111 protein-coding genes (2 of these 111 running past the window's edge) are annotated in these 110,008 nt (G+C 73.7%); 50 read left to right on the forward strand and 61 right to left on the reverse strand.

Translation table 11 applies throughout. From position 1 onward, the window contains the following. Positions 1-445 carry the 3' end of a hypothetical protein gene (locus IE108_RS25285; protein ID WP_064731119.1) on the forward strand. The gene continues 587 nt to the left of window position 1, outside the view, so only the last 445 of its 1,032 coding nucleotides appear in the window; its start codon lies off the left edge, out of view; it ends in the stop codon at positions 443-445. 53 nt (positions 446-498) lie between these two features. After that, on the forward strand, positions 499-1,710 hold the full coding sequence (locus IE108_RS25290; protein ID WP_064731118.1) for a lactonase family protein: 1,212 nt from the start codon (positions 499-501) through the stop codon (positions 1,708-1,710). On the opposite strand, the gene IE108_RS25295 is transcribed toward IE108_RS25290, so the two are convergent. Beyond that, the gene (locus IE108_RS25295) at positions 1,678-2,403 is read right to left on the reverse strand and encodes a DUF2470 domain-containing protein (protein ID WP_064731117.1); all 726 of its coding nucleotides are present in this window, start codon (positions 2,401-2,403) and stop codon (positions 1,678-1,680) included. The two genes, IE108_RS25290 and IE108_RS25295, sit on opposite strands and share 33 nt — an antisense overlap. A 170-nt stretch (positions 2,404-2,573) precedes the next feature. Beyond that, positions 2,574-3,182 carry a TetR/AcrR family transcriptional regulator gene (locus IE108_RS25300; RefSeq protein ID WP_064731116.1) on the reverse strand — a complete coding sequence of 203 codons (609 nt, stop codon included), beginning with the start codon at positions 3,180-3,182 and terminating at the stop codon, positions 2,574-2,576. 120 nt (positions 3,183-3,302) lie between these two features. Here IE108_RS25300 and IE108_RS25305 point away from each other — a divergent pair, with 120 nt between their 5' ends. Continuing rightward, complete coding sequence (locus IE108_RS25305; protein ID WP_064731115.1) at positions 3,303-4,859, forward strand: cytochrome P450; 1,557 nt, start codon at positions 3,303-3,305, stop codon at positions 4,857-4,859. Here IE108_RS25305 and IE108_RS25310 read toward each other — a convergent pair. The 10 genes from IE108_RS25310 to IE108_RS25355 form a co-directional block, all read right to left on the reverse strand. Next, positions 4,821-5,651: a pentapeptide repeat-containing protein gene (locus IE108_RS25310; RefSeq protein ID WP_064731114.1), complete on the reverse strand. Its 831-nt coding sequence runs from the start codon at positions 5,649-5,651 to the stop codon at positions 4,821-4,823. The genes IE108_RS25305 and IE108_RS25310 overlap by 39 nt on opposite strands. A gap of 64 nt (positions 5,652-5,715) precedes the next feature. Then, a complete protein-coding gene (sigJ, locus tag IE108_RS25315) occupies positions 5,716-6,627 on the reverse strand; it encodes an RNA polymerase sigma factor SigJ (RefSeq protein WP_064731113.1) in 912 nt (303 codons plus the stop codon). A 4-nt stretch (positions 6,628-6,631) separates the two neighbouring features. After that, positions 6,632-7,375 (reverse strand): PIG-L deacetylase family protein, encoded by a 744-nt coding sequence (locus IE108_RS25320; protein ID WP_064731112.1) that lies wholly within the window; start codon positions 7,373-7,375, stop codon positions 6,632-6,634. 68 nt (positions 7,376-7,443) lie between these two features. Next, on the reverse strand, positions 7,444-8,745 hold the full coding sequence (locus tag IE108_RS25325) for an alpha/beta fold hydrolase (RefSeq protein WP_064731111.1): 1,302 nt from the start codon (positions 8,743-8,745) through the stop codon (positions 7,444-7,446). A 115-nt stretch (positions 8,746-8,860) separates the two neighbouring features. Beyond that, positions 8,861-9,886, reverse strand: a complete 1,026-nt coding sequence (locus tag IE108_RS25330) for a LacI family DNA-binding transcriptional regulator (RefSeq protein WP_064731110.1) — start codon at positions 9,884-9,886, stop codon at positions 8,861-8,863. 84 nt (positions 9,887-9,970) lie between these two features. Continuing rightward, a complete protein-coding gene (locus tag IE108_RS25335) occupies positions 9,971-10,291 on the reverse strand; it encodes an L-rhamnose mutarotase (protein WP_064731109.1) in 321 nt (106 codons plus the stop codon). A gap of 30 nt (positions 10,292-10,321) precedes the next feature. Next, entirely contained in the window at positions 10,322-11,404 is a 1,083-nt protein-coding gene (gene rhaS, locus IE108_RS25340) for a rhamnose ABC transporter substrate-binding protein (RefSeq protein WP_064731108.1), read from the reverse strand. A gap of 36 nt (positions 11,405-11,440) precedes the next feature. Further along, entirely contained in the window at positions 11,441-12,472 is a 1,032-nt protein-coding gene (locus tag IE108_RS25345) for an ABC transporter permease (protein ID WP_064731107.1), read from the reverse strand. Beyond that, positions 12,465-13,505: an ABC transporter permease gene (locus IE108_RS25350; RefSeq protein ID WP_064731106.1), complete on the reverse strand. Its 1,041-nt coding sequence runs from the start codon at positions 13,503-13,505 to the stop codon at positions 12,465-12,467. The genes IE108_RS25345 and IE108_RS25350 overlap by 8 nt, the downstream gene beginning before the upstream one ends. After that, positions 13,502-15,019 carry a sugar ABC transporter ATP-binding protein gene (locus IE108_RS25355; RefSeq protein ID WP_064731105.1) on the reverse strand — a complete coding sequence of 506 codons (1,518 nt, stop codon included), beginning with the start codon at positions 15,017-15,019 and terminating at the stop codon, positions 13,502-13,504. Before IE108_RS25355 ends, IE108_RS25350 begins: the two co-directional genes overlap by 4 nt. 276 nt (positions 15,020-15,295) lie before the next feature. On the opposite strand from IE108_RS25355, the gene rhaI reads away from it, so the two are divergent. The 6 genes from rhaI to IE108_RS25385 all read left to right on the forward strand — a co-directional run bounded on the left by rhaI (position 15,296) and on the right by IE108_RS25385 (position 23,042). Continuing rightward, on the forward strand, positions 15,296-16,456 hold the full coding sequence (gene rhaI, locus IE108_RS25360; RefSeq protein ID WP_064731104.1) for an L-rhamnose isomerase: 1,161 nt from the start codon (positions 15,296-15,298) through the stop codon (positions 16,454-16,456). 114 nt (positions 16,457-16,570) lie between these two features. Further along, the gene (locus tag IE108_RS25365) at positions 16,571-18,610 is read left to right on the forward strand and encodes a bifunctional rhamnulose-1-phosphate aldolase/short-chain dehydrogenase (RefSeq protein ID WP_064731103.1); all 2,040 of its coding nucleotides are present in this window, start codon (positions 16,571-16,573) and stop codon (positions 18,608-18,610) included. Then, positions 18,607-20,079, forward strand: coding sequence for a rhamnulokinase (locus IE108_RS25370; RefSeq protein WP_064731102.1), 1,473 nt, complete (start codon positions 18,607-18,609; stop codon positions 20,077-20,079). The genes IE108_RS25365 and IE108_RS25370 overlap by 4 nt, the downstream gene beginning before the upstream one ends. Before the next feature lie 79 nt (positions 20,080-20,158). Continuing rightward, positions 20,159-20,914 (forward strand): (Fe-S)-binding protein, encoded by a 756-nt coding sequence (locus tag IE108_RS25375; protein ID WP_064732076.1) that lies wholly within the window; start codon positions 20,159-20,161, stop codon positions 20,912-20,914. Continuing rightward, positions 20,911-22,389: a LutB/LldF family L-lactate oxidation iron-sulfur protein gene (locus IE108_RS25380; protein ID WP_064731101.1), complete on the forward strand. Its 1,479-nt coding sequence runs from the start codon at positions 20,911-20,913 to the stop codon at positions 22,387-22,389. Before IE108_RS25375 ends, IE108_RS25380 begins: the two co-directional genes overlap by 4 nt. Continuing rightward, on the forward strand, positions 22,386-23,042 hold the full coding sequence (locus IE108_RS25385) for a LutC/YkgG family protein (protein WP_064731100.1): 657 nt from the start codon (positions 22,386-22,388) through the stop codon (positions 23,040-23,042). The genes IE108_RS25380 and IE108_RS25385 overlap by 4 nt, the downstream gene beginning before the upstream one ends. Here IE108_RS25385 and IE108_RS25390 read toward each other — a convergent pair. Further along, on the reverse strand, positions 23,015-26,143 hold the full coding sequence (locus IE108_RS25390) for an alpha-L-rhamnosidase (RefSeq protein WP_064731099.1): 3,129 nt from the start codon (positions 26,141-26,143) through the stop codon (positions 23,015-23,017). The two genes, IE108_RS25385 and IE108_RS25390, sit on opposite strands and share 28 nt — an antisense overlap. Positions 26,144-26,371: 228 nt before the next feature. Between IE108_RS25390 and IE108_RS25395 the strand changes: the two genes are divergently transcribed. After that, positions 26,372-27,526 (forward strand): ABC transporter ATP-binding protein, encoded by a 1,155-nt coding sequence (locus IE108_RS25395; protein ID WP_064731098.1) that lies wholly within the window; start codon positions 26,372-26,374, stop codon positions 27,524-27,526. A 12-nt stretch (positions 27,527-27,538) separates the two neighbouring features. Here IE108_RS25395 and IE108_RS25400 read toward each other — a convergent pair whose 3' ends face one another. The 3 genes from IE108_RS25400 to IE108_RS25410 all read right to left on the reverse strand — a co-directional run bounded on the left by IE108_RS25400 (position 27,539) and on the right by IE108_RS25410 (position 29,930). After that, positions 27,539-28,462, reverse strand: coding sequence for an ABC transporter substrate-binding protein (locus IE108_RS25400; RefSeq protein WP_064731097.1), 924 nt, complete (start codon positions 28,460-28,462; stop codon positions 27,539-27,541). Positions 28,463-28,581: 119 nt separating this feature from the next. Continuing rightward, positions 28,582-29,253 (reverse strand): ABC transporter permease, encoded by a 672-nt coding sequence (locus IE108_RS25405; protein ID WP_064732075.1) that lies wholly within the window; start codon positions 29,251-29,253, stop codon positions 28,582-28,584. Continuing rightward, entirely contained in the window at positions 29,250-29,930 is a 681-nt protein-coding gene (locus tag IE108_RS25410; protein ID WP_064731096.1) for an ABC transporter permease, read from the reverse strand. The genes IE108_RS25405 and IE108_RS25410 overlap by 4 nt, the downstream gene beginning before the upstream one ends. A gap of 186 nt (positions 29,931-30,116) precedes the next feature. Here IE108_RS25410 and IE108_RS25415 point away from each other — a divergent pair, with 186 nt between their 5' ends. The 4 genes from IE108_RS25415 to IE108_RS25430 all read left to right on the forward strand — a co-directional run bounded on the left by IE108_RS25415 (position 30,117) and on the right by IE108_RS25430 (position 34,601). Next, positions 30,117-30,908: an ABC transporter ATP-binding protein gene (locus IE108_RS25415; RefSeq protein WP_064731095.1), complete on the forward strand. Its 792-nt coding sequence runs from the start codon at positions 30,117-30,119 to the stop codon at positions 30,906-30,908. 3 nt (positions 30,909-30,911) lie between these two features. After that, entirely contained in the window at positions 30,912-32,222 is a 1,311-nt protein-coding gene (locus tag IE108_RS25420) for an FtsX-like permease family protein (RefSeq protein ID WP_064731094.1), read from the forward strand. A 136-nt stretch (positions 32,223-32,358) separates the two neighbouring features. Beyond that, positions 32,359-33,216 carry an AAA family ATPase gene (locus tag IE108_RS25425; protein WP_064731093.1) on the forward strand — a complete coding sequence of 286 codons (858 nt, stop codon included), beginning with the start codon at positions 32,359-32,361 and terminating at the stop codon, positions 33,214-33,216. Then, complete coding sequence (locus IE108_RS25430; RefSeq protein WP_064731092.1) at positions 33,213-34,601, forward strand: VWA domain-containing protein; 1,389 nt, start codon at positions 33,213-33,215, stop codon at positions 34,599-34,601. Before IE108_RS25425 ends, IE108_RS25430 begins: the two co-directional genes overlap by 4 nt. A 4-nt stretch (positions 34,602-34,605) precedes the next feature. Here the strand turns inward: IE108_RS25430 and IE108_RS25435 are convergent, their stop codons facing one another. From IE108_RS25435 to IE108_RS25445, 3 genes are all read right to left on the reverse strand, one after another. Then, a complete protein-coding gene (locus IE108_RS25435; RefSeq protein ID WP_064731091.1) occupies positions 34,606-34,965 on the reverse strand; it encodes a cupin domain-containing protein in 360 nt (119 codons plus the stop codon). Positions 34,966-35,054: 89 nt separating this feature from the next. Next, entirely contained in the window at positions 35,055-36,032 is a 978-nt protein-coding gene (locus tag IE108_RS25440) for a pyridoxal-phosphate dependent enzyme (RefSeq protein WP_064731090.1), read from the reverse strand. Next, positions 36,029-36,721: a helix-turn-helix transcriptional regulator gene (locus IE108_RS25445; RefSeq protein WP_064731089.1), complete on the reverse strand. Its 693-nt coding sequence runs from the start codon at positions 36,719-36,721 to the stop codon at positions 36,029-36,031. The genes IE108_RS25440 and IE108_RS25445 overlap by 4 nt, the downstream gene beginning before the upstream one ends. 169 nt (positions 36,722-36,890) lie before the next feature. Here IE108_RS25445 and IE108_RS25450 point away from each other — a divergent pair, with 169 nt between their 5' ends. The 3 genes from IE108_RS25450 to IE108_RS25460 all read left to right on the forward strand — a co-directional run bounded on the left by IE108_RS25450 (position 36,891) and on the right by IE108_RS25460 (position 41,117). After that, positions 36,891-37,700: a class I SAM-dependent methyltransferase gene (locus IE108_RS25450; RefSeq protein ID WP_064731088.1), complete on the forward strand. Its 810-nt coding sequence runs from the start codon at positions 36,891-36,893 to the stop codon at positions 37,698-37,700. Positions 37,701-37,872: 172 nt separating this feature from the next. After that, positions 37,873-39,537, forward strand: coding sequence for an alkaline phosphatase D family protein (locus IE108_RS25455; RefSeq protein WP_064731087.1), 1,665 nt, complete (start codon positions 37,873-37,875; stop codon positions 39,535-39,537). A gap of 200 nt (positions 39,538-39,737) precedes the next feature. Beyond that, entirely contained in the window at positions 39,738-41,117 is a 1,380-nt protein-coding gene (locus IE108_RS25460; RefSeq protein WP_064731086.1) for an alpha-lytic protease prodomain-containing protein, read from the forward strand. Positions 41,118-41,234: 117 nt separating this feature from the next. Here IE108_RS25460 and IE108_RS25465 read toward each other — a convergent pair whose 3' ends face one another. From IE108_RS25465 to IE108_RS25495, 7 genes are all read right to left on the reverse strand, one after another. Beyond that, a complete protein-coding gene (locus tag IE108_RS25465; protein ID WP_064731085.1) occupies positions 41,235-42,335 on the reverse strand; it encodes a serine hydrolase domain-containing protein in 1,101 nt (366 codons plus the stop codon). Then, complete coding sequence (locus tag IE108_RS25470; RefSeq protein WP_064731084.1) at positions 42,332-43,252, reverse strand: DUF6895 family protein; 921 nt, start codon at positions 43,250-43,252, stop codon at positions 42,332-42,334. Before IE108_RS25470 ends, IE108_RS25465 begins: the two co-directional genes overlap by 4 nt. Continuing rightward, the gene (locus IE108_RS25475) at positions 43,249-44,193 is read right to left on the reverse strand and encodes a DUF6895 family protein (RefSeq protein ID WP_064731083.1); all 945 of its coding nucleotides are present in this window, start codon (positions 44,191-44,193) and stop codon (positions 43,249-43,251) included. The genes IE108_RS25470 and IE108_RS25475 overlap by 4 nt, the downstream gene beginning before the upstream one ends. After that, the gene (locus IE108_RS25480) at positions 44,190-44,897 is read right to left on the reverse strand and encodes a hypothetical protein (RefSeq protein WP_064731082.1); all 708 of its coding nucleotides are present in this window, start codon (positions 44,895-44,897) and stop codon (positions 44,190-44,192) included. Before IE108_RS25480 ends, IE108_RS25475 begins: the two co-directional genes overlap by 4 nt. A gap of 21 nt (positions 44,898-44,918) precedes the next feature. Continuing rightward, on the reverse strand, positions 44,919-45,107 hold the full coding sequence (locus IE108_RS25485) for a hypothetical protein (protein ID WP_064731081.1): 189 nt from the start codon (positions 45,105-45,107) through the stop codon (positions 44,919-44,921). A 136-nt stretch (positions 45,108-45,243) separates the two neighbouring features. Continuing rightward, positions 45,244-45,879: a class I SAM-dependent methyltransferase gene (locus IE108_RS25490; RefSeq protein WP_064731080.1), complete on the reverse strand. Its 636-nt coding sequence runs from the start codon at positions 45,877-45,879 to the stop codon at positions 45,244-45,246. Positions 45,880-46,009: 130 nt separating this feature from the next. After that, the gene (locus IE108_RS25495) at positions 46,010-47,011 is read right to left on the reverse strand and encodes a mechanosensitive ion channel family protein (protein ID WP_064731079.1); all 1,002 of its coding nucleotides are present in this window, start codon (positions 47,009-47,011) and stop codon (positions 46,010-46,012) included. 222 nt (positions 47,012-47,233) lie between these two features. Between IE108_RS25495 and IE108_RS25500 the strand changes: the two genes are divergently transcribed. Further along, positions 47,234-47,455 (forward strand): hypothetical protein, encoded by a 222-nt coding sequence (locus IE108_RS25500; protein WP_064731078.1) that lies wholly within the window; start codon positions 47,234-47,236, stop codon positions 47,453-47,455. A gap of 93 nt (positions 47,456-47,548) precedes the next feature. Next, positions 47,549-47,974: a TIGR03618 family F420-dependent PPOX class oxidoreductase gene (locus IE108_RS25505; RefSeq protein ID WP_064731077.1), complete on the forward strand. Its 426-nt coding sequence runs from the start codon at positions 47,549-47,551 to the stop codon at positions 47,972-47,974. Between the two features lie 12 nt (positions 47,975-47,986). Here the strand turns inward: IE108_RS25505 and IE108_RS25510 are convergent, their stop codons facing one another. After that, positions 47,987-50,080, reverse strand: coding sequence for an MMPL family transporter (locus tag IE108_RS25510; RefSeq protein WP_064731076.1), 2,094 nt, complete (start codon positions 50,078-50,080; stop codon positions 47,987-47,989). Between the two features lie 165 nt (positions 50,081-50,245). Continuing rightward, a complete protein-coding gene (locus tag IE108_RS25515) occupies positions 50,246-50,749 on the reverse strand; it encodes a MarR family winged helix-turn-helix transcriptional regulator (protein ID WP_064731075.1) in 504 nt (167 codons plus the stop codon). 103 nt (positions 50,750-50,852) lie between these two features. Between IE108_RS25515 and IE108_RS25520 the strand changes: the two genes are divergently transcribed. Together IE108_RS25520 and IE108_RS25525 are read left to right on the forward strand one after the other, a co-directional pair. Further along, positions 50,853-52,391, forward strand: a complete 1,539-nt coding sequence (locus IE108_RS25520; protein ID WP_064731074.1) for an SDR family oxidoreductase — start codon at positions 50,853-50,855, stop codon at positions 52,389-52,391. Between the two features lie 61 nt (positions 52,392-52,452). Continuing rightward, a complete protein-coding gene (locus IE108_RS25525; protein WP_064731073.1) occupies positions 52,453-53,829 on the forward strand; it encodes a cryptochrome/photolyase family protein in 1,377 nt (458 codons plus the stop codon). 31 nt (positions 53,830-53,860) lie between these two features. Here IE108_RS25525 and IE108_RS25530 read toward each other — a convergent pair whose 3' ends face one another. The 3 genes from IE108_RS25530 to IE108_RS25540 are packed head-to-tail and all read right to left on the reverse strand — an operon-like array spanning position 53,861 to position 54,895. After that, complete coding sequence (locus tag IE108_RS25530; protein WP_064731072.1) at positions 53,861-54,286, reverse strand: hypothetical protein; 426 nt, start codon at positions 54,284-54,286, stop codon at positions 53,861-53,863. Between the two features lie 37 nt (positions 54,287-54,323). After that, positions 54,324-54,656: a DUF3140 domain-containing protein gene (locus IE108_RS25535; RefSeq protein ID WP_064731071.1), complete on the reverse strand. Its 333-nt coding sequence runs from the start codon at positions 54,654-54,656 to the stop codon at positions 54,324-54,326. 8 nt (positions 54,657-54,664) lie between these two features. After that, positions 54,665-54,895: a hypervirulence associated TUDOR domain-containing protein gene (locus IE108_RS25540; protein ID WP_064731070.1), complete on the reverse strand. Its 231-nt coding sequence runs from the start codon at positions 54,893-54,895 to the stop codon at positions 54,665-54,667. A 143-nt stretch (positions 54,896-55,038) separates the two neighbouring features. Here IE108_RS25540 and IE108_RS25545 point away from each other — a divergent pair, with 143 nt between their 5' ends. After that, a complete protein-coding gene (locus IE108_RS25545) occupies positions 55,039-55,839 on the forward strand; it encodes a thioesterase family protein (protein ID WP_064731069.1) in 801 nt (266 codons plus the stop codon). A gap of 30 nt (positions 55,840-55,869) precedes the next feature. On the opposite strand, the gene IE108_RS25550 is transcribed toward IE108_RS25545, so the two are convergent. Both IE108_RS25550 and IE108_RS25555 read right to left on the reverse strand, forming a co-directional pair. After that, positions 55,870-56,871 carry an NADPH:quinone reductase gene (locus tag IE108_RS25550; RefSeq protein ID WP_079163759.1) on the reverse strand — a complete coding sequence of 334 codons (1,002 nt, stop codon included), beginning with the start codon at positions 56,869-56,871 and terminating at the stop codon, positions 55,870-55,872. Further along, a complete protein-coding gene (locus IE108_RS25555) occupies positions 56,868-57,401 on the reverse strand; it encodes a DUF2269 family protein (RefSeq protein ID WP_107420341.1) in 534 nt (177 codons plus the stop codon). Before IE108_RS25555 ends, IE108_RS25550 begins: the two co-directional genes overlap by 4 nt. A 379-nt stretch (positions 57,402-57,780) precedes the next feature. Between IE108_RS25555 and IE108_RS25560 the strand changes: the two genes are divergently transcribed. After that, entirely contained in the window at positions 57,781-58,431 is a 651-nt protein-coding gene (locus tag IE108_RS25560; protein WP_064731067.1) for a fascin domain-containing protein, read from the forward strand. Here the strand turns inward: IE108_RS25560 and IE108_RS25565 are convergent. From IE108_RS25565 to IE108_RS25580, 4 genes are all read right to left on the reverse strand, one after another. After that, positions 58,413-59,411 carry a sugar kinase gene (locus IE108_RS25565; RefSeq protein ID WP_064731066.1) on the reverse strand — a complete coding sequence of 333 codons (999 nt, stop codon included), beginning with the start codon at positions 59,409-59,411 and terminating at the stop codon, positions 58,413-58,415. The two genes, IE108_RS25560 and IE108_RS25565, sit on opposite strands and share 19 nt — an antisense overlap. A 148-nt stretch (positions 59,412-59,559) precedes the next feature. After that, complete coding sequence (locus tag IE108_RS25570; RefSeq protein WP_064731065.1) at positions 59,560-60,192, reverse strand: bifunctional 4-hydroxy-2-oxoglutarate aldolase/2-dehydro-3-deoxy-phosphogluconate aldolase; 633 nt, start codon at positions 60,190-60,192, stop codon at positions 59,560-59,562. 145 nt (positions 60,193-60,337) lie between these two features. Then, positions 60,338-61,483 carry a galactonate dehydratase gene (gene dgoD / locus IE108_RS25575; RefSeq protein ID WP_064731064.1) on the reverse strand — a complete coding sequence of 382 codons (1,146 nt, stop codon included), beginning with the start codon at positions 61,481-61,483 and terminating at the stop codon, positions 60,338-60,340. Continuing rightward, on the reverse strand, positions 61,480-62,313 hold the full coding sequence (locus IE108_RS25580) for a FadR/GntR family transcriptional regulator (protein WP_079163758.1): 834 nt from the start codon (positions 62,311-62,313) through the stop codon (positions 61,480-61,482). The genes dgoD and IE108_RS25580 overlap by 4 nt, the downstream gene beginning before the upstream one ends. Before the next feature lie 218 nt (positions 62,314-62,531). On the opposite strand from IE108_RS25580, the gene IE108_RS25585 reads away from it, so the two are divergent. From IE108_RS25585 to IE108_RS25595, 3 genes are read left to right on the forward strand one after another with little or no spacing between them, the layout of a single operon-like run. Next, on the forward strand, positions 62,532-63,221 hold the full coding sequence (locus tag IE108_RS25585; protein WP_064732073.1) for a DJ-1/PfpI family protein: 690 nt from the start codon (positions 62,532-62,534) through the stop codon (positions 63,219-63,221). Between the two features lie 58 nt (positions 63,222-63,279). Beyond that, positions 63,280-63,597 (forward strand): hypothetical protein, encoded by a 318-nt coding sequence (locus IE108_RS25590; protein ID WP_064731063.1) that lies wholly within the window; start codon positions 63,280-63,282, stop codon positions 63,595-63,597. A gap of 39 nt (positions 63,598-63,636) precedes the next feature. After that, the gene (locus IE108_RS25595) at positions 63,637-64,038 is read left to right on the forward strand and encodes a hypothetical protein (protein ID WP_064731062.1); all 402 of its coding nucleotides are present in this window, start codon (positions 63,637-63,639) and stop codon (positions 64,036-64,038) included. Between the two features lie 51 nt (positions 64,039-64,089). Here IE108_RS25595 and IE108_RS25600 read toward each other — a convergent pair whose 3' ends face one another. After that, positions 64,090-64,668 (reverse strand): dihydrofolate reductase family protein, encoded by a 579-nt coding sequence (locus IE108_RS25600; RefSeq protein WP_064731061.1) that lies wholly within the window; start codon positions 64,666-64,668, stop codon positions 64,090-64,092. Positions 64,669-65,059: 391 nt separating this feature from the next. Here IE108_RS25600 and IE108_RS25605 point away from each other — a divergent pair, with 391 nt between their 5' ends. The 3 genes from IE108_RS25605 to IE108_RS25615 all read left to right on the forward strand — a co-directional run bounded on the left by IE108_RS25605 (position 65,060) and on the right by IE108_RS25615 (position 68,635). After that, positions 65,060-66,238, forward strand: coding sequence for a serine hydrolase domain-containing protein (locus IE108_RS25605; RefSeq protein ID WP_064731060.1), 1,179 nt, complete (start codon positions 65,060-65,062; stop codon positions 66,236-66,238). A 448-nt stretch (positions 66,239-66,686) separates the two neighbouring features. After that, positions 66,687-67,985, forward strand: a complete 1,299-nt coding sequence (locus tag IE108_RS25610; protein WP_229852368.1) for a globin domain-containing protein — start codon at positions 66,687-66,689, stop codon at positions 67,983-67,985. Beyond that, positions 67,982-68,635 (forward strand): pyridoxamine 5'-phosphate oxidase family protein, encoded by a 654-nt coding sequence (locus tag IE108_RS25615; RefSeq protein WP_064731059.1) that lies wholly within the window; start codon positions 67,982-67,984, stop codon positions 68,633-68,635. The genes IE108_RS25610 and IE108_RS25615 overlap by 4 nt, the downstream gene beginning before the upstream one ends. A gap of 32 nt (positions 68,636-68,667) precedes the next feature. On the opposite strand, the gene IE108_RS25620 is transcribed toward IE108_RS25615, so the two are convergent. Further along, positions 68,668-69,774, reverse strand: coding sequence for a PP2C family protein-serine/threonine phosphatase (locus IE108_RS25620; protein ID WP_064731058.1), 1,107 nt, complete (start codon positions 69,772-69,774; stop codon positions 68,668-68,670). A gap of 181 nt (positions 69,775-69,955) precedes the next feature. Between IE108_RS25620 and IE108_RS25625 the strand changes: the two genes are divergently transcribed. Continuing rightward, the gene (locus tag IE108_RS25625) at positions 69,956-71,092 is read left to right on the forward strand and encodes a PP2C family serine/threonine-protein phosphatase (RefSeq protein ID WP_064731057.1); all 1,137 of its coding nucleotides are present in this window, start codon (positions 69,956-69,958) and stop codon (positions 71,090-71,092) included. Between the two features lie 33 nt (positions 71,093-71,125). Here the strand turns inward: IE108_RS25625 and IE108_RS25630 are convergent, their stop codons facing one another. Both IE108_RS25630 and IE108_RS25635 read right to left on the reverse strand, forming a co-directional pair. Continuing rightward, positions 71,126-71,800: an NUDIX domain-containing protein gene (locus IE108_RS25630; protein ID WP_064731056.1), complete on the reverse strand. Its 675-nt coding sequence runs from the start codon at positions 71,798-71,800 to the stop codon at positions 71,126-71,128. Then, complete coding sequence (locus IE108_RS25635; RefSeq protein WP_064731055.1) at positions 71,797-72,180, reverse strand: hypothetical protein; 384 nt, start codon at positions 72,178-72,180, stop codon at positions 71,797-71,799. The genes IE108_RS25630 and IE108_RS25635 overlap by 4 nt, the downstream gene beginning before the upstream one ends. 48 nt (positions 72,181-72,228) lie before the next feature. Between IE108_RS25635 and IE108_RS25640 the strand changes: the two genes are divergently transcribed. The 3 genes from IE108_RS25640 (at position 72,229) to IE108_RS25650 (ending at position 73,989) form a co-directional block, all read left to right on the forward strand. Next, complete coding sequence (locus tag IE108_RS25640; protein ID WP_064731054.1) at positions 72,229-72,987, forward strand: DeoR/GlpR family DNA-binding transcription regulator; 759 nt, start codon at positions 72,229-72,231, stop codon at positions 72,985-72,987. Between the two features lie 36 nt (positions 72,988-73,023). Continuing rightward, positions 73,024-73,407 carry a thiol-disulfide oxidoreductase DCC family protein gene (locus IE108_RS25645; protein ID WP_064731053.1) on the forward strand — a complete coding sequence of 128 codons (384 nt, stop codon included), beginning with the start codon at positions 73,024-73,026 and terminating at the stop codon, positions 73,405-73,407. A 168-nt stretch (positions 73,408-73,575) separates the two neighbouring features. After that, the gene (locus IE108_RS25650; protein WP_064731052.1) at positions 73,576-73,989 is read left to right on the forward strand and encodes an SRPBCC family protein; all 414 of its coding nucleotides are present in this window, start codon (positions 73,576-73,578) and stop codon (positions 73,987-73,989) included. Positions 73,990-74,037: 48 nt separating this feature from the next. Here IE108_RS25650 and IE108_RS25655 read toward each other — a convergent pair whose 3' ends face one another. Together IE108_RS25655 and IE108_RS25660 are read right to left on the reverse strand one after the other, a co-directional pair. Continuing rightward, a complete protein-coding gene (locus IE108_RS25655) occupies positions 74,038-74,460 on the reverse strand; it encodes an SRPBCC family protein (protein WP_064731051.1) in 423 nt (140 codons plus the stop codon). Between the two features lie 122 nt (positions 74,461-74,582). Continuing rightward, positions 74,583-75,302, reverse strand: coding sequence for a hypothetical protein (locus IE108_RS25660; protein ID WP_064731050.1), 720 nt, complete (start codon positions 75,300-75,302; stop codon positions 74,583-74,585). Positions 75,303-75,474: 172 nt separating this feature from the next. On the opposite strand from IE108_RS25660, the gene IE108_RS25665 reads away from it, so the two are divergent. The 3 genes from IE108_RS25665 (at position 75,475) to IE108_RS25675 (ending at position 78,057) form a co-directional block, all read left to right on the forward strand. Continuing rightward, positions 75,475-76,389: an NADP-dependent oxidoreductase gene (locus IE108_RS25665; protein WP_064731049.1), complete on the forward strand. Its 915-nt coding sequence runs from the start codon at positions 75,475-75,477 to the stop codon at positions 76,387-76,389. Positions 76,390-76,429: 40 nt separating this feature from the next. Further along, entirely contained in the window at positions 76,430-76,909 is a 480-nt protein-coding gene (locus tag IE108_RS25670) for a MarR family winged helix-turn-helix transcriptional regulator (RefSeq protein ID WP_064731048.1), read from the forward strand. Between the two features lie 74 nt (positions 76,910-76,983). After that, the gene (locus IE108_RS25675; RefSeq protein WP_064731047.1) at positions 76,984-78,057 is read left to right on the forward strand and encodes an alkene reductase; all 1,074 of its coding nucleotides are present in this window, start codon (positions 76,984-76,986) and stop codon (positions 78,055-78,057) included. Between the two features lie 46 nt (positions 78,058-78,103). Here IE108_RS25675 and IE108_RS25680 read toward each other — a convergent pair whose 3' ends face one another. Then, positions 78,104-78,823 carry a DUF4328 domain-containing protein gene (locus tag IE108_RS25680; protein ID WP_229852370.1) on the reverse strand — a complete coding sequence of 240 codons (720 nt, stop codon included), beginning with the start codon at positions 78,821-78,823 and terminating at the stop codon, positions 78,104-78,106. A gap of 108 nt (positions 78,824-78,931) precedes the next feature. Beyond that, positions 78,932-79,645: a S1 family peptidase gene (locus IE108_RS25685; RefSeq protein WP_064731045.1), complete on the reverse strand. Its 714-nt coding sequence runs from the start codon at positions 79,643-79,645 to the stop codon at positions 78,932-78,934. Between the two features lie 207 nt (positions 79,646-79,852). Here IE108_RS25685 and IE108_RS25690 point away from each other — a divergent pair, with 207 nt between their 5' ends. From IE108_RS25690 to IE108_RS25705, 4 genes are read left to right on the forward strand one after another with little or no spacing between them, the layout of a single operon-like run. Further along, positions 79,853-80,953 (forward strand): acyl-CoA dehydrogenase family protein, encoded by a 1,101-nt coding sequence (locus tag IE108_RS25690; RefSeq protein WP_079163756.1) that lies wholly within the window; start codon positions 79,853-79,855, stop codon positions 80,951-80,953. After that, entirely contained in the window at positions 80,950-81,705 is a 756-nt protein-coding gene (locus tag IE108_RS25695) for a PIG-L deacetylase family protein (RefSeq protein ID WP_064731044.1), read from the forward strand. The genes IE108_RS25690 and IE108_RS25695 overlap by 4 nt, the downstream gene beginning before the upstream one ends. Then, the gene (locus IE108_RS25700) at positions 81,702-82,328 is read left to right on the forward strand and encodes a class I SAM-dependent methyltransferase (protein WP_064731043.1); all 627 of its coding nucleotides are present in this window, start codon (positions 81,702-81,704) and stop codon (positions 82,326-82,328) included. Before IE108_RS25695 ends, IE108_RS25700 begins: the two co-directional genes overlap by 4 nt. Beyond that, the gene (locus tag IE108_RS25705) at positions 82,325-83,029 is read left to right on the forward strand and encodes a glycosyltransferase family 2 protein (protein ID WP_064731042.1); all 705 of its coding nucleotides are present in this window, start codon (positions 82,325-82,327) and stop codon (positions 83,027-83,029) included. Before IE108_RS25700 ends, IE108_RS25705 begins: the two co-directional genes overlap by 4 nt. 21 nt (positions 83,030-83,050) lie before the next feature. On the opposite strand, the gene IE108_RS25710 is transcribed toward IE108_RS25705, so the two are convergent. Together IE108_RS25710 and IE108_RS25715 are read right to left on the reverse strand one after the other, a co-directional pair. Continuing rightward, a complete protein-coding gene (locus tag IE108_RS25710; RefSeq protein WP_308433806.1) occupies positions 83,051-84,058 on the reverse strand; it encodes an AraC family transcriptional regulator in 1,008 nt (335 codons plus the stop codon). Positions 84,059-84,150: 92 nt separating this feature from the next. Continuing rightward, positions 84,151-84,951 carry an NADPH-dependent F420 reductase gene (locus tag IE108_RS25715; protein WP_064731041.1) on the reverse strand — a complete coding sequence of 267 codons (801 nt, stop codon included), beginning with the start codon at positions 84,949-84,951 and terminating at the stop codon, positions 84,151-84,153. A gap of 177 nt (positions 84,952-85,128) precedes the next feature. Here IE108_RS25715 and IE108_RS25720 point away from each other — a divergent pair, with 177 nt between their 5' ends. Then, positions 85,129-85,986 (forward strand): helix-turn-helix domain-containing protein, encoded by an 858-nt coding sequence (locus tag IE108_RS25720; protein ID WP_064731040.1) that lies wholly within the window; start codon positions 85,129-85,131, stop codon positions 85,984-85,986. Between the two features lie 123 nt (positions 85,987-86,109). Beyond that, a complete protein-coding gene (locus tag IE108_RS25725; RefSeq protein ID WP_229852376.1) occupies positions 86,110-86,901 on the forward strand; it encodes an SDR family NAD(P)-dependent oxidoreductase in 792 nt (263 codons plus the stop codon). Between the two features lie 68 nt (positions 86,902-86,969). Here the strand turns inward: IE108_RS25725 and IE108_RS25730 are convergent, their stop codons facing one another. After that, positions 86,970-87,542 (reverse strand): antibiotic biosynthesis monooxygenase, encoded by a 573-nt coding sequence (locus tag IE108_RS25730; RefSeq protein WP_064731038.1) that lies wholly within the window; start codon positions 87,540-87,542, stop codon positions 86,970-86,972. Positions 87,543-87,615: 73 nt separating this feature from the next. Between IE108_RS25730 and IE108_RS25735 the strand changes: the two genes are divergently transcribed. The 4 genes from IE108_RS25735 (at position 87,616) to IE108_RS25750 (ending at position 92,498) form a co-directional block, all read left to right on the forward strand. Further along, positions 87,616-88,140 carry a (2Fe-2S)-binding protein gene (locus IE108_RS25735; RefSeq protein ID WP_064731037.1) on the forward strand — a complete coding sequence of 175 codons (525 nt, stop codon included), beginning with the start codon at positions 87,616-87,618 and terminating at the stop codon, positions 88,138-88,140. A gap of 9 nt (positions 88,141-88,149) precedes the next feature. Beyond that, positions 88,150-89,166, forward strand: coding sequence for an FAD binding domain-containing protein (locus IE108_RS25740; protein ID WP_064731036.1), 1,017 nt, complete (start codon positions 88,150-88,152; stop codon positions 89,164-89,166). After that, the gene (locus IE108_RS25745; protein ID WP_064731035.1) at positions 89,163-91,400 is read left to right on the forward strand and encodes a xanthine dehydrogenase family protein molybdopterin-binding subunit; all 2,238 of its coding nucleotides are present in this window, start codon (positions 89,163-89,165) and stop codon (positions 91,398-91,400) included. The genes IE108_RS25740 and IE108_RS25745 overlap by 4 nt, the downstream gene beginning before the upstream one ends. Positions 91,401-91,565: 165 nt before the next feature. After that, the gene (locus tag IE108_RS25750; protein WP_308433808.1) at positions 91,566-92,498 is read left to right on the forward strand and encodes a serine hydrolase; all 933 of its coding nucleotides are present in this window, start codon (positions 91,566-91,568) and stop codon (positions 92,496-92,498) included. Positions 92,499-92,541: 43 nt separating this feature from the next. Here IE108_RS25750 and IE108_RS25755 read toward each other — a convergent pair whose 3' ends face one another. Continuing rightward, positions 92,542-94,344 carry an NHL domain-containing thioredoxin family protein gene (locus IE108_RS25755; protein WP_064731033.1) on the reverse strand — a complete coding sequence of 601 codons (1,803 nt, stop codon included), beginning with the start codon at positions 94,342-94,344 and terminating at the stop codon, positions 92,542-92,544. 79 nt (positions 94,345-94,423) lie between these two features. Next, positions 94,424-95,050, reverse strand: a complete 627-nt coding sequence (locus tag IE108_RS25760; protein WP_064731032.1) for a TetR/AcrR family transcriptional regulator — start codon at positions 95,048-95,050, stop codon at positions 94,424-94,426. A 139-nt stretch (positions 95,051-95,189) separates the two neighbouring features. On the opposite strand from IE108_RS25760, the gene IE108_RS25765 reads away from it, so the two are divergent. Next, a complete protein-coding gene (locus IE108_RS25765) occupies positions 95,190-95,951 on the forward strand; it encodes an SDR family NAD(P)-dependent oxidoreductase (protein WP_064731031.1) in 762 nt (253 codons plus the stop codon). A gap of 115 nt (positions 95,952-96,066) precedes the next feature. Here the strand turns inward: IE108_RS25765 and IE108_RS25770 are convergent, their stop codons facing one another. Then, a complete protein-coding gene (locus IE108_RS25770) occupies positions 96,067-97,869 on the reverse strand; it encodes a flavin-containing monooxygenase (protein WP_064731030.1) in 1,803 nt (600 codons plus the stop codon). A gap of 174 nt (positions 97,870-98,043) precedes the next feature. On the opposite strand from IE108_RS25770, the gene IE108_RS25775 reads away from it, so the two are divergent. Continuing rightward, complete coding sequence (locus IE108_RS25775) at positions 98,044-99,066, forward strand: SMP-30/gluconolactonase/LRE family protein (protein ID WP_064731029.1); 1,023 nt, start codon at positions 98,044-98,046, stop codon at positions 99,064-99,066. 10 nt (positions 99,067-99,076) lie between these two features. On the opposite strand, the gene IE108_RS25780 is transcribed toward IE108_RS25775, so the two are convergent. The 8 genes from IE108_RS25780 to IE108_RS25815 form a co-directional block, all read right to left on the reverse strand. Further along, on the reverse strand, positions 99,077-99,670 hold the full coding sequence (locus tag IE108_RS25780; protein WP_064731028.1) for a TetR/AcrR family transcriptional regulator: 594 nt from the start codon (positions 99,668-99,670) through the stop codon (positions 99,077-99,079). Beyond that, entirely contained in the window at positions 99,667-101,337 is a 1,671-nt protein-coding gene (locus IE108_RS25785; RefSeq protein ID WP_064731027.1) for a fused response regulator/phosphatase, read from the reverse strand. The genes IE108_RS25780 and IE108_RS25785 overlap by 4 nt, the downstream gene beginning before the upstream one ends. Next, complete coding sequence (locus tag IE108_RS25790; RefSeq protein WP_064731026.1) at positions 101,334-103,223, reverse strand: ATP-binding response regulator; 1,890 nt, start codon at positions 103,221-103,223, stop codon at positions 101,334-101,336. The genes IE108_RS25785 and IE108_RS25790 overlap by 4 nt, the downstream gene beginning before the upstream one ends. Continuing rightward, positions 103,220-104,260 carry an ATP-binding SpoIIE family protein phosphatase gene (locus IE108_RS25795; RefSeq protein ID WP_079163755.1) on the reverse strand — a complete coding sequence of 347 codons (1,041 nt, stop codon included), beginning with the start codon at positions 104,258-104,260 and terminating at the stop codon, positions 103,220-103,222. The genes IE108_RS25790 and IE108_RS25795 overlap by 4 nt, the downstream gene beginning before the upstream one ends. Then, complete coding sequence (locus IE108_RS25800; RefSeq protein ID WP_064731024.1) at positions 104,248-104,667, reverse strand: ATP-binding protein; 420 nt, start codon at positions 104,665-104,667, stop codon at positions 104,248-104,250. Before IE108_RS25800 ends, IE108_RS25795 begins: the two co-directional genes overlap by 13 nt. Beyond that, the gene (locus IE108_RS25805) at positions 104,664-105,041 is read right to left on the reverse strand and encodes an STAS domain-containing protein (RefSeq protein WP_064731023.1); all 378 of its coding nucleotides are present in this window, start codon (positions 105,039-105,041) and stop codon (positions 104,664-104,666) included. The genes IE108_RS25800 and IE108_RS25805 overlap by 4 nt, the downstream gene beginning before the upstream one ends. Further along, entirely contained in the window at positions 105,038-105,886 is an 849-nt protein-coding gene (locus tag IE108_RS25810; protein WP_064731022.1) for an STAS domain-containing protein, read from the reverse strand. Before IE108_RS25810 ends, IE108_RS25805 begins: the two co-directional genes overlap by 4 nt. Before the next feature lie 158 nt (positions 105,887-106,044). Further along, positions 106,045-107,010: a pirin family protein gene (locus tag IE108_RS25815; protein WP_064731021.1), complete on the reverse strand. Its 966-nt coding sequence runs from the start codon at positions 107,008-107,010 to the stop codon at positions 106,045-106,047. A gap of 149 nt (positions 107,011-107,159) precedes the next feature. Here IE108_RS25815 and IE108_RS25820 point away from each other — a divergent pair, with 149 nt between their 5' ends. After that, the gene (locus IE108_RS25820; protein ID WP_064731020.1) at positions 107,160-107,507 is read left to right on the forward strand and encodes a tetratricopeptide repeat protein; all 348 of its coding nucleotides are present in this window, start codon (positions 107,160-107,162) and stop codon (positions 107,505-107,507) included. 113 nt (positions 107,508-107,620) lie between these two features. Here IE108_RS25820 and IE108_RS25825 read toward each other — a convergent pair whose 3' ends face one another. Continuing rightward, entirely contained in the window at positions 107,621-109,042 is a 1,422-nt protein-coding gene (locus tag IE108_RS25825) for a PepSY-associated TM helix domain-containing protein (RefSeq protein ID WP_064731019.1), read from the reverse strand. 140 nt (positions 109,043-109,182) lie between these two features. Here IE108_RS25825 and IE108_RS25830 point away from each other — a divergent pair, with 140 nt between their 5' ends. Next, positions 109,183-109,839, forward strand: a complete 657-nt coding sequence (locus IE108_RS25830) for a peptide deformylase (RefSeq protein ID WP_064731018.1) — start codon at positions 109,183-109,185, stop codon at positions 109,837-109,839. A gap of 36 nt (positions 109,840-109,875) precedes the next feature. On the opposite strand, the gene IE108_RS25835 is transcribed toward IE108_RS25830, so the two are convergent. Continuing rightward, positions 109,876-110,008: the 3' end of a dihydrolipoyl dehydrogenase family protein gene (locus IE108_RS25835; protein ID WP_064731017.1), read on the reverse strand. 1,304 nt of this gene lie beyond the right edge of the window; the window shows 133 of its 1,437 coding nt (coding positions 1,305-1,437); its start codon lies beyond the right edge, outside the window — the gene reads right to left on this strand; the stop codon is at positions 109,876-109,878.

A 110,008-nucleotide genomic window follows, 5' to 3' on the forward strand; every position in this document is an offset into this window, starting at 1 on the left:
GCCCGCACCGGCCGCTCCGGGCGCCGCCCCCTCCTACGGGGGTGCGGCTCGGGCCCGGTCCGCGCCGGCGATGGGGCTGGGCGTCGGCGGGTCCATGCGCCAGGAGGTGTACCGCGACGAACGGCCGCTGGAGCACTGGGCCGAGAGCCCGGCGGGCCGGGTCTTCGTGCACCTGGTGACGCCGCCCCAGTGGCGGCGCGTCACGGGCGAGGAGCCGCCGCCGTCGCCGGTGGACCGGGCCGCGTACACCCGGGCGGGACTGCCCTGGTACGACTACTACGACCAGGACGCGCACGACCTCGCGCCCACCGATCCCCTGCGGGACGTCAAGCCGGTCGGCGACTGGATCGGCGACGACCACGAGCCCTGGCAGGAGCCGGGACAGCAGCAGGTCCGGCCGCTGAAGGACGCACAGGGCAAGCCGGTGGAGGACGGGGACTGGTAGAGCGGTCCGCCCGGCCACGGCGGCACACGGCAACGAGCGCGAGGAGCACGGTGATGAGCGGTGCGGGCTGGAGCAGGCGGCGGTTCGCGGGCCTGCTGGCGGGGGCGGCCTCCGCGGCGGCGCTGCCCGCGGCGGCGGGGTGCGGCGGCTCGCCGGACGCGTCGTCGGCGGCGCCCTCCCCGGGCCGCACCGCGCCGGGGGCGAGCGCGGGCTCCGCGGGCAGGCAGCGCGATGCCGCCGGGCCCCGGCCGCTGTACATCGGGACGTACACCTCGGCCGAGGGCGGCGGCCGGGGCATCGGCCTGGCCGAGTACGACCCCGGCACCGGGCGGATCACCGGGCGGGGCGTCCTCACCGGAGTGGACGACCCGTCGTACCTCGCGGTCCATCCCGACGGGCGCACGCTGTACGCGGTGAGCGAGCGCGAGGCGGGGGCGGTGACCGCCGTGCGGCTCGCGGACCGGGAGATCCTGGGCAGCCGGAGCACCGGCGGCGCCGCGCCCTGCCACCTGTCCGTGCACCCGGGCGGGCGCTGGCTGTTCAGCGCCGCCTACGGATCGGGCAGCGTCGCCGTGCACCCGGTCGAGGCCTCGGGGGCGCTCGGGGAACGCACCGACCTGGTGACCCACTCGGCTCCCCCGCCCGGGCCGGGACAGGACGGTCCGCACGCGCACCAGATCGTCACCGCTCCCGACGGAGGCCACGTCCTCGCCGTGGACCTCGGCACGGACACGGTGTACAGCTACCGCCTGGACGAGGCGTCGGGCACGCTCACCGAGGTCGCGCGAGCCGGGACCCGGCCGGGCGCCGGACCCCGGCACCTCACCTTCCACCCGGCCGGCCGCCACGCCTACCTCGCCAACGAGGTCGACGACACCGTCGCCGTCTGCTCCTACGATCCCGGCTCCGGCCGCCTGACCGTCGGCGAGGCCCAGTCGACGGGCACGGGCTCCGGCACCAGTTACCCGGCCCAGATCCTGGTGACGCCCGACGGTTCGCACGCCTTCCTCGCCAACCGGGGCCACAACAGCCTCACGCGCTACGCGGTCGAGGCGGAGGGCGCCCGGCTGCGGCTGCTGGACACGGTGCCGGTGGGGGGCGACTTCCCGCGGCAGATCGCCTTCTCCCCCGACGGCGGGCTGCTCTTCGCGGCCAACCAGAAGTCGGGCACCGTCAGCGTCTTCCACGTCTCCCGGGACGGTGGACTGCGCCCCGCCGGGGAGCCGTTCGCCTCATCCGTCGCCGTCTGCGCGCTGCCGCTGTAGGGCCCGGGGGCAGGAGGCGGCGCTCGCCTGCGACAACAGGACGTGCACCCGCTCGGTGAGCTGCCCGATGTCGTCGGCCGGCGCGTGGAAGGGCAGGCGCACGTCGCCGTGGGAGCGGGCGCGCTCTATGCGCAGGGTCAGGCCGTGCCGGTCCACGGCGAGCGGCCGCACCCGGACCGCGCCGTGCAGGCTGTCGGACTCGACCAGCCGGGTCAGCCGCTCCACCGCGTCGCCGTGGCAGTCCGCGAGGTGGGTCAGCAGCCGGGCCTCGGCCAGGGCCAGCGGATCCGGCTCGGCGGCGGCGAACTCGTCGAGGTCCACCACCACCGCGCCGGACGGACGCCGCAGCACCACACGGGTGGGGCGGAACGCGAGGTGCCCGTCCGCCACGGCGAACCAGCCCGCGAGCCACAGCCTGGCCCTGATCCGGCCCCGCACCGGGACGGGGGCCACGTCGGCGAACTCCAGCACGGCGGACGGCTCTCCGCGCGGCGCGCAGATCGCCGCCGCGAGCAGGGCGCTGTCCTCGGGCACGTGCAGGAACACCTGGCCGTCGTCGCCGACCGTGTGCGCGCCGACGAACTCCTCGCGGCCGCCTTCCGCGGTCACCGCGCAGGACCAGGCGGCGGCGAGCACGGAGCGGGCCTGCTCCGCCGCGGCAGGCGCGGCCGTCCAGGCGTGGCTGTCACCCATCCTCAACCTCCGTCATCAATTCATTAGGTAAGGCTCACCTAACCTATCGGAGTTCGGGGCGTGCGCCAACCAGGACGCGTGATCTTTGCGAGACCTTTTCAGCCGGCCGGACGGCGCACTTCAGCGACGCGGGGGCGCGTTCCGAAGTGCAATGCGCCGGTTCTGCCGGTTCAGGGGGCGATGGCGCCGAGCAGCGCCCGCGCGCACAGGTCGCGCACCTGCTCCCGGGACGGCGCCGGATCCCGCAGCCACTCCAGGCAGACGGCGGTGGTGAAGGCCAGCCAGCCGCGCACCGCCAGCCGTACGTCGCCCCGCTCCTCGAAGGCCGGGCCGAACTCCGGGTCGGCGGCCAGGGCGGCGAGGATCTGCCGCTCCTGCGCGGCCAGCGCCCGCCGGTAGACCCGGCGCACCGCCTGGTCGCCGGTCGCGTCGGCGCGGTGGAAGGCCCGGTAGCCGTGCGCGTGCGCCCGGACGTGCTCCAGGTAGGCGTCGAGTCCCGCGGTGAGCTGCTCGCGGACCGGCACCCCCGGCACGGCCGCCGTCATCCGCAGCATGCGCTCGCTCTCGCGCTCGACGACCGCGGCGAAGAAGTCCCGCTTGTTCGGGAAGTAGTGGTACAGCAGCCCCCGGGACACCCCGGCGATCTCGGCGACCTGCTCGATCCAGACCTCGTCGTAGGGGCTCTCCGAGAACAGCCGCGCCCCGACCGAGAGCAACTGCTCCCGGCGCTCCCCGGTGCTGAGCCTGCGGCGGGTGCGCTCGCCCTGGTTCGCGGCCATGCCCGCACCTTACTTGACGCCGGTTCAACAACGGGACGAGACTGGGACCCGCTATTGAATCCATGTACAACACGCTTGCTCCGCAGGGACAACACGCCGCCGCGTCAAGGGAGACCGCGCATGGCCCGGACGACGAACGAGACGGCCCGGGACGGCCTGCCGAAAGGCTTCCGCAGCGCCGAGCTGGGCTGGCCCGAGCTGCACCGGATACCCCGCCCGCCGTACCGCGTGCCCCTGCTCGGGGACGTGATCGGGGCGAGCCGCCGCACCCCGATGCAGGACTCGCTGCGGTACGCGCGGCGGCTGGGGCCGATCTTCCGGCGGCGCGCCTTCGGCAAGGAGTTCGTCTTCGTGTGGGGCGCCGCGCTCGCCGCCGACCTGGCGGACGAGACGCGCTTCGCCAAGCACGTCGGACTCGGCGTCGCCAACCTGCGCCCCGTCGCCGGGGACGGCCTGTTCACGGCGTACAACCACGAGCCCAACTGGCAGCTGGCGCACGACGTGCTGGCGCCCGGCTTCAGCCGCGAGGCGATGGCCGGCTACCACGTGATGATGCTGGACGTGGCGGCCCGGCTCACCGACCACTGGGACCGTGCCGTGTCGGCGGGGCGGGCGGTGGACGTGCCCGGCGACATGACCAAGCTGACGCTGGAGACCATCGCGCGCACCGGCTTCGGGCACGACTTCGGGTCCTTCGAGCGCTCCCGCCCGCACCCCTTCGTCTCCGCGATGGTGGGCACGCTCACCTACGCGCAGCGCCTCAACACGGTGCCCGCGCCGCTCGCCCCCTGGCTGCTGCGCGACGCGAGCCGGCGCAACGCCGCCGACATCGCCCACCTCAACCGCACCGTCGACGCCCTGGTCCGCGAGCGCCGGGCCGCCGCGGGCGGCGAGGGCGACCTGCTCGACCGGATGCTGGAGACCACCCATCCCGTCACCGGCGAGCGGCTGTCGGCGGAGAACGTCCGCCGGCAGGTCATCACCTTCCTTGTCGCCGGGCACGAGACCACCTCGGGCGCGCTCTCCTTCGCCCTGCACTACCTCGCCCAGCACCCCGACGTCGCGGCCCGGGTCCGGGACGAGGTGGACCGCGTCTGGGGCGGTACCGAGGCGCCGGGCTACGAGCAGGTGGCCAGGCTGCGCTACACGCGCCGGGTGCTGGACGAGGCGCTGCGGCTGTGGCCCACCGCCCCCGGCTTCGCGCGGGAGGCCCGCGAGGACACGCTGCTGGGCGGCACCCACCCCATGCGGCGCGGGGCGTGGGCGCTGGTGCTCACCGGGATGCTGCACCGCGACCCGGACGTGTGGGGCCCGGACGCCGAGCGCTTCGACCCGGACCGCTTCGACGCCAAGGCCGTGCGGTCGCGGGCCCCGCACACCTTCAAGCCCTTCGGCACGGGTGCGCGGGCCTGCATCGGGCGGCAGTTCGCGCTGCACGAGGCGACGCTGGTCCTCGGGCTGCTGCTGCGCCGCTACGAGCTGCGGCCCGAGCCCGGCTACCGGCTGCGGGTGACCGAGCGGCTGACGCTGATGCCGGACGGGCTGCGGCTGCGGCTGGAGCGGCGCCCGGCGCCCGGCCCGGTGCCGCCGGCCGCCACCGCCCGCGAGGAGGACGCGCGGGCGTCCGGGGGCACGGGGTCAGGGGACCGCTGTCCAGTGCACCGGTCGGCCGACTGAGCCGGGCAGCCTGGTGCCCGCGCTGCCCCGGGCCGCGGTGAGCTGCGGCTGGGTCAGGAAGAACGCCCCGGTGAGGTCCGCGTCCGTCAGGTCCGCGTCGCGCAGGTCCGCGCCGATCAGGTCGGCGCCCCGCAGGTCCGCGCCGGTGAGGTCGGCGGCGATGAGGTAGGCGCCGCGCAGATCGGCCCCGGCGAGGTCGGCGCCCCGGAGGCGGGCGCCCATCAGGTCGGCGTGGCGGCGGTTCTTCTTCCGGCCGCGTGCGCCGGAGCGCACCAGTTCGCTGGTGCGCAGCAGGAGCGCGTTGACCCGCTGCCGGTGCGCGGCCACGTCGAGGGCCGCCAGCGCCTCGGGGGTCCCGTCGGTGAGCCGCTCGGTGTCGGCCAGGGCGCCGCGGAGGTCGGCATGGACCGGGCGGGCGGCCGGCAGGGTGAGGGCCTCGGTCAGATACCAGAGCAGCTCGCGCAGTTGGCGGACGACCGGGAAGACGTCGAAGACCTGGCGGGCGCGCTCCGGCGGGCAGGTGCGCCAGTCCTGCCCGCCGAAGGTGACCTGCGAGACCTGCTGCCCGGCGCCGAAGCAGTCGTAGACCGTGCAGCCGGTGAAGCCGCGCTCCCGCAGCTGCGTGTGGATGCCGCAGCGGTGGTCCGTGCGCAGGTTGGGGCAGGGCTTCCCGGCGTCCTTGTCGATGGCGAAGTCGGCGGAGCGGGCGAACGGCAGGGCCACGCAGCACAGGCCGAAGCACTGCCCGCAGTCGGCGCGCAGCGCGGCCCGGTCCACCGTGTGTTCTGGCATGCCGCCGAGGATACGGGCCGCCGGCCCGCGCCCGCGCCGACGGCCCGGCGCGGGCGGGCGGAGGTCAGTCCGCCAGGCCGGACAGATCGAGGCGGGCCAGCCGCTCGGGGTCGGACAGGATGTACAGGCCGGTGATGAGCCCGTCGGCGACGGTGACGTAGGTGACCGACCGCGGACGTCCCTCGGTGACGGCCACGGTGCCCACCGAGCCGTTGACCAGCACGAGGCGCGCGGCGCCCGCCAGGTGGCGGAAGTGGAAGGCCCCCGTGGCGACCGTGCGGGCGCCGCTGACGACCTTGGACGCCGCGGGCCCCCGGCCCAGCGCGCCGGCGTCGGCGCGCAGCACCACGTCCGGGTGGAGCACGGAGACGAGCGCCTCGAAGTCCCCGGCGCGGCTGGCGGCCAGGAAGGCCTCGACCGCCCGGCGCTGCCGGCCGAGGTCCGGGTCGGCGGCCGGGGTGGCGTCCCGGACCCGGCGCCGGGCGCGGCCGGCCAGCTGCCGGGTGGCGGCCGGGCTGCGTTCGACGATCCGCGCGATGGCGTCGAAGGGCACGGCGAACATGTCGTGCAGCACGAACGCCAGCCGCTCGGCCGGTCCCAGGGTCTCCAGGACCACCAGCAGGGCGATGCCGACCGAGTCGGCGCGCAGAGCCTCCTGCTCCGGGTCGGCCTGCGGCAGCGCGCGCACCACGGGGTCCGGCACGAAGGTGTCGAAGCCCTCGGTCATCGGCTCCTCGCGGCGCGCGGTGCGGGAGCGCAGCAGGTCCAGGCAGATCCGGCCGGTCACCGTGGTCAGCCAGGCGCCGAGGTTCTCGATGCCGTCCGGGCCGGCGCGGTCGAGGCGCAGCCACGCCTCCTGCACGGCGTCCTCCGCCTCGGCCGCCGAACCGAGCATGCGGTACGCCACCGCGTGCAGCTGCCCCCGGTGCTCCTCGAACCGCTCGGCGAGCCGCCGCCGCCCCCGCTCCCCCGGCATGCCGCTACCGCCCGAAGAGTTCGAAGGTCACGGCGGGCTTCCCGCCGAAGCGCTGTCCCGCCGACTCGGCGAAGCCGGTGAGGAAGCCGCGCACGTACGTCTCCGGGTCCTCGTCGGTCAGCACCTCGATGTACGTCCGGTGTTCGAGCAGTGAGCGCACGGCGCGCTCCAGGCCCGGCGTCGCGTCCACGGCGTGGGTCGGCGAGGCGGAGCCCGCGACCGCGACCCAGCGCACGCCGTCCCAGGGTTCGAGGCCGCGCTCGGTCAGCTCGGGGAAGATCCACCGGTTGCCCGCGTCGGAGGCCGCGTCCAGGGTGGCGCGGCCGACGGCGACGTGGTCCGGGGTGTTCCAGGCGACGCCGCCCCAGGTGTCGCGGTGGTTGAGGGTGATGACCAGCTCGGGCCGGTGGCGGCGGATCGCGGCGGCGATGTCGCGGCGCAGGGGAACGCCGTACTCGATGACGCCGTCGCGGTGGTCGAGGAACTCCACCTCGCTCACGCCGACGACGGCGGCGCTCGCCCGCTGCTCCCGTTCGCGCAGCGGGGCGCACTCGGCGGGCGCCAGGGTGTCGATGCCCGCCTCGCCCCGGGTGGCGAGCACGTAGGCGACCTCGCGGCCCTCGTCGGTCCAGCCGGCGATCGCCGCCGAGCAGCCGTACTCCAGGTCGTCCGGGTGGGCGACGACGGCGAGGGCGCGCCGCCAGTCGCCGGGCATGGGCTCCAGTTGCGTGATCGTCGGCTCCGTCATGCCCGCACACTAACCCGCGCCGCCGCCGTCCCACCCGGATGTCCGGCCGCCGTGCGGCGGCGCTGCGGTCAGGCCTCGTCGCGGGCGAGCGCGAGCAGCCGGTCCAGGACGCGGGGGCCGCCGGCCCGCACGCCGTCGTGCTCGAACTCGTCGGTCACCCAGGTGCGCAGTCCGCGGATCGCGCGGGCGGTGGCCAGGGCGTGGCCGGTGTCGACGTACATGTCGTCGTGGTAGACGGCCGCGGCGGCCGGCACCTCGTTGGCGGCGAGGCGGGCGGGGTCGTACAGCGGCGTCCAGTCGGTGCGGGCGGCGAGCAGTTCGGCGGTCTCGCGCAGGGGGCGCAGGGCCGGGTCGCAGTCGAACATCCAGGGGTGGACGGACTCGCCCGTGAACATCAGCGGTTCGTCGCCGGCGAGCGCCTTCGCGGCGTCGAAGCGCGGGAACTCGGCGCGGACCCGCTCGGCGGACCAGGCGGTGGGGCGGGTGCCGCGGCCGTAGATGGCCTCGTGGACGAGGGCGTACAGCGGGTGGCCGGCGTACGACAGCAGGCCCTGGACCTGCTCCTGGAAGTCGTCGGAGAGTTCGTGGCCGCCCGGGGTGCGCACGAACGCGTCCTCCAGGAGGAAGTGCAGGCGGTGGCTGCCCTCGCTGCCGCCGAGGAGGATGCCCAGCGACTGGAAGGCCTCGACGGTCAGCCGGTAGCCGGTGGGCAGGACCACGTCGTGGGTGAGCAGGTGGTCGGCGATGCGGCGGGCGCGCTCGACGTCCTGCGGGTAGCGGGCGTAGTGCGCGGCGACCTTGCGCTCGACGCGGGGGTAGGCGGCCCGGTAGACGTCGTCGGCGTGGGCGTCCAGGGACGGCAGGCCGCCGGTGATGAGGGCGGTGTGCACGCCTTCGGGGGCGAGGGAGAGGTAGGCGACGGTGCAGAAGCCGCCGAAGCTCTGGCCGAGGACGGTCCAGGGGGCGCCGCCGGTGACCTGGGGGCGGATGGCCTCGCAGTCGCGGACGATGGCGTCGGCGCGGAAGTGGGCGAGGTAGTCGGCCTGCTCGGCCGGGCCGCCGCGCAGCGGGAGGGTCTGGCGGTTGGCGGGCGTGGAGGCGCCGGTGCCGCGCTGGTCCAGGAGCAGCACGCGGAACTCCTTGAGGGCCCGGCCGAGCCAGGCGGGGCGGCCGATGAAACGGTTCGCCCCGAAGCCCGGGCCGCCCTGGAGGTAGACCAGCCACGGCAGGTCCTGGTGCGCCTTGTCGCTCGCGACGGCCTCGCGCGCGTACAGCTCGATCGTCTCCCCGGAGGGGTCGTGGTGGTCGAGGGGCACGGTGAAACGGCGGTCGGTGAGGACGACGCCTGGCTGGCGGTAGCTGACGCTCAACGGGGCTCCCGGGACGTACGGATCTGGCGGGCGTTTTTCTCGGCCGTGTCCCAGTTCAGCACACCGCCTTGCGGCCGCCGACCGGCGGGATCATGAAATCGTGCTGAACGGCCGGTCAGCGGGGGGCGAGGCTGGAGCGCCGCACCACCAGCTCCGGCTGGAGCACGACCCTGCGGTGCGGGTGGGTGCGGTCGGTGCCGGCCAGCTCCGTCTCCTCCAGGAGCAGTTCGGCGGCCATCGCGCCCATGGTGACGGCGGGCTGGCGCACGGAGGTGAGCGGGACGGCCGCCGCGGCGGCGAACTCGATGTCGTCGTAGCCGACGATCGCGAGGTCGTCGGGGACGCTGACCCCGGCCGCGTACAGGGCCTGGAGGACGCCCAGGGCGAGCAGGTCGTTGGCGCAGAAGACGGCGGTCGGCCGGTCGGCGAGGCCCAGCAGGCGGGCGCCCGCGTCGCGCCCGGCGGCGACGTCGAGGCGCTCGGTGGGCAGTTCGCGCAGCGCCCCGGGGCCCAGTCCGGCCTCGGCGAGCGCCGCCAGGGCGCCGGTGCGGCGGTCGCGCACCTGGTTGAGCCCCGGGGGTCCGCTGACGTAGGCGATGGAGCGGTGGCCGGCGTCCACCAGGTGGCGGACGGCCAGCGCGCCGCCGGCCACGTCGTCGACGGAGACGGAGCACTCGGTGGTGCCCTCGGCGACCCGGTCGACGAGCACGAACGGGATGTTGTGGCGCCTGAAGCCCTCGATGTTGCGGCCGGTCGCGTCTGCCGGGGTGAGCAGGACGCCCCGGACCCGCTGCTCGGCGAAGAGCGACAGGTACTCGGCCTCCTCACCGGGGTTCTGGGCGCTGTTGCAGACCATCACGCCGAGCCCGGCGTCGCGCGCGGCCCGCTCGGCGCCGCGCGCGACGTCGACGAAGAAGGGGTTGCCCATGTCGAGGACGAGCAGCCCCATGATCCGGCTGCGGCCGGCCCGCAGCTGGCGGGCGGACTCGCTGCGGACGTAGCCGAGTCGGTCGATCGCGGACAGCACCCGCGCGCGGGTCGCGGTGGCGACGGTGTCCGGGCGGTTGATGACGTTGGAGACCGTGCCCACGGAGACTCCGGCGGCACGGGCGACGTCCTTGATACCCACGGAATGGGCCATCGGGCAGGGACCTCCGAGGTCGGGCCGGGTACGGGGGCGGACGCGGGACCTTCACACTACCCGCGCCGCCCCGGGGGGAGCCGCTCAGGCGAGGTGGAACACCTCGGTGAGCGGTTTCATCGCCTCGTCGGGCCGGGCCCCGTCCGGGGACTCGAAGAACGGGCCCATCTCGGCCTGCCACCGGGCGTTGACCTCGGTGGCCGCCATGGCGGCCCGGGCGGCGTCGAAGTCCTCGGTCTCCAGGTAGCCGACGAGCAGGCCGTCGTCGCGCAGGAAGAGCGAGTAGTTGTGCCAGCCGGTGGCGGAGAGCGCCTCGCACATCTCCGGCCACACGGCGGCGTGGCGTTCGCGGTACTCCGCGATGCGGTCCCGGCGGACCTTGAGCAGGAAGCAGACGCGTCGCATGAAGTACCGCTCCCGTACGCGAGGTGGAGGCTAGAAGTTGTACTGGTCGACGTTCTCGGCGGTGAAGACGGTCGGCCTGCCGAGGTTGATCACGCCGTCCGCGCCGATGGTGTACTCGCCCATGGCGCCGGCCTCGAAGGTCTCGCCCTCCTTGCCGGTGATCTGCCCGGAGGAGAGGGCGACGGCGGTGCGCGCGGCGAGTTCGCCGAGCTTGGCCGGGTCCCACAGCTCGAACGCCTCGACGGTGCCGTTCTTGACGTACTTGCGCATGTCGTTGGGGGTGCCGAGGCCGGTCAGCATGACCTTGCCCTTGTACTTGGAGCCGGAGAGGTACTGGGCGGCGGCCTTGATGCCGACGGTGGTCGGGGAGATGATCCCCTTCAGGTTCGGGTGCTCCTGGAGCAGGCCCTGGGTCTGCTGGAAGGACTTCTGGGCGTCGTCGTCGCCGTAGGCGACCGTGACCAGCTTGATGTCCTTGTACTTCGGGTCCTTCAGCTCGTCCTTCATGATGTCGATCCAGGCGTTCTGGTTCGTCGCGGTCTGCGCGGCGGAGAGGATCGCGATCTCGCCCTTGTTGCCGATCTGTTCGGCGAGCAGCCGCACCTGGGTGCGGCCGAGGTCGTCGGCGGAGGCCTGGGAGATGAAGGCGTTGCGGCACTCGGGGTTGGTGTCCGAGTCGTAGGTGACGACCTTGATGCCGTTCTTCATGGCCTGCTTGAGCGCGGTGCACAGGGCGCCCGGGTCCTGGGCGGAGACGGCCATGGCGTCGACCTGCTGCTGGGTGAGCGTGTTGACGTAGGAGACCTGGCCGGCGGTGTCGGTGCCGCTGGACGTGCCGACCTCCTTGTAGCCGGAGCCGAGTTCCTTCAGCGCCTTCTCGCCGCCCTTGTCGGCGACGGTGAAGTAGGGGTTGTTGACCTGCTTGGGCAGGAAGCCCACGGTCAGGCCCTTCTTCGTCTCGGCGTTCGGGTCGGCCTTGCCCGCGGTGGCGGCCTTGCCGCCCTCTTCCTTGACGTCCTCCTTGGTGGTGCCGCCGCAGGCGGTGGCGGCCAGGGCGAGGGAGGTGACGGCGGCCAGGGCCGCGCAGGTGCGGCGGATGGACGGCTTGCGCATGGTGGGTTCCTTAAGGGGGTGGGCGGAGCCGGGCGTTCACGGGGTGGGCGCGGGCGACTTCGGCGGGGGCGCCGGTGCCGCCCGGCGTACGGCCCTCGCGGCGGAGACCTGCCGCGCGACCCGGGGCCCCAGCACGGACAGCACGAGCAGCACACCGGTGACGACGGTCTGGGACTGCGCGGAGACGTCCTGGAGGCTCATGACGTTCTGCAGCGCCCCGAGCAGGAACACCCCGGCGATCGCGCCGCCCAGCGTCCCCTTGCCGCCGTCGAAGTCGATGCCGCCCAGCAGCACGGCGGCGACGACGGACAGTTCGAGCCCGGTGGCGTTGTCGTACCGGGCGCTCGCGTAGTGCAGGGCCCAGAAGACGCCGGTCAGCGCGGACATCAGTCCGGTGAGGGTGAAGAGGATCAGCTTCTGGCGCCGGACCCGGATGCCCGCGAACCGCGCGGCCTCCTCGCTGGCACCGACGGCGAAGAGCGAGCGGCCGAACGGCATGGCGTGCAGGGCGACCACGGCGACGGCCAGCAGCACCAGGAACGGCAGGAGGGCGTACGGGACGAAGGTGTCGCCGATCCGGCCGGACGCGAAGTCCAGGTACCGCGAGGGGAAGTCGGTGACCGCGTCGGAGCCGAGCACGATCTGCGCGATGCCCCGGTACGCCGCCAGGGTGCCGATCGTCACGGCGAGGGAGGGCAGGCCGAGCCGGGTGACCAGCAGGCCGTTGACCAGGCCGCAGACGACGCCGAGCAGCAGGCAGACCGGGATGATCGTCTCGATGGTCATGCCCTGGTTCCACAGGGCGCCCATGACCGCGCCGGACAGGCCCGCGGTGGAGGCGACCGAGAGGTCGATCTCGCCGGAGACGACCAGCAGGGTCATCGGCAGGGCGATGAGCGCGATCGGCAGGGTGTTGCCGATCAGGAACGAGAGGTTGAGGGCGTTGCCGAAGCCGTCGACGAAGCCGAAGGAGAACAGCAGGACCACGATCAGCAGGGCACCCACGGCCCCGTCCCACCGCAGAGAGGTGGACCAGCGGATCGCTCGCGCGATGGAGCCGTCAGCCATGGCGGGCGTTCCTCTTCTTCAGGGCGTTCGCCACCCGCAGCGCGACGATCCGGTCGACGGCGATGGCGAGGATGAGCAGGAGGCCGTTGATGGCCAGCACCCACACGGAGCTGACCCCGAGCGCGGGGAGCACGCTGTTGACGGACGTGAGCAGCAGCGCCCCGAGGGCCGCGCCGTAGACGCTGCCGGAGCCGCCGGTGAAGACGACGCCGCCGACCACCACCGCGCTGACGACGGTGAGTTCGTAGCCGTTGCCGGTGCCGGAGTCGACGTTGCCGAACCGGGCCAGGTAGAGGGCGCCGGCGAGTCCGGCGAGGGCGCCGCAGAAGGTGTACGCGGCGAGGATCCGCTTGCGCACGGGGATGCCGGCCAGCCGGGCGGCCTCCGGGTTGGAGCCGAGGGCGTACAGCTCGCGGCCGCCGCCGAAGTGCTTGAGGTAGTAGGCGGTGGCGGCCAGGACGGCGAGCGCGATCAGCGCCAGCCAGGGCACCGCCCACAGGCCGCCGGAGCCGAAGTCGACGAAGCCGCCGGGGAGGTCGGCCGCGGTGATCTGGCGTGAGCCGACCCAGATGGAGTCGATGCCGCGGATGACGTAGAGCGTGCCGAGGGTGACGACGAGTGCCGGGACCTGGCCGAGGCTGACGAGCAGGCCGTTGAGGAAGCCGAAGCCGACGCCCGTCAGGACCGCGAGCACCACGGCGACGAAGGAGCCGCCGCCGCCCTGGAGGTAGGTGCCGGCCGCGAAGGCGCTGATGCCGAGCGTGGAGCCGACCGAGAGGTCGACGTTGCGGGTGATGACGACCAGGGACTGGCCGGTGGCGACCAGCACCAGGATGGTCGCGTTGAGCAGCAGGTCCTTGATGCCCTGCTCGGACAGGAACTCGCTGTTGCCGGCCTGGGTGATGCCGATCATCACCAGGAAGACCAGCAGGATGGCCAGTTCGCGCATCCTGAAGATGCGGTCCACCAGCCGGGTGGCGCTCGCCTCGGGGATGCCGGCCACGGGGGTCTGGTCGGGTGCGGTCACGGTCATGCGGCGGCCCTCCCCGTGGCCGCGGCCATCACGGTCTCCTCGGTGGCGTCGGTACGGGCGATCTCGGCGGTCAGCCGCCCCTCGTGCATCACGAGGACGCGGTCGGCCATGCCGAGGACCTCGGGCAGGTCTGAGGAGATCATCAGGACGGCCACTCCGCCGGCGGCCAGTTCGCCCAGCAGCCGGTGCACCTCGGCCTTGGTGCCGACGTCGATGCCGCGGGTCGGCTCGTCGACGATCAGCACCTTGGGGCCGGTGGCCAGCCACTTGGCGAGGACGACCTTCTGCTGGTTGCCGCCGGACAGGGTCGAGACGGCGTCGGCGATGCGCGCGTACTTGACCTGGAGCCTGACGGCCCAGTCGAGGGAGCGGCTGCGCTCGGCGCCGCGGTCCATGAAGCCGGCGCGCACGGTCGAGCGGAGACCGGTGAGGCCGATGTTGCGCTCGATGGACATGCCCATCACCAGGCCCTGGGCGCGGCGGTCCTCCGGCACGAGGGCGAGCCCCGCGGCCATGGCGGTGGACGGGGCGCCGTTGGCCAGCGGCCTGCCGTCGACCTCCACGGTCCCGGCGTCCCGGCGGTCCACGCCGAAGACGGCGCGGGCGACCTCGGTGCGGCCGGCGCCGACCAGTCCGGCGAGGGCGACGATCTCACCGCGGCGCACCTCGAAGGAGACGTCGGTGAAGACTCCTTCGCGGGTCAGCCGCCGCACACTGAGGGCGACTTCGCCGGCCCGGGCCTCCTGCTTCGGGTACAGCTCGTCGAGGTCGCGGCCGACCATGCGGCGCACCAGGTCGTCCTCGGTCATGCCGGCCAGCGGTTCACTGGAGATCCGGGCGCCGTCCCGCAGCGTGGTGACGCGGGTGCAGACGCGGAAGATCTCCTCCAGGCGGTGCGAGACGAACAGCACGGCGGCGCCCTCTTCGCGCAGGGTGCGCACGACGCCGAAGAGCCGGGCCACCTCGCTGCCGGTGAGGGCGGCGGTCGGCTCGTCCATGATCAGGACACGGGCGTCAAAGGACAGCGCCTTGGCGATCTCCACGATCTGCTGGTCGGCGATGGACAGGCCGCGGGCGGGGCGGTCGGGGTCGAGTGCGACGCCCAGGCGCCGCATCAGGTCCGCGGTGGCGTCGCGGGTCGCCCGGTGGTCGATCCGGCCGAGCGCGCGCCGGGGTTGGCGGCCCATGGAGATGTTCTCGGCGATCGACAGGTCGGGGAAGAGGGTGGGCTCCTGGTAGATCACGGCGAGGCCGGCGTCGCGGGCGTCGCCGGGGCCGTGGAAGACGACCGGCGCGCCGTCGAGCAGCACCTGGCCGGCGTCCGGCCGGTGCACTCCGGCGAGCGTCTTGATGAGGGTCGACTTCCCGGCGCCGTTCTCGCCGGCGAGGGCGTGCACCTCGCCGGGGAACAGCTCCAGGGAGACGTCCCTGAGCGCGCGGACGGCGCCGAAGGACTTGGAGACGTCCCTGAGCGCCAGAACCGGGGCCGTACCCGTGTCGGACGGGTGGGTCATTGGGGGCTCCTCGACGACGCCGGCGGGACGGCCCTCACGGCGTCGTGAAAGGTTTCAACTCGGTTGCCGGGGACGTTAGGCAGCGCGGGTGTGTCACGTCAATGGTTCCGGTTCGAAAAACTTGCGGGAGCCGAAGGTTACGACCACGTCACGGACAGCAGGGTCGGGTGCGGGTCTTGACACCCCTTCGGACGGCTCATAGCTTCACGTCCTGAATCGTTTCACAGTTGGTGGTGCGCGAAGCGGGCCACGACCCGATGTCACAGGAGCCCCGAAGTGACCGAGCTCGCCGCGGTGAAGGCCGCGCTAAGGACCCAGGCCGTCGAGACGCCGTCGTGGGCGTACGGGAACTCGGGCACCCGGTTCAAGGTGTTCGCGCAGGCCGGCGTCCCCCGCGACCCGTTCGAGAAGCTGGACGACGCGGGCAAGGTGCACGAGTTCACCGGTGTCGCGCCGACCGTCGCCCTACACATCCCGTGGGACCGGGTCGACGACTACGCCGCCCTGGCCGCGCACGCCGCGGACCGCGGCGTGCGGATCGGCGCCGTCAACTCCAACACCTTCCAGGACGACGACTACCGGCTGGGCAGCATCTGCCACCCCGACGCCGCGGTGCGCCGCAAGGCCGTCGACCACCTGCTGGAGTGCGTCGGCATCATGGACGCCACCGGCTCCCGGGACCTGAAGCTGTGGTTCGCCGATGGCACCAACTACCCGGGGCAGGACGACATCCGCTCCCGGCAGGACCGCCTCGCGGAGGGACTGGCCGAGGTGTACGAGCGGCTCGGTGAGGGGCAGCGGATGCTGCTGGAGTACAAGCTCTTCGAGCCGGCCTTCTACACGACCGACGTGCCGGACTGGGGCACGGCGTACGCCCACTGCCTGAAACTGGGCGAGAAGGCGAAGGTCGTGGTCGACACGGGCCACCACGCGCCCGGCACGAACATCGAGTTCATCGTCGCGTCGCTGCTGCGCGAGGGGAAGCTCGGCGGGTTCGACTTCAACTCGCGCTTCTACGCGGACGACGACCTCATGGTCGGCGCGGCCGATCCGTTCCAGCTGTTCCGGATCATGTACGAGGTGGTGCGCGGGGGCGGGTTCTCCTCGGACGTCGCGTTCATGCTCGACCAGTGCCACAACATCGAGGGGAAGATCCCGGCGATCATCCGGTCGGTGATGAACGTGCAGGAGGCCACGGCGAAGGCGCTGCTGGTCGACGCGGAGGCGCTGGCCGCCGCGCAGGCCGACGGGGACGTGCTGGAGGCCAACGCCGTGCTGATGGACGCGTACAACACGGACGTGCGTCCGCTGCTCCGTGAGGTGCGGGGGGAGATGGGTCTCGACCCCGAGCCCATGAAGGCGTATCGCGCCTGTGGGTGGGGCGAGAAGGTCGTCGCCGAGCGGGTGGGCGGGCAGCAGGCGGGGTGGGGGGCGTAGGCGCCTGCCGGGTTCTTGTCGTTCGCGGACTGCGGGTCGTTCGTGGTTGATCGCGCAGTTCCCCGCGCCCCTGACGGGGCGCGTCCTTCCACCCCTCGTTCGAAAGAGACTCACATGACTTCTCATCCTGAGGCTTCCGAGCTCCTCGCCCGTTCGCATCGACTCGGTGCCGATCCGCGCAACACCAACTACGCCGGCGGGAACACCTCCGCCAAGGGCACCGGGACCGACCCCGTCACCGGGGGTGACGTCGAGCTGATGTGGGTCAAGGGGTCCGGCGGGGACCTCGGGACGCTCACCGAGGGCGGGCTCGCGGTGCTGCGGCTGGACCGGATGCGGGCGCTGGCGGACGTCTACCCCGGGGTCGAGCGCGAGGACGAGATGGTCGCCGCCTTCGACTACTGCCTGCACGGCAAGGGCGGCGCGGCCCCGTCCATCGACACGGCGATGCACGGGCTCGTCGGCGCCGCGCACGTGGACCACCTCCACCCCGACTCCGGGATCGCGCTGGCCTGCGCGGCGGACGGCGAGAAGCTGACCGCCGAGTGCTTCGGCGAGACCGTGGTGTGGGTGCCGTGGCGGCGGCCGGGGTTCCAGCTGGGGCTGGACATCGCGGCGGTCAGGGAGGCCAACCCGCGGGCGGTCGGCTGCGTGCTCGGCGGGCACGGCATCACCGCGTGGGGCGACACCTCCGAGGCGTGCGAGCGCAACTCGCTGCACATCATCCGCACCGCCGAGCGGTTCCTCGCCGAACGCGGGAAGGCCGAGCCCTTCGGGCCGGTCGTCGAGGGGTACGCGGCCCTGCCCGAGGGCGAGCGGCGGGAGCGGGCGGCGGCGCTGGCGCCGTACGTGCGCGCCCTCGCCTCCCGGGACCGGCCGCAGGTGGGGCACTTCACCGACGCGGAGGTGGTGCTGGACTTCCTCGCGCGGGCCGGACACCCGCGGCTCGCCGCACTCGGCACCTCGTGCCCGGACCACTTCCTGCGCACCAAGGTCCGGCCGCTGGTCCTGGACCTCCCCCCGAGCGCCCCGCTGGCCGAGACGGTGGCGCGGCTGAAGGAGCTGCACGCCGCCTACCGCGAGGAGTACGCCGCCTACTACCAGCGGCACGCCGAACCCGGTTCGCCCGCGATGCGCGGCGCCGATCCGGCGATCGTGCTGGTGCCGGGCGTCGGCATGTTCAGCTTCGGCAAGGACAAGCAGACCGCCCGGGTGGCCGGTGAGTTCTACGTCAACGCGATCAACGTGATGCGCGGCGCGGAGGCGGTGTCGGCGTACGCGCCGATCGAGGAGTCGGAGAAGTTCCGCATCGAGTACTGGGCACTGGAGGAGGCCAAGCTCCGGCGAATGCCGGGGCCCAGGCCGCTGGCCACGCGGGTCGCGCTGGTCACCGGGGCGGGCAGCGGCATCGGCCGGGCGATCGCGCGGCGGCTGGCGGATGAGGGCGCCTGCGTGGTGGTGGCCGACCTGAACGGCGAGACCGCGGAGGCGGTCGCCGCCGAACTCGGCGGGGCGGACCGCGCCGTGGCGGTGACCGTGGACGTCACCTCCGAGGAGCAGATCGCCGCCGCGTTCCGGGCGGCCGTGCTCGCCTTCGGCGGGGTCGACCTGGTCGTCAACAACGCGGGGATCTCCGTCTCCAAGCCGCTGCTGGAGACCTCGGCGGAGGACTGGGACCTCCAGCACGACATCATGGCCCGCGGCTCCTTCCTCGTCTCGCGCGAGGCGGCCAGGGTGATGACCGCGCAGGAGATGGGCGGCGACCTCGTCTACATCGTTTCCAAGAACGCGGTGTTCGCCGGTCCGAACAACCTCGCCTACTCCGCCACCAAGGCCGACCAGGCCCACCAGGTGCGGCTGCTCGCCGCCGAGCTGGGCGAGCACGGCATCCGCGTCAACGGCGTCAACCCGGACGGCGTGGTGCGGGGTTCCGGCATCTTCGCGGGCGGCTGGGGCGCTCAGCGGGCCGCCGTGTACGGGGTGCCGGAGGAGAAGCTGGGCGAGTTCTACGCGCAGCGCACGCTGCTCAAGCGCGAGGTGCTGCCCGAGCACGTGGCGAACGCCGTGTTCGCGCTGACCGGCGGCGACCTGACCCACACCACCGGTCTGCACGTCCCGGTGGACGCCGGCGTGGCCGCCGCGTTCCTGCGATGAGCGGTGCCACGGCCGACGCGCCGGGCGGCGGCACGAAGGCGTACGCCGCGGTCGACCTCGGCGCGTCCAGCGGGCGCGTGATGGTCGGCCGCGTCGGCCCCGGCCGGCTGGAGCTGACCGAGGCGCACCGGTTCCCCAACCGTCCCGTCCGCACACCCGAGGGGCTGCACTGGGACGTCCTGGCGCTGTACGCGGGCGTGCTGGACGGGTTGCGGGCCGCGGGGCGGGTGGACTCGGTCGGCGTCGACAGCTGGGCCGTCGACCACGGTCTGCTGGACGCGGACGGGGCGCTGCTCGGCAACCCGGTGCACTACCGCGACGCCCGCACCGAGGGCGTCGCGGAGCGGGTGTGGGAGACGCTGCCCGCCGCGGAACTGTACGCGGCGACCGGGGTGCAGCACGCGCCCTTCAACACCCTGTACCAGCTCGTCGCCGCCCGCGGCACGGCCCGGTTCGCCGCGGCCCGGCGGGTGCTGCTGGTGCCGGACCTGCTGACGTACTGGCTGACCGGGGCGCAGGGCACGGAGCTGACCAACGCCTCCACCACCCAGCTGATCGACCCCCGCACCCGGGACTGGTCGCGGGAGGTGGCGGACCGCGCGGGGATCGACCTGGGCCTGTTCGCGCCGCTGCGGATGCCCGGAGACGCGGCGGGCCTACTGCGGCCCGAGGTGCTGGAGGCGACGGGGCTCGACGGGCCGGTGCCGGTGACGGCGGTCGGCTCGCACGACACCGCCTCCGCGGTGGCCGCCGTACCGGCCGGGAGCGAGCGGTTCGCCTACATCTGCACCGGCACCTGGTCGCTGGCCGGCCTGGAGCTGACCGGCCCGGTGCTGACCGAGGAGAGCCGCGCCGCCAACTTCACCAACGAGCTGGGGCTGGACGGCACGGTCCGCTACCTCCGCAACATCATGGGGCTGTGGCTGCTCCAGGAGTGCCTGCGGGCCTGGGGCGAGCCCGAGCTGGGCGGGCTGCTGCGGGCGGCGGCCGGAGTGTCGCCGCTGCGTTCGGTGGTGGACGCGGGCGACCCCGCGTTCCTGGCGCCGGGCCGGATGCCGGAGCGGATCGCCGAGGCGTGCCGTGCCTCCGGGCAGCCGGTGCCCGCGTCGCCCGCCGAGGTGACCCGCTGCATCCTCGACTCGCTGGCGCTGGCCCACCGCAGGGCCGTCGAGGACGCGCAGCGGCTCGCCGGGCACCCCGTCGACGTCGTGCACGTCGTCGGCGGGGGCGCCCGCAACGCGCTGCTGTGCCAACTGACGGCGGACGCCTGCGGGCTGCCGGTGGTGGCGGGGCCGGCGGAGGCCGCCGCGCTCGGCAACGTCCTGGTGCAGGCGCGGCGCCACAAACTGGTGGGCGGCCTGGCACAGACGCGGCGCCTGCTGGCGCGCACCCAGGGGCTCACGCGGTACGAGCCCCGGGGCGGGACGGCGCGCTGGCGGGCCGCCGAGGCCCGACTCGCCGACCGGTGAACCGGGTCTACTCCGACCCCGCCGGGCGGACTACCCTTCACTCATCATTCATCCGATGATCTACCACGAGGAGCCGCGCATGCGTGTCGCTCTCTTCCTGACCTGCGTCAACGACACGCTCTATCCGGACACCGGCCGTGCCGTGGTGAAGCTGCTGACCAGACTGGGTGTGGACGTGGACTTCCCGATGGGGCAGACCTGTTGCGGGCAGGCGCACTACAACACCGGGTACCGGCACGAGGCCGAGCCGCTGACCCGGCGCTTCGCCGGCGTCTTCGGCGGCTACGACGCGGTCGTGACGCCGTCGGGATCGTGCGGCGCGATGGTGCGGGAGCTGTATCCGCGCATGGGCGAGCGGGCGCGCGCGGAGGGCCGCGGGGACGCCCTCGCGGCGACGCTGGCGCCGGTGGTGCCGAAGACGTACGAACTGACGGAGTTCCTGGTGGACGTGCTCGGGGTGACGGACGTCGGGGCGTACTACCCGCACACGGTGACCTACCACCCGACCTGCCACGGGCTGCGGAGCCTCGGTCTGGGCGACCGGCCCCGGCGGCTCCTGGAGGCGGTGAAGGGCCTGGAGCTGCGGGAGTTGCCGGGCGCCGAGGAGTGCTGCGGCTTCGGCGGCACCTTCGCGGTGAAGAACTCCGACGTGTCGGCGGCGATGGGCGCGGACAAGGTGCGCAACGCCGAGTCGACGGGCGCCGACGTGCTGTGCGCGGCGGACAACTCCTGCCTGATGCACATCGGCGGGACGATGACACGGCTGCGGACCGGCATGCGGCCGGTGCACATCGCGGAGATCCTGGCGAGCACGGAGGAGGCGGTGGCCGCATGAGCGGGACGTTCGTCGGCATGCCCGCCTTCCCGGCGGCGGCGCGGGAGGCGGTGGGCGACGCGACGCTGCGCGGCAACCTGCGCCACGCCACCCACACCATCCGGGACAAGCGGGCCCGCGCGGTCGCCGAACTGGACGACTGGGCGGCGCTGCGCGAGGCCGGCCGGCGGATCAAGGACCACACGCTGCGCCACCTGGACCGGTACCTGGTCCAGCTGGAGGAGTCGGTCACGGCGGCCGGCGGCACCGTGCACTGGGCCGCCGACGCGGACGAGGCCAACGAGATCGTCGCGCGCCTCGTCGAGGAGACGGGCGAGCGCGAGGTCGTCAAGGTCAAGTCGATGGCGACACAGGAGATCGGCCTCAACGAGGCGCTGGAGGCCCGGGGCATCCACGCCTACGAGACCGACCTGGCCGAGCTGATCGTGCAGTTGGGCAAGGACCGGCCCTCGCACATCCTGGTGCCGGCCATCCACCGCAACCGGGGCGAGATCCGGGACATCTTCCGCTCCGAGATGGGTGCGTGGGGCCGCCCGGCGCCCGAGGGGCTCACGGACACGCCCGCGGAACTCGCGGAGGCCGCGCGGCTGCACCTGCGGGAGAAGTTCCTGCGGGCCAGGGTCGGCGTGTCCGGCGCCAACTTCATGGTCGCCGAGACCGGCACGCTGGTGGTCGTGGAGTCCGAGGGCAACGGGCGGATGTGCCTGACCCTGCCGGAGACGCTGATCTCGGTCGTCGGCATCGAGAAGATCGTGCCGTCCTGGCGGGACCTGGAGGTCTTCCTGCAGACGCTCCCCCGCTCCTCGACGGCGGAGCGCATGAACCCGTACACCTCGATGTGGACCGGCACCACCGACGAGGACGGCCCCCGCACGTTCCACCTGGTGCTGCTGGACAACGGCCGCACCGACACCCTCGCCGACGAGGTCGGCCGGCAGGCGCTGCGCTGCATCCGCTGCTCGGCCTGTCTCAACGTGTGCCCGGTGTACGAGCGGGCGGGCGGGCACGCCTACGGCTCGGTGTACCCGGGCCCCATCGGCGCCATCCTCAGTCCCCAGCTGCGCGGCACGGGCAGCGAGATCGACGCCTCGCTGCCGTACGCGTCCTCGCTGTGCGGCGCCTGCTACGAGGTGTGCCCGGTGGCCATCGACATCCCCGAGGTGCTGGTGCACCTGCGGGAGCGGGTGGTGCAGGGCGGGCCGGCGGTGCGCGAGGGCAACCGGGTCGTGCTGAAACCGGCGAAGGGGCACGCCGCCGAGCGGGCCGCGATGCGGGCGGCGGGGTGGGCGTTCGACCGTCCCGGCGCGCTGCGGGCCGGGCAGCGGCTGGCGTCGCGCAGCCGCCGTCTCCATCCGCGCACCCTGCCCGGTCCCGGCCGGGCGTGGAGCGGCAGCCGGGAGCTGCCCGCGGTGCCCGCCGAGCCGTTCCGGGACTGGTGGCAGCGTACGCACGGCGGAAAGGGCGAGGCCGAGTGAGCAGCAGGGAGAGGATCCTGGGCCGGGTGCGGCGCGCCCTCGGGGACGCGCCGGCCGACGAGGCGCCCGTCGCGCGCGACTACCTGCGCGAGCACGGACAACGGAGCACCGCTCGGACGGTGGAGCTGCTCGCCGGGAACCTGGCGGACTACCGGGCGGTCGTGCACCGGTGCGCGGACGGCGAGCTGCCCGCGCTGCTGGCCCGCCTGCTGTCGGCGCGCGGCGCGCGGAGCGTGGTGGTGCCGCCGGGGCTGCCCGCACAATGGCTCGCGGCGGCCGACGCGGCTCTGGTACCGGACCGCGCGGAGAGCACCCCGCACGAGCTGGACGAGGTCTCCAGCGTGGTCACCGGCTGCGCCGTCGCCGTCGCCGAGACCGGCACGATCGTGCTGGACGGCTCGCCCGACCAGGGGCGGCGGCGCATCACCCTCGTCCCGGACCACCACATCTGCGTGGTGCGGGTGCCGGACCAGGTGGTGTCCTCGGTGCCGCAGGCCCTCGAACGCCTCGACCCGGCCCGCCCGTTGACGTGGATCTCCGGTCCGTCGGCGACCAGCGACATCGAGCTGGACCGGGTCGAGGGGGTGCACGGCCCGCGCACCCTGGAGGTGGTGCTGGTGCAGGCTCAGCCGAGCGGGAACGTCACCTCGTAGCGCCCGGAGGGGAGCCGGTGGGAGACACCGCCGCGCTCGGCGCCCAGGTACTGGACCCCGTCGAGGCGGGCCAGCGGGGTCCGGCCCGCGCGGACGCCGTCCGGGTCGGCGCCCGGGAGGGTGAGCGTGGCGGTGGAGTTGGCGGGGACCGCGGCCCGGTAGTGGACCGTGCGTCCCCGGACGCTCCACTCGCTGCGGATCTCGCCGTACGGCGACAGGTGCGCGCCGGTGACGTGCTTGACGCGGCCGGTGGGGTCGAGGTGCGGGCGCAGCAGGAAGTGCCGGAAGCCCGGGTGGTCCGGGTCGCGGGCGATGCCGGCCATGGACTCGTACAGCCACTCCATGACGGCGCCGTAGGAGTAGTGGTTGAAGGAGTTCATCTCGACCGGCCCGAAGCCGTCCTCCTTCGAGTACGAGTTCCAGCGCTCCCAGATGGTGGTGGCGCCGTTGTCGACGGAGTACAGCCAGGAGGGCATGGCGTTCTGGTGGAGCAGCGCGTACGCCAGGTCGGCGCGCCCTTCGTCGGTGAGGACCGGGGCGAGGACGTTCACGCCGAGGAAGCCGACGGAGAGGGTGTTCTCGGCGTACTGGACGCGGGTGCTGCCGGGGTGGGCCTCCTTGTAGGCGGCGTCGTTGCCGATGTTCGCCGCGAGCAGGGAGACGAGGGCCCGGCGCTGGGCCTCGGTGTCGTAGAGGCCGAGTTTGAGGACCCACAGGAGGGCGGTCTGGCTGTCGTCCTCGGGGTCGGGGCCGTTGACCGGCTTGCCGCCGAGGCTGGAGCGGACCGTGACCGTGCCGTCCGACGTGTCCAGGTAGGTGGCCATGAAGGCGCGCCGGATGCCGGCGAAGAGGCGGTCGTAGGCGTCGGCCTCGCCGGTGCGGCCGGTGGCGCGGGCCATGTGGGCCATCAGGCGCACGCTGTGGCCGTAGTAGACGTCGCTCATGAGCTGGGTGCCGGTGCTCTGCGGGGCCAGCCAGTCGGCGAACAGGGCGCCCTGGCCGGTGTGGCCTTCGGCGCTGCGGCCGCGGATCCACTCGACGTAGCGGGTCATCGCCTCCCAGCTGCGGTCGACGACGGTGCGGTCGCCGCTCATCTGCCACACCGTCCAGGGGACGATCACCCCGCAGTCGGCCCAGCCGCTGACCGGTTGCGCGGCGTTGTAGCGGTTGCCCGGTGAGACGGCGGTGAACTGGGCGCCGTCCACACCGTAGATGCGCTGGGAGTCGATCAGGTTGTCCTGGAAGTGGCTCAGGAAGGTGACCGCGTCGGCGTTGTAGAGGCCGGTGGCGGCGAAGACCTGGGTGTCGCCGGTCCAGCCGAGGCGTTCGTCGCGCTGCGGGCAGTCGGTGGGGACCCAGAAGTAGTTGCCGCGCTGTCCCCACCGGACGTTGCTCACCAGCTGGTTGACCTTGTCGTCGTCGGTGGTGACCGTGCCGGTGTCGTGGACGGCGGAGGTGGCGACGCGGCCGGTCAGACCGGAGAGCGTGACGTCGGCCGTGGTGGTGACGGAGACGTACCGGAAGCCGTAGAAGGTGAGGGAGTCCTGGTGCGTCTCGCCCTTGGGGTCGCCCCTGAGGACGTAGGTGCTGGTGGCCCTGGCCGAGCGCAGGTTGGCCCGGTAGACGGAGCCCTCGGGGCCGTCGGCGCCCGCGCTGGAGTCGTTGAGCATCTCGCCGAAGGTGAGGACGACCTGGGCGCCGGACGGACCGCGCACGCCGTAGCGGGGGACGCCCACCATGTTCTGGCCGAGGTCGAGGACCGCGGTCTCACCGGGTCGCAGGCGCACCTCGGTGCGGGCGGCGCGGTCCGGGTCGGTGACGGTGCGCGCGGGGTCGGCGACGACGCGGCCCCTGCCGTTCGGGCTGCCCTCCTGGCCGGTGACGCCGGTGTGGACGGTGACGGACCGCGGGCGCAGGTCCCAGGCGGGGACGATGCGGGCCGACTCGCCCGGGTGGGCGACCAGGCGGACGTCCGGGAAGCGGGCGGCGAGGTCGTGTTCGGCGGCCTCGGCCCAGCCGGAGGTGTCGTAGCCGTTCGCCGCCCAGCCGGGCATTTCGCGGCGGGCGTCGTAGGTCTGGCCGTCGTAGATGTCGTCGGCCCGCCAGGGGCCGGTGTCGGTGGCGCGCCAGCCGCCGCCGGGGGCGGTGACGACGCTCTGGGTGGCTCCGTCGGCGTAGCGGATCAGCAGCCTGGCCTTGAGGGCGAGCGGGTTGCCGTCGGCCGAGTAGTAGGTGCTGCCCTCGGAGACGCGGCTGTTGTACCAGCCGTTGCCGAGGACCGCGCCGAGGGTGACCTGGGACCGCTCGGCCGTCACGAGGTCGGTGACGTCGTAGGTGAGGTAGTCGACCCGGGTGTCGTAGTTGGTCCAGCCCGGGGTGAGGAGTTCGGCGGTGCGGCCGTCGCCGTGCGGCACCTCGACGCGCCGTCCGTTGACGTAGGCGTCGTACACGCCGAGAGCCGAGACGTACAGCCGGGCCTCGGTGACCCGGGCGCGGCGCAGCGGCTCCTGGCGGCGCAGGAGCGGGGCGCCGGCGCTGTTCGGCTGCTTGCCGGCCATGCCGATCCAGCGGGCGCCGTCCCAGTTGGCGACGCCGTCGGTGCCGAGCAGGCCGGTCTCGAAGCGGGCGGCGGGGGCGGTGCGGGCGCGGCCGTGCTCGTCCCAGACCGTCACGGTCCAGTGGTAGCGGGTGGTGGCGCGCAGTCCTGGCCCCGCGTAGGACACGGCGACCGAGTCGGGCGAGGCGACGCGGCCGCTGTCCCACACGTCGGTGCGTCCGGGGGCGAGGCGGCGGGGGTCGGTCGCCACCAGGATCCGGTAGGCGCTCTGGCGGCGGCCGCGGGTGGTGGAGTGCGTGCGCCAGCCGAAGCGCGGGCGGGGCGCGTCGGTGCCGAGCGGGTTCGTGCGGTGTTCCGTGGTCAGTCCGGTCACCGAGGTGGCGCCCGGGTCGGCGGGGGTGCCGGCCGGTGCCGCCGCGGCGGGCCGCGCCGTGCCCGCCTGGTACGCCGTGATCGCCGGCAGTGCGCCGAGCGTGGTGGCCAGGACCGTTCTGCGTCGCACCGTGCCGCGTTCCTGGTGCTCTCCGTGCACGCCGTCCTCCATGCCGTCATCCCTTCGGCCGTCGGTGTTCTCGGGGAGTTGTATCGATTCAGAACGAACGACGGCGAACCTAGTGACACTTCTGCCATGTGTCCACGGGTGAAACCGAAATACTTCGGGAGCCGCACCTCAGGCCGCTTTTGAAACTTTTCAAAATCGGAGTGAATCGTTCATCCACCAACGGGGCGTCACCGGTGAGCGGCGGGCCGCGCCCGCGTCTAGCGTGAGGCCATGATCCGGTTCGAGGACGTCACCAAGCGCTATCCGGACGGTACGACCGCCGTGGACGGGCTGAGCTTCGAGGTGGCCGAGGGCGAGCTGGTCACGCTCGTCGGCCCGTCCGGCTGCGGCAAGACGACCACGATGATGATGGTCAACCGGCTGATCGAGCCGACCTCGGGCCGCATCGTCGTGGACGGCGAGGACGTGGCGTCCGTCGACCCGGTGCGCCTGCGGCGGCGGATCGGCTACGTCATCCAGCAGGTGGGGCTCTTCCCGCACCGGACGGTGCTCGACAACACGGCGACGGTGCCGGCGCTGATCGGCTGGAAGCGGTCCAGGGCCCGGGAGCGGGCCGCCGAACTGCTCGACCTGGTGGGTCTCGACCCGGCGCAGTTCGGGCCGCGCTACCCCGACCAGCTCTCGGGCGGCCAGCGGCAGCGCGTCGGCGTGGCGCGGGCGCTGGCCGCCGACCCGCCGGTGCTGCTGATGGACGAACCCTTCGGGGCGGTCGACCCGGTGGTGCGGGCGCAGTTGCAGGACGAGTTCCTGCGGATGCAGGCCGCGGTGCGCAAGACGGTGCTGCTGGTCACCCACGACATCGAGGAGGCGGTGCGGCTGGGCGACCGGATCGCCGTGTACGGGGAGGGGCGCATCGAGCAGTACGACACGCCGGGCGCGGTGCTGGGCAGCCCCGCCACCCCGTACGTCGCCTCCTTCGTGGGCGCGGACCGCGGCCTCAAGCGGCTGTCGGTGACCGAGATCGAGCCGGGCGACCTGGAGCAGCCGCCGGTGGCACGGCTGGACCAGCCCGCCGGGCGGGCGGCCGCGGAACTGCGGGCGCAGGGCGCGCGGTGGGCCGTCGTCCTGGACGACGAGGGCGAACTGCACGGCTGGGTCGGTGTCGACGACCTCGCGGCGGACGGGGCGGTGGGGGCGCACGCGCGCCGGATGAAGGCCTGGGTTCCGGTGGGCGCGCCGCTGAAGCAGGCGTTCGGGGTGATGCTCCAGCACGACGCGGGCTGGGTCGCGGTGCTGGACGGGGCGCGCTTCCTCGGCGTCCTGACGCCGGCCAAGCTGCACGAGGCGCTGCGCAGGTCGGTGGACGCGGACGCGCTGGGGGTGCCCCGGGACGAGGTGCCGTTCGACTCGGTGGCGGACGCCTGAGGGCGCCGCCGGTCAGCCCTTCAGCAGGCCCTTGTCGCGCAGGTAGGAGCGGGCGACGTCCTCCGGCAGCCGGCGCCAGCTGTCCACCTGCTGGTTCAGACCGGCGAGGTCGGCCGTGGTCAGCACCGCGTTGAGCTTGCCGAGCGCCTTGGCGACGCCCTCGCCGCCCGCGCGGGCCCGGTTGACGACCGGGACGATGTAGTCGGCGTTCTGGAGCTTCTTGTCGTCGGCGAGCAGCACGAGGCCGAAGGCGTCCAGGGTGGCGTCCGTGGTGGTGGTCAGCACGAGCTGGTCCGAGCCGCTCTGCACGGCCCGCTTGGCCTGGGTCGTGCCGACGCCCTTGGGATCGACGGCCGTGATGTCGATGCCGTACGTCTCGCGCAGCCCCGGGGCGCAGTACGGCCGCTCCACGCACTCGTCGCCGGCCGCGAGCCGCACCTTCAGGCCCGACTTCCCGAGGTCGGTGAGGGTCTTGAGGCCGTGCCGGCGGGCGTAGGACGCGGTGACCGCGAAGGCGTTCTGGTCGACGGCCCGGCCCGGGTCCAGGACGGCGAGTCCCCGGGGTGCGGCCAGCCTGCGCAGCTCCCGCATCGTGGTGGCCAGGTCCGGCGAACCGACCGGGGGCGCGTCGGGGCCGCGGCTCTTGGCGTTCAGCCAGTCGGCGAAGGTCGCGGCGTACTCGGGGGCGACGTCGATCTGCCCCGACTCCAGGGCGGGCTCGTACAGTTCGCGGTTGGCGACCGTGATCAGCGACGTCCGGTACCCGGCGTCGCTCAGCAGCAGGGCGTACATCTGGGCCAGCAGGTCGCTCTCGGTGAAGCCGGCGGAGCCGACGGTCAGCCGGTGGCTGTCGCCGGGCGGCGCGGTGACGTTCCCGCGGTCCTCCAGGGACGGGCCGGTGGCGCAGCCGGCGAGCAGCGGCGGCAGGACGAGCACGGCGCGCCACGGCCTCCCCCGCCACCACCCCCCGCGCCGCCGTCTCCCGGTCCACCCCGTCCCGGGCCGCCCCGTTCCGCCCCGGCTCCTCCCGCGGCGCGCGGTGCCGGCCGGCGGGCTCACGCCGCGCCCCTGGCCCAGCGCGGGGACAGCCGCTCGGCCAGTTCGAACAGGCCTTCGACGACCAGCGCCAGGGCGGCGACGAGGACCGCGCCCGCCACCACCTGGGGGGTGCTGGCGAGGTTGAACCCGGCGGTGATGATCCGGCCCAGCCCTCCCCCGCCCGCCAGCGCCGCGATGGTGGCGGTGGCGACGAGCTGGACGGCGGCGATCCGCACCCCGTTCATCACCAGGGGCAGCGCGAGGGGCAGTTCCACCCGGAAGAGCATCTGCCGCCCCGTCATCCCCATGCCGCGCGCCGCCTGCACCACGCCCCGGTCGACCTCGCGCATCCCGACGTAGGCGTTGGTGAGCAGCGGCGGTACGGCGAACAGCACGAGGGCGACGACGGTCGGGCCCTCGCCCCAGCGGCCCACCGGCGTGAGGAGCAGCAGGACCAGCACGGCGAAGGTGGGGACGGCCCGGCCGATGTTGGAGAGGTTGACGGCCAGGGCGCCGCCCCGGCCGAGGTGGCCGAGGACCAGTGCGACGGGCAGGGCGATGAGGCAGCTGACGACCAGGCAGACCGCGGTGAGGACGAGGTGCTGCACCAGGCGGTGCGTGATGCCGTTCTCGCCCGGCCAGTGCGCAGGGTCGGTGAGCCAGTCCCAGGCCGCCGTCAGGGTGGTCATCCGCGGGCCGCCCTGGTCCACGGGGTCATCAGCCGCTGGGCGCCGAGGAGCAGGAGGTCCGCGGCGACGGCGATCAGCACGCACAGCACGGACGCGGTCAGCACCTGCGCCTTGAAGTAGGTGTTCATCCCCGAGTAGATGAGGTTGCCGAGCCCGCCGAAGCCGACGATCGCCCCCACGGTGAGCAGGGAGACCGCGGAGACCGTGGCGATGCGCAGGCCGGCCATGGCGGCGGGTACGGCCAGCGGCAGTTCCACGGTGAGCAGCAGCCGGACCGGGCCGTACCCCATGCCCCGCGCCGCCTGCCGGATCTCCTCGGGCACCGCGCGCAGCCCGGCCAGGATGTTGCGGACCAGCAGGGTCAGCGAGTAGAGCACCAGACCGGCGACGACGAGGCTCGCCGACAGCCCGTAGACGGGCAGGAGCAGGGAGAACATGGCCAGCGACGGGATGGTGTAGAGGATCGTCGTCACCGCGAGGACGGGGCCGGCGGCCCACCGGCGGCGGCGCGCCAGCACCGCGAGCGGCAGGGCGACGGCGAGCGCGACGAGCACCGAGAGGGCGGTCAGCTCCAGGTGCTGGAGCACGGCGTCGAGGAGGATCTCGCGGCGGGTGCTCAGGTACTCCCCGCAGATCCACTCGTTGCGCGCGAGGCAGTCGTCCGGAGGTGCGGTCACCCTCCCATTGCACCGGTCCGGGCCGGGCGCGGGCGCGTTGTGGTGGCCCGTCCGGGGAGCGGGGCGCCGGGCCGGGGTGTCGCTGGGTACACCCCCCGATACGGGTTCTGCGCCCAGTGTGGCCCGGCCCGCCGCTCCGTAGCGTCTTCGACGAGGCACCGCACCGGGCGGGCCGCACGGAAGGTGATGACGATGTTCCGTACCCGCACACGCGGCGGACACGACCAGGGCCCCGCCCCCGAGGCGCTGCGGCTCGTCAAGGTGACCCGGACCTACGGCACCGCGGAGAACGCGGTGACCGCCCTGGACGGCGTCACGCTGAGCCTGGCCCGCTCCACGTTCACCGCGGTCATGGGACCGTCGGGCTCGGGCAAGTCCACACTGCTCCAGTGCGCGGCGGGCCTCGAACGGCCGGACAGCGGCATCGTGTGGGTGGACGGCGCGGAGCTGACGGGGGGCACCGAGGCGGAGCTGACCCGGTTCCGGCGCGGGCGGGTCGGGTTCGTGTTCCAGCAGTACAACCTGCTGGACACGCTGACGGTCGCGCAGAACACGGTGCTGCCGCTCAAGCTCGCCGGACGCCGCGTCGACCGCCGGCGCGTCACCGAGATCCTGACGGCGGTCGGCCTCGGGGACCGGCTGGGCCACCGCCCCGCCCAGCTCTCCGGCGGCCAGCGCCAGCGGGTCGCGATCGCCCGCGCCCTGGTCACCGAACCCCGGGTGATCTTCGCCGACGAGCCGACGGGCGCGCTGGACACGCGCAGCGCACGGCAGGTGCTGCTGCTCCTCCAGGAGGCGGTGCGGGTGCACGGGCGCACCGTGGTGATGGTGACGCACGACCCGGTCGCCGCCTCGTACGCGGACTCGGTGGTCTTCCTCGCCGACGGCCGGCCGGTGGGGCGGATGGACGCGCCGACGCCGGACGCGGTGGCGGAGCGGCTGGCCCACCTCGGCGACGACGTGACGGCGGGGGTGTGACCGATGCTGGTACTGGCCCTGCGTTCGATCCGGCAGCGCCCCGGACGGTTCCTCGCGACGCTGCTGTCCGCGTTCCTGGGCGCGGCGATCATCATGACGTTCAACTCGATGCACGACACGGCCGCGGGGGACGGCGTCGACGCGGTCAGCTCGGAGACGCTCGGTACGGCGGCGGGGGTCGTCGGCGGCTACGGGACCCTGCTGGTGTTCTTCGCGGTCGCCTCGACGCTGACGGTCAACGTGCGCCAGCGCGCCGCCGAACTGGAGCTGCTGCGCTGCTCGGGGGCGACCCCGGCGCAGATCAAGCGGATGGTCGTGGGTGAGGCGGTGGCCGTCGCGCTGGCGGGCGCCGCGCTGGCGGTCGGCCCCGCGATGCTCGGCGGGCGGGCGCTGCTGGAGATGTTCCAGGACAGCGGGCAGGTCGCGCGCTCCGTCGACTACGCCTTCGGCCCGATCGCCCTGCTGAGCGGTGTGGACATCACCCTGGTCGCCGCGGCGGGCGCCGCGTTCCTGGCGGTGCGGCGGGTGACGCGGGGCCGCGGGGAACGGGCGGGGGCCAAGCGCTTCCTCGCGTACGCGGCACTGGTCGCGGGCGCGGCAGGTGCCGGCTCGACCTTCCTGTCCTCCGCGACGGACGAGGCGCTGATGGCGGCGCCGGCCTACGGCGCGATCCTGCTGTCGGTCGGACTCGCGCTGCTGTCGCCGGGGCTGCTGCGGGGCGTGCTGGGGCGGCTGCCGCAGGCCGGCCCGAGCGTCTGGCTGGCCGTGCGCAATCTGCGCGAGCGGGCCGCGCACCTCGCCGGGATCCTGGTGGCGCTCATCCTGTTCACGGCGGTGTCGACGGCGACGCTCACCATGCAGGCGGTGGAGAGCGACGCGGTGAAGGCCTCCGGCCTGGTCAAGTCCGTCGACGCCAAGAACCTGGAGACGCTGAACCTGACCGTGGTCGGCATCATCGCGGTGTTCGTCTGCCTGATGCTGGTGAACTCGCTGTACGCGGCGACGACCTACCGTTCGCGGGAGTTCGGCCAGCAGCGGCTGGCGGGCGCGACCCCCGGGCAGGTACTGCGCGTGGTGGCCGCGGAGGGCGTGATCCTGACGCTCACCGGGGTGGTGCTCGGCACGGTGGCCGCGCTGGCCGGTGTGGTGCCGTTCACCGTGGTCCGCACCGACGCGGTGCTGCCGGACCAGTTCGCCGGGGTCTGGCTCGCGATGGTGTCGGTGACGGCGGCGGTGACGCTCGGGACGAGCCTCGCGACGGCCCGCCGGGTGCTGCGCACGCCCGCGGTGGGGGCGGTGGCGCTCGCCGCGTGAGCGGATGCGAGGGGATGAGGGGAAGCGGGAAGGGGCGGCCGCCGGACGGCCGTCCCTTCCGCCCTTTCCGTGACAGCCGGTCTGAACAAGCGCTTAGATAGGGGCGATACGCATCGCAACCGCGCTGGAGGCCCCGGTGTTCACTTCCGTCGACGACGTCTCCGCACGCCTCGCCGAGACCGGCTACCTGGCGTCGCCCGCGGTCGCCACGACCGTGTTCCTCGCCGCCCGGCTCGGCAAGCCGCTGCTGGTCGAGGGGCCCGCGGGGGTGGGCAAGACCGAGCTGGCCAAGGCCGTCGCCCGGGTCACCGACGCCCGGCTGGTACGCCTCCAGTGCTACGAGGGCGTCGACGAGTCCCGGGCGCTGTACGAGTGGAACCACGCCAAGCAGCTGCTGCGCATCAGCGCCGGCCGCGACGAGAGCTGGGACGAGGCGCGGACCGACATCTTCGGCGAGGAGTTCCTGCTCCCCCGGCCGCTGCTGACCGCGATCCGCGGGGACGACGCCAAGGTGCTCCTGATCGACGAGACCGACAAGGCGGACGTCGAGGTCGAGGGCCTGCTCCTGGAGGTGCTGAGCGACTTCCAGGTGACGGTGCCGGAGCTGGGCACCGTCACCGCGACCCGCCGGCCCTTCGTCGTCCTCACCTCGAACGCGAGCCGCGAGCTGTCCGAGGCGCTGCGCCGGCGCTGCCTGTTCCTGCACATCGGGTTCCCGGAGGAGGAGCTGGAGCGGCGGATCGTGCGGCTGAAGGTGCCGGACCTCGACGAGACCCTGGCCGGCTCCCTGGTGCGGGTGGTGGGCGCGCTGCGCGCCATGGAGCTGCGCAAGGTGCCCTCGGTCGCCGAGACCGTCGACTGGGCCCGCACCCTGCTCGCGCTCGGCGCGGACACCCTGGACGAGGCCCTCGTGCGCGACACGCTCGGCGTCGTCCTCAAGCATCAGGACGACGTCCTGCGGGCCGCGGCCAAGCTCGACCTGGACACGCTGTGACGACCGGCGTCGCCGAGCGTGTGACGTCGCTGGTGGCGTCGTTGCGGGCGCACGGCGTGCGGGTGGGCACCGGGGAGAGCGTGGACGCGGCACGCGCGGTGGAGGCCCTCGGTCTGGCCGACCGGGAACTGCTGCGCGAGGGCCTGGCGGCGACCCTGCTGCACACGGCGGACCAGCGGCGGGTGTTCGACCCGGTCTTCGACGTGTACTTCCCCCGTGGCGTCGGCGGTCCGGGGACCGGCCCCGCCGGACGGGAGGAACTGCGCGACCGGCTCGCCGCGGCGCTCGCCGACGACGACCGGACGCTGCTGGCCCGGCTGGCCGGGGAGGCGGTGGACGGGTTCGGCGCCTACGGCTCCTCCGGTGCGGGCGGCGGCCCCGGCGCGTCCGGCCCCTCCCCCGGCTCGGACGGCTGGTCCTCGCACCAGACGCTCGACCGGCTCCGCCCGCAGACGCTGCTCGCCCGGGTCCGGGACGATCTGCGGGCGCGTGGTGGCGCCGCGGGTTTCACCGACCGTCTGCTGGAGGACGAGATCCGGCGCCGCATCGAGGTCTTCCGGCGGCTGGTGGCGGCGGAGGCGCGGCGCCGGGTGGCGGAGCGGCGGGGGCGCGACGAGATCGCCCGGCGCGCCGTCGCCCCGACACCGGACCGCGTCGACTTCCTGGTCGCCGGGCAGGCCCAACTGGCCGATCTGCGGCGGACGGTGCGGCCCCTGGCGCGCAAGCTCGCCACCCGGCTGACGGCACGGCGCCGCCGCGCCTCCCGCGGCAGCATCGACCTGCGGCGCACCCTGCGCGGGTCGCTGTCCACGGGCGGCGTGCCGATGAAGCCGGTGCTGCGCCGACGCCGTCCGGTACGGCCCGAACTGGTGCTGCTGTGCGACGTGTCGGGGTCGGTGGCCGGCTTCTCGGACTTCACCATGCTGCTGGTGCAGGCGTTGCACGACCAGTTCGCCAAGGTGCGGGTGTTCGCCTTCGTCAACCGGATCGACGAGGTGACCGGGCTCCTCGCGCACGGCACCGCCGACCCGGAGGGACTGGGCGCCCGGATCGGTGCCGAGGCCCGGCTCACCGGCTGGCACGGCAGCAGCGACTACGGAGTCGCCCTGGGCGAGTTCGCGGAGCGGTACGGCGACGCGGTCGGCCCGCGCACGACGGTGTTCGTCCTCGGGGACGCCCGGACCAACATGAGCGACCCGAACCTGCCCGCCCTGCGGCGGATCACCGGGCGGGCCCGGCGCGGCTACTGGCTCAACCCCGAGCCGCGCTCCCGCTGGGGCACCGGCGACTCCGCGGCACCGGCGTACGCCGAGCTGATCGAGATGCACGAGTGCCGCAACGTGCGCCAACTCGGCGCACTGGTGAGCAGATTGCTGCCGGTGTGACGGGCTAGTCCGCCTTGGCGTACTCCTTCGCCATGGCGCCCGCGAAGTCGTACACGACGCATTGCGCGTCGCCGACGACCCAGGCGTCGTGGCCCGGCGAGCAGACGAACACGTCGCCGGGGCCGACCTCCATGTCGGTGCCGTCGTCCATGCGGACGTGCATGCGTCCCTCCACCACGTAGCAGTTGTGATGGATCATGCAGCTGTCGGTGCCCGCGATCGGCGCCACGGACTCCGACCAGCGCCAGCCCGGCTCGAAGGTGGCGACGGCGAAGTCGAGTCCCGCCATGTGCACGGCCTCGATGTGCCCGCGGGGGAAATCACGCCGCTCGTCGGGTTTGTCGAGCGTCTTCGCCTCCAGCATGACGCTCCTCCTTTCCCTGGCCTCCCCTGGGCCCACCACTCCATCGTCCGCCTGTCAAGTCGGCTGCGCCATCCGGGGGACGGGTGCGGTCAGCGGGGCGGGCCGCAGAGTTCGGCGAAACGGGCGGCGTCCACGTTGCCGCCGGAGAGGATCACGCCGACCCGGCGGGGCAGGGCGTCGATCCGGCCGGTCAGGAGGGCGGCGAGCGGGGTGGCGCCGCTGGGTTCGAGGACGGTCTTGAGGCGCTCGAAGGCGAACCGCATCGCCTCCCGGATCTCGTCGTCGGAGACCACCACGACCCCGTCGAGCAGCCGCCGGTTGACGGAGAACGTCAGCTCGCCGGGGGTGGTCAGGGCCTGGCCGTCGGCGATGGTGCGCGGCACGGGCACGGTGACGCGGCGGCCCGCCGCGAGGGAACGCCGGGTGTCGTCACCGGCCTCCGGCTCGACGCCGATCACCCGGGTGGCGGGGTGCAGCCCCTTGACGGCGGTGGCGCTCCCGGCGATCAGTCCCCCGCCGCCCACCGGTGCGACCAGCGCGTCCAGGTCACCGGTCTCCTCGACGAGTTCGAGGGCGGCGGTGCCCTGTCCGGCGATGACGTCCGGGTGCTCGTAGGGCGGGATCAGGGTGAGGCCCCGGTCGGCGGCCAGGGCCTCGGCGACGGCCACCCGGTCCCCGGTGTAGCGGTCGTAGGTGACGATCTCCGCCCCGTACCCCTCGGTGGCCGCGCGCTTGGAGGGCGGGGCGTCCTCGGGCATGACGATCACCGCGGTGGTGCCCAGTTCGCGGGCGGCGAGGGCGACGGCCTGCGCGTGGTTCCCGGAGGAGTAGGCCGCTATGCCCCGGGACAGCCGCTCCGGCGTGAGGCGGGAGGCCGCGTGGTAGGCGCCGCGGAACTTGAAGGCGCCGACCCGCTGGTGGTTCTCGCACTTGAGGAAGACCTCGGCGCCGACGAGGGCGTCCAGGGTGCGGGAGCGCAGCACCGGCGTGCGGTGCGCGACACCCTCGATGCGGGCGGCGGCGGCCCGTACGTCGTCGAGGGTGACCGGCGCGGTGGTGGTCGTCACGGATGTCCTCCGGCGGGGTCGTCGGCCCGGTCGGTGACGGCGCGGGCCTGGGAGAGGTAGTGGTAGGCGGAGGCCCGGGAGATGCCGAGCCGCGCGGCGACGTGCTCGACCGAGCGGCGTACGGCGAAGACGCCGCGCCCGTCCAGGTCGCGGAACAGCTCCAGGCGCCGGTCGCGGTCCAGCGCCGCCCAGCCGGCGCCCCGGCGCAGCGGGTGGGCGTCCACGATGGCCTCGACCACGGCGTCGATGTCGTCGGCGAAGGTGGTGGCCGGCGGGTCGGCGGGGATGCCCGCGGTCCCGGCGAGGGCGCCGAGCAGGGCGTGGGCCCGGTCCACGGCCGAGACGTCCAGGTTGACGCACAGGGCGCCGAACACCGCGCCCGTGGAGTCGCGCAGCACCATCGTCGAGGACTTCAGCAGGGTGCCGCCGTCCGTGCGCGTGACGTAGTTCAGCTCGTCGCGGGCCTCGTCGCCGCGGGCCAGGACGCGCATGCCGATCTCGCTCATCGCGCCGCCCACGGTCCGTCCGGTCACCGAGCCTGCGACGGCGACCACCGACCGCTCGGGCTCCCGGTAGTCGTGCAGGACCGCCTCGCAGACCGGCCCGAACGTGGCGGCGATGCCGTCGACGACCGGGCGCAGTGCGGCGAGGACCGCGTCGCGCTCGGCGTCCAGCGCCGTTTCGCTCATCAGGGCTCCTTGCTCCGACATCGACTGGGTTCAGACTACACGTCCAGCGCCTGGACTGGGAGTCCAGACCGCGACCTGCGCACGGCGGTCCTGTCAATGCGCTCCCGGGTCTGGCAGCCTTCCCGGCACCTCGCCTCGTCCGAACTCCTCGCACGGAGGTCGTTCCGCCATGCCCAAGGACGCCAGGTCCCCGAAGAAGCTGCGCAGCAACCGCGCGGCGCTCACGCACAAGGCCCGGTACGCGCTGAGCCACCCCGAGCGGGTCGTCCCCCACCTCCGCCGGGCCGCGCGGGACGCGTGGCTGCGGCTGCGCCACCCCGACCACGTCGGCTACTACCGGGCGGTGATGGCCTCCGACGCGCGGCGCGATCCCGAGGCCGCGGTCGGCAGCCGGTCCCACGACCGCTGGCTCGCGCTCGGCCGGATGCAGTTCGACTACCTCGTCGAGCACGGGCTGCGCCCGGAGCACCGGATGCTCGACATCGGCTGCGGCAACCTGCGCGGCGGCTGGCGCTTCATCGACCACCTCGACGCGGGCCACTACTACGGCATCGACATCTCGCCGGACATCCTGATCGCCGCCAAGCGGACCCTCACCGAGCGCGGGCTCCAGGCCAAGCTGCCCCACCTGACCCTCACCGGCGACCTGCGGCTGGACTTCCTGCCCGACGGCCACTTCGACGTGGTCCACGCCCACAGCGTCTTCTCGCACTCCCCGCCACAGGTCATCGACGAGTGCCTTGGCGGCGTGGGCCGCGTGCTGACCCGCACCGGCTTCTTCGACTTCACCTTCGACCGCACGGAGGGCGCCGAACACCAGGTGCTGCGGGAGGACTTCTACTACCGCACGGACACCCTGCTGAGCCTGGCCGCCCGGCACGGCCTGCACGCGCGGTTCATGGACGACTGGGAGAAGCGGCCGCACGGCCAGTCCAAGATCAGGGTGAGCCGCTCGCCGCTGCCGGCACCGCCGCTCTAGGGCGTGTCACCACCGGGAGCGGGCCGCCACGGGACCGGCCCCCGCGTCCGTCCGGGTGTGCGCCCGTCCGGGTGTGCGCCTCCTGTGTGATCATTCCGCACGCCCTGACCGTTTCAGGTGTTTTGTCTGCTTAGCATGCGGGGTCCCCCAGCCCCGTACGAGAGGACACCAGATGGCGCCCACGGGCCGTCACAGCGCACTGGCCGAGCACGCCTTCTCCCCGCACGACGCGGAGCTGGCCGCCGCCGCCCGGCACCTCGGCCGCAGGCGCTTCCTCACCGTGACCGCGGCCGCCGCGGCACTCGCCTTCGCCACCAACCGGCCCGCGCGCGGCGCGGTCGCCGCCCCCGAACGCCGTGCCGCCCGGATCACGAAGGACCCCTTCACCCTGGGCGTCGCCTCCGGCGACCCGCTGCCGGACTCGGTGCTGCTGTGGACCCGGCTGGCGCCGGAACCGTTCCTGGAGGACGGCGGGATGGGCACCGAGCGGGTCGCGGTGGAGTGGGAGGTGGCCTTCGACGAGTACTTCGCGGCGGTCCTGCTCCGGGGCACCGCCGAGGCGCACGCCGAGTACGCCCACAGCGTGCACGTCGACGTGAAGGGCCTGACGCCCGGCACCGTCTACTACTACCGCTTCCGCGCCGGCGCCTGGATCAGCCCGGCCGGCCGCACCCGCACCGCGCCGCCCGCGAGCAGCCCCACGTCGGGCCTGCGGATCGCGACCGTCGCCTGCCAGGCGTACCAGGACGGCTACTACACCGTGCACCGGCACGTCGCCGAGGACGACGTCGACGTGGTCTTCCATCTCGGCGACTACCTGTACGAGTACGCGGTGAACTCGGCCGGCGGCGAGCGCCGCTACACCGACGTCACGCTGCCCGACGTCTTCAACCGGGAGACGATGACCCTGGCGGACTACCGGCTGCGGTACTCCCTCTACAAGAGCGACGAGGACCTCCAGGCCGCGCACGCCGCGCACCCGTTCGTCGTCACCTGGGACGACCACGAGACGGAGAACAACTACGCGGGGAGCGTGCCCGAGAACGACGTCCCGCCGGCCGAGTTCCTGCTGCGGCGGGCCGCCGCCTACCGCGCGTACTGGGAGAACCAGCCGCTGCGCGCCGCCCAGCTGCCCCAGGGCCCGGACGCCAGGCTCTACCGGAGGCTGCACTGGGGCACGCTCGCCCAGTTCGACTTCCTCGACACCCGCCAGTACCGCTCCGACCAGGCCTACGACGACCGCCCGCACGCCCCCGGGACCGAGTCCGACGACCCGGCGCGCACCATGACGGGCGCCGCGCAGGAGCAGTGGCTGCTGGACGGCTGGCAGGGCTCGACCGCGCTGTGGAACGTGATGCCCCAGCAGGTCTGCTTCTCCCAGCGCAAGTTCGACGACACCGCCGACGCGGCCCTGTCGATGGACGCCTGGGACGGCTACCGCGCCTCGCGCGACCGGGTCGTGGCCGGGGCGAAGGGCGCCGGGATCGACAACTGGCTGATCCTGACCGGCGACGTGCACGTCGGCTACGCCCTCGACGTCAAGGAGGACTTCGACGACCCGGCGTCGGCCACCGTCGCCACGGAGGTCACCTGCACCTCGGTGGCCAGCGGCCGGGACGGCGTCGAGCAGCCCGCCAACCACGAGCTGTACCTGCGGGCCAACCCGCACATGAGGTTCTACAACGGCAAGCGCGGCTACGTCCGGGTGGAACTGGACCGCCAGGCGGCCCACCTCGACTTCCGGACCGTGTCCGCCATCAGCACGCCCGGCGCCGCCATCACCACGGCCGCGTCCTTCGTCACGGAGGCGGGCGCGCCCGGGCTGAAGCCCGCCTGAGCCCGGTCCGGCGGGCGGCCGGGGCCCGCGCGTACTGCACTTGGCACCCACCGCGTCCCCCATAGCGCGAAAGAGCGCCGCGGCCGGTATCGCCGCCGGCCTTTCCGGCAAGGCCTGTGACCTCGTCCCCGTCGCGCCGTGACCCACGGTCGCGCACCGAACACCGCTGTCCCGGACAGCCCTCGAAGGAGGCACATCGCATGGTCGGCAGACACGCCGCGCGCAGCCGCCGCGCCGCACTGACCGCGCTCGGCGCGCTCGTCCTGACCGCACTCCCCTCGGCCGCCACCGCCGCGCCGCCGCCCGCCCCGGCCCCCGAGTCCGCCGCGGCCCGGACGTCCGCGGCGGCGGCCCCGTCGGCGCGGATGCTGCGGGCGATGGAACGCGACCTCGGACTGGCTCCCGGCCTGGCGGCGGACCGCCTGGCCAACGAGACGGAGGCGGGCACCCGCGCCGGCATGCTGCGCAACACGCTGGGCGACCGCTTCGCCGGGGCCTGGGTGAGCGGCGCGACCTCCGCCGAGCTGACCGTCGCCACCACGGACGCGGCCGACACCGCCGCCATCGAGGCCGGGGGCGCCGAGGCGGCCGTGGTCGAGCACGGCCTGGCCGAACTGCGCTCGGTCAAGGAGAAGCTGGACGCCGCCGCCGTCCGGGTGCGCACCGAGCAGACGCCGGTCTGGTACGTCGACGTGAGGACCAACCGGGTCGTCGTCCAGGCCACCAGCCGGTCCGCGGCGGACGCGTTCGTGGAGAGGGCGGGGCTGGCCGGCCAGGACGTGGGCGTCCGCGTCTCCCCGAACCGGCCGCGGCTGCTGGCCGACCTGGTCGGCGGCGACGCCTACTACATCAACGACCAGGCCCGCTGCTCCATCGGCTTCTCCGTCACCAAGGACGACCAGCAGGGCTTCGCCACCGCCGGGCACTGCGGCGACCCGGGCGCCACCACCACCGGGTACAACGAGGCCGCCCAGGGCACCTTCCAGGCCTCGACCTTCCCCGGCAAGGACATGGCCTGGGTGGGCGTCAACTCGGACTGGACCGCGACGCCGGACGTCAAGGGCGAGGGCGGCGAGAAGGTGCAGATCGCGGGCTCGGTGGAGGCACTCGTGGGCGCCTCGGTGTGCCGTTCGGGCTCGACCACGGGCTGGCACTGCGGCACCGTCCGGCAGCACGACTCGACGGTCACCTACCCCGAGGGCACGGTGAACGGGCTGACCGAGACGACGGTGTGCGCGGAACCCGGCGACTCCGGCGGCCCCTTCGTCTCCGGCACCCAGGGCCAGGGCACCACGTCGGGCGGCTCGGGCGACTGCACCAACGGCGGGACCACGTTCTACCAGCCGATCAACCCGCTGCTCAGCGACTTCGGCCTCACTCTGAAGACCTCCTCGGCCGCGGCCGGGACGCCCGCGCCGCCGCAGGACAACGCGGCGGCCGACGCGTGGGCCGCGGGCCGGGTCTACCAGGCGGGCGCCACCGTGTCGTACGCGGGCGAGCGCTACCGGTGCCTGCAGAACCACCAGGCGCAGGGGGTGGGCTCACCGGCGAGCACGCCGGCCCTGTGGCAGCGGGTCTGACGGACCGGCCGCCGCCGTGCGGCGGCCGACGGGCGCGGGGCCGCCGCTCGACGCGGCCCCGCGCCCATCGGCGCGTCCGCGCCCGACTCCGCCGCGCGGAACCGCTCCGACGGCTCGCTACGTCTGCGCGAGGATCGCGTACGCGCCGGCGATGAAGGGGTCCGAGGCGCGGAAGCGCCGGCCGCACACCGCGGCCAGGGCCGTGCCGGTGTCGGGGCGGAACCCCAGGAACGCCTGCTGGCCCAGGGTCGCCCCGCTGTGGAAGTACATCGGTCCGCCGTCCGTCGGGTGGCGGAACCAGGCCACCGTGTGCACGTGCCGGTGCCCGAGGCCCCGGCGGAGCACCGGCACCCGCACGGCGCCCAGGGCTCCCGCGGCCGGTGAGGCGGCCGGGTCGAGGTGGGCCTCCAGGAAGGTGAGCAGGTCGTGCGGGGTGGACCGGACGGCGCCTGCCGCCTGGAAGGCGCCGGCGTCGAAGGGCGGAACGGGGGTGCGGCCGTCCTTGCGGTGCCCGACGGCGTCCGTGCCGGGGCCCTCGGCGCGCAGGGCGGTGTCCGCGAGGCCCAGCGGGTCCAGGACCTGACGGGTCAGCAGGTGCTCCCAGGAGGTCCCGAGGACGGTTGCGACGGCGTGCCCGAGCACGGAGACGCCGTAGTTGGAGTAGCGCCAGCGAGTGCCGGGGCGGTGCCGGGGCCGGTGGCTCAGGAAGGTGTCCGTCAGCCGTTCGGCCGGGTAGCGCGCGTAGGGGTTGGTGCTCCAGGCGGGCAGTCCGGTGCGCAGGAAGCCGGGCGGGAGGGCGGGCAGTCCCGCGGTGTGGGTGATCAGGTGGGCCAGCGTCACGGGGTGCGGTCCTGCCGGGCGTCCGGGGTCCAGGCAGGTGACGGCCGCCTCGCCGCCGATGAGCGCGCCGCGCCGCACGAGCCGGGTCAGCAGCAGCCCGGTGAAGGTCTTCGAGGCCGACCCGATCTCGTAGCGCAGGTCCTCGCGGGGGACGTCGGAGGGCGGGGCGGTGCCGCCGCCGACCAGGGTGCGCCGGCCGTGCCGGGACACGGCGAAGACGACGTCCGGTGCGTCGCAGGCGGCGACGGCCTCGGCCAGCCGTTCCCGCAGGGCGGCGTCGTCCGCCGGTGCGTCCGGGGCCCGCGGGGCGCGCGGGCCCGGCGCGGTGTCCGCGGCGGCGTCGGGGTCGCCCGGCCAGGGCGTGGGACGGCCCGTCACGAGGCGCTGTGCGCCAGCTCGCTGAGCGCGCGGGACGTGGCGAGCAGGGAGGCGAAGGCGGCGACCAGGGTCGGGTGGTAGACCAGGTCGAACAGCGTGTCGGGGTCGCCCTCGGGCATGGTGCGCAGCGCGGGCATGGCGCCGTCGGGCTGCTGGGCTGCGGCGAAGCCCCGCCAGGCGGCCTCGTCGAGGGTGGGCCGGGGCAGGCAGGCGTCGACGACGAGGAGTTCGCCGAGCAGGTCCCAGCGCTGGAGGTCCAGCCAGTCGTCGATCCACACCGGCAGCCAGGTGGCGAGGTAGCCCGCGACGTCGGGGGGCAGTCCGCCGGGGTTCTCGCCCCAGTCGGTCAGGTGGAAGACGGTGTGCGTGATGTCGTAGGCGGTGTGGCCCTCGACGGTCCAGGGTTCGGGGGTGCCGGCCAGCCAGGTGGCGGCGACCAGGTCGGCCTCGGGGGGCCGGGGGGCGAGGCCGAAGCGCCGCTGGAAGGCGGAGAGCCCGAGGCGCCGGGTCGGCGTCACCGGGAACCGGCTCCAGCTGTCCAGCCGGTGGTTGAGGACCGTGGCCCGCTCCACCTCGGGCTGGCTGTAGCCCAGCTCCTTGAAGGGCAGGTACACCTCGAAGGGGATGGTGGAGAAGGGCTCGACGCGCTGGCCGCGCACCAGCATCCGGCCGCCGTCCAGCGTCTCGCGCCAGGTGTGGTCGAGCAGTTGGCGGGCGAGCTGGGCCTGCCGGGAGCCGGCGACGCCCTCCCGGAAGAGCACCTTGCAGATCACGGCGAGTTCGCCGATCGGCTTGAAGCGCTCCAGGAAGCCGGTCTCGGGGTCCACGTCCTGTTCGAGGCGGAAGCCGTCGCGGTGGGCCCACAGCCACTCCAGCGCGCCCGCGCCGACGCCGTGGATCAGGCGGGTGTCCGTCATCCCGGCACTCCTTGTCCGGCGTGGTCCGCGTCCCGCAGCCGTGCGGTGGTGAGGGCGGCCGCGAACACGCCCATCAGGGTGGAGTGGTAACAGTCGGTGAAGTCATAGGGGTCGATCACCGGGTGCTCTCCCGCGGCGTCCTGCACGACACCCTCCTCGGGGATGGCGCCGGACGGGTCCTGGGCGGCGGCGAGGCGCAGCCAGGCCTCGTCCAGGGCATCCGGGCCGGGCGGGCGCGGCAGGCTGGCGGCGACGGCCAGCAGCTCGCAGCCGAGGTCCCACATCCGGGCCTCCAGGCACGTGTCGAGCCAGGGCGGCAGCCAGTGCAGCAGGTAGTCCGCGAGGCCGGGCGGCACGCCCTCGGGGCGGCCTCCCCAGTCGGTGACGTGGAACACGACGTGGGTGAGCGCGTAACCGGCCGCGCGTTCGAAGGTCCAGGGCTCCGGCAGTCCGCCCAGCCAGGTGCGGTCCAGTGCCTGCGGGACTGTCCCGTGCGGAGGGATGCCGCTGTGCCGCTCGGCCTCCAGGACACCGAGCCGCCGGGTGGGGTACTGCTCGGTGAGCCGCCAGCCGCGGGTCCGGGCCACCACCGCGGCGGAAGCCTCGTAGCCCGGGTGCCGGAAACCGGCGGAGGTGAAGGCGGCGTAGACCTCCAACGGGTAGGTGGCGAACGGCTCCAGCGACTGCATCAGCGGGAACAGCTCGCCCTCCCGGGTCTGCCGCCAGGCGAAGTCCAGCAGGTCCGACACCCGCGCGCGCACCGGGTCGGACGGCGGGGTGCACAGCGACACCGAGGCGCAGACCCGGGTCAGCTCGCCCAGCGGCTTCCAGGTCCGGTTGACCTGGCCGTCGGCGGCCAGCGCGTCCTCGCCGAGGGCGAAGCGGTCGCGGTGGGCCCACACCCAGTCGAGGGCCGCCTCCTCGACGGCCCGCACGTTCACAGGAGTACCGCGGCGGGCATCAGCCGCGCCGCCTCCAGCTGGAGCGCCACCCGCGGGTCGGAGCCGCCCATGAGGCGGACGAAGTCGAGGCCCGCTTCGAGGCCGAGGGTCTCCGGCACCCCGTCCAGGAGGGTGAGCCAGCGTCCGGCCCCGGCCGCCTGCTGCCAGTCCCGGCGGCGCACCGCGCGCACGAAGCCGCGGGCGACGTCCACCGGGCGGCGCCGTGCCACGCGGGTCACCGCGCACTCCTCGCCGGGCAGCGCGAGCGGCGCCAGCACGGCGAGCTGATGGGTCAGCACCTGCCAGCCGGCCCGGTCGAGCCAGTCGGCGCCGGGTTCCGCACCGGGTTCGCCGGCGGGCGGACCGGCCAGGGGCTGGTCCAGCCGGCGCAGCGCGCGGGCCATGGCCCAGTGGCTCCATACGACGGCGGGGGCCGCGTCGGGACGCGGCGGATGGGCCGTCACGGCGTCCTTGAACACCGCGAGTTGCCCGGGGTCGGGCGGAACGCGCAGCAGGACGGCGGGCAGCAGCGTGTCGGCGCCCAGAACGCGTACCGCCGCACGCGCGACGCCCTCGCCGGCGCCGCCGGTCGTCAGGGTGCTGCCCGCTCGCACGTGGTCTCCGCTCCGAAGAGCGGAGACCACGTCGGAAGCGAGGTCCAGCACCGTGCCCTGCAGGAGGGCCGATGTGCTCGACTGCTCCATCTCAGTGCTCCCGTCGGTCCGTCAGCCCTTCTTCGGGCGCGGGGTCGGCGGCGAGAGCAGCAGGTTGCCGGCTCCCGACTGGAGGGCGAGCGCTGCGCACTCACGGCTGTCACGGAAGACTCCGTCGGGCTCGGCGGGGTCGAGTACCGCGTCGATCTCGATGTTCTCGGTGCGGGTGACTTCCTTGAGCACCTTGTCCTTGGAAGGCATTTCACCATCTCCCTCTGGTAGCCAAATGGCCTTCACACCCAAGGGTGTCCGGTGAGTCCCAAAACATGCCTCTCTTCTCAAAATTCTCAGAAGATAACTTCTTCAACAAACCAGACATAGCAGGCGCCACACGGGTCTACGCCCGTCGCAGGCGCCACACGTGGTCCTCGCGAAAGCCCTCGGTTCCCTCCGGCGACACGCTCGGCCGCCGGACGGTCTCCGCGGTGACGACGCTCCACTCGCCGTCCGGCAGGGCCAGTTCGGCCAGGAGTCCGTCCAGGGTCGGGAAGACGGCGTCGAAGGGCGGCTCGGTCTGCCAGGAGGGCCAGCCCGCGTGCATCACGAGCAGCAGGGTGCCGCCGTCCGCCACCGCGCGGGCCGCCGCGCTCAGCACCGCCCGCTGGTCGAAGGCGACCGGCGACTGGAGGTACTGCGCGTTCACGAGGTCGAAGGAGCCCGCGGGGAAGGAGGGGCCCAGTTCGTGGCGCTCCCAGGCGGTGCGCTCGCCCACGCCGGCCTCGGCGGCGTGGGCGGCGGCGCGTTCGAGGGCGGTGCCGGAGATGTCCGCGCCGGTGACGCGCCAGCCGCGGGAGGCCAGCCATACGGCGTCCGCCCCCTCGCCGCAGCCGAGGTCCAGCGCGGTGCCGGGGGTGAGGGCGCTCGCCTCGCGCACCAGCAGGTCGTTGGGGCGGCCGCTCCACACGCGGTCGGTGTCGCGGTAGCGGGCCTCCCAGAACTCCGCGGCGGGAGCGGGAAGGGGCAGGTCGGTCATGGTGCCTCCTGGGCGGTCGGACGCGGCTGCGGGGCGGGGCGCGACGCGCGCGCCCCGTACGCAGGCTGCACCGGCCGCCGGGGCGGCACCAAAGGTGTTTGCCGGACCAGCAAGTCCCGGCCCCGGCGTGTCAGCGGGTGAACGCCCCCGCCTCGGCGTCCGCCTGGTCGGTGCGCACCCACACCGTCCGGCGCGGGAAGGGGATCTCGACGCCCGCGTCGTCCAGCGCGTCCTTGACCCGGCGGCGCAGTTCGCGGGTGACGCCCCACTGCTGGAGCGGCACGGTCTTGACCGCGAGGCGCACCAGCACCCCGTCGGCGTCCAGGGACTGCACGCCCCACACCGCGGGCTCCTCCAGCAGGACGTCGGCGAACTCCGGTTCCTCGCGCAGCGCGCGGCCGGTGTCCTCCAGCACGCGGTAGACCGTGTCGAGGTCCGCGTCGTGCGCGACGGCGACGTCCAGGACGGCGCGCGCCCACTCCTGGCTGTCGTTGCGCACGCGCAGGATCTCGCCGTTGCGGATGTGCCACAGACCGCCGTTGAGATCGCGCACGTGCGTGAGGCGCAGGCCGACGTGCTCCACCTCGCCGATGGCCTCGCCCAGGTCGACGGAGTCTCCGACGCCGTACTGGTCCTCGACCATGATGAGCAGGCCGGACAGGTAGTCGGCGACCAGGCTCTGCGCGCCGAAGCCGATCGCGAGTCCGACCACTCCGGCGCTGGCGAGCAGCGGGCCGAGCGCGATGCCGACCTGGTCGAGCACCATCGCGACGCCGACCATGAACAGCACGATGGTCACGGCGCTGCTGAGCACGGAGCCGATGGTGCGGGCCCGCTGCTCGCGGCGCTGGCGGGCCCGGGAGCGGTCGCGGTGCAGGACGGCGGCACCCCGGGTGGACCTGCGGGGCCGGCGCGGCTCGGCCTCGCCGCCCGAGGGTTCCAGTACGCCCTTGACGACCCGGGTGATGGCCCGCTTGGCCAGCGCGCGCAGCACCAGGAGGATCACGACGATGAGCGCGATGCGCAGGGGGATCCCGATCAGTGCCTCGGTGTGGTCGCCGAACCAGTCCGACCACGAGGCCGCCAACTGCGGGTTCGTGACCTGGCCGGTGGGCGGGAGGGTGTGCGACATCAGCTCGACTGCTCCGTTTCCTCGGGGGTGAGTGGCTGCCGTCGGGGCCGCCTACCCAGCGGTGCCGCGAACATGACGCCCTGCGAGCCGCGCCACACACGCCCCATTCCCGCGCTTGCCCGGTATGTCCGACAGTTGCGTCATCTTCACCGGGTACCGGCCCATCACCGGACCGTGGCGGGGCACCCGCAGGGAGTCGTCCACAGCGGAGGGACCCGCGCCGTGGTTTACGTTGCCGTCCTGCTGCTGCCCGGTGTCGGGCTGCTGCTGTTCACCATGACCTACCTGGAGGACCGGCTGTTCGCCGAGCCGGTCGCGGCCCGGCACGCCCGGCGCCGCCACCTGAGACTCCTCCCCGGCGGCCGGCGCGCGGACTCCGCGCCCCGCCGCGCCGATCCGGCCTCCGCCGCGCCGCGCCCCGCGGAACAGGACGCCGCCGCCTGATCCCCATGCCCGCACCCCGACGCGCGGCGCCGAGACTCCCCGGGTGATGCTGTGTCCGACGCGTACGGACACCGCTGGGAACGAGGGCATCGGATGGACACCGGGGAACGGCACGGGGCGGACGAGGAGTTCACGGAGTTCTGGCGGGAGCGCCGGGTGTGCTTCCTGTCGACGCCGCGCGCGGACGGGAGCCCGCACCTGGTGCCGGTCGGCGTGACGTACGACCACGCCACGCGCACCGCTCGGGTCATCACCGGCGGGGGCACCGCCAAGGCGCGCAACGTGCTGCGGGCCGGGTCGGCCGTGGTCGCCGTGGGACAGGTGGACGGCAGGCGCTGGTCGACGCTGGAGGGCGTCGCGACCGTGCGGGGGGACGCCGCGTCGGTCCGCGACGCGGAGGCCCGGTACGCGGCCCGCTACAAGCGGCCCCGGGAGAACCCGGAGCGGGTCGTCATCGAGATCGAGGTGCGGCGCTACCTCGGCACGGTGCGGCCCGGTCCGGGGACCACCGGCGGCTGACGGGCCGCCGGGTCACTTGCTCCCGGCGGGCGTGCGGTCGCCGAGCCGGCTCGGCCACCAGGCCACGGGGCCGATGTCGCGGGCGAGTGCCGGCACCAGCAGGGAGCGCACCACGAGGGTGTCCAGGAGTACGCCGAAGGCCACGATGAAGGCGATCTGCACCAGGAAGGCCAGCGGGATCACCCCCAGCGCGGCGAAGGTGGCGGCGAGGACGACACCGGCCGAGGTGATCACGCCGCCGGTGGCGGTCAGACCCCGCAGGATGCCCTCGCGCACCCCGTGCCGCAACGACTCCTGGCGCACCCGGGACATCAGGAAGATGTTGTAGTCCACGCCCAGGGCGACCAGGAACACGAACCCGTACAGCGGGACGGAGGCGTCCGTGCCGCTGAAGCCGAACACGTGGGTGAAGACGAGGGCCGAGACGCCCAGGGTGGCCAGGAAGTTCAGCGCCACCGTCGCCACCAGCAGCACCGGCATCAGCAGGGAGCGCAGCAGGGCGATCAGGATGACCAGGATGATGGCGAGGACGACGGGCACGATCAGCGTGCGGTCGTGCTCGGCTGTGCGCTGAGTGTCGTACTGCTGGGCGGTGTAGCCGCCGACCAGGGCGTTCGCGCCGGGCACCTCGTGGACGGCGGTCCGAAGCCGGGCCACCGCGCTCTTGGCGGCGTCGCTGTCGGCGGGCGCCTGGAGGGTCGCGTCGACGCGCACCCGCCCGTCGACGATCCTCGGCTCCCCGCCGCCGGGGCGGCCGGACTCGCTGACCGGGGCCGCGGAGGCGACCCCGCGGGTGTCCCGGGCGGCGGCGAGGACGGGGTCGAGCCGGTCGGCGTCGGCGATGATCACTGCGGGGTTGCCGGAGCCGCCCGGGAAGTGCCGGGCCAGCGTCTGCTGGGCGGAGACCGAGGGCGCGTCGTTGACGAAGATCTCGTCGAGCGGCACGCCCCGGGACGTCAGGGTCGGCGCGAAGGCGGCGCAGGCGATCAGCGCGGCGAGCGAGATCGCCCAGATGCGGCGGGGCGCCCGGTCCACGAGGGCGGCGATGCGGTGCCACAGCCGGTGCCCGCCCTCGGGGTCGCCGGAGCGCACGGGCTTGGCGGGCCAGTAGGCGGCGCGGCCCAGCAGCACCAGCACGGCGGGCAGGAAGGTGAGGGTGCTGAGCACCGCGCAGACGATGCCGATGGCGCCGACGGGGCCGAGCGCGCGGTTGTTGGTGAGGTCGCTGAGCAGCAGGGCCAGCAGGCCGAGGGCGACGGTCGCCGCGCTGGCGACTACGGCGCCCCAGGAGGCCCGCAGCGCGGCGCGCACCGCCCCGAACCGGTCGGCGTGGTGGGCGAGTTCCTCGCGGAAGCGGGCGGTGAGCAGCAGCGCGTAGTCGGTGGCGGCGCCGATGACCAGGATGGAGAGGATGCCCTGGACCTGCCCGTCCACGCGGACGACGCCGCGGTCGGCGAGGGCGTAGACGATCGCGCAGGCCAGGCCGAGGGCGAAGACGGCCCCGAGGATGATGACCAGGGGCAGCAGGACGCTGCGGTAGACGAGCAGCAGGATCACCAGCACGGTGATCAGGGCGACGCCGAGCAGCAGTCCGTCGATGCCGGAGAAGGCGTCGGAGAGGTCGGCCTGGGAGGCCGCGGGTCCGGCGAGCCGCGCCTCGGTGCCGGGCACCTTCCCGACGGCGTCCTGGATCTCGGCCAGGGCGTCGGGCAGCGCCTCGCCGAGGTCGGGCCTGAGCTGGACGACGGCCTGGAGCGCCTCGCCGTCCTCGGAGGGCAGCGCGGGAGACGGGGCCCCCACGACGCCGGGCCCGCCCTCCACGGAGGCGACCGCCCGGGTGGCCGCCGCCCGCTCGCCGGTGACGGAACCGCCGCCGTCCGCGGTCCACACGACGATCACCGGAAGCGTCTCGTCCTGCTGGAAGGCCTTCTGGGCGTCGACGACCCGGGTGGACTCGGCGCTGCGCGGCAGGAACGCCGCCTGGTCGTTGGTGGCGACCTCGCCGAGCTTGCCGGCGTACGGGCCGAGCGCCCCGCCGATGCCGAGCCAGGCCAGGAGGAGGACGACGGGGACGAGCCAGCGGGCGCGTCGGGTGGGGGTGGACATCGCTCTTCAGGTCTCCTGGTCTCCGGCGGCGGCGAGGAAAGTAGCTCGATCATAAACAATCTCAATGATTGAGTTACTTGGGGCCTCGTGACACACCGTCTTCTGCCCCGCCCCGTCCCCCGGATGCGGCGGACGGCCCCCTGATTCAGCCCTCTTCAGCCCCCTTCAGCCCTCCTCGGAGCGCAGGCCCAGTTCGCGGTTCATCGCCGCCAGGAACCGCACCACGACCGCCAGCTCGTGCTCGTCGAAGCGCTCGCGGGCGGACGCGGCGGCCTCGGCCAGCGGCTTGAAGTACGTCCGGGCCGCCGCCCGCGCGTCGGGCACGTAGTGCAGATGGACGACCCGCCGGTCGGCGCTCTCCCGGACCCGGCGCACGTGGCCGGCGCGCTCCAGCCGGTCCACGCAGGCGGTGACCGCGCCCGAGGTGAGCCCGAGGTGTTCGCGCAGCCGGCCCGGTGTCATGGGCTCGGGCGAGTCCAGGATCGCCGCCAGCGCCTGCACGTCGGTGGCGTGCAGGCCCTGGGTCGCGGCGAAGCCGTGCACGAGCCGGTTGATCTCGCCGTTCATCCGCCTCAGGTGGGAGGCGAGGACGTGCAGGTCGCCCGCCTCGGGACCGGCCCCGGTCCCCCGTTCGTGCGCGTGCTGCCCGCGCTGGTTCGCTGTCGCCACGCGATCAGCGTATAGAAGGGTCAACCTGGGCCCCCGCGCATCCATGACCGGGCGCGCGCGGGAAGTGATCACGTGACGACTGTCCCGTGAGAGACGGAGCCCCATGAGTCCAGAACACGACCGCACGAGCGGCGAAGGCCCGAGCGAGGCCGGCGGGACGGGTCTGCGCTGTCTCGTCACCGGTGCCACCGGGTACGTCGGCGGCCGGCTCGTGCCGGAGCTGCTGGCCGCCGGCCACCGGGTGCGCTGCCTGGCCCGTTCCCCGGAGAAGCTGCGCGACCACCCGTGGGCCGGCGAGGCCGAGGTGGTGCGCGGCGACGTGCTGGACGCCGACTCGGTGTCCCGGGCGATGGAGGGGGTCGACGTCGCCTACTACCTGGTACACGCGCTCGGCAGCGGCGACGACTTCGAGGCGACGGACCGGCGGGCGGCCCGCACCTTCGCCGAGCGGGCGGAGGCGGCCGGGGTCCGGCGCATCGTCTACCTCGGCGGGCTGACCCCGTCGGACGTGCCGGAACGGGAACTCTCCCCGCACCTGCGCTCCCGTGCCGAGGTCGGCCGCATCCTCCTCGCCTCCGGGGTGCCCACGACGGTGCTGCGCGCCGCGATCGTCATCGGTTCCGGGTCGGCCTCCTTCGAGATGCTGCGCTACCTGACCGAACGACTGCCGGTCATGGTCACGCCCAGCTGGGTGCACACCCGCATCCAGCCGATCGCCGTCCGGGACGTGCTGCGCGCGCTGGTCGGCAGCGCGACGATGCCGGCCGAGGTGTCCCGCGCCTTCGACGTGGGCGGTCCCGACGTCCTGACCTACCGCGAGATGATGGTCCGCTACGCCGAGGTCGCCCAGCTGCCCAAGCGGCTGATCCTCTCGGTGCCGATGCTGTCACCGGGCCTGTCCAGCCACTGGGTCGGCCTCATCACGCCGGTCCCCGCCTCGATCGCCCGCCCGCTCACCGAGTCGCTGCGGCACGAGGTGGTGTGCCGGGAGAACGACATCCTGAAGTACGTGCCCGCGCCGCCGGGTTATCCGCTCGGCTTCGACGGCGCGCTGCGGCTGGCCCTGCAACGCGTGCGGGACGCGCAGGTCACCACGCGCTGGTCGTCGGCGTCGGTGCCCGGGGCGCCCAGCGACCCGCTGCCCACCGACCCGGACTGGGCGGGCGGCAGCCTCTACACCGACCACCGCACGCTGACCGTCGACGCCTCGCCCGCCGCGCTGTGGCGGGTCATCGAGGGGATCGGCGGCGACAACGGCTGGTACTCGTTCCCGCTGGCCTGGGCGGTGCGGGGCTGGCTCGACCGGCTGGTCGGCGGGGTGGGGCTGCGCCGCGGCCGCCGGGACGCCGCCCGGCTGCGGGCGGGCGACTCGCTCGACTTCTGGCGGGTGGAGGAGATCGTCCCGGGCCGGCTGCTGCGGCTGCGCGCGGAGATGCGGCTGCCGGGCCTTGCCTGGCTGGAGATGTACGCCGACACCGACGACGCCGGGCGGACGCGGTACCGGCAGCGGGCGCTGTTCCACCCCCGCGGGCTGGCCGGACACGCCTACTGGTGGAGCGTGTGGGCCTTCCACGCCGCGGTGTTCGGCGGGATGGCCCGCAACATCGCCCGGGCCGCGGCCCGGGACACGTCCGCCCCATGAGAGCCGTGCGCCGCGGATCCGCGCCCGGCGCCGCGGCCCGATCCCCCCACCGAGGAGCGTCATGACCACGTCGGTCGTCCTGTTCACCCGCGACCTGCGGCTGCACGACCATCCGCCGCTGCGTGCCGCCCTGGACGGATCGGACGCCGTGGTGCCGCTGTTCGTCCGGGACCGTGCCGTCGACGCGGCCGGGTTCGCGGCACCCAACCGGCTGGCGTTCCTCGCCGACTGCCTGCACGACCTGGACGCGGGGCTGCGGGAGCGGGGCGGGCACCTCGTCGTGCGCTCCGGCGACCTGGTCGACCAGGTGTGCGCGGTGGCCGCCGAGGCGGAGGCCGACGAGGTGCACATGGCGTCCGACGTCAGCGGGCACGCCCACCGGCGCGAGGAGCGGCTCCGGGACGCCCTCGGGGCCGGGGGCCGGCGGCTGCACGTCCACGACGCGGTGACGACCGTGCTGGCGCCGGGGGCCGTCACCCCGGCCTCCTCCGACCACTTCGCGGTCTTCACGCCGTACCACCGCCGCTGGAGCGAGTGCTCCGTGCGCGAGGCGCTCGCCGCGCCGCGCAAGGTCCGGGTCCCGGACGGCGTCGGCTCGGAGCCGCTGCCGCGCCGCAGCGACCTCACGGGTCTGTCCCCGGGACTGGCGGCCGGCGGCGAACGGGAGGCCAGGAAGCGTCTGACGGCCTGGCTGCGCGACGGCATCACCGGCTACGCCGACCGGCACGACGACCTGGCCGGCGACGACACCTCGCGGCTCTCCCCGCACCTGCACTTCGGCGCCCTCTCCCCCGTCGAGCTGGTGCACCGCGCCCGCGCCAAGGGCGGCGCCGGCGCCGAGGCGTTCGTACGGCAGGTCGCCTGGCGGGACTTCCACGCCCAGGTGCTGTCCGCGCGGCCGCGGGCCTCGACGGCCGACTACCGCACCCGGCACGACCGCTGGCGCACCGGTGCGCGCGCCGACGAGGACATCGCCGCGTGGAAGGAGGGGCGTACGGGCTACCCGATCGTCGACGCGGCCATGCGGCAGCTGCGGCACGAGGGCTGGATGCACAACCGGGCCCGCCTGCTGACCGCCAGTTTCCTCACCAAGACCCTCTACGTGGACTGGCGGGTGGGCGCCCGGCACTTCCTCGACCTGCTCGTGGACGGCGACGTGGCCAACAACCAGATGAACTGGCAGTGGGCCGCCGGCACCGGCACGGACACCCGCCCGCACCGCGTCCTCAACCCGCTCACCCAGGCGCGGCGCTTCGACCCCGACGGTGCCTACGTCCGGCGCTGGGTGCCCGAACTGGCCGGTCTGGAGGGGCGGTACGTGCACGAGCCGTGGCGGCTGACGGGCCGGGAGCGGGCGGAGTACGACGCCTATCCGGACCCGGTGGTCGACCTCGGCGAGGGACTGGACCGCTTCAAGCGGGCCCGCGGACGCGAGTGAGGGCCGGCCCCTCCCGGCCCGGCGGCGGCCGTCAGCCGGCGGCGCCGCCGGAGGTGGGGTCCGGGTGGTCCCGGGTGCGGCGGGCCTCCTTCAGCTCGGCCTCGTAGAGGTGGCCGCGGCCCTCGGCGAGCCGCTCCACGGCCTCCCGCTCCAGGTCCCGGAACGGCTCGTAGTACGTGCGGTCGTACGCCTCCACGACCTGGAACGTCCAGTGGCCGGGGATGACGTCGCGGCCCACGATCTCCCGGCGGACCCGCTCCGCCCACTCCGGGTGCCCGGCCTCGCGCAGCAGTTCCACGGCGCGGTCCAGCTCGAAGTCGGCGGACCCGGTCAGCTGGTGGAAGGCGTACAGGTGCCCGCGGGCGCACTCGGTCGTCTCCAGGGCCTTGGACAGCGAGCCCAGGGCCTCCACGGTCTCGTCGCTGACCCCCTCGGGGCGGCGGTGCGGGTCTGCCATGGGGTCCGTCTCCTTCGTGCGGGCGCCGCGGGCGCGGTCAGGCGAGGGGGTCGTGGCCCCAGTTCATGAGCGAGTGGCGCCACCGGGAGTCCTCGACGTCGCCGGACGGGCGCTGGGCCAGGTGCCGGCGGACGTAGCCGACGACCTTGCGCATGTGCTCGTAGTCGTCGTCCGACAGGTCGCCCTTGCCGGTCCGCTGGATCCGTACGATGCGGCGGCCGGAGGCGTGCCCGGTGGACTCGCCCCCGTCCTGGTGGTGGCCTGCGTCCCGGGACTCGTCGGTGTCCAGCCACGCCTCCAGGTCGGCCGGCGCCATGTTCACCACCTCCCGGAAGCCGTCCCAGGTCTCCTGCCGCTCGTCGCCGTCCATGTGCCGCCTCACTTCTTCTTCTTGAGCGCGGACGGCTTGTGCACCGCCGACCCGCCCGACTTCTCGCTGCGGACCTTGTACTGCGGGTCGTCCGGGGAGGCGTCCACCGTGCGGCCGCCGGCCTCGGTGCGCCGGGTGATCTTCTTCTCCACCTCGCCCTCGGCCCGGGAGCCGTGGCTGCTCCAGGTGACCTTGTCGCCCTTCTCCAGGTCGCCGCCCTTGCGTCGGTTCCTCGCCATCGCGCCGCTCCTTCGAGTGCAGGCCCCCGCCACTTCCCACCTGGGTGCCCAGCCGGGGGCCGGCCACTCCGCGCGGGACCCGATCGGCGGCACAACTATCCTGGTCGCGGCCCAGGCACCGCCGTCGTTCCAGGAGCAGCCCGTTGAACACCAGCACCGCGACCCCGGACAGCTACTACGAGCGGATCGACGAGCACCGCTACAAGCCCACCCCGCACGCCGGCGGGGCGTGGAGCACGGACGAGCAGCACTTCAGCCCGCTGGGCGGCCTGATCGTGCACGCCGTCGACCGCCATCTGGCGGGGCGGGAGGGCGCGGCCATGTCGCTGAGCCGGATCAGCTTCGACATCCTGGGCCGTCCGGCGCTGGACGAGTGCGAGATCCGGGTGGAGACCGTCCGCCCCGGACGCACCATAGAACTGGTCGAGGCGACCGTGCTCATCGCGGGCCGGTCCGTGACCCGGGCCAGGGCCTGGCTGCTGGCCGACGTCGACACGAGCGCCGTGGCGGGCGGCGGCGCGGACCGGCTCGCCGCCCCGGACACCCTCGCCTCCTGGCCCCTGGACACCGAGTGGCCGGGCGGGTACATCGCCTCCGTGGACGTACGTCCGGTCGGCACGCCCCGGCCCGGCCGGACCACCGCCTGGGTCTCCACCGGCCTCGACCTGGTCGCCGGGGAGGCGGCGAGCCCGCTGGCCTCGTACGTCACCCTCGTGGACACCGCCAACGGCATCGCCGTGCGGCAGCCCCCGACGGAGTGGATGTTCCCGAACGTCGACCTCACCCTGCACCTGCACCGCGCGCCGCGCGGCCGGTGGACGGGCCTGGACACGACCGTCGTCTTCGGCCCGACCGGGCAGGGCGTCACCAGCACGGTGCTGCACGACGTGGACGGACCCGTGGGGCACGCTCAGCAGATGCTGACCGTCCGCCCCCTGGGCTGACCCCGCGGGGTCCGGGCCGGCGGGCGACGCTCAGGAGGGCGTGAGCACCAGCCGCCCGCGCACCTGCCCGGCCTCCAGCCTGCGATGGGCCTCCGCCGCCCTCGCCAGGGGCAGGCGGTCGGCGATGCGGGGGCGCCACGGCGTGTCCACGAGCGCCTCCACGACACCGTCGGCGGCCTCGGCCAGGTCGGCGGTGGTGGCGTTGCTGATCGCGAAGCCGACGATGCTCGCGTCCCTGGTGTAGAGCCGGCTCACCGGCAGCGGGGCGGGCCCGCCGCCCAGCCCCACCATGGCGACCAGACGTCCGCCCATGGCCAGCGACTCCACGGCGTCGGCCAGTTCCCCGTGCCCGGACGTGTCGAGGTGGACGTCGTAGCCGTCGGGCGCCGCCCGGCGTGCGCGCTCGGCGAGGTCCGGCGAGGCGTGGTCGAGGACCTCGGCGGCGCCCAGTGCACGGACCGCGGCCGCGTCCGCCGCCCGTGCGGTGGCGATCACCCGGGCCCCGGCGCGGGCGGCCAGCGCCACGGCCGCGCCGCCCACGTTCCCGGCGCCGCCGCCGACGTACACCGTCTCGCCCGCCCGCAGCCGGCCGTGCCGGAAGAGGGCCAGCCAGGCGGAGGCCGCCGGGTGGGCGGCGGCCACCAGGTGTTCGGCGTCGACGCCGGGCGGCGCCGCGTAGAGGCGGTCGGCGGCGACCGCCGCGTACTCGGCGAAGGAGCCCTGCCGGCCCGCGTGGCCCAGGCTGTTGCACCACACGCGCTGCCCCGGGGTGAAGCCCGCCGCGCCGGGCCCGGCGTGGGCGACCTCGCCCACCAGGTCGCGGCCGACGACGAAGGGCAGCGGCAGCGGGGTGGCGTACGCGCCGGACCGGACGAAGGTGTCCACCGGATTGACCGCGACGGCGCAGACCCGCACGAGGACGTCGGTGGGTCCCGCCGGCGGCACCGGGAGGGGGCCGTGGCGGATGGCGTCGGCCGGACCGACGGCGTCGATGTACGCCGCCCGCATCACGTCGGGGACTGTGCCGTTCATGACGTCATGCTACGAACCGGCCCCTCCCGTCGCAGCCCGCCGGGGCGCTTCCTGCGCCCGCGGCGCGTCGGTCCCCAGGGCTTGAGGACCGAGATCACCGTCATGAAGACATAGGCCGTGAGCGAGACGACCGGTCCGAACAGGACGTCCCCGGCGTCCGGCAGCGGCTCCCCCGCCGCCACGGCGGTGACCGCGCCGTCGACGCCGGGGCGCAGGGCGAGGACGGTGGCGGCCGTGGTGGCCAGGGTCAGCCAGAACTTGGTGAACACCCACCGGTGCCGGGCGAGCCCCCAGTGGGTGCCGAGGGCCAGCACCAGTCCGCTGAGCAGGGTGAGGACGGCGAGCGGCGGCAGCAGCCAGTCGGCGAAGAGCTTCATGCCGCGGACGGCGGCCGCCACCGCGGCCGGGGAGGCGGTGGTGACCGCGGTGAGTCCGAGGGCCAGCAGCCCGAGGGTGAGCCCGAGCCAGCCGGCGGAGACGACGACGTGGACGACGAGGAGGGCCCGGCGTGCGGGTCGGCTGAGTTTCACGCCCTCCACGCTCCCGGCGAACGGCCGCGCGGTCGTCCGGCGGCGGGAGGCACCCGGGGTACTGAGGCGGGAGTATCCGGCCGGGTCCGGCGTGCCCCGACCGGAGCACGCCCGAGCACGAGGAAACGGTGGATGGCGCTCGAATTAACGGGAATTCACGGAATCCGTAACGCCGTGAAATTCCGGTCGAATTTCTTTGAATCGGCGACTGATCCGGTCCTTGTCGCACATCCGCGTATCTATGCTGATCAAGCTTCGCCGAGAGGGCGTGGCGGCTGCCGACGTGCCCGGGGAGGGGTGGCGACGGCGGTCCTGGGGGGGTGCGGAGAAATCGGTCTCGTCACCCTGTGCTCCGTATGAGGAAAGCCGAGGAATTCCCGTGAGACGTACGACTTCCGTTCTGCTGTCCCTGAGCGCCCTGGTGGCGGTCACCGGTCTGGCCGTTCCCGCGGCGGTCGCCGCGCCGGTCGCCGAGCGGCCGGCCGCGCCCGCCGGCTGGGAGGCGGTGGACGCGGCCGAGCTGGCGCGCGTGACGGACGGGGCGGAGGCCCGCCGGGCGCCGCTCGCCGCCGCCGCCGAGGCCGACCTGCTCGCCCTGCAGTCGGTCCGCAACAACCGCTTCGTGGCCACCGAGGTGAACTACCCGGCCCCGAACACCGGTGTGCAGCGCGCCCGTTCCGCCGAGTTCGGCGGCTCCTGGGAGGGCTTCGCCTTCGAGTGGGACGAGGCGAGCGAGACCTACGCGCTGCGCTCCCTCGCGAACAACCGCTACGTGGCCGTGGAGAAGAACTACACCGGCAGTGCGCAGAACGTCCTGCGCGCCCGTTCCACGAGCGTGGGCGGCTGGGAGCGGTTCGTCCTGTACTACAACGAGAGCCTGGACCGCTACGCGCTCCAGTCCACGCTGAACGGCCTCTTCGTCACCATGGAGAACGGCTACACCGGTTCGCTCCAGTACGCGCTGCGCGCCCGCTCCGCCGAGATCACGGGTTCGTGGGAGGAGTTCGTCCTCTACGACATCGGCGCCTGACCCCGCTGCCGCCATTCCTCGTCGGTGAGGTCCAGCAGCGCCTCGACGGCGGCCGCGCCGGGCAGGGGCCCGTGGTCCCCGACCACGCGCAGCGCGGACGTCGCGGTGAGGTGACCCAGGCGCAGCGCCCGGGTGAGACCGGCGCCCCGCCACAGGCCGGCGAGGAATCCGGCGGCGAACGCGTCGCCGGCGCCGACGGGTTCGACGACGTCCGTCCGCAGGGCGGGCACCGTGCACGCGTCGTCGCCGGTGTACGCGGTCGCGCTCCGGGCGCCGTCCTTGACGACGAGGACGCGGGGGCCGCCGAGCAGTCCGCGCACGTCGTCGGCGGTCAGGCCGGCGCCCCACAGGTCCTGGGCCTCGTCGAGGCCGACGAAGGTGATGTCGGCGCGGCCGGCCAGGTCGCGCAGGACCTGGGGTGCCGTGTCCGGCGGCCACAGCGCGGCGCGGTGGTTGACGTCGAAGGCGACCGCGTGGGGACGCTCCTCGCGCGGGACGCGCAGCGCCCGTTCCACCAGGGCCCGGCAGGACCCGGACAGTGCCGGGGTGACGCCGGTCAGATGCAGGAGGGCGGCCCCGCCGACCCGCTCGTCGTCCAGGAGGCCGGGGCCGAGGGCCGAGGCGGCCGAGCCCTTCCGGTAGTAGGTGACCCGGGTGCCCTCGGCGCCCGGGTCCTTGAGCAGCAGGCCGGTCGGCCGGTCCGGGTCGGTCCGCACGCCCGAGACGTCCACGCCGGCCCCCGCGACGGCCGCCCGCACCCGCCGGCCGAGGGCGTCGTCGCCGACCGCCGAGAGCCAGGAGACGGGCACCCCGTGGTCGGCGAGGTACATGGCGACGTTCGACTCCGCGCCCGCCACCGAGAGGCGGACGGACTCGGCGCGGTCCAGGGCGTCGGGCGGTTCGGGCGCCATGGCGGCCATGGTCTCTCCCACGCAGACCACGGGACCCGGGGCAAGGCGCCAGGCGCTCGCGGCGCTCATGCCGGCCGCCCGGGGACGGCGGCGAGCGGTGCGGTCCCCGCGTCGTGCCGGGGCTGAGCGGCCGGCGTCCACGACCGGCCGCCGCGGTCCACCCCGAGGGGGTCGCCCGCGGCCGTCCGTGCGGAGGGCCGCGTGCGGCGCGCGCCGGTCACGGCCGTGCCTCGCGTACGGCGGCCCGGAAGGCGCGGGCGCGGTCGCGCAGGGCGTCGAGGCTCCCGCCGTCGGCGGCGTCGCCGACCAGCGGGGAGCCGACGCCGACGGCGGTGGCACCGGCCGCCAGGTGGGCGCGGGCGGCCGCTTCGTCGACGCCGCCGACGGGTACGAGCGGTGCGTCCGGGAACGGCCCGCGCAGCGCCTTGACGTAGGCGGGACCGCCGGCCTGGGCAGCGGGGAAGATCTTCAGCGCGTCGGCGCCGAGGGTGCGTGCCGTGAGGATGTCGGTCGGCGTCATGACGCCGGCGAGCACCGGCATGCCCAGGTCGCGGGCGGCCGGGACGCCCTCGCCGAGGCCGGGGGTGACGGCGAAGTCGGCACCGGCGCGGTGGGCGGCGCGCGCGTCGTCGGCGGTGAGGACGGTGCCGGCGCCCAGCGGACGGCCGGGGCCGAGGGCCTTCCTGGCCCGCTCGATGACGCCGAGGGCGTCCGCGCCGGTCAGTGACACCTCGATGAGGTCCACGCCCTCCTCGGCCAGGGTCAGTACGGTGCGCAGCGCGGCTTCGGCGTCGGCTCCGCGCACGATGGCGACGAGTCGGTGGACGGCCAGGGCCGCTCGCAGATCCACAGGAGGTCTCCTTCTCGGGGATTTCGCAGGCCGGCCGCGCGTGGCGGCGGGCCTGCCCGTCAGCGTAGGACGCCGTCCCGTCCGGCGGCGGACCGGGGCCCGGGGCGGTGCCGGGGCCCGGGGCGGTACCGGTGAGCGCCCGTGCTCACCACTCGGCGAACGAGCCGTCCGCGTGCCGCCACACCGGGTTGCGCCAGGCGTGCCCGTCGCGGTCGGCGGCGCGTACGGCCTTCTCGTCGACGTCGACGCCCAGCCCGGGGGCGTCGCAGCGGGGCGCGTGCCCGTCGACGAAGCGGAAGGGCTCGGTGTCGACGAGGTACGTCAGCAGGTCGGCGCTCTTGTTGTAGTGGATGCCGCGGCTCTGTTCCTGGATGAGGAAGTTGGGGGTCGCGAAGGCGACCTGGAGGCTGGCCGCGAGCGCGATCGGGCCGAGCGGGCAGTGCGGGGCGAGCAGCGCGCCGTAGGTGTCGGCGAGCGAGGCGATGCGGGTCACCTCGGAGACGCCTCCGGCGTGGGAGAGGTCGGGCTGGGCCACCGCGACGCCCGCGGCGAGCACGGGCAGGAACTCGGCCCGGCCGTAGAGCCGTTCGCCGGTGGCGAGCGGGATGTCGGTGGCCGCGGCCAGCCGGGCGAGCAGGTGGCTCTGCTCGGGCACGACCGGTTCCTCGACGAACAGCGGGTGCAGGGGGGCGAGTTCGGCCAGGATCCGGCGGGAGCTCGCGGCGGTGAAGCGGCCGTGGAAGTCGACGGCGACGTCGCGGTCCGGGCCCAGGGCCTCGCGGGCGGCGGCGACCCGGTCGACGACGGCCGCGGTCTCGGCGGGAGTGGTCAGCGGGGAGACCGCTCCGGCGCCGTTCATCTTCACGGCGGTGAAGCCGGCCTCCACCTGGGCGGCGATCTGTTCGGCGAGCGCGGCGGGCTCGTCGCCGCCCACCCAGGCGTAGACCCGGACGCGCTCGCGCACGGGGCCGCCGAGCAGGGCGTGCACGGGCGCGCCGTAGGTCTTGCCGGCGATGTCCCACAGGGCCTGGTCGAGGCCGGCGACGGCGCTCGACAGGACGGGGCCGCCGCGGTAGAAGCCGCCCTTGGTGAGGATCTGCCAGTGGTCCTGGATGCGCAGGGGGTCCTTGCCGATCAGCTGCTCGGCCAGGACGTCGACGGCGGCGCGGACGACTTCGGCGCGGCCCTCGACGACGGGTTCGCCCCAGCCGACCACACCGTCGTCGGTTTCGACGCGGCAGAACAGCCAGCGCGGCGGGACCATGAACGTCTCGATACGGGTGATCTTCACTGGGCGGGGCCGCCTTTCGCCGTCGTCGGGGGTGCCTGGGCCGGTGTCGTCGTGGGTGCCTTGGCCGGTGTCGTCGGGGGTGGTCCGGCAGGTGCCGGCGGGGTGCCCGCTTCGCCGTCGTCGGGGACGCCCGCGCGTTCCTGGTCGCGGCCGGCCTGGTCGAGCAGCGCCCGCATGGCGGCCTCCGCCGCCGACGCGTCGCCGTCGCGCACGGCGTCCAGGACCGCCCGGTGGGCCGGTACCGGGTCACCGCCGTGCGGGGAGCTGTGGACGATGCGGTCGCGATGGGCGAGCCCCGGCTCGATCACCATCTCCATGCGGGCGAGGAGTTCGTTGTGGGTGGCGGCGAGCAGGGCCCGGTGGAAGGCGAGGTCGGCCGCCACCGCGTGGGCGGGGTCGGGGTCCGGCTCGCCCATGGCGGTCAGCGCGGTCTCCAGCGCGGCGAGGTCCTCGTCGGTGCGGCGGGCGGCGGCGAGGCGGACGGCGGCCGGTTCGACGATGGCGCGCACCTCGGCGAGACTGCGCAGCAGCGCCCGGTCCGAGCCGGTGGTTCCGCCGCCCTCGAACCGCCAGCGCAGGACGTCGGCGTCGAGGAGGTTCCAGTCGGCGCGGGGGCGGACGAAGGTGCCCCGCTTCTGCCGGGCGTCCACCATGCCCTTGGCGGCCAGCACCTTCAGCGACTCGCGCAGCGCGGTCAGGCTCACGTCCAGCTCGCTCTGGAGCGCGACCAGGTCGAGCGTGGCTCCCTCGGGGATCCGACCGCCCAGGATGCGGCGGGCGAGCGCTTCCACGGTCTGGCCGTGTACGCCGCGGCGGGCGTAGGGCGTCATGTCGTACGCCTTCCTGCTCCGGGCCGACGGTGACTGCCGGCCGTTCGACTGTGGCCCACACCGGAGAGCAGCGTCAACAATTATTGTTAATTTATTTTTCCTGGCGGCATCCCGTTGACGGACGTCACTTCCGCTACTGGGGGACGCGGGTGACCAGTCGTTACGTTCGGGACGCACCCGGCACGGACCGGCCCCCTCCTCCTGTGAAGGACCTCGTCATGCACGCCCAGATAGTCCTGTTCGACGGCTTCGATCCGCTCGACGTCGTCGCCCCCTTCGAGGTGCTGTCCGCCGGGGGCGGCGCGTCGTCGGGCGCGGTGACCGTGGAGCTGGTCTCCGCCGAGGGGCCGCGCGAGGTGGCCGGCGGTACCGGCGGGCTGGCGCTGCGCGCCACGGCGGCCCTCGACCCGGACCGCCCCGGACTGGTCCTGGTGCCGGGCGCGGCGGGTCCGGTCGGCGACCCGGCTGACACCCCCGGCCACGAGGCGGGAGCACCGGCCGAGGGCGGGGACGACACCATCCCCGTCCTGCTGGGCCGCACGCTCGGCACCGCGCTGCCCCGCCTGATGGCGGCGGCGATGGAGAACCCCGAGGTGACGGTGGCCACCGTCTGCGGCGGCTCCCTGGTCCTGGCCATGGCCGGCCTCCTGGAGGGCCGGCACGCCACGACCCACCACCTGGGCCTGGACCTGCTCGACGCGACGGGCGTACACGCGGTGCGCGCCCGGGTGGTCGACGACGGCGACCTGGTCACCGGCGCCGGGGTCACCTCGGGGCTCGACCTGGGCCTGTACCTGCTCGAACGCGAGGTGGGTCCGCGCATCGCCCACGCCGTGGAGACGCTGTTCGCGTACGAGCGGCGCGGCACCGTCTGGCGCGCCGAGGGCCCGGAGCCCGCCCCGTTCTGACGCGCCCCGTTCCGACGCGCCCCGCCCGACCGCTCACATCACCAGGAAGAGCAGCGACATGTCACCCGAAGGCATCTGGGACCTCACCATCTCCACCCCCATCGGCCGGATCGCGGCCGTGGCCGAGTTCCGCCGCGTCGACGGAACCCTGACCGGCACCGCGCGCGGAGCCGGGGAGGAGGTACCACTCGAAGGCGTCGCCCTGGACGGCGACCGCCTCACTTGGAGGCAGTCCGTCACCAGGCCGATGCGGCTGAACCTGGCCTTCGACGTGCGGATCGACGGCGACATCCTGGGCGGAACCTCCCGGGCGGGGCGCCTCCCCTCCTCCAAGGTGACCGGCGAACGCCGCGTTTTGCCCGATTCCTCCAGGTAACCCGGTTGGTGGACATCCACGTGCGACGAGGTGAGAACCATGCTGGTGCTGGGCCTCCTGCTGATGGCGGGCGCCGCCGCCTTCGCGGGTCTGCTGATCGCGTACAACCTGTCCGGCGGTCCGGACTACACGGTGACTCTGCTGGGCAGCGAGCCCTTCACGGTCAGCACGCTGGGGGCGTTCCTCGGCGGCATCGCGCTGACGCTGATCTTCGGCGTCGGCATGTGGATGCTGCTGGCCGGGACGGTGCTGGCACGCCGCCGCAGCAGGAGGCGCCGCACGGACCGGATGGCGGCCCGGCAGGCCGGCGCGGAGCGCGACGTACTGGCGGACCGGCTGGGGGGCCGGGACGACCCCGCCGCGACGGAACCGACCGAAACCGCAGGACACCGTCACCCCTCCCCGCACCGGCCGGGGTGGCTGCGGCCGCACGGCCACTAGCCTCGCCGCAGGGGCGCGGGCCGGCAGCTCCGGGCACCGGGAGCGCCCGGCTCAGGCGTGCCGGGTCGGCCGGTAGACCAGTTCCTGGATGTCGCCGTCGAGCGTCCGCCGTTCGACCAGCTCCAGGTCGAAGTCTTCGGCGCCGCCGAAGATCGGTTCCAGTCCGCTCCTGCCCGTGATCACGGGGAACAGCGTCACCTGGACGCGGTCCACCAGGCCGGCGGCCATCAGCGCCCGGTTCATGGACAGACTGCCGTGCGAGCGCAACGGCACCTCGGACTCCTCCTTGAGCCGGGCGACGACGTCCACGGCGTCGCCGCTCGCGACGGTGGCGTCCGGCCAGTCGAGGGGGCCTTCCAGGGTGGTCGACACGACGGTCGTCGGCAGGTTCCGCATCCGGGTCACCCAGGGGTCGCGCACGTCGGATTCTTCGGTGCTGTCCGCCAGCATCTGGGCGAACGCCCGGTAGGTGTTGGCCCCGAAGACCATCCGTTGCTCCCGGTCGTACAGGGAGAGGCGGTGGTCGAGCAGCTCCGGGCCCTGCTTGCCCCAGTAGCCGGTCCAGTCGCCGCCGGCGGCACCGAAGCCGTCGAGGCTGGAAAAGACGTCGAAGGTGTACGTGGTGGTCATGGTGGTCTCCTCGATCGCGCTGCACGACGTCGTCAAGAGGGAGACCGGCGAGAGGGCCGGGACTCATCGGTCCGGTCGCGTATCCGGCCGCTGACCGGGCAAGGGAACGGTCGCGGACACGGCCGTGCGGGAGCCACCGGTCCTCGGCGGCGTCCCGGGCGACCACCCCGCTCCCACCGCACCGCACGCGGCTCCCACGACCCGCCCGGCAGACAACCGCCTTGCGCAGCCTGCCCGTTCGGCAAGCGCCGACCGCCGCCGCCCCGCCCGGGGGACAACCCCACCCCGGGGCCTGCGGGTCGCCCCATCGCCCCGCCCCGCGTCTCGCGGACATCCTGGTCGTGCGCCCGAACGCGGCGCGCTCCGCGCCCCGGCGACCGAGGGAGTCCACGTGACGAGACGCAGGCGGGCGCGAGGCACCGCACTCACCCTGGCCCTGACCCTGGCCGTCGGAGCCCTGGGCGGCGCGTCCGCGGCCGGCGCCCTGCCGGCCTCCGGCACCGTGTCGGACACCCGCACCGGCCGGCCGTCGGACCATGCCCGGCTGCGCGCCCTCCTGGAGCGCGTCACCACCGTCGACGGTGCGCCCGGAGCGCTCGCGGAGGTGCGCGACCGGCGCGGCAGGACGGTGATCACCAGCGGGGTCGGCGATGTTCGCCACCGGACGCCGATGCGCGCGGACAGCCGGTTCCGGCTCGGCAGCATGACCAAGCCGTTCGTGGCCACGGTCCTCCTCCAGTTGGCGGGCGAGCGGCGCGTGCGCCTCGACGCGCCGGTGGAGCGCTACCTGCCGGGTGTCGTGCGGGGGCACGGCAACGACGGACGGGCCGTCACCGTCCGGCAGCTGCTCCAGCACACCAGCGGCGTCCCCGACTTCCTCCAGTACCTGCGCCCGCGGGAGATCGTCGCGGACCCGCTGACCCACCGCGGCACCCGCGAACTCCTCGACATCGCCTTCGCCCACCCCCCGACCTTCGAGCCGGGCACCGGGTGGCGCTACTCCAACACCGGCTATCTGCTCGTCGGAATGATCATCGAGAAGGTCACCGGCCACACCTACGGCGAGGAGATCCGCCGACGGCTGGTCAGGCCGCTGCACCTGCACGACACGTTCGTGCCGGGCCGCGCGCCGGGCATCCCCGGGCCGCACCCGCGCGGATACGCCCGGCCGGGCCCGGCCGCGCCGCTCCTGGACGTCACCGCCGTCAGCCCCACGATCGGCGGCGCGGCCGGCGAGCTGATCTCCAGCGCCTCCGACGTCAACCGGTTCATGGCGGCGCTCCTGCGCGGCGACCTGCTGCGCCCGGCCCAGCAGCGGGAGATGATGCGGACCCGTCCGACGGGCGGTACGGACGGCCGCGCCTACGGCCTAGGCCTGGAGAGCTCGCCCCTTCCCTGCGGCGGCCGCTTCTGGGGCCACACCGGCGACTTCCTCGGCTTCGAGACGGCGACCGGCATCACCACCCGGGGCCGCCGGGTGACGGTGATGGCGAACCTCGGCCCGGGCGCCTCGGACGCGCAGAGCGACGACATCGAATCGGCCGTCAAGACCGCTCTGTGCGGGGGATGAACGTCACACGGCACACGGCGTCGACGGGCGGGAGCCACCCTCTCGCCCGGCCGCCTTCTCGGCGGGGCACGATCCGAGCGCCCGTCCGGCCACGGCACGTGCCCCCGCGGCTGCCCTTTCCGAACTCCGCCCCGGCGACGCGCCGTCGGGCGACTCGGCGGGCGGGGGCACTACGAGTGGGTCACCACGACTCGCCCCGGTCCGTCCCCGAACTCTCCATGATCCGCTCACAAGCCCTCTACCCGGCCCGCACTCCGGGGTGCGTAGCCTCTGAGCGCGTCGCCCGCTTGCCAGGTACGACGCCGCTGAGCTAAGTCTTGCCCAAAGATTGATGTTCGTTTGTGAGGCACCCGGGCACTCTGGGGCACGTGGAAGAAGTGAGCACCGTGGAAGGCCGGACCGAGGACATGAGGTTCAGAACACCGTCAGCCCCCGCGCGAGGCGCCGCGTGACGCTCGGCACCCATCGTGCCCCTCTCGACGGGTATGACACTCCCCCCACTCCGCCGGCCGCAAACGACCCCCAGCAGCATCTCCGCCAGGGCGCCCCGTCCCTCCCCCAGCCACTGGGCCCGCACGACTGCGACCTGCTGCGCCGCAGCGTGGCCGTGGTCGAGCCCCAGGCCGAGGAACTGGCGGTGTACTTCTACGCCATCCTCTTCGTGCGCTATCCCGAGGTCCGGTCGCTGTTCCCGGAGAACATGGACGTCCAGCGGGACCGCCTGCTGCGCGCGCTGCTGCGGATCGTGGACCTGGTCGACTCGCCCGAGCACCTGGCCCAGTTCTGCGCCCGGCTGGGCCGCGACCACCGCAAGTTCGGGGCGGTGACGGCGCACTACGGCGCGGTCGGCGAGTGCCTGCTGGAGACGCTCGCCCGGTTCGCCGGTCCCGCGTGGACCCCGGAGATCGCACTGGCCTGGCAGCGGGCCTACGGCATCGCCTCCGAGACGATGATCCTGGCCGCGGACGACGACACCCGGCTGCGCCCCGCCGTGTGGAACGCGCAGATCGTCGGCCACCGCCACCTCGGCAACGCGCTGGCCGAGGTCACGGTGGCCACCGACCCCGCCTACCCCTACCGGGCCGGCCAGTACGTGAGCATGGAGACGCCGTGGCGGCCCCGGGTCTGGCGGCACTACTCGCCGGCCAACGCGCCCCGCTCCGACTCGACCCTCACCTTCCACGTGCGGCACGTCGCCGGGGGCCATGTGAGCCACGCCCTGGTCTACCGGGCACGGATCGGCGACATGCTGCGCCTGGGACCGCCCGAGGGCGACATGGTGCTGTCCGCTCCCTCCGGCCGCGATCTGCTGCTCGCCGCGGGCGGCACCGGTCTCGCCCCCATCCGGGCCCTGATCGAGCAGATCGCGAACGACCCGCACCGGCTCCAGGGCCGCCACGTGAACCTCTTCGTGGGCGCGCGCACCGGCAACGAGCTGTACGGGCTCGACGAGATGCTGCGCCTGTCCCAGCGCCACCACTGGCTGACGGTCCGGGCCGCCGTGTCCCACGAGCACATCCCCGGTGCCGAGGGTTCGCTGCCGGACGTCATCGCCGCCTCGGGCGCCGGGGCCCACACGGAGGCGTACCTCAGCGGGCCGCCCGGCATGGTCGCCGCGGCGCGGCAGGTGCTCCTGCGGTCCGGGCTGCCTCCCGCCCAGATCCACCACGACCCGCTGGGCGTTCCGGTGCTGGACGCCCCTCTGGATCCAGGCCACCCGGAGAAGGAAGAGGACAACCGCATATGAACGACCGGCCCGCAGGCCGCCCCGGCTCCGCCGGCGAACGTCTCCTCCAGAGCCACCTCGGTACGGCCGACCGGGCCGCGACCTTCTACGACCGGCAGGTCCAGCCCCGGCTCACGGACCAGATGCGCGACTTCGTCGGGCGGCAGACGATGGTCTTCCTGTCGACCGCCGACGCCGGCGGCAACTGCGACACCGGCTTCCGGGCCGGACCGCCGGGATTCGTCACCGTCCTCGACGAGTACACGCTGACCTATCCGGAGTACCGGGGCAACGGGGTCCACGCGGGGAACGGGAACGTCCTGGAGAACCCGCACATGGGCATGCTCTTCGTCGACTTCACCCACCATCACATCGGCCTGCACGTCAACGGGGCCGCCCAGCTGGTGGGCGACGCGGAGCAGCGTCGCGTGTACCCGCACCTCCCCCTGGACTCGGCGCACGGGCGGCAGCCCTCCGTCTGGGTGCACCTGCGCGTGCACGAGGCCTACGTGCAGTGCTCCAAGTACATCCCGCACCTCGAACCGGCGCCCCGGCCCCGCGGACTCGCGGCCGACCGGCCCAAGGACAGCGACTACTTCGTGCCGCCGGCGGCCGCCCACGCGGAGTCCCGGTCGCACCCTCCGGCGCCCACCCTGCCGATGGGGTACTAGGGCCTGACGGGACCCGGCCGTGCCCCCGCCGGTCAGGCCGCGGACGTCATGCCCCGCCCTATGACGATCATCGCGGCGTCGTCGTCCAGGTGTCCGCCCACGTGGTCCATCAGGTCGCGTTCGAACCGGCCGAGGAAGGCGTCGGGATCCTCCTCGGTCCAGCCGGTGATCCGCTCGGCGAGCGGATAGAAGGTGCCGGTGGTGTCGCGCGCCTCGGTGACGCCGTCGGTGTAGAGGAGCAGCAGCTCGCCCGGCTCGAACGGGAAGCTCTCCACGTGGTAGCGGGGATGCGCCAGGTGGCCCAGGCCGAGCGGGGGCGCGGGGTGGAGCACGCTCACCGTCGCCGGCCGGCCGCCGCGGACGACGACGGGCGGCGGATGGCCGCAGGAGACCATCCGGACCCGGCCGTGGCGGTCCGGGATGTCCAGGACGGTGGCGGTGATGAACGTCTCGCCGTGGCGGCCCGGCTCCTCCAGGTCCTGGCACACGCTGCGGTCGAGGTAGGCGACCAGCTCCCCGAGGTCCGCCCGCCGGTGGGCCATGAAGCGGAACGCGCCGAGGAGCAGGGCGGCGTCGTGGACGGCCGTCAGCCCCTTGCCGCGCACGTCTCCGACGATGAGCCGGGTGCCCGACGGGGTGCGCACCGCCGCGTACAGGTCACCGCCGATCTTTGCCTCGGCCTCCGCGGCGAGGTAGAGGGACGCGGTGCGCAGCGGGCCGAGCCGGCTGGGCAGCGGCGGCAGGACGATGCGCTGGGCGGTCTCGGACACGTACCGGACCTGTCTCAGCTCCTTGGCCCGGCGCTCGCGCACCGCGCAGAAGACCACGAGACTGGCGCCGACCAGGAGCAGGGCGAGGATCTGCGCCTCGTGGTTGGCGGAGAGCAGTTCGTCGGGGTCGCGCAGCACCCCTATGGTCGTCTGCGCGACCACGGCCAGCGCGGCGACCAGGCCCACCGTCCACGGACCGCCGAACAGCGGGGTGATCGCCGGTGCGGCGACGAGCAGCGGGCCCAGATGGATGTGCGGCGGCGCCAGAACGTCGACTACCGACACCGCGACGATCCACGCGATCGGGATGACGACCATCATCCGGCTCGAACGCACCGGCCGGCGAGCCTCTCCGAGTCGCTGCGACATGACTCCTCTCTACACCGTCCGCGCCCCTTCCGCACCGGCAGGGACGGCGCGTGCGCGAGCGGGCTCCCGAAGCCTTGTGCCGCAGGTGGGGGTGGCCGGCCCGCCACCCGTCCGGACCCACTTGGGAGCGGGCACGGGCACGCCTCACCGCTCCGCCACACCGCCGCTGGAGGATGCTGGCATGTTCGATTCGATGCGTGCGGCCGCCTCCGTGGACGACGGCGACGAGGACGACGTCTTCGTCCGTACGCCCCGGACGCGCGCCGTCCTCCTGGTGACGGTGGCGGCGACGGTGGTGACGGTCGTCCTCGGTGTGCTGACCGGGACCGCCGTGCTCCTGCTCGGCCTGCTGGTGTTCCTGCCGGCGTTCGCCTCGGCGCTGTGCACGCCGCGCCAGACGGCCCTGGTGTCGACCTGGGTGAGCGCGGTCGTGGTCGTGCCCGTGGCCCTGTCCGGTGAGCGGGTCGCGGACCGGGTGGTCCTCGCCCTGTTCGCCGTCGGCTTCGGGGTGCTGGCGGTGTACGCGTCGAGGCTGCGCATCTCGCGCGAGGGGGCGCTGGTGCGGCTGCGGTCGACCGCGGCCGCGATGCAGCGCCAGATCCTGCGGCCGCTCCCGCTGCTCACCGACGACGTGCTCGTGGACGGCGTGTACGAGCCGGTGCAGCAGGACAAGCTCGTCGGCGGCGACATCTACGACGTGGCGGCCACCCCGTGGGGCACCCGGGTGATGATCGGGGACGTCCAGGGCAAGGGGCTCGCCGCCGTCGGCATGGCCATCGACGTGGTGGGGGCGTTCCGCGAGGCCGCCCACCGGGAACCGACGGTGACCGCGCTGATCGACTCGCTCGAGGCGGCGGTGGTCCGCCACAACGACTACGCGGACCAGCGCGGCGAGCCGCAGCGGTTCGTCACCGCCGTCGTCCTCGGCGTGGACGCCGGCGCCGACGTGCAGCTCGTCACCTGCGGCCACGTCCCGCCCTACCTCCTGCACGACGGCATCGTGACGACCGTCGGCGCGGGGACCGCGCACGCCCCGCTCGGCCTCGCCGACCTGGTCGAGGAGGCGCGCACGGTGTCCTGGTTCGCGTTCCCGCCCGGAGCGACGCTGCTGCTGTGCACCGACGGCCTGACCGAGGCCCGTGCGCCCGGCGGTGCCTTCTATCCGCTGGAGGCCCGGCTCGGCGGACACGTCGACATCACCGCGGGCCGGCTCACCCGGTCGCTCGTGGACGACGTGCACGGCTTCACCGCGGGCGCGCAGCAGGACGACCTGGCAATCCTCGCGGTGCGCCGGGCCCCGGTCCGCGTACCGGAGTGACCGCGTCGGCGCGGGCCCTGGGAGGGCCGGGCGTCAGGCGCTCCGCCGCGGCGCGAAGGGGCCGTGCAGGGCCGCCCAGTGCAGGAGCAACAGGGTCTTGCCGTCGGCGATGCGGCCGTCGAGGGTCATGGCGAGGGCTTCGGTGAAGGGGAGTTCGAGGACCTCGATGTCCTCGCCCTCCTCCTCGACCCCTCCGCCCGCCTCGACGCGGTCGGCGGGGGTGTAGGGCGCGGCGTAGAAGTGGAGCCGCTCGGTGACGGAGCCCGGGCTCATGTACGCGTCGAGCACGTGGGTGAGGGGGCCGAGGCGCACGCCCAGTTCCTCGGCGGCCTCGCGGCGGATCGCGGTGTCCGGGTCGTCCGCGTCGAGCAGTCCCGCCGCCGCCTCGACGAGCATGCCGTCGGGGTGGCCGTTCACGTAGGCCGGGTAGCGGAACTGCCGGGTGAGCAGGACGCGGCCGCGTGCGGCGTCGTGGGGCAGGACGACGGCGCCGTTGCCGCGGTCGTAGGTCTCGCGCCGCTGGGTCTCCCACCGGCCGTCGCGGCGCCGGTAGTCGAAGGTGGTGCGGCGCAGGACGTGCCAGCCGCGGGAGGTGAGTTCGACGTCGCGCACCCGCACGCCGGGGTTGCGGTCGAGATCGCGTCCGGCGAGGTGGAGACCGGTGCGGCCGCGGTGGTCGGGGACGTCGACGCCCGGCCGGCCGCTCACGCGGTCTCCTGCGGGGTGCGGCGGGGGATCTCGGCCACGTCGTGGTAGACGGGCAGGCCGCGGCGGCGGGCGGTGGCGACGTCCTGGTCGGCGCCGGCGGACCGGCCCGGCAGGCGCAGCACCGCGTCGCAGTGGGCGAGCAACCGGTCGGCGGTCGGGTAGAGGACCTGGTCGGCGAGGGGGTCGGTCGGGCCGGCGCCCGCCGAGCGGAGGACCGGCAGGGCGATCCACTCGCCGATCACCGGTACGTGGCCGGCCGCGAAGACGGGCCAGGCCGCGGCTTCCAGAGCGGCGAGGTGGGCGGCCATGGCGTGCGGTTCACCGTCGGTGCCCGAGCGGTAGGGGCCGGCGATCAGAATGAGCAGCGGTTGGTCGGTCATGACGGCTAAGATACATGCAGAAACGTGCAATACCAGGAAGGAATGTGAATGCTGGCTGCCGAGAGGCGTACGCACCTGCTCGACCTCCTCGCCCGCACGGGGAAGGTCGTGGCCAAGGACGTCGCCGCCGAACTGGGCATCTCCGAGGACAGCGTCAGGCGCGACCTGCGGGACCTGGCCGCGGAGGGCCTGTGCCAGAGGGTGTACGGCGGAGCGCTTCCCGCGTCCCCGGCCGTGGTGGACTACGACGCCCGGCGGGAGCTGGGCACGGACGGCAAGCGGAAGGTCGCCGCGGTGGCCGCCGGGCTGGTCCGGCCGGGCGGTTCGGTGATCCTCGACGGCGGCACCACCGCCCTCGCCGTGGCCCGCGCGCTCCCGGCGGAGCTGACCTGCACCGTGATCACCCACAGCCCGACGATCGCCACGGCGCTGATCGAGCACCCGCGGGCGGAGCTGTTCCTGCTGGGCGGACGGGTGTTCAAGCACTCGGCGGTGACCTGCGGCGCCGCCGCGGTCGAGGCCGCGCAGAACGTCTCCGCCGACCTGTGTCTGCTCGGCGTCACCGGCGTCCACCCCGACGCCGGCCTGACCACCGCGGACGCGGACGAGGCGGCGATGAAACGCGCCCTGTCCGCACGGGCGGCGGAGACGTACATCCTGGCCTCGTCCGAGAAGATCGGAACGGCGTCGCCGTACCGCGTCCTGCCCTGGGAGAAGGTCACCGGGCTGATCACCGACGCCGGCCCGCACGACGCGACCGTCGACCGGCTCGGGGCGCTCGGCGTGGAGGTGCTGGCCGCCCGGTGAGGCCGCCGGGTGCCGCGCCGGTGACACCATGGACCCATGCGAACCTCGCCCCTTCTCGTCTTCGACGGCGACTGCGGTTTCTGCACCACCGCCGTCCGGGTGCTGGAGCGCCGGGTACGGCCCCGCTGCCGCACCGTCGCCCGGCAGCGCGCCGACCTCGGGGCCTTGGGCGTGAGCGGGGACCGCGCCGCGCACGAGGTGCTGTGGGTGACACCCGTCGGCACGGTCTACGGCGGCTCCGACGCGGTCGCGAAGCTGCTGCTGAGCGCGGGCGGCGCGTGGCGCCTGCTCGGGGCGGCCCTGCTCGTGCCGCCGGCCCGGAACGCGGCCCACGTCCTGTACCGCCTGGTGGCCGACAACCGCTCACGGCTGCCGGGGAGAACCGAGGCGTGTGCCGTACCGGAACGCCGCAGCGGGTAGCCCGGACGGAACGGTGCGGCAGGCCGGCACCCGGCGTTGACCGCACGCGCCTCCCTCGCGCCCCCCGGATGCACATTCCGCCCGTCACGACCTCCCGGGCGCGTCCTGTCGGGTGAGCGACCGGGCTGCCGGTTTTGCCCGCCCCGGCGATGGGGCACTGGGCACGGCATGGGTGACTACGACAACACGATCACGGTGAACGTCCCTCCCGGCAGGCTCTTCGACTACCTCTCCGACGTGGAGAACCTGCCCGCCTACCTGCCGCGCCTGACGGCCGCACATCCCCACGACGGCGACCGCGTCACCGTCACCGCGCACATCGACCCTCCGGACGCCCCCGAGCAGGATGTGACCAGCGAGGCCTGGATCCATGTCCTGGAGGACGGGAAGACCCTGGAGTGGGGCGCGCCCGGACCGCACGACTACCGCGGCCGCCTCCACGTCGGCGAAGGCCCCAGCGACGCCTCCTCCCGCCTCAAGGTCGAACTGCACACGCAGCGGGCGGAGGGCGGGCACATCAACGAAGGACTCCAGGAAGCCCTGCAGGGCATCAGGGACGCCGTCGAGTCCGCCGAGCACTGACGCGGCGGACTCGGGCGCCCTAGGCGCATGCCCGGCGGGCGCGGAAGGCTACGTCGCCTTCAGGGGCTCCCTGAAGGACTTGCGGAACATCGGCCCCGCGAGCGGGATGACCGGCGAGAGCAGCTTCGCCTTGAGCGAGCTGGGGTGCCGCTCCAGGCTGACGTCGATCCGGGTGCCGGCAGCCGTCGGCGTCAGCCGGAAGTCCCACCCGCCCGGACCGAAGGGCGTCGAGTCGTGCGTGGTGACGGTGACCCGGTTGTGCGACGGATCCCACTCGTAGCGCGCGTTCTCCCAGGTCTTGTCATTGCCCTCGGTGATCTCGGCCCAGGTGTCGCCCCGGTCGTGCACCTGGAAGTGCTCGGCGTCGATCGACGGCCACCGCTCTACGCGCGCGGGGGTGAAGTCGGTCAACACCCCCATCACCTCGTCGGGCGTCATCGAGGAGTCCATGTGGAAGTGCAGGGATGGCATGACCTGCTCCTTGGTTCGGAAGGACGGAACCGTCGGGGCCCACCTCCCAGGATGCTCCCCGGTCGGCACGGGCGCACGGTAGCCGCCCGCACCGGGCCCCTCCGCTTCTCCGCGCACAGTTCTCACGGTTCGCGAATCTCGGCGCCCTTCCGCGGGTCGTCCGCCAGGATGCGGGCCGCGAGCCGTCGTGCCTGGTCCTCCGGCGGCCGATCGTGGGTGACCGGCAGCTCGTAGCCGTAGGAACGCGGGCGTTTCCCCGGCGCGCCGATCTCGCGGAACTCGACCTCGACGCCCCCGGGGCCGCCGAGTTCCTCCGGAGTGTCGGGCTCCTCGCGGGACGGCCAGACCGCGGTGACGACGCAGCCCCACCTCTCGAACCAGCCGCTGTCGAGGAGAGCCCCCTCCAGCAGCCGGGCGACGGTGTCCACCGGCTCTTCCCAGCCGCGGTCCGCGGCGGCCCGCGCCAGCTCGGCCTCGTACTGGGCGGCGTCGAAACGGATGACTCCGGGCAGGGCGTTCATGTCGCTGGTGTTCTCCCACGAGTCCCAGACGACCTCGCCGCCCTCGCGGCGCATCGTGACGAACAGCGCACCGCAGCAGCCCGCCGTACAGACCGGCTCGGTGATCATGATCCTGCGAGGCTCCTCCGTGACGGCCAGCGGCCAGGTCTCGGCCGGACCCGTCCAGTGGCGGCAACTCAACGCCAGTCCCGCCGGGTGGACTTGCCCGAGGACGTCGACGCCGTCGACGAGGGGCCGCACCTCGGCCCAGGGGTCCGCGGCCCAGTCACCGGGGATCCGGTGCCGCAAGGTCAGGGTGCTGATCGCCGGCTGCTCGGTCATGCCCGCATGATCCACCACCGGCGGCCGTGCGTCTGCCCCGCCGGCGGCGAGGAGCCGACGCCCGGGACCCCTCCAAGCAATTACTTGGCTAGCCACATAAGAAGTGCTACGTTTTATGTGGCTGGCCACACAAAGGGTCGGCCAAGGCGAAGCACACCAGAGGAGAGCAGCCATGAAGGCCATCGTCTTCGACACGTTCGGCGGCACCGAGGTCCTGCACGAAGCCGAACTCGACATCCCCCGGCCCGGCCCCGGCCAGGTCCGCGTCCAGGTGAGGGCCGTGGGCGTCAACCCGGTGGACGGCAAGATCCGCTCCGGCACCATGGAGGCGATCTTCCCCACCGCACTGCCCGCCGTACCCGGCGGCGAGATCGCCGGCGTGGTCGACGCCGTAGGTGAGGGCGTCGACCACCTCAAGGCGGGGGACGAGGTGCTGGGCTGGTCCGACACCGGCGCCTACGCGCAGTACGCCCTGGCATCGGCGGCCGTCCTCGCCCCCAAGCCGGCCGGGCTGGACTGGCCGCACGCCGCCGCCCTGCCCGTCGCCAGCGATGGCGCCGAGCGCGTACTGGACCTCCTCGGCATCACCTCCGGCGACACGCTGCTGATCCACGGCGCGTCCGGCGCGCTCGGCACCATCGCCGTGCAGCTCGCGGTGGCCCGCGGCGCCCGCGTCATCGGCACCGCCGGGCCCGCCAACCAGGAGTACGTCACCTCGCTCGGCGCGACCGCGATCGCCTACGGCGACAACCTGGTCGAGCGGGTCCGCGCACTCGCTCCCGAGGGGGTGGACGCCGTCTTCGACGCCGCCGGCAAGGGCGCCCTGGAGGACTCCATCACCCTGCGCGGCGGCACCGAACGGATCGTCACCACCGCCGACTTCCGCGCCGCGGAGCTGGGCATCGTGTTCGCCGCGGGCCCCCAGCGCCGCTCCGCCGCCCGCCTCGCCGAGCTGGCGCGTCAGGCCGCCGACGGCTCCCTGGTCACCACGATCGCCGCCGTCCACCCGCTGGCGGAGGCCGCCGAGGCCCAGCAGGCGAGCGACGCCGGCCACAACCGAGGCAAGATCGTCCTCACCGTCGGCTGACGGCCGAGACGACTCCACGCTTCGCGACGAGGGACCAGCGATGTCAGACACCACCCCACCGGAACTGCCGGCCACCGCGAGCCAGGGCCCGCTGAGCTACGCCATCTTCCAGCTCGCCCGCGCCCACCGCGGCCTCGCCGCCGCGATGCTGCGCGCCATGAACCTCCACCCCGGGCAGGAACTGCTGCTGATGCGGCTCTTCGACCGGGACGGCCAGACCCAGGCGGAACTGCTGGAACACGTCGGCCTCGACCACTCCACCGTCTCCAAGGCCCTGCGCCGCATGCAGGAGGCGGGACTGCTCACCCGCACCCCCGCCCCTCACGACCGGCGGGCCATGGTGGTCCACCTCACGGACGCGGGCCGCGCCCTCAGGCAGCCCATCGCCGACATGTGGCGCGACCTGGAGGAGATCTCCGTACGCGACCTGACCGCGGATCAGGTCGCGGTCTTCACCGAGTGCGCGCACCTCGTCGAGCGGTCCGTCAGGGAACGCGACCGGCCCGCGTCCGCCGAGTAGGCGCGGCAGGCACCCCTGCCGCCGACGAGGCCCCCGACTCCCAACCCTTCACTCCACGACACCGAGGAACACCCATGACGAACGCATTCGCCCCGATCGAGGTGGCCGGACGGTCCCTCGCCAACCGCATCGTGATGGCGCCGATGACCCGCAGCAGGGCATACGGGCCCGGCGCCACCGCGACCGACCTGATGGCGGCCTACTACGGCCAGCGCGCGACCGCCGGCCTCGTCGTCAGCGAGGGAATCCAGCCCTCGCCGGTCGGCCAGGGCTACCCCGACACACCGGGGCTGCACTCGCCGGAACAGGTGCACGCGTGGCGCAAGGTCACCGACGCCGTCCACGCCGAGGGCGGTGTGATCTTCGCCCAGCTGATGCACACCGGACGTATCGGCCACCCAAGCCTGCTCCCCGCCGGCCTGCACCCCGTCGCGCCGTCGGCCGTCGCCGCCCGGGGACAGGTCTTCACCCACGAGGGGCCGATGGACTTCGTCACCCCGCGGGAACTGGACGCGGACGGCATCGCCCGCACCGTCGCCGACTTCGCCGACGCGGCACGCAACGCGATCACCGCGGGCTTCGACGGGGTGGAGATCCACGGCGCGAACGGCTATCTGATCCACCAGTTCCTCTCCCCCGGCGCCAACCGGCGTGCCGACGGCTGGGGTGTGGACGTGGCCGGCCGGGTCCGCTTCGGTCTGGAGGTCGCCGAGGCCGTGGCGGAGGCGATCGGCGGCCACCGCACCGGCTTCCGCATCTCCCCGGCCAACCCCTACAACGACATCGCCGAGCAGGACGCGGCGGACGTGGAGGACACCTACACCACGCTGGTGACCGGGCTCGGCGAGCTGAACCTGGCCTACCTGCACATGATCGAGAGCGCCGACCGGGAGCTGACCGGGCGCCTGCGCAAGACCTGGCCCGGCACGTTCGTCCTCAACCCGCACACCCACCCCCGGTCCACGGGCCCCGACGCGCTCGCCCTCGTCGAGGACGGGACCGCGGACATGATCGCCTTCGGGGCCCTGTTCCTGGCCAACCCGGACCTGCCCGCCCGGCTGGCGACGCGGGGCCCGTACAACACACCGGACCCGACCACCTTCTACGGCGGCGACCACCGGGGCTACACCGACTACCCGTCCCTCTGAGGGACCGTTCGGGCCGCTCCACCGGCTCGTCGGCGTCGCGGAGCCGTCAACGGCCCGGGGCCGCCGGTCCCGCGAGGGCCTTCTCGTGCTGCGCGGCGGTCAGCCGGCGCACGAAGAGGATGGCCAGCACCGCGGCCAGCATGTCGAACCCGGCACTGGCCGCGACCAGCCCCGCGGCGTCGCGGACGGCGTCGACGCCCTGTGCCGCGTCGTACGCCCTCGACGCGAACCGGTCGAAGACGAGGGCCCAGACCCAGGCGCCCCACCAGGCGTTGAGGAGTCCCCGGTGGCGCGGCACCCGGCTGCGGGGCTCGGGCTGCGCGGCCCACAGGATGTCGGCGGCGATGCCCCGCGGGATCCAGAGGTTCGCGATGGGGATGAACCAGCACGCGATCGCCCAGCCGGGAGACCTGCTCAGGGCGCCCGGCGCGAAGATCTCGGCGTTCTGGCGGAGCCGGTGGAACCAGACGATGAAGACCACGGCCGTCGCCAGCAGGGCGACGCCGTACAGGACGACCGATCCGGCCATCGCGTAGTCGGCCCTGCTCAACTCGCCCTCGTCCAGGGCGACCGTGTTGCCCGAGGCCATCCTGCCCATCAACGCCCGCATGTTGAGCGATGCGGTGACGATCAGCAGGTCGGCGACGATGACGACGCCGAGCAGCGCGGTGACGGCGTGCGAGAGGCCGATCGGCGAACGCAGCACACGGCCGGGCACGGGCGCGGGCAGGTGCTGACCGGGCATGGGTGTGGACGCGTGCGTCATGGCGGGCCCCCCGAAACGGTGTTGAGCGCGGCGGCCTGTCCCGAGGCCCGGCGCGGAGTGCCGCCGCTCCCCACGCGGTCAGCCTCGGGACTCTATCCCATCCCGGCGTCAGTAGATGCTGAGCCCGTACACCGACAGCCACTCGACCACCGGCTGGTAGTAGGTGACGCCTCCCGAGCCGCAGTTGCCGCTGCTGCCGACGATGATGCCGATCGCGGTGGTGCCGGAGAACGCCGGGCCGCCCATGTCTCCGGGTTCGGAGCAGACGTTGGACCGGAAGAGGCCGCTCACGCTGCCTCCGCCGTAGTTGACCGTGACGTTGACCGCCTGGACGGTGCCGCAGCGGTATCCGGTGGTGCGTCCGACGTGGCAGACCGACTGGCCGACGACGGGATGGGCCGCGGCGGTGATGTCGCGGGTGCCCGCCCCGGCCCCCAGGGAGACCTCGCCCGGGCGGGCGACCGTCGTGCCGGTGTACCGGACGGTGGCGTAGTCGTTGCCGGGGAAACTGATCCCCGTCGTGACCCCGACGGGGACGGTGAGGGCGGCGTCGGCGTACCAGGTGGTGCCGCCCGTCTGCGCGCACCGGCCGGACAGCAGCGCGAAGTCGGTCGATCCGGAACGGGCGTTGAAGCCGACGGTGCAGCGGGCACCGGCGCTGTAGAGGACGTCGCCGCCGCGCACCGCGAGGGCGGCCGTCGTCTCCCGGGGCGCGGCGTCCGCCGCGGGGCCGAGGAGGGCGGTCCAGCCGAGCAGCAGGGCCAGCAGGGCGACGGCGTGAACGGTGAGGTTCGAGGGGTGGTCGGAACGCGTACGAGCCACGGCGGCCTCCTATGTCATGTACTGGCCATTCTGAGGCTCGCGGAGCCGGCCGGTCAGGCCCAAAGCCGCCAACCGGACCGGCATCCGGCCCCTGCCGGGCGGGGGCCGTCCGCCTCCGTCGCCGGATCGCGCGGCGGCCGGGTGTGATCACGCACGTCATGGGCACTTAGGTGCACCCAGCACACGCAGAAGCAAGGAGCACCGCACATGCAGGACACAGCGCCTTCACCCGCCCGGCAGGCAGGGGCGGATGCCGCGCTCCCCTCCGGAACGGGGCCCGGTCCCGAGGGCAGAAGAGCGGCTGCCGGGTTCATCCGGTATGCCGACGCGCTGGCGGCCGGCGGCCGGGACTGCCCGCTTCCCGGCGGCGGCGCCACGGGGGCGCGGTTCGACGCGCTGCGCGAGGTGGCTCGCGATGATGTGGCGGTGGCCCGGCTGGTGGAGGGCCATGCCGATGCCGTGGCGATCCTGGCCGAATTGCGGGGGGAGCCCGTCGGGGACGGGCAGTACTGGGCGGTGTGGGCGGCCGAGCCGCCGGGTTCGGGTCTGACCGCCACGCGTACCGCCGGCGGCTGGGTGCTCGACGGGGTGAAGCAGTACTGCTCGGGCGCGCACACCTGCACCCATGCGCTGGTCACCGCGCGCGCCGACGACGGGCGGCGGCTGTTCGCGGTGCGCACCGGCACGGGCCCGGCGGGTGACGTCCGCGACGCGGTGCGGCCCGGGCCGGAAGGGGGATCCGGCTGCCTGCCGGTCCCCGGCACCTGGCCCGCGCTCGGTATGGCGGGCAGTGACAGCCCCGACGTCCGGTTCACCCGGGTCCCCGCCGTTCCGGTCGGTGAGGTCGAGGCGTACGTGCGCCGGCCCGGCTTCCACCACGGCGGCGTCGGCGTGGCCGCCTGCTGGCTCGGCGGGGCCGAGGCCGTGGCGCGGGTGCTCTTCGAGCGGGCCGGGCACCGCGCCGACCCCTTCACCGACGCCCACGCGGGCGCCGTCGACCTGCGCCTGTACGCCGCGCGGACGGTACTGCGCCGCGCCGCCGAGGAGATCGACGCCGATCCCCTGGACCGGGCCGGCACGGCAGCCCTGCGCGCCCTGCGGGCTCGTGCGCTCGTCGCCGACGCCTGCGCCGAGGTCCTGGAACGCGTGGGGCGCGCGACGGGGGCGGGGCCCCTGTGCCGCGACGAACGCCACGCCCGGGCCGCCGCCGACCTCACCGTCTACGTACGTCAGCACCACGCCGAGCGGGACTTGGCGGCGCTCGGTGAGCGCGTGGCCCGCGGCGACCGGAACGAGGCGGGCCGGTGACGGCCGAACGGTACGCCGATCCGATCCAGGCCCCGGGGACCGGCGAAGCGCGGTGGCAGGACTGGGACGGCTGGCGTCGCATGCCGCGTTGCCCGCTGCCCGCCTCGGGGCACGTCGTCGTGGTGGCCGCCCATCCCGATGACGAGGTGCTCGGCGCGGGCGGCGCCCTCGCGCTGCTGGCCTCGGCCGGAGTCGCGCTGACCGTGGTGTCCGTGACCGACGGCGAGGGCTCCCACCCGGGCAGCACCGTCATGTCCCCGCAGCGCCTCGCCGACGTGCGGGCCCGCGAGCTGCGCGACGCGCTCGACGAACTCGGCGCCGGGCAGGCCGAGATCGTCCGGCTGCGGCTCCCCGACACGGACGTGGCCGCCCACGAGGACGCCCTGGCAGCGGAGTTGACCCGGCGGCTGGCCGGGGCCGCGCTGTGTCTGGCGCCCTGGACCGGTGACGTGCACGGCGATCACGAGGCGGTGGGCCGCGCGGCACTGGCCGCGGCGCGGTCGGTGTCCGTCCCGTGCCGGCTCTACCCGGTGTGGCTGTGGCACTGGGCCGAACCCGGCGACCCGAGGGTGCCGTGGCGGAACGCGTCGCGCGTCGAGTTGACGCCGGCGGCCCGGGCCCGCAAACGCGCCGCGGTCCAGCACTTCACCACCCAGATCCGCCCCCTGGGGCCCGGCCCGCACGACGCCGCCGTGCTGCCTCCGGAGGAACTGGCCCACCACCTGCGCGGCTGGGAGGTGGTCTTCGCATGACCCGCCCGAAGACACCCGATGCCTACTTCGACGCCATGTACCGCGGCACCGAGGACCCCTGGGCGCTGGCCGAGCGATGGTACGAGCGGCGCAAGTACGACCTGACCGTCGCCGCCCTGCCGCGCCCGCGCTACCGGCGGGCCTTCGAGCCCGGCTGCTCGGTCGGCGAACTGACCCGCCGGCTGGCCGGACGCTGCGACGACCTCCTCGCCTGCGACCGGGTCGGCTCCGCGGTGGACACGGCCCGGCGCCGAACGCGTGACCTGGCCAACGTGGAGGTGCGGCGGATGCTGCTGCCCGAGGAGTGGCCGGAGGGCACGTTCGACCTGATCGTCCTGTCGGAACTGCTCTACTACCTCGACGGCACCACGTTCGACCGCCTTCTGGAGCGGACGCTGACGTCGCTGGAGCCGGGGGGCACCCTCGTCACCGTCCACTGGGACCATCCGGTGCCGGAGCACCTGACCACCGGCAGTGGTGTGGCCGAGCGCCTCGCCGAGCGGCCCGGCCTCGCTCTGCTGGCCGACCACCGCGAGGAGGACTTCGTCCTCCAGGTGCACCGCGGGCCCCGTCCGGACGGCAGGCCCGCACCCTCGGTCGCGGCCGGAGAGGGCCTGGTGTGAGTACGCGTGTGACGGTCGTCGTCCCCGCCCACGACGAGGAGACGCTGCTGCCCGGGGCCCTGGCGGCGGTCACCGCGGCGGCCCGACATCCCGACCTCGCCGGCGTCCCCGTGCGGACCGTGGTGGTGGCGGACGCCTGCCGCGACCGTACGGCGGTCCTCGCCCGCGCGGCCGGCGCCACGGTCCTGACCACCGACTGCCGCAACGCGGGGGCGGCCCGGCACGCGGGCGTGCGCCACGCCCTCGACCGCTGGGGCGGAAAACTCGACGACCACTGGATCGCCACCACCGACGCCGACAGCACCGTCCCGCCCGGCTGGCTGGCCCACCAGCTGGCCCAGGCCGAGGCGGGCTGGGAGGCCGTCGTCGGCACCGTGACCCTGCCGCCCGCGTCGCCGCTGGCGGCGCGGCACCGCGCCCTCTACGAGGCGACCCGGCCCGCCGGCGGCGTCGCCTGGCACCATCCGCATGTGCACGGAGCCAACCTGGGAGTCGCCGCGGCCGCGTACGTCGACGCCGGCGGCTTTCCCCCGCTGGCCACGGGCGAGGACCGCGCGCTCGTGGCAGCCCTGGAGCTACGTGGGCACCGGGTACTGCGCAGCGCACACGTCCCGGTGCTCACCTCGGCCCGGCTCGACGCCCGCGCACCCGACGGCTTCGGCGCCTTCCTCGCGTCGATGCCGCACCCCACCACGGCCTGAGCGAGTCGGGACGATGCCGAGTCACCGCGCCCCCGGTCGGGGCGCGGTCTCAGCGGCGCGCGCCTCGTCGCGGAAGTACCGGGGGGACGTCCCGACCACGCGTCTGAAGGCCGTGCTGAAGGCGCTCTCGGACTCGTAGCCGGTGGCGGCCGCCAGTTCGGAGATGGACCGGGTGTCACTGCGGAGGGCGTCCCGGGCCAGGCTCATCCGCCATTCGATCAGGTAGGTCAGCGGAGCCGTGCCGACCCTGGCCTTGAACGCGGCGGCGAACGCGGAGCGCGACATGTGGCCGACGGCGGCGAGTTCGTCGAGCGTCCAGCGCCGGCCGACGTCGGCGTGCATCGCGCGCAGTGCCGCCCCGATGCCGTCCTGGACCAGTGCGCCGAGCCAGCCGACGGGCCGTTCGGTCCCCTCGGCGTGGACGCGCAGCATGTGGACGAGGATGAGCCGCGCGAGATGCTCCAGGACGAGGGTTCGCCCGACGCCGGCGGACTCCATCTCGGCGACCGTGAGGGCGGACAGGTTGCCGAGGAGTGCGCCGCGCGGGTCGCCGGCGCGGACGAGCACGACGGGCGGAAGCACGTCGAAGAGCACCGAGGCGTTGGCTTCCTCGAAGACGAAGTCGATGCAGCAGACATAGGTGTCCTCGTCGGCTTCGCTTCCGAGGCGCACTTCGCCGTCGCTCGCGCTCTCCCGGAAGCCGACGGCCTGGTCCGGTGCCGGGTCGGGTGTGCCGGCCAGCGTGTAGGACGGCGGGTCGTTCAGCAGGAAGAAGTCCCCCTGGCGCAGCATCACGGGCTCGCACCCGTCGAGGGACATCCAGCACTCGCCGTCGAGGACGACACCCAGCTTCACGTGCGTGTGGGGATCGAATCGCACCGCCCAGGGCGCGGCGGCGTGCACCCGTGCCGGCACGACCTCCTGTGTGCGCAGCAGTCGCAGAACGTCGACGAGCGGATCACCGGCTCCGACAGTCGGAGCCTTGCTGGACGATGGGTAACTTTTTCGCGACTCCACGTTATTCATCATCCTGGCCCGCGCACCGTCGCCTCATCGCCCGCAGCGCGCCGGGGAGCCCCGGGAGGCGGCCTTGCCCCCCGGGCCTCCCCGCACGGTGGCCGTCACTTCTTGATGGTGTTGCCGCTCGCGAGGTCCATGAAGATGGCGACGTGGGCCGGGGGCATCGCCGCGAGCGTTCCCCCGGGGGGCGATGAGCGCTCGGCACTGTCGATCATCCGCCGGGCGGCCGCGGCCGAGACGGGTGGGACCGGCTGCTCGAGGTAGTGGCGCTTCTCCTCGTCTCCGGAGAGCCCGTCCGGGATCGCGGGCGCGTACGGCCAGAAGTAGATCGGAGCATTGGGCTCGATCCGCCAGCTCTCGGCCAGCGAACCGGCGTCGACCACGTCGTACCCGACCGTTTCCAGGAACTGGGTCACGGTCTTCTTGGCGGCCTCGTCGTCACCCGCGATCGGCATCGTCGTCCGTTCGGGGTCGCCCTTCGGGCGGGCGTTGGAGTACATGTGGTTCCAGTCGAGGTTGTGCAGCGCCTTGACGACGAAGGAGTCCTTGACGTGCCGCTGCACGAGTTCGCTGGAGGTGATCTCCCCGGTGTCGAGTTCGGCGTTGCGCCAGAACTCGGGGTAGTAGTTCGTCTGGTCGAGGACCACCTTCCCGGCGAGCTTGTCGGCGGGCAGGGTCTCGAAGGTCGCGAGCGGGAGGGGAAGCGCGACGATGTCGCCGGCCGCGATCGCCTCGTCGACGGTTCCGGCGCGCGCGAGCGGACCGAGCTCCCGGACCAGGTCCGCGATGGTCTCCGGGCCCCGCGAGTTGCTGAGGACCACCTCGTAGCCCGCGTCGACGGCCAGGCGGGCGATCGCTCCGCCCACCAGTCCGGAGCCGATGATCCCGATCGTTCGTGTCATTGCCGTAGGTCTCTCTCTTCGATGAGCGGCGGACGGCCGCCGCTCGGTGTCGGGCTGTGGTGGAACGTGCGTGCCACGAGTCGAGAGTCGGCCGGTCGAGGCGGGTGCACCAGGCGACGATGTCCCTGGTAACGGGAGTGCCACCCAGCTTCCGCGGCAGCGCCGCATACTGGGCCCATGAGCACGCACACCGAACTGGGCACCGCCTTGCGCGCCTGGCGCGGACGTATCGGCCCGGCCGACGTCGGTCTTTTGGCCGGGAGCAATCGCCGGGTTCCCGGCCTGCGACGTGAGGAGCTGGCCGTGCTGGCCGGTATCTCCGTCGACTACCTGGTGCAGCTCGAACAGGGCCGCGCCGCGAACCCGTCACCTCAGGTGCTCGGCGCCTTCGCGCACGCGCTGCGGTTGAACGCCGTGGACCGTGAGCTGCTCTACCGGCTGGCCGGTGCGGTGGTCCCGCCGTCCGGTTCCGTGCCGTGCGAGGTCCCGCCCGGTGTGCAGCGCATGATCGACCGGATGAGCGACACCCCGCTGGCCGTCTTCACGGCCGCATGGGACGTCGTGCAGTGGAATCCCCTCTGGGGCGAGCTGTTCGGCAGCCCCGCGGCGCTCGACCCCCGGGCGAACAACATGATCTGGGGCCACTTCGCCGCCCCGGCCCCGGCCCCGGTCGGGGCGTCACGCATCGAGCGGGACGCCGCGCATGCCGACGCCTTCGAGCGCATGATGGTGTCCGACCTGCGGCGCGCTGCCGACCGATACCCCGACGACCGCGCCGTCGGCGAGCTGATCGACGGCCTGCGCGAGGCGAACCCGCGCTTCGCCCACCTCTGGAACCGCTACGAGACCGTGCCGATGGGCCGCTCGCACAAGACGGTGATCCACGCCGAGCTGGGAGCGCTCGTCCTCGACTGCGACATCCTGACCATCGAACGCGCCGACCTGCACATCGTGCTCAACTGGGCCGCACCCGGGACCGGAGCCGCCGAGAAGCTCTCGCTCCTGCGCGAGCGCGTGGCCAACGCGGCACGCTGACAGTCGCTGGACGATGCGTAAAGTTCCGCAGACTTCGCATTATGGAATGCCCTTGGGGACTCCTGGAGAGTGGTGACATCCGCCCGGACGGACACGGGCGCCCACCACTTGAGGAGTCTTTCCATGTCACAGCCCATGTATCAGCCCATGTCACCGCCGCTTTCCGGTAAGACCGCCCTCGTGACCGGGGGTTCACGCGGTATCGGGCGCTCGATCGCCACGCGCCTCGCGCGGGAAGGCGCGACCGTGGCGCTCACCTACAACGCGAGCAGGCGCGGCGCCGAAGAGACGGTCGCGGCCGTCGAGAGGTCGGGAGGCAGTGCCTTCGCGCTGCACGCGGACCTCGTCGACGCGAAGTCGATTCCGGAGCTGTTCGAGCAGGCGGACAGGGAATTCCTCCGGCGCACGGGAAGCAACGCCCTCGACCTGCTGATCAACAACGCGGGCAACGCCGGCTGGGGTGGCCTCATGGACGCGACGCCCGACAGCTGGGACGAGATGTTCGCCGTCCACGCCCGTGCGCCCTTCTTCCTCGTGCAGTCGGCCCTCAGCCGCCTCGCGGACGGCGGGCGCGTCGTCAACATCTCCTCCGCCGCGGCCACGCGGCCGATGCGGGCCGTCCCCGTCTACTCGATGGCGAAGGCGAGCATCAACAACCTCACTCACGCGCTCGCCATGGAGTTGGGGCCGCGCGGCATCACGGTCAACGCCGTGGCCCCGGGCTGGACGCGAACCGATATGAACGCCGCGGTCCGCGAGAGCACCGACATGGTGACGGCGATCGAGGCGGACACCTCGCTGGGGCGCTTCGGTGAGGCTGCCGACATCGCGGCGGTGGTGGCGTTCCTGGCCTCCGAGGAGGGCCGCTGGGTGACGGCCCAGGTGATCGAGGCGAGCGGCGGCTACAAGCTCTGACCCGCCGCTGCCGCCACCCGCGGCGCGCGCGAGCATGCCGGCCCCTCCGGCGTCGCGACGACCGGGACCTACCGGCGTCCTCGGGAGTGCCGGTAGAGCCACGCCCGAAGGACCCGGCTCAGAAACGGCATGACGGCGTAGGTGAGCAGCGGAGCCAGCACGACGGGGAAGACCAGCGTGCGCGCCGCAAGCGGCCAGGCGTGGAAGAACTCGGCGACGAGCCCGTCGTAGAGCAGGGCGAAGGGGTACACGGCGAGGATCGTCACCAGGGACATCTTCCAGCGCGCCGGGGGGCGGGCCGGAGCGCCGGGGACGTTGAACCAGGTCTCCAGTCCCGTCGTGGTCAGCGCCGCGTGGGCGGGACGGCCGTACTCCTGGACCCGGTCCTGCCAGGCAGCGCGCTCGGGCGAGGTCATCCAGCGGTCCAGGCTGCGGGTGTCGGCGAAGCGGACCACGGCGTGGTAGCGGTGGCCGTCGCCCTCGGGTCTGAGCCAGGTGACGCCGAGGTGGCCCGGGAAGGCGGCGGCCGCCCCCTCCAGACCGTGGGCCCGCCGCTCGAACTCCCCTTCCCCGCCGGGCTGCACCTCCCAGGTGTACACCACGGTCACCGGCTCGGTGGATTCGGGTGAAGACGTACGCATACCCCGAATCTAACTTTTGCGCCACGAAACCGCGCGTAAGAGAATTGACGGGTGCTGTCCTTGGAGGTGTGAGATGTCCTCTCCCGGCCCAGCTCTGGCCCGCGGCGACACGACCCCGGCCGAACGGGGACCCGAGGCGGTTCGCGTCACCCTGTCGGTCAACGGCACGGAACACGAGATCCACATCGAACCGCGCGTCAGCCTCCTGGACGCGTTGCGGGAACGCCTGGATCTCACCGGCGCCAAGAAGGGCTGCGACCAGGGCACCTGTGGAGCGTGCACGGTGTGGGTGGACGGCCGGCGCGCACTTGCCTGCCTCACCCTGGCGGTGACCTGCGAAGGGCACGAGATCACGACGGTCGAGGGCCTGTCCGCGGACGCCGAACCCCACCCCCTGCAACGGGCCTTCATGGAGCAGGACGCCTTCCAGTGCGGCTACTGCACCCCCGGCCAGATCATGTCCGCGGCGGCGCTGCTCGACGAGGGGCACGCGCGCGACGACGCCGAGATCAAGGAGTGGATGAGCGGCAACATCTGCCGCTGCGCCGCCTACCCCAACATCCGGGCCGCGATCCGCGCCGTCCGCGACCAGACGTAGGGAGACCCCGTGCGGACCATCACCTACCTCCGCGCGACCGACACGGCCGGCGCGGTCGAAGCCGTCAGTTCGGACCCCACCAGCGACTACCTCGCCGGCGGCACCACCGAGGTCGATCTGCTCCGGCAGGAGGTACTGAACCCCCGTCGGCTCGTGGACATCAACGACCTCCCGTTGAACGGCATCGAGGGCACCCCCGAAGGCGGTCTGCGCATCGGCGCGCTGGCCCGCATGAGCGAGGTGGCGGCCCATCCCGTCGTGCGCGAGCGCTTCCCGGTGCTGGCGCAGGCACTGGAGTCGGGGGCGTCCCCGCAGTTGCGGAACATGGCGTCCATGGGCGGCAACCTGCTGCAACGCGTGCGGTGCTCGTACTTCCGTGACGCCGAGTCCCCGTGCAACAAGCGCGAACCGGGCACCGGCTGCTCCGCCCTCGCCGGATTCAGCCGCGGTCACGCCGTGCTCGGTACCAGCGAACACTGCATCGCCACCCATCCCTCGGACTTGGCCGTGGCCCTGGTGGCGCTGGACGCCCACGTACGCACCCTGGGCCCGAGGGGCGAACGGGCGTACCCGGCCGACGAGTTCTTCCTGCTTCCCGGCGATTCCCCCCACCGCGAACACCCGATGGAACACGGCGAGTTGATAACCGGGATCGAGGTGCCCGCCACTGACCCGGCGCGCCGTTCGCTCTACCTCAAGGTCCGCGACCGCGCGTCGTACGAGTTCGCGCTGGTCTCGGTGGCGGCGGCACTGTCCGTCGTGGACGGCTCCGTCGCGGACGTACGCCTGGCCCTCGGCGGTGTGGCCACCACACCGTGGCGGGCCCGCCGAGCGGAGGACTTCCTCGTCGGAGCGGCCGCCGACGCCGACGCCTTCGGCATGGCGGCCCGCGTGGAGATGGCCGACGCCCAACCCACCCCCATGAACGCCTTCAAGGTCGAACTCGCCCGGCGCACCATCGTCCGCGCCCTGCGCACGCTCACCGGCGGCAGGGAAGCCGACCCGGGAACCGGGAGCCCGACATGACCGCGACCATCCCGTCCGCCACGGGACTGCCTCTGGACCGCGTCGACGGCCACGCCAAGGTCAGCGGGCGCGCCCGCTACTCCACGGAGATCCCGATCCCGGACACGGCGTACGCGTACGTGGTCGGCTCCCGCATCGCCGCCGGACGAGTCGTCGCCATCGACGCGAGTGCCGCCCGGGCCGAGGAGGGCGTCCTGGCCGTCATCACGCACGAGACGCTGCCGAGGATCGCCGAGCAGCCCCCGCTCGTCCCGTCGCTCGGCGGCACGGCGGCGCCCGGCCAGACCTTCTTCCCCATGCAGGACGACACGGTGCACTACGCGGGCCAGCAGGTGGCGCTGGTCGTCGCGGACACCTACGAACAGGCCCAGCACGCGGCACATCTGGTGCGCGTCACGTACGAGGAGAGGCCGCCGGTCACCACCCTCGACCAGGGCCGCGACCTCGCCTACGAGCCCGAGCGGATCTTCGGGGGCTGGATACCGGGCCGCACGGAACGCGGGGACGCGGCGGCCGGACTGCGGGAGGCGGACGTCACGGTGGACGGCACGTACACGTACGCCGCCAACAACCACAACCCGCTGGAGGCGTCCTGCACCACGGCGGTGTGGGACGGCGACGACCTCCTGCTGTACGACGCCACCCAGGGCGTCAACGCCACCCGGATGACCGTCGCGCGGCTGCTCGGACTCCCCATGTCGCGGATCCGCGTCGTCAGCCACTACGTCGGCGGCAGCTTCGGGTCCAAGGCGATGATCCACGCCCACCCGACCCTGGCCGCGATGGCGGCACGCGCCGTCGGCAGGCCCGTGAAGCTCTTCCTGACCCGCGAGCAGATGTTCACGTCGGTCGGCCACCGCGAGGAGCAGGAACAGCAGCTGACGCTGGGCGCCACCCGCGAGGGCCGGCTGACCGCCGTACGGCACCTCAAGCTCTCACCGACGTCGCACTTCGACGACTGGGCGGAACCGTCGATCGGCACGTCCTCGCAGATCTACGCCTGCCCGAACTACGAAGGGGCCTACCGGCTCTTCCGGGCCAACACCATGACGCCCACCTTCATGCGCGCACCCGGCGAGGCCGGCGGCATGCACGCGCTGGAGTGCTCGATGGACGAACTCGCCCACGAACTCGGGCTGGACCCGATCGAGCTGAGGCTGCGCAACCACACCGAGGTGGACGCCATGACGGGCCACCCGTGGTCCAGCAGCGGCCTTCGGGAGTGCTACGCGCGCGGGGCCGACCGCTTCGGCTGGGCCGGACGCGACGCCCGGCCGGGCACGCGCAGGGAGGGCGACTGGCTGATCGGCACCGGCATGGCGACCGCCGCCTACCCGGTCGCTCCGTTGGCCAACCCGCAACGCGCCCGCGCCCGTCTCTACGCCGACGGCACCGCGGTCGTCCAGGCCGCCACCCCCGAGTTCGGCACCGGGGTCGCCACGGTCATGGCGCAGGTCGCGGCCGACGGCCTGGGCATCGGCGTGGACCGGTGCCGCTTCGAGAACGGCGACACCGATCTGCCCACCATCGCGGCCGCGGTGGGCTCGGCCGGGGCGGGCATGATCAGTGCCGCCGTGCACAGCGCGGCCACGGCCTTGCGCCGGCAGCTCGTCGACAGCGCCGTGCGGGACCCCGGCTCGCCCCTGCACGGCGCGGACCCCGTCCGGGTGAGCGTGCGGGACGGCGTCATGACCGCCGACGACGCCTCCGAGTCCTACGCCGACCTGCTGCGGCGCACGATGCGGCCGGACGCCGAGGCCGTCGGGCAGTGGAATCCGCCCCCGCACGACACCCCCTACGGGATGATGACCTTCGGCGCCCAGTTCGCCGAGGTCGCGGTGGACGCCGACCTGGGCGTCGTACGCGTACGGCGCATGACCGGGGCGTTCGCGCCCGGCCGGGTCCTCAACGCCAAGACGGCGCGCAGCCAGTTGATGGGCGGCATGCTCTGGGGGCTCGGCCAGGCCCTCCTGGAGGCCAACCACATGCACCCGGAGACGGGGCGCTGGGCCAACGCCGGCCTGGGGGAATACCTGGTTCCGGTGAACGCGGACGCGCCCGACGTCGACATCGAACTGATCGAGGTCGAGGACGACGTGGTCAACCCCCTGGGCGTCAAGGGTGTCGGTGAGATCGGTCAGGTCGGCGTGTCCGCCGCCATCGCCAACGCGGTGCACCACGCCACGGGGCGGCGGATCCGCACCCTGCCGATCACGATCGAGGACCTCCTCTGACGTGACGCGGTGCCCTCGGGAGCGCCCACTTCTCGCCCGCACCTGCTGACCTCGAACTTTGATTCGATTACCATCTGCCCCGTGCATGAGAACCCACCCGCTCGGCGACGCGGCCGCTCCCGCCGAGAGCAGCGACGCCGCCGCCGGGCCAGGCGTCGCCGCATGATGTGGAGCGTGACGTCGTTCGTGGTCCTGATCGGCGGCGCCACCACCTATGCCGTCACCCGGAGCGACTCCGGCGACTCCTCCACGTCCGACCGGGCGACCGCTCCCTCCCCACCGGCCGTCTCGGCGCGGGCGAAGGCAAGCGAGCCGCCCGCGGACCCCCCGAAACCGCTGCGATCGGCGCCGGCACGGAAGCCGTTCGATCTCGGACCGGCGCTGGCCCCGGTCACCGCGCTCTTCGGCGACAACCGGATGTCCGTGGCGATGCTGGACGTCGAGAGCGGTGCCATGGCGACGTACGGGCACGACGCCTTCGACACCGCCAGCATCGTGAAGGTGGACATCCTGGCGACCCTCCTGCTCCAGGCCCAGGACGAGGGGCGGCGGTTGAGCGGCGAAGAGCGCGCGCAGACCGCTGCCATGATCCAGAAGAGCGACAACGACTCCACCAGCGCCCTGTGGACCCGGATAGGCAGTGCCCGGGGGCTCGACGCGGCCAACGCACGGCTCGGCCTGCTCCAGACACGGGGCGGGCAGGGGACCGTCTGGGGCATCACCCAGACCACGGCGGAGGATCAGATACGTCTGCTCCAGTCCGTGTTCGGCGACGAGTCGCCCCTGAGCGAGGCGTCGCGCACCTACATCCAGGATCTGATGCGGCACGTCGTGGGAAGCCAGACCTGGGGCGTGTCCGCGGCGGCCGACTCGGGCACGACCGCGCTGAAGAACGGGTGGCTCCAGCGGACTCAGGTCAAGAAGTGGGACGTCAACAGCATCGGCCGGATACAGCGTGGGGGCCGTGTCTATCTGATGGCGGTCCTTCTCAACGGCTGCAGCACCCAGGAGGTCGGCATCAGCATCGTGGAGCAGGCGTCGCGCGCGTCCGCGGCGGCGTTCGCCCGAAACCTCGGGGAGACGCCGGCGGCCGGCTGACCGCCCCGGAGAGCCCGCGAACGCTCCCCGTCTCCGGCCGACGTCATACGAGGCCGACGCCGGCCAGGACCAGCGCAAGGCGGTCGGCCGCCCCCTCGACGACACGGACCGGGATCTCCCAGTCCTCCTGGTGCACATGGCAGGCCGGGTACGGGAGGTCCGGGTCGTCGTCGCAGGACGCGGCCGTCGCTGAGACGTGCAGCACTCCCCCGGGCACCGAGGGGTTCAGATCGAGGGAGCGGGACAGACCGGTGTCCGCTCCCGCGCCCGCACGCAGCAGTCCGGGCGGGGTCGCCGAGACCACGAGCCGCGTCGCGGGCCCGTAGCGCAGGTCCAGCTTCTGCCCCGCGGGTGCCCGGAAGGCCACCTCCAGGCGCAAGGTGCCCGGCGCCGCCTCCGTCGTCTCCCGCCGTACGCCGCCGCCCCGCGCGCCCAGGACCTCCTGCGGCAGCCGAAGCCGGGTCAGCCGGTGCCGGGCCGACTCGACGACCAGGATGTCGCCGCCGAAGACCACGGCGGCACTGGGCTCGCGCAGATCGGTCGCCAGCGTGCTGACCTCGCCGGTGGGCGGTTCATAGCGGCGCAGAGCGTGGTTGTAGGTGTCGGCGACGGCCACCGAGCCGTCCGGCAGGGCCGTGACGCCCAGGGGATGCTGGAGCAGGGCCCGGGCGGCGGGGCCGTCGCGGTACCCGAAGTCGAAGAGTCCGGTGCCCACCGCCGTGCGGACCGTGCCGCCGAGGTCCACCCAGCGCAGGGCGGAGGTCTCGGAGTCGGCCACCCAGAGCCGGTCCTCCGTCGCGGACAGCCCGGACGGCTGCGCGAACCAGGCCTCGGGGCCGGGCCCGTCGACCAGCCCCTCGTTGCCGGTCCCGGCGGTGACGGTGACACTCCCGTCGCGCGGATCGTAGGCCCAGAGCTGGTGCACCCCGGCCATGGCGATCCACACCCGGCCGTTCCACAGGGCGACGTCCCAGGGCGAGGACAGGTCCACGGCGCGGGCGGCCCCGCGGGTGGGTCCGCCCGGCCGTCCCTGCCTGCCGGTCCCGGCCAGCGTGGTGACGTCGCCGGTGGCGGGCTCGTACCGGCGCAGTGCGTGGTTGACGGTGTCGGCGACGACGACCGAGCCGTCGGCGAGCAGCGCGAGTCCCTGCGGTTCGCTGAACTCGGCGCTCCCGGCCGGGCCGTCCGTGAAGCCCCTCCTCCCGCTGCCGATCCGCCGCACGGGGCTCTCCCCGTCCGCGGCCAGCTCCACCAGCTGATGCCGGGTGGTGTCGCTGACCAGGAAGGTGCCGGAGGGCAGGAGCACGCCCTTGCCGGGAAAGCGCAGGGCCGTCGGTTCCGGTCGCGGCGGCACGTACGGGGCGTCGCCGCGCCGCAGGGTGCCCTTTGCCTCGTGCCGGACCTCCAGTTCCTCGACCAGCCGCTGGATCGCGGGCGCGTGTCCCTCGCCCGCGTACTGGGCGACGACATAGCCCTCGGGATCGATCACGGCGAGGGTGGGCCAGGCGCGTACGGCGTACTGCTTCCACGTGACCCGTTCCGGGTCGTCCAGGACGGGATGCCCGACGCCGTAGCGCTCGACCGCGTCGAGAACGGCCCGGTGTTCGGCCTCGTGCGTGAACTTGGGCGAGTGCACACCCACGATCACCACGGTGTCCCGGTGCCTCTCCTCCAGCTCGCGCAGTTCGTCCAGCGCGTGCAGGCAGTTGACGCAGCAGAACGTCCAGAAGTCGAGGATCACGATCCGACCGCGCAGTGCCGCGAGACTCAGCTCCTGGTCACCGGTGTTGATCCAGCCGCCCCGGCCCACGAGCTGGGGAGCGCGGACCCGTGCATGTTTCACCACGGTTCGAGCCAATCACACCGTCCGCCTCCCGACCAGGAAGGTTCCCGGTCCGCGACGCGCTCCGTGGCCCCCACGGGGTTCAGCCCAGGCCGGCGGCCACCGCCGCGAGGGCCGTGCGCAGGGTGGTCGCGAGGTCGGTCCGGGCGGTGGCGGTGTCGGTGGCGGGCTCGGCCGTTCGGTACGCGTGGCGTTCGACCGCCGCGCGAAGAGCGGCGTTGAGCATGGCGGCCCAGATCGCGGGCCGCACGTCGTCGTCGGGCAGCCCCGCCCGTTCGGCGAGGGCGCTCGCGAAGACGGGCTCCGCCTCGTCGTGGGTCTGCAGCCAGACGGCCCGCAACCCCGGTTCCCCGCGGGTCAGTCGCAGCAGGGCGCCCACATCCGGGCCCGGCAGTGCGACGTCGGCGGCCCACAGGTGGTCGAAGGCCGCCTCCAGGGGTTGCCCGGCGCCCCACTGCCGCAGCGCGGCGGCGATCGCGTCGATGCCCGTCGAGAAGAGCGGCCGTACGCAGCTCTCCTTCGTCGGGAAGTAGCGCCACACCGTGCGTGCGGAGACGCCCACCGCCTGCCCGATCTGCTCCCCCGTCGTCGCGGCGACGCCCTGCGCGACGAACAGCTCGACCGCGGCCCTGGCGATCTCCAGCCGGATCTCGGCCTTGCGCTCCTCGGTCAGCGGAGGGCGTCCCGCCCGTCCCCGAGCTGCGGTCATCTGAGCCTCCGGCGCCAATGGGCAGTGCGCTGGTCATTCTCCCACCAGAGTTTATGTCACTCAGAGACATAAATGGTTAGAGTGCTCGCGCGGTGCGACACGAGTCCTCCGCGTGAGCACGTTCTGGATGGAGTAGTGCATGACGGACGATCTGAACGGTCGCAGCGTGATCGTCACCGGGGCCGGTTCCGGTATCGGGCGCGCGGCGGCGCTCGCCTTCGCCGCCCAGGGCGACCGGGTCGTGGTGGCGGACCTCAACGCCGACGGAGCCGGCGCGGTCGTCGAGGAGATCGAGCGGGCGGGCGGCACGGCCGTGGCCGTCACGGGCGACCTGAGCGAGCAGGGCGTCGTCGACACGGTGACGGCAACGGCGGTGGAACGGTTCGGCGGCGTGCAGGTCCTGGTGAACAACGCCGGGATCATGGACAGCATGTCGGCGCCGGCCGACGTGACCGACGCCGAGTGGGCCCGCGTCCTCCGGGTCAATCTGACCGCGCCGTTCCTGCTCACCCGTGCCGTACTGCCCCACATGCTCACCGCCGGGCGCGGCGCGATCGTGAACACCGCCTCGGAGGCGGCGCTGCGCGGCAGCGCGGCCGGCGCCGCTTACACGGCCTCCAAGCACGGCGTGGTCGGACTGACGAAGTCCCTGGCGGTGATGTACCGCAGGAGCGGCATTCGCGCCAACGCGATCTGTCCGGGTGGTACCGCCACGGCCATCGGGGTCGAGGCCGACCGCTCGGCGCACGGTCCGGCGGCGATCGGCCCGCACTTCGTCAACCTCGGCCGCGTGTCGCAGCCGGAGGAGCAGGCCGCGGCGATCCTGTTCCTCGCCTCCGATGCCGCGAGCAACATCAACGGCGCGATCCTGCCCGTCGACGACGGCTGGTCCGCCGTCTGACCCGGGTTTCCGGCCCGCCGTACGAGACGTCGTGCCGCGGGGCCCGTCCGGGCGGCCGGGCCCCGCGGCACATCGCGCCCCCGTCGCCGCGTCGACGCATCGACGCATCGACGCCTCAGGACGGTCGGCGTACGGCGAGCGCGTCGCTCATGGACGTCGCACGCCACCGCGTCAGGAGGTCGTGGAAGGCGGCCGCGCCGTGCGGGTAGGCGGTGGGGCCGTTGGGCCGGCCGCGCCCTTCGCCGTTGTAGTACCCGGGGGTGCACTCGGCGTGGAACCACTCGTGGTCGGGCGCGCCGTCGGACAGGACCGCGAGCCAGGCGTCCTCGGCCTCGCGGGAGGGTTCGACGACGGCTCCCCGGGCCTCGGCCGCGGCGACGAGTGCCGCCGCGTGCACCGCGTGCTCGTCGAGCACGTGCGTGAAGTTGACGCTGCTCGCGCTCTGCGCGGCCCCCAACTGGATCAGGTTCGGGAAGCCGTTGCGGGTGAGGCCGTGCAGGGACCGCGGTCCGCGTTGCTTCAAAGCGTCCAGCAGTCTTACGCCGTCCCGGCCGCTGACGGACAGCTTGCCGGAGTGGACGCCGGAGACGCCGACCGAGAACCCGGTGGCGAAGACGAGGCAGTCAAGCCGGTATTCCGTGTCCCCCACCACCACGCCGTGCTCGGTCATTCGCTCGATGCCGTGCGTGTCCGCCGTGTCGACCAGGGTGACGTTGTCGCGGTTGAACGCCTGGAGGTAGGCATCGGAGAACGTGGGGCGTTTGCAGGCGTACCGGTACCAGGGCTTGAGCTTCTCCGCGGTGTCCGCGTCGGCGACGACGTGCTCGACGCGCGCACGGATCGCGTTCATCTTCTCGGCGTCGGCGATCTCGTAGGCCGCCTCGAAGCCCTGCCTGTCGGACGGGCGGCGGAAACTCGGCAGGAGCTTCTCCAGCAGGCCGGCGCCGGCGGTCCACTGGTCCGCCACCAGGTCGCGTTCGACGGATTCCCCGGAGACGATTTGCAGGAAGTTGTCGCGGCGCTCGCGTGCCCATCCGTCGTGGTCGGCGCCGACGTCCCGCGCCGTCGTGCGCCGGTTGGCGCGCACGTCCACGGTGGACGGGGTGCGCTGGAAGACGTAGACGTGTCCGGCGTCCTCGGCCAGCTTCGGGATGACCTGCACCCCGGTGGCGCCCGTGCCGACCACGCCGACGCGCCGGTCCGCGAGGCCGGTGAGTCCGCCGTCCGGGGTCCCGCCCGTGTATCCGTAGTCCCACCGCGAGGTGTGGAAGGTGTGGCCCCGGAAGTCCTCGATCCCGGGGATGCCGGGCAGCTTCAGCTCGGTGAGGGTGCCCGTCGCCGTGACGACGTAGGTGGCCCGGAACGCGTCGCCCCGGTCGGTCGCCACGATCCACGACTGCGTGGTGTCGTCCCAGGCCAGGGACGTGACGGACGTGGAGAACAGGGCGTCCGCGTAGAGGTCGAACTTCTCGGCGATCCGTACCGCGTGGCGGCGGATCTCCTCTCCGGGCGCGTACTTCCACTCGGGGACGTACCCCGTCTCGTCGAGCAGCGGCAGGTAGACGTGGGACTCGACGTCGCAGTGGATGCCCGGGTACCGGTTCCAGTACCAGGTTCCCCCGAAATCACCGCCCTTCTCCACGACACGGATCCGCTCGACTCCTTGCTGCCGCAGCCGGGCGCCCGCGAGGATGCCGCCGAATCCACCGCCGACGACGGCCACGTCGACGTGGTCCCGAAGGGGGTCACGCTCACCAGTGCGCGTCGCGTACGGATCCTCGTCGTAGAAGCCGAACTCGGCATCGGCGGACAGGTACTGGCGGGTGCCGTCGGGGCGTACGCGCCGCTCCCTCTCCAGGCGGTAGCGCCGCCTGAGACCGGCCAGTGCCTCGGAGGAGATTGCATCCGAGTACGTCATGTGGGGGGACCTCTGTCCTTCCGGTTCGGTGCGCGGAGGTCGCCGTGTCGACACAAAGGCGCATGGGCGCACCGGACTTGAGCTGGCATGCACTACCGTAGCAAGAACCGGACAACACTGTCCGGTTGAGTTGCGGACAGCTTCCGCAAACATTCGGACAGGAAGAGCGACCCCATGCAACGACTCCCGATCCGATCCCTCACCGGGCTCGCCGCGATCGCCCTGCTCGTCCTCACCGGCTGCGGTACGCAGACACGGCCCGGCCCCCAGGGCACTTCCGCCGCCGGCGCCGACCGCACCATCCGCGCCCAGCACGTAATGCAGCTGACGAAAGTGCACCCCGAGACGGGCATGACGCTGCTGGAGGGGCCGACCTTCGACGCGGACGGGAAACTGCTCGTCGTCGACGTCACCGCACCGGCCGGCGAACCCAAGCTGCTGCGCGTCGACTTGCGGCGGAAGACGTCCCGCCAGGTGCACACCGACGACCGCGGCGCCTACACCTCGGCCCAGTTCAGCCCCCACGACGGGCGCGTCTACCTCACCGACTTCTCCCACGGCGACATCGTCAGTCTGGCGTCCGACGGCAGCGACGTGCGGACCTTCTTCTCCGGGGAGGTCGACGGAGCCAGGATGAACCCCGACGACCTCGCGTTCGACCGGGACGGCAACCTCTACATCAGCGACTCGCGCGGCATGTCCGAGGGCGCGGCGACCGGACGCGTGGTGCGGATCGACCGGGACGGGGGCGGCGCCGTCGTCCTCGCGGACGGGATGGCGGCACCCAACGGCATCTCCTTCGACTCCGAGTACCGCGGTCTGTGGGTGAGCGAACTGGTGGAGAACTGCGTGTCCTACCTGCTCCTCGACGGGAAGGGCCGTGCGGCGTCACGGCACACGGGCATCAGGGTGAACGGCGGTGTCGCCCAGACCGACTCGATCGCCGTGGACGCGGACGGGAACCTGTACCAGGCGCTGCACGGCCGCCCCGCGATGGCCGTGTACGACCGGAACGGCAGGCGCCTCGCCACCGTCGAGGTCCCGGCCCGCGCGGCGGAAGGAGTGCGGTCCGCGACGAACGTCGCCATCGTGCCCGGAGGAACCAGGGCCTACATGACGGTCAGTGGGCCCGACGGAGGGTTCCTGTACTCCTTCGAGGCACTCGCGGAGGGCGTCCGCCAGTCCAACGGCGGCTGACCCACCTTGCTCACCCGCCGAACGGGCGCACCGGCCCCACGTCCACACCGAGCAGGCGCCACGCGGTCATCGCCCGGCGTTCTCGCACCTCGCGAGTGGGACCGGTGACGGCGCCCGACACCATGGCGACGGCGATCATCAGGTCCTCCTTCGCCGCGGCCAGCCGATGACCGGCCGGCAAGTGCGCCCGCAGAGCGCGCTCGACGCGCCCCGACAACGCCGCGGCGTACGCGGGAACACCCGGACCGCCGGCCGCCCCGTCGGCGTGCAGCACGCCGATGAACGCCGCCGACTCGGTCTGATGCCAGGTGAGCACTCCCAGGATGCGGGCGATGTCGGTGCCGGGAGCCTTCGCCGCTTGCTCGATCTGCCGGACGTTCTCGTCAAGTACGGCGGTCGCGACGGCCGTTCGGTCGGGGAAGTGCCGGTAGAGGACGCCCTGCCCGACCCCGGCCCGGCGGGCGATCTCGGACAACGGGGCGTCGAGGCCGTTCTCCGCGTAGATCTCCCGCGCGGCCGCGACGACGGCGGCACGATTGCGGGCGGCAACCCGGCGCCCGTCGTTGGCGGGCCGCCGCTCGTCGGACACGGGTCGCTCGGTCATCCCCGGAGCCTATCCCCCGGCGGACCGGGCCGGTCGGCTCCTGTTTCCTCGGGGGCGTTCAGGCGCACCGCCATGATGGCGATGTCGTCGCTGCCGTCCGGGGGCAGGCGGTCCAGAAGCTCGTCGCACACGTCCTCGGGGGGCAGCGGGGCCTCGGCCAGGACGCGGGCCAAGGAGTCGAGGGACCGCTGGAGGTCGATGTGGCGGCGTTCGATCAGGCCGTCGGTGACCAGGAGGAGGAGGCTGCCGGACTCCGCGGTGACCTGGAGCGCCGGAGGATGGGGCAGGCCGAGGCCGAGCATGGGGCCGTGCTCCTCCACGTAGACGGTGGTGCCGTCGGGGGCGCGCAGGAGGGGCGGGAGGTGGCCGGCGTTCGCGACGTGCAGGGTCTCGGAGGCGTACTCGATCAGGACGACGCAGAGGGTGACGGCCGTGCCGGGCTCCACGGAGGTCAGCAGGTGGTCGAGGCGGGACAGGATGGCGTGGGGCGGGTGTCCCTCCAGGGCGTAGGCGCGCAGGGCGTGCCGTACCTGGCCCATGACCATGGCGGCGTCGAGGGAGTGTCCGGCGACGTCGCCGACCGCGACCACGAGACCGTTGACGGTGCTGATGGCCTCGTAGAAGTCGCCGCCGATCTCCGCGCGTTCGCTGGCGGGCAGGTAGCGCACGGCCAGGTCGGCGCGGGCGTCGCGGGGCAGGTTCTCGGGCAGGAAGCTGCGCTGGAGCGTGAGGGCCAGGGCGTGTTCCTCGCTGTAGCTGCGCAGGGCCTCCAGGGCGAGGGCGCTGGCCCGGGCCAGCTGGTGGAGGAGCTGGTGGTCGTCGTCGAGGACGACGGCGTGTGCGGGGACGAGGATGACGACGGGGGGCCGGTCGGACTTGGCCCGGCCGACGACGACGCGGCGCCCCGCGGGGTCGCCGAGCGGTTCGGGCAGGGACACTCGGTCGGGCAGGCCGTCGGTGATGCCGGTGGTGTCGGTGGTGTCGGTCCAGGCGTCGTCGCGGCCTTCGGGCGCGGGGACGGGGTGCACCTGGGTGTCCGCGGTGGACGCGGTGCCCTGCCGCTTCGTCGTGGTGTGGGCGACCAGGGCGTCGCCCTGCGGGGTGTGGAGGAAGACGGCGCTGTCGCAGCGCAGGACGGACGCGGCTCCCTGGGTGGTGGCCCTGATCAGTTCGTGTGCGTCGGTGGCGCTGTAGACGGCCAGGGTCGCGCGGTTGAGCAGGTGCAGCCGGTCGGCGAGGAGTTCGGCGCGGCGGCGGGCCCGGGCGTAGCGCAGGGTCGCCGTGACGGTGGCGAGGAGTTCTCCCGGTGCGATGGGCTCGACGAGATAGGCGTCGGCGCCGCGGTACAGGCCCCGGGTGCGGTCGTCCGCCGAGATCGCCGACGCCGAGATGTTGATCACCGGCATGGCCGCCGTGACCGGGTTCTCCTTGATGCGCTCGCAGACCTCGAAGCCCGTCATGTCCGGCAGGCGTACGTCGACGATGGCGATCTCGGGGAGTTCTGCGGCGGTGCGCAGCAGTTCGAGCGCGCGGGTGCCGTCCTCCGCGGTGGTGACCCGGTGCCCGCCGCGCGCCAGTGTGGTGGCCAGGACGTAGCGGTTGGTGGGGTCGTCGTCCACGACCAGGATGTGGGCGGGGGCCTGGTCGTCGGCGTGCTGCTGGGTCATCTGTCTTCCTCGAGCGGGAGCGGTGTCGCGTAGAGGGTGGTGGGCGGGGAGGCGGACCGGGTGCCCGTCCGGGTGAGTGCCGCGGCGAGACCGGCGGGGGTCAGGCGGCCCTTGTCCAGTACGGCACGGACCGGTTCGAGGCGGGCGACCGGCACGTCGCCCGGGTCGGTGGCGGTGAGCACGACCACGGGGATGGGGGCGGTGGCCGGGTCGGCGGCCAGGCGACTCCGGACCTCGGTGCCGTCGAGGGCCGGCATGTCCAGGTCGAGGATGACGACGTCGGGGCGTTCGCGTCGGACGGTGTCCACCGCGGTGGTGCTGTCGGTGACGCAGGTGACGGAGGTGACGAGGCCGTCGATGAGTGGCCGGAAGCCGGCCAGGAAGGCCGGGTCGTCGTCGATGACCACCACCGACCACTCGGCGAGGGGCCTCGCGGGTGTGCCGAGCGGGTCCGGTTGCGGGGCGCCGGCCGGCTCCCGGCCCGTGGGCGTCGTCGTTGCCTCTTCCTCGGGGCTCAGGAGGCACGGGGTGAGGGCGGGGATGTCGATGACGACGACGGTGCCCCGGCCCGGCTCGCTGTCGAGGCTGAGCGTGCCGCCCAGTGCCTCGGTGAGTCTCAGGGCGTACGGCAGGCCGAGGCCGGTGCCGGTGCGGCCCCGCTGGTGCTGGCCCGGGACCTGGTAGAACTCCTCGAACACCCGCTTCTGTTCGTCGGGGGGTATGCCCACGCCGGTGTCGCGGACCCGGAAGCGGAAGCGGCGCTCCGGGCCTGTCCCCCGCTCCGTGACGTCCACGGTCACCGAGCCCTCGGTGGTGAACTTCAGGGCGTTGGACAGCACGTTGCGCAGGATCCGGGTGAGCATGACCTCGTCGGTGACCAGCGTGCTCTGCTGCGTGTAGTCGGGTATGCGCAGGTGCACTCCGGGCTGCGTGATGCTCTGCAGGGTGCCGCGCAACTGGTGGAACAGGGCCCGCAGGTCGGTGTCGACGGGGTGGGGTTCCAGGCGGCCGGCCTCGGCCTTGGCCACGTCGAGGAGTTCGTCCACGAGCGCCAGCAGGGTGTTGCCGGAGGCGTGCACCAGGGTGACCTGCTGCCGCTGTTCGGCGGAGAGCGGTTCGGCCTCGGGAGCGAGCAGCAGGCGGGTCAGGGCGATGACGGCGTTGACGGGCGAGCGCAGCTCGTGGCTGACGTTGGCCCAGAACCGGGTCTTGTACTGGTTCGCCTGCTCGAGCTGGCGGCTCTTGTCCTCCAGGTCCGCGTAGAGGGCGACGACGCCGCTGTTGGTCTCCTCCAGCTCTCCGGCCAGCTCCGAGTAGAGCGCCAGGACGCCGGCGTTGGTCTCCTCCAGTTCGGTGTTCAGGCGCTGCAGTTCGTCCTGCTGGTGCTGGGACTCCTCCAGTGCGGCCAGCAGTTGGCGGTTCTGGGAGCGGAGCGCCTCGATGAAGTCGGTGCCGCCGTCGGTGGCGAGCAGTGCGCCGCGCAGCTCGTCCGCCAGGGCGGGTAGGGACTGGGGCGGTGCGGTCGTGCGCTGTTCCAGGACGAGTTGGTGGCCGTCGTCGGTGCGGGAGGTGCGGCAGTCGTCCAGCAGCCGTGTCGCGGCGGCCAGCAGGGAGGCGGCGGGCTGCCGTTCCCCCTGCCAGTGGAACCGGAGGGAGAGGACGGCGGCCCCCGCCCGCTCCCCGAGGGACAGCCGTGCGGTGAGGGCGGCCGCTCCCAGGAGGTGCTCGCCGGCCTCGCTGACCACGGTGGACATGCGCACCAGCGGGCTGCCCGTCAGGTTCAGGGTCCGGCAGGCCGTCTGGGTGCGGCGGCGCAGGGTGACCACGTCGCCCGCCTCTCGCAGGGCGATCGTGAACACCTCGTGGGCCGCGGCGTCACCGGTCATGGTCGTCGGTGCACGGCCACGACGATCCCGGCGTCGTCCCTGCGGACCGCGGCCTGGCTGAATATCTGCGCGGCGACGATCGAGGAGTCGTGGGCGAACAGCCCCGGGAAGTCGGCCGGCTTCCAGCGGTCGCTGAGGCCGTCGGAGTGCATGATCAGGGCGGCTCCGGGCGGCAACGCCGCCTCGAAGGTGCGGGGCCGGGGCAGTTGCACACCCGCGATGCCCGGCAGGGACGGCAGCCCGGTGCGTCCGTCGGGCGACCCCACCAGGGCCGCGATGTTGCCGGCTCCGCTGAGCTGGACGCGCTGGGCGGCGGGTTCGACCAGCGCGATCGCCACCGCCGCGCCGCGCGTGCTGCGCAGCGCCGAGTGGACCTCCTGGAGGATTCCGGCGGGGTCCGACCGGCGGCTGCCGCGGAACGCGCTCCTGGCCCGGTCACTGGCCTGGGCCGCCAGCGGGCCGTGGCCCAGGCCGTCGCACATCATCAGCAGCATCGCGTCGGGGCCCTCGGCCGTGCGTACGGCCCAGGTGTCGCCGCAGGTCTGCTCTCCCCCCAGGGGACGCGTCAGCCCGCCCGCGTCCAGCGGTCCGGGCTCGCGGCCGTCCGGGCCGGCCCAGAACCGTGCCTGGACGACGGTGCCCCGGCCCGGCAACGAGTGGATGCCGGAGACGTCCGCCATCCGCGCGATGGTTCCCAGCCCCAGGCCCAGGCTGCCGGAGGCGGACGTCCCGTCCCTCAGCGCGAGGGGCAGGTTGCTGATGCCGGGGCCGCTGTCGAGGGAGAGGCATTCGACGGCCGCGCGGTCACGGACCCGCACGATGCGCAGGGCCATGGAACCGTCGTGCGCGTACTTCAGCAGGTTCGTCGCCATTTCCGTCACGCACAGTTCCAGGTTGGCGACCTGCGTGTCGGCCAGGCCGAGGGCGCGGGCGAGCTGCCCGGCCTGACGGCGTGCGGCGGCGGCCAGGGCGACGTCCGCGCGCAGCCAATGAACGTCGCCGGCTTCGGCAACCAGGGTGGAGTTCACCGGTTCCATTTCACGATGGTGACGGTGGTGCCGTCGGGGCCCGTCTGGATGTCGAACTCGTTGACCAGGCGCTGGGCCCCGCTGAGGCCCAGTCCCATACCCCTGCCCGAGGACCAGCCGTCGGTCAGGGCCTGCTCCACGTCGCGGATGCCGGGTCCGTCGTCCCGGAATTCCACGAACACCCCCACGCCCTGCGGGCCGTTCACCTCGGCGGCGCGGACGACGCCGCCTCCGCCGTAGACCACCATGTTCCGCGCCAGTTCGCTCGCCGCGGTGACGAGCTTGGTCTGGTGGACCAGTGAGAGGCCGCCGCGCTGGGCGAGGTTGCGCACGACCTGCCGGGCCTGGACGACGTCCTTGCTGGAGGCCACCGGGACGCTCTCGACCGTCGCGTTCCCGGTCAGGTAATCCTTCATGGGCGAGCCGAATGGGCGGTGCTGAGACGCCGCAGCAGCTTCAGTCCCCGCTCCAGGTTGAGCGCGGTACGGACACCCTGGAGGGACAGTCCGAGCTCGACGAGCGTCATCGCGACCGCGGGGCGCATGCCGACGACCACCGTCTCGGCCCCGAGCATGCGGGAGATGGAGGCGATGGTGGCGAGCATGCGTCCGACGAAGGAGTCGACGATCTCGAGGGCGGAGATGTCGATGACGACACCCTTCGCACCGGCCGAGACGATCTTCTGCGACAGGTCTTCCTGCAGATCCAGCACCATCTCGTCCTCCAGGTCGATCTGGATGGACACCAGGAGGATCTCGCCGATCTTGAGGACGGGCACGCGATCGGTCACAGCAGACCCCGCACGTCGTCCTCGGCGTCCTTGGCGACCTCGCGCACGGCCTGACGGAGGGCGTCCGCGAGGGACGCGTTGGTCTGGATGTCACCGAACTGGATACCCAAGGCCACGATGGTCTGGGCTATTTGCGGGCGTATGCCCGAGATGGTGCACTGGGCGCCCATCATGCGCGCGGCGACGACGGTCTTCAGCAGGTGCTGGGCGACCTGGGTGTCGACGGTGGGGACACCCGTGATGTCGATGATCGCGTGCGTGGAGTCGGTGTCGACCAGGGTCTGCAGCAGCTTCTCCATCACCACCTGGGTGCGCGCCGAGTCGAGCGTGCCCACCAGCGGGACGCCCACCACGCCCTTCCACAGCTGCACGACCGGTGTCGACAGTTCGAGGAGCTGCTCCGCCTGCGAGGCGATGATCTCCTCGCGCGTGCGGACGTACGCCTCGGTCGTCAGGAGCGCGAGACCGTCCAGGAGCTTGGCGAACTGCAGGTAGGTGCGGGTGCCGTGCTCCTCCCCGGTGAGGGCCGGCTCCAGGACGGCCTTGAGCGCGAACACGCTCGTCGCCGTCTCCGTCGGGGTGAAGCCCTGCCGGGCCCGGTTGCGGGAGAGCTCGATCAGCAGGCTGCGGGTCTCCCCGTACGCCTCGCCGTCGGCGTCCAGACCACCCGCCGCGATGGCCTGGAGGATGGCCTCGTACAACTCGCCCAGCTCGCGGCGCATCTCGGCGACGCTGAGCCGGCCCTGGAGAGCCTCCCCGACGATGGCACCCCACTGCGCGAGGAACTCCTCCCGGTGCGAGGTCAGAGTCTCGATCAGCAACTGCGTGTTCTCTTCCGGTGCCACGTCGCCCCACTATGCGATTAAGTGAATGTATCGTCAAAGATACGACACACTATCTGCCCAGAAGACCCCAGGTGGATCTGCTCGGGCGGGGAGCCCCCGCGACCGGGGCCGTGCGGCCGCCGCGTGGCCCGAGGACGCCCCCCAGCCATGCCAGCGGGTCAGCGTTCCCTTCCGCGCGGCTTGAGCGGCACCGCGGGCAGCGCCGGGGCAGGCAACGGAGCGCCCTCGTACCCCTTCACCTCGCCGAAGCGCGTCCCTTCCATCCAGTCCCGGCGGGCCTCCTCGATCTCCTCCTGGGAGCGCCCGATCCAGTTCCAGAACATGATCAGCTCCTCCTCGAACGGCTCGCCGCCCAGCAGCATCAGGCTCGCGTCCGAGTCGGCGCGCAGAGGGAGTTCGCCGCGGCCGCAGCCGAGGTAGAGCATGGAGCCCGGGACGAGCGGCACGCCGTCGACGTGGGCCTCGCCGGACATGGACAGGACCGCGTACTCGAAGTCCCGTTCCAGGGGCAGGCGTACGTCCGCGCCGGCGGCGAGGGTCAGGTCCGCGCCGACCAGCGGGGTGTAGGCGGTGCCCGGGGACGTGGTGCCGTCGAGGGTGCCCATGAGCAGCGTGGCCGACAGGCCGGGGGCGGTGACCTCGGGCAGCTCGGCGTGGTACTCGAAGTGCGGTTCGGTGTGCCGGTGGGCGTCCGGGAGAGCGACCCACAGCTGCGCGCCGTGCAGGAGGCGGGCGTGCGACTTCGGGCTCTCCTCGGAGTGGCTGATCGCGCGGCCGGAGGTCATGAGGCCGAGCTGGCGCGGGCGGATCGTCTGGAGGCTGCCGGTGGAGTCCCGGTGCAGGACCTCGCCCTCGTGCAGCCAGCTGACCGTCTGGAGGCCCATGTGCGGGTGCGGGGGCACCTGCATGCCGGGCTCGTCCGCGATGTCGTCCGGGCCGTAGTGGTCGACGAAGCACCAGGCGCCGACCATGCGCCGGCCGAGGTTGGGCAGCAGCCGGCGGACCTCGGTGGACTCGCCGAGCCTGACGCTGCGGGGGCTGAGGAGTTCGCGCACCGGTTCCGCCACGACGAAGCCGCGGCCGCCGCACAGGCTGGGCACCGACTCGCGATCAAGGTTGCTCATGCCGCCCAACCTAGCCCCGCCCGGCCCCGCCCGTCAGACGGACCCGGGGCATCACCGTCCCGGGGCGGATTCCACTCCCCGAGGCCGGCCACCGGGTAGTGGAATGTTCAACCATCGGTCGGCGTTACACCGCGCGAAGGAGGTCACGAGTGGACATGACGTACTACGACCACGGAACTCAGGACGAGCGCTGGGAGCGCGGCCGGATGTTCTTCGACGCCAAGGACTACGCCGCCGCCGCGCGCGTCCTGGACGGGCTGGTCGGGGAGGTGCCCGAGCAGACCGGACCGCGCCTGCTGCTGGCGCGCGCCTACTACCACTCGGCGCAGCTGGGGCGGGCGGAGGCCGAGCTGCGGACCCTCGTCGAGCGCGACCCCGTCGAGCAGTACGCGCGGCTGATGCTCGGCCGGACCCTCGAACGTCAGGGACGGCAGGAGGAGGCCGACGCGCAGTTGCGGATCGCCGCCGCGCTGGACGGCGACTTCGCCGGCCGCTGAACGGCAGGATCGGGAGCGGCGACTGAGGGCAAGGCCCCTCGGTGGAGCGGCGGTGGGCATCACCGCCGCTCCACCGCCCGCTCAGCGCCCCTCACCGGCACTCCACTGCGGGCTCAGGACCCCGCCACCGCGCCGTCCGCCCGCTTCCGCCGCCCCCGCCGGTGGGCGATCTCGCCGAGTACGGCGTCCAGCGCCACGAAGGCCGCCAGCGGGATGCCGAGCAGCGGGACGAAGTAGCCGAGCACGGCGACCGCCGCCAGCAGCGGGACCAGGAGCAGCGGCGGTACCCGCTGCCACGCGCCCCGCGGGAGGGGGCGGCCGAAGGCCGAACCCCGGCCGCGCTGCCACCACATGCGGTAGCCCCAGACGATCAGCAGGATCAGGGAGGCGGCCAGGAGCATCAGCGCGATCTGGTTCGGCAGCCCGAACAGGCTCCCGGTGTGCAGGTCGATGCCCCAGCGGCTGAGCTTGGCGAGCACCGGATAGTCCGCGAACCGCAGCACGTCGGTGACCTCGCCCGTCGACGGATCCACCGCGACGGAGTCCTGCTTCACCGGCCAGCTGCGCTGCACCTGCCTGACGACGTAGGCGGAGGACGCGTCGGCGGGCGGGACGATCTCCACGGGGTCGCCGAGCCCCTCCGCGCGCGCGGCGGACAGGACCTTGTCGAGCCCGACGCCGTGCGCCGCGTCCCCGCCGGTGCCCGCCGCGGCCCCGTGGCCCGCGTGTTCGCCGCCTCCGCCGGCCGACGCCGACACGGACGGCGTGGTCTGGCCGAGCGAGACGCGCAGGTCCTCGATGTTGGCGCCGGCGTAGGTCGACCAGGTGAGGCCGGTCGCCGAGAGGAGGACGAAGCCGGCGGCGGCCCAGGCGCCGACCGTGCCGTGCAGGCCGAGGGTGCGGCGCCGGCCCGTGGTGCCGCGCAGCTTGCGCCGGGCCCCGCGGCGGGAGAACCACAGCACCAGGCCGGCGCCCGCGATCACCCACAGCCAGCTGGCGGCGAACTCGCTGTACAGCCGCCCGGTCTCCCCCAGGTGCAGGTCACGGTGGAACTCGTCGATCCAGGTGCGCAGGGGCAACGCCCCGCTGGAGCCGTACTGTTCGAGGGCGCCGCGCACCTTCGCGGTGTACGGGTCGACGAAGACCGCGAGCGTGCGGCCCGGGTCGACACCCTCGACGCCGGAGAGCATCACCCTCGTGGTGGCGTCGTCCTCGGGCGAGGGACGTACGGCCGACACGGTGCCGTCGGGGTGGGCCTGGCGGGCGGCGGCCACCTGCTCGGATATCGGCAGCTTGCGCTCGCCGACGTCGTCGACGGTCAGCTCGTGGGCGTACACCAGCTTCTCGGCCTGGAAGGAGGCCGCGTAGAGCAGTCCGGTGGCCGCCGCGACCAGTAGGAAGGGGGCCACGAAGAGACCCGCGTAGAAGTGCAGGCGCAGCACGAGGGGGCGCAGGGTGGACCAGCTGCCGCGGCGGGGCGGTGGTGGGGCCGCGGCCGGGGATTCGTCCGTCGAGGCCGGGGAGGTGGTGGTCATCGGTGGGCGCTCCGGGGACGTCGTGGGGAGGGGACGGTCCCAGTGGTCGGGCGGCGGGCGCGCCGGGTTCCCGGCCGTCGCAGTGGCGTGCGTCACACGACCGGCGCCGACGGGGGCGGGGCCCGTGCGATGCTGGCCCGATGGGAACTCCGCACGCACGTCCCCCTCTTGCCGAGCGGGTCGAGGAACTGCTGGCCCGCGGCGGCCCGTTGCCGATCGTCGAGGCGGGCGATCCGGTGCTGCGCCGTGTCACCGAGCCGTACGAGGGGCAGTTGGCGCCCGCGTTGCTGGCCCGTTTCGTCGAGGCGCTGCGGCTGACCATGCACGCGGCGCCGGGCGTCGGGCTGGCCGCCCCGCAGGTGGGCGTGGAGCTGCGGATCGCGGTGATCGAGGATCCCGCGCCGGTGCCCGAGGAGGTGCGTGCGGCGCGGGGGCGGGTGCCGCAGCCCTTCCGGGTGCTGGTCGATCCGGCGTACGAGCCGCTCGGTGACGAGCGGGCCGCGTTCTTCGAGGGCTGTCTGAGCGTGCCGGGCTGGCAGGCGGTGGTGGCGCGGCCCGCGCAGGTGCGGTTGCGGGCGGCGGACGAGCACGGGCACGCGGTGGACGAGGTGTTCTCGGGGTGGCCGGCCCGGATCGTGCAGCACGAGACGGACCATCTGGACGGCACGCTGTACCTGGACCGGGCCGAGCCGCGCTCGCTGTCGTCGAGCAGGGCGATGGCGGAGCTGTGGACGCAGCCGACACCTGGAGCGGCAGCGGCGGCGCTGGGGTTCGAGCTGCCGGGTCCGGCGGCCTGACCGGCCGCGGGACCCGGCGGTCACCGGGCGCGCCCGTCAGTTGTCGCGGTAGGCCTCCAGGAGCCGCAGCCACACCTCGCTGATCGTCGGGTACGGCGGTACGGCGTGCCACAGGCGGCTGATCGGCACCTGGCCGACGACGGCGATGGTCGCGGAGTGGATCATCTCC

This window comes from Streptomyces parvulus (assembly GCF_014648855.1).
GTDB lineage: Bacteria > Actinomycetota > Actinomycetes > Streptomycetales > Streptomycetaceae > Streptomyces > Streptomyces parvulus.

What these genes read in the sequence shown, in the direction of transcription:
- IE108_RS25290 (WP_064731118.1), top strand. Translation starts at nt 499, where the DNA reads ATGAGCGGTGCGGGCTGGAGCAGGCGGCGGTTCGCGGGCCTGCTGGCG.
- IE108_RS25295 (WP_064731117.1), bottom strand. Translation starts at nt 2,403, where the DNA reads ATGGGTGACAGCCACGCCTGGACGGCCGCGCCTGCCGCGGCGGAGCAG.
- IE108_RS25300 (WP_064731116.1), bottom strand. Translation starts at nt 3,182, where the DNA reads ATGGCCGCGAACCAGGGCGAGCGCACCCGCCGCAGGCTCAGCACCGGG.
- IE108_RS25305 (WP_064731115.1), top strand. Translation starts at nt 3,303, where the DNA reads ATGGCCCGGACGACGAACGAGACGGCCCGGGACGGCCTGCCGAAAGGC.
- IE108_RS25310 (WP_064731114.1), bottom strand. Translation starts at nt 5,651, where the DNA reads ATGCCAGAACACACGGTGGACCGGGCCGCGCTGCGCGCCGACTGCGGG.
- sigJ (WP_064731113.1), bottom strand. Translation starts at nt 6,627, where the DNA reads ATGCCGGGGGAGCGGGGGCGGCGGCGGCTCGCCGAGCGGTTCGAGGAG.
- IE108_RS25320 (WP_064731112.1), bottom strand. Translation starts at nt 7,375, where the DNA reads ATGACGGAGCCGACGATCACGCAACTGGAGCCCATGCCCGGCGACTGG.
- IE108_RS25330 (WP_064731110.1), bottom strand. Translation starts at nt 9,886, where the DNA reads ATGGCCCATTCCGTGGGTATCAAGGACGTCGCCCGTGCCGCCGGAGTC.
- IE108_RS25335 (WP_064731109.1), bottom strand. Translation starts at nt 10,291, where the DNA reads ATGCGACGCGTCTGCTTCCTGCTCAAGGTCCGCCGGGACCGCATCGCG.
- rhaS (WP_064731108.1), bottom strand. Translation starts at nt 11,404, where the DNA reads ATGCGCAAGCCGTCCATCCGCCGCACCTGCGCGGCCCTGGCCGCCGTC.
- IE108_RS25345 (WP_064731107.1), bottom strand. Translation starts at nt 12,472, where the DNA reads ATGGCTGACGGCTCCATCGCGCGAGCGATCCGCTGGTCCACCTCTCTG.
- IE108_RS25350 (WP_064731106.1), bottom strand. Translation starts at nt 13,505, where the DNA reads ATGACCGTGACCGCACCCGACCAGACCCCCGTGGCCGGCATCCCCGAG.
- IE108_RS25355 (WP_064731105.1), bottom strand. Translation starts at nt 15,019, where the DNA reads ATGACCCACCCGTCCGACACGGGTACGGCCCCGGTTCTGGCGCTCAGG.
- IE108_RS25365 (WP_064731103.1), top strand. Translation starts at nt 16,571, where the DNA reads ATGACTTCTCATCCTGAGGCTTCCGAGCTCCTCGCCCGTTCGCATCGA.
- IE108_RS25370 (WP_064731102.1), top strand. Translation starts at nt 18,607, where the DNA reads ATGAGCGGTGCCACGGCCGACGCGCCGGGCGGCGGCACGAAGGCGTAC.
- IE108_RS25375 (WP_064732076.1), top strand. Translation starts at nt 20,159, where the DNA reads ATGCGTGTCGCTCTCTTCCTGACCTGCGTCAACGACACGCTCTATCCG.
- IE108_RS25380 (WP_064731101.1), top strand. Translation starts at nt 20,911, where the DNA reads ATGAGCGGGACGTTCGTCGGCATGCCCGCCTTCCCGGCGGCGGCGCGG.
- IE108_RS25390 (WP_064731099.1), bottom strand. Translation starts at nt 26,143, where the DNA reads ATGGAGGACGGCGTGCACGGAGAGCACCAGGAACGCGGCACGGTGCGA.
- IE108_RS25395 (WP_064731098.1), top strand. Translation starts at nt 26,372, where the DNA reads ATGATCCGGTTCGAGGACGTCACCAAGCGCTATCCGGACGGTACGACC.
- IE108_RS25405 (WP_064732075.1), bottom strand. Translation starts at nt 29,253, where the DNA reads ATGACCACCCTGACGGCGGCCTGGGACTGGCTCACCGACCCTGCGCAC.
- IE108_RS25415 (WP_064731095.1), top strand. Translation starts at nt 30,117, where the DNA reads ATGACGATGTTCCGTACCCGCACACGCGGCGGACACGACCAGGGCCCC.
- IE108_RS25420 (WP_064731094.1), top strand. Translation starts at nt 30,912, where the DNA reads ATGCTGGTACTGGCCCTGCGTTCGATCCGGCAGCGCCCCGGACGGTTC.
- IE108_RS25435 (WP_064731091.1), bottom strand. Translation starts at nt 34,965, where the DNA reads ATGCTGGAGGCGAAGACGCTCGACAAACCCGACGAGCGGCGTGATTTC.
- IE108_RS25445 (WP_064731089.1), bottom strand. Translation starts at nt 36,721, where the DNA reads ATGAGCGAAACGGCGCTGGACGCCGAGCGCGACGCGGTCCTCGCCGCA.
- IE108_RS25450 (WP_064731088.1), top strand. Translation starts at nt 36,891, where the DNA reads ATGCCCAAGGACGCCAGGTCCCCGAAGAAGCTGCGCAGCAACCGCGCG.
- IE108_RS25455 (WP_064731087.1), top strand. Translation starts at nt 37,873, where the DNA reads ATGGCGCCCACGGGCCGTCACAGCGCACTGGCCGAGCACGCCTTCTCC.
- IE108_RS25460 (WP_064731086.1), top strand. Translation starts at nt 39,738, where the DNA reads ATGGTCGGCAGACACGCCGCGCGCAGCCGCCGCGCCGCACTGACCGCG.
- IE108_RS25470 (WP_064731084.1), bottom strand. Translation starts at nt 43,252, where the DNA reads ATGACGGACACCCGCCTGATCCACGGCGTCGGCGCGGGCGCGCTGGAG.
- IE108_RS25480 (WP_064731082.1), bottom strand. Translation starts at nt 44,897, where the DNA reads ATGGAGCAGTCGAGCACATCGGCCCTCCTGCAGGGCACGGTGCTGGAC.
- IE108_RS25485 (WP_064731081.1), bottom strand. Translation starts at nt 45,107, where the DNA reads ATGCCTTCCAAGGACAAGGTGCTCAAGGAAGTCACCCGCACCGAGAAC.
- IE108_RS25490 (WP_064731080.1), bottom strand. Translation starts at nt 45,879, where the DNA reads ATGACCGACCTGCCCCTTCCCGCTCCCGCCGCGGAGTTCTGGGAGGCC.
- IE108_RS25495 (WP_064731079.1), bottom strand. Translation starts at nt 47,011, where the DNA reads ATGTCGCACACCCTCCCGCCCACCGGCCAGGTCACGAACCCGCAGTTG.
- IE108_RS25505 (WP_064731077.1), top strand. Translation starts at nt 47,549, where the DNA reads ATGGACACCGGGGAACGGCACGGGGCGGACGAGGAGTTCACGGAGTTC.
- IE108_RS25510 (WP_064731076.1), bottom strand. Translation starts at nt 50,080, where the DNA reads ATGTCCACCCCCACCCGACGCGCCCGCTGGCTCGTCCCCGTCGTCCTC.
- IE108_RS25520 (WP_064731074.1), top strand. Translation starts at nt 50,853, where the DNA reads ATGAGTCCAGAACACGACCGCACGAGCGGCGAAGGCCCGAGCGAGGCC.
- IE108_RS25525 (WP_064731073.1), top strand. Translation starts at nt 52,453, where the DNA reads ATGACCACGTCGGTCGTCCTGTTCACCCGCGACCTGCGGCTGCACGAC.
- IE108_RS25530 (WP_064731072.1), bottom strand. Translation starts at nt 54,286, where the DNA reads ATGGCAGACCCGCACCGCCGCCCCGAGGGGGTCAGCGACGAGACCGTG.
- IE108_RS25535 (WP_064731071.1), bottom strand. Translation starts at nt 54,656, where the DNA reads ATGGACGGCGACGAGCGGCAGGAGACCTGGGACGGCTTCCGGGAGGTG.
- IE108_RS25540 (WP_064731070.1), bottom strand. Translation starts at nt 54,895, where the DNA reads ATGGCGAGGAACCGACGCAAGGGCGGCGACCTGGAGAAGGGCGACAAG.
- IE108_RS25550 (WP_079163759.1), bottom strand. Translation starts at nt 56,871, where the DNA reads ATGAACGGCACAGTCCCCGACGTGATGCGGGCGGCGTACATCGACGCC.
- IE108_RS25565 (WP_064731066.1), bottom strand. Translation starts at nt 59,411, where the DNA reads ATGAGCGCCGCGAGCGCCTGGCGCCTTGCCCCGGGTCCCGTGGTCTGC.
- IE108_RS25580 (WP_079163758.1), bottom strand. Translation starts at nt 62,313, where the DNA reads ATGACGCCCTACGCCCGCCGCGGCGTACACGGCCAGACCGTGGAAGCG.
- IE108_RS25585 (WP_064732073.1), top strand. Translation starts at nt 62,532, where the DNA reads ATGCACGCCCAGATAGTCCTGTTCGACGGCTTCGATCCGCTCGACGTC.
- IE108_RS25590 (WP_064731063.1), top strand. Translation starts at nt 63,280, where the DNA reads ATGTCACCCGAAGGCATCTGGGACCTCACCATCTCCACCCCCATCGGC.
- IE108_RS25595 (WP_064731062.1), top strand. Translation starts at nt 63,637, where the DNA reads ATGCTGGTGCTGGGCCTCCTGCTGATGGCGGGCGCCGCCGCCTTCGCG.
- IE108_RS25600 (WP_064731061.1), bottom strand. Translation starts at nt 64,668, where the DNA reads ATGACCACCACGTACACCTTCGACGTCTTTTCCAGCCTCGACGGCTTC.
- IE108_RS25615 (WP_064731059.1), top strand. Translation starts at nt 67,982, where the DNA reads ATGAACGACCGGCCCGCAGGCCGCCCCGGCTCCGCCGGCGAACGTCTC.
- IE108_RS25620 (WP_064731058.1), bottom strand. Translation starts at nt 69,774, where the DNA reads ATGTCGCAGCGACTCGGAGAGGCTCGCCGGCCGGTGCGTTCGAGCCGG.
- IE108_RS25625 (WP_064731057.1), top strand. Translation starts at nt 69,956, where the DNA reads ATGTTCGATTCGATGCGTGCGGCCGCCTCCGTGGACGACGGCGACGAG.
- IE108_RS25635 (WP_064731055.1), bottom strand. Translation starts at nt 72,180, where the DNA reads ATGACCGACCAACCGCTGCTCATTCTGATCGCCGGCCCCTACCGCTCG.
- IE108_RS25640 (WP_064731054.1), top strand. Translation starts at nt 72,229, where the DNA reads ATGCTGGCTGCCGAGAGGCGTACGCACCTGCTCGACCTCCTCGCCCGC.
- IE108_RS25645 (WP_064731053.1), top strand. Translation starts at nt 73,024, where the DNA reads ATGCGAACCTCGCCCCTTCTCGTCTTCGACGGCGACTGCGGTTTCTGC.
- IE108_RS25650 (WP_064731052.1), top strand. Translation starts at nt 73,576, where the DNA reads ATGGGTGACTACGACAACACGATCACGGTGAACGTCCCTCCCGGCAGG.
- IE108_RS25655 (WP_064731051.1), bottom strand. Translation starts at nt 74,460, where the DNA reads ATGCCATCCCTGCACTTCCACATGGACTCCTCGATGACGCCCGACGAG.
- IE108_RS25660 (WP_064731050.1), bottom strand. Translation starts at nt 75,302, where the DNA reads ATGACCGAGCAGCCGGCGATCAGCACCCTGACCTTGCGGCACCGGATC.
- IE108_RS25665 (WP_064731049.1), top strand. Translation starts at nt 75,475, where the DNA reads ATGAAGGCCATCGTCTTCGACACGTTCGGCGGCACCGAGGTCCTGCAC.
- IE108_RS25670 (WP_064731048.1), top strand. Translation starts at nt 76,430, where the DNA reads ATGTCAGACACCACCCCACCGGAACTGCCGGCCACCGCGAGCCAGGGC.
- IE108_RS25675 (WP_064731047.1), top strand. Translation starts at nt 76,984, where the DNA reads ATGACGAACGCATTCGCCCCGATCGAGGTGGCCGGACGGTCCCTCGCC.
- IE108_RS25680 (WP_229852370.1), bottom strand. Translation starts at nt 78,823, where the DNA reads ATGACGCACGCGTCCACACCCATGCCCGGTCAGCACCTGCCCGCGCCC.
- IE108_RS25690 (WP_079163756.1), top strand. Translation starts at nt 79,853, where the DNA reads ATGCAGGACACAGCGCCTTCACCCGCCCGGCAGGCAGGGGCGGATGCC.
- IE108_RS25700 (WP_064731043.1), top strand. Translation starts at nt 81,702, where the DNA reads ATGACCCGCCCGAAGACACCCGATGCCTACTTCGACGCCATGTACCGC.
- IE108_RS25710 (WP_308433806.1), bottom strand. Translation starts at nt 84,058, where the DNA reads ATGATGAATAACGTGGAGTCGCGAAAAAGTTACCCATCGTCCAGCAAG.
- IE108_RS25715 (WP_064731041.1), bottom strand. Translation starts at nt 84,951, where the DNA reads ATGACACGAACGATCGGGATCATCGGCTCCGGACTGGTGGGCGGAGCG.
- IE108_RS25720 (WP_064731040.1), top strand. Translation starts at nt 85,129, where the DNA reads ATGAGCACGCACACCGAACTGGGCACCGCCTTGCGCGCCTGGCGCGGA.
- IE108_RS25725 (WP_229852376.1), top strand. Translation starts at nt 86,110, where the DNA reads ATGTCACAGCCCATGTATCAGCCCATGTCACCGCCGCTTTCCGGTAAG.
- IE108_RS25730 (WP_064731038.1), bottom strand. Translation starts at nt 87,542, where the DNA reads ATGCGTACGTCTTCACCCGAATCCACCGAGCCGGTGACCGTGGTGTAC.
- IE108_RS25735 (WP_064731037.1), top strand. Translation starts at nt 87,616, where the DNA reads ATGTCCTCTCCCGGCCCAGCTCTGGCCCGCGGCGACACGACCCCGGCC.
- IE108_RS25745 (WP_064731035.1), top strand. Translation starts at nt 89,163, where the DNA reads ATGACCGCGACCATCCCGTCCGCCACGGGACTGCCTCTGGACCGCGTC.
- IE108_RS25750 (WP_308433808.1), top strand. Translation starts at nt 91,566, where the DNA reads ATGTGGAGCGTGACGTCGTTCGTGGTCCTGATCGGCGGCGCCACCACC.
- IE108_RS25760 (WP_064731032.1), bottom strand. Translation starts at nt 95,050, where the DNA reads ATGACCGCAGCTCGGGGACGGGCGGGACGCCCTCCGCTGACCGAGGAG.
- IE108_RS25765 (WP_064731031.1), top strand. Translation starts at nt 95,190, where the DNA reads ATGACGGACGATCTGAACGGTCGCAGCGTGATCGTCACCGGGGCCGGT.
- IE108_RS25770 (WP_064731030.1), bottom strand. Translation starts at nt 97,869, where the DNA reads ATGACGTACTCGGATGCAATCTCCTCCGAGGCACTGGCCGGTCTCAGG.
- IE108_RS25775 (WP_064731029.1), top strand. Translation starts at nt 98,044, where the DNA reads ATGCAACGACTCCCGATCCGATCCCTCACCGGGCTCGCCGCGATCGCC.
- IE108_RS25780 (WP_064731028.1), bottom strand. Translation starts at nt 99,670, where the DNA reads ATGACCGAGCGACCCGTGTCCGACGAGCGGCGGCCCGCCAACGACGGG.
- IE108_RS25785 (WP_064731027.1), bottom strand. Translation starts at nt 101,337, where the DNA reads ATGACCCAGCAGCACGCCGACGACCAGGCCCCCGCCCACATCCTGGTC.
- IE108_RS25790 (WP_064731026.1), bottom strand. Translation starts at nt 103,223, where the DNA reads ATGACCGGTGACGCCGCGGCCCACGAGGTGTTCACGATCGCCCTGCGA.
- IE108_RS25795 (WP_079163755.1), bottom strand. Translation starts at nt 104,260, where the DNA reads ATGGAACCGGTGAACTCCACCCTGGTTGCCGAAGCCGGCGACGTTCAT.
- IE108_RS25800 (WP_064731024.1), bottom strand. Translation starts at nt 104,667, where the DNA reads ATGAAGGATTACCTGACCGGGAACGCGACGGTCGAGAGCGTCCCGGTG.
- IE108_RS25815 (WP_064731021.1), bottom strand. Translation starts at nt 107,010, where the DNA reads ATGAGCAACCTTGATCGCGAGTCGGTGCCCAGCCTGTGCGGCGGCCGC.
- IE108_RS25825 (WP_064731019.1), bottom strand. Translation starts at nt 109,042, where the DNA reads ATGACCACCACCTCCCCGGCCTCGACGGACGAATCCCCGGCCGCGGCC.
- IE108_RS25830 (WP_064731018.1), top strand. Translation starts at nt 109,183, where the DNA reads ATGGGAACTCCGCACGCACGTCCCCCTCTTGCCGAGCGGGTCGAGGAA.